Below are 115,343 nucleotides of genomic sequence, written 5' to 3'. Positions count from 1 at the left end.
CTTCACTTTGCCCGATGCCGTGGCGGGGGGGCTGGGGCGCTTCGACGGGTCGTCTTGCGCCTGGACCACGGTGACAAACGAAAACAACAGGGCAACGGCCCACAGCGAAACGTTTTTGATGTGTTGCATAGGTAGTTGGGTAGATGGATTAATAAACGAAATTTTCGGGAGCAATATACGGAGCGTTTGCGGGCTGTGCGTGTCCGGGCCCTGACAGAACGTAAATTTTGCCCGAAAACACAGCCTTACGCCAGGTAAAACACTTCCGGCAGCGGCACGCTCACCGGCGACTGGTCGGGGTTGGTTTCCATCAGGTCCTTCATGTAGGCCCACCATTTTTTCATCACCGGATGGTTGGGCAACTCATCGGCCGTATGGTCAGGGCGCAATTTGTAGGTACCGAAGAGGGTGTTCGTTTCCGAGTCCAGAAAAATCGAGTAGTCTTCGATGCCGGTTTCTTTCAGGAGTTGGGCCAGTTCGGGCCAGAGGGCATCGTGCCGCCGCCGGTACTCAGCTTCGTGGCCCGGAAACAGTTTCATTTTAAACGCAACGCGCTGCATGGTGGGAGGGGGATTAAGAAATTACAGATTGCAAATTACAAATTGAGCGGAGGGCGCAGGCCGCAAGCGGCATACGAAATACATGAGTCGTTTCGAACGGAGTGAAGCGAAGAGGGAAATCTTGTTCCAAAAGCCAGAAGATTTCTCCCTTTGGTCGAAATGACAAGAAGTGGAACGTGAGCGCTCCGCACTCCTGACTCCGGCTGCCGCCTCTGCGCTTCACCGGCCTATTTGTTCAAAAACTTGTCTTTCAGGTCCTGGAGTTCCTGGCCTTCGATGGGTACCATGCGGCCGAGGGCGTGGCTGTCGATCAGCGACGTCGCGGTGAATTCGGCCACTTCCAGGCGGTCGAAGGTTTCGAGGATGGAGCCACCCGTCACCAGCACTGAATCGTTTTGCAGGAAGGCAATCGGGACGTGCGGGCCAAGGGCTTTCGACACGGTAGCACCGTCGTCGAGAATGCTGTCGTAGGGGAGAAGCGGAATTTCTTCCATCAGGATGTAGCTCTCCGGGATAGTCCGGGAATCGAGGTCTTGATGCGCCACGCAAAAGGCCGTCACGTTCGGCGATTGCGTATTGATGATGCACTGGACGTGCGGATGGTCGCGGTAAATGCGCTGGTGCAACTGCACCGCCCGGCTCGGCAGTTTGCCCCGTTCCCGCTGCCCGTTTTTGATCAGCACAAGGTCTTTTACCTGAATCTGCCGTCGGTCGAACGACGTAGGGTTGATCAGGAACCGTTCGTCGTCGATACGGGCCGAAATGGTGCCGTAGGCGCTGGTCATCAGGTTCTGCTGGCAAGCCCGGTGGATGATGTTCGTCAGGTGGTAGCGGATGTGCCGCTCCGTTTCCGTCGGTTCTTCGCGCGGGTCGAACTCCGCCAGCGTGCTGGGCCGGTCCTCGAAGGCCTGTACCTGAGCGGCCGACAGTGCATGCGGTTCGCCGATCTGGTACGCTTTCATCTGCGTGCGGGCGCAAAATTCGAGCGTCTCGAACCGGGCATAGGCTTCCGTCAGGTTCCGTCCCCCGACCACCGTACCGTGATTTTCCATGATCACCGCGTTGCTGCCCTTCTCAAACTCCCGCGCGATGCTCTCGCCCAGTTCCTCACTGCCGGGCAGGCGATAGGGCGCGTAGCCGACGCGTCCGCAGAGGTATTGCGCCTGCGGCAGAATGGACGTATCCGGCGTCTTGCGCACGATGCTGAACGACACCAGGGCGGGCGGGTGCGCGTGGATGATCGCCCCGATGTCCGGACGCATTTTGTAGATCGCCTGGTGAAACGGCAGTTCTGACGAAGGTTTGTGGAGGCCTTCGGTCGAGCCGTCGGGCCGCACTTTGATGATGTCTTTTTCGGTCAGGTCGCCCTTGTCGACGGCGCTGGGCGTAATCCAGACGTTGCCCTCGTTGCCCCGGATCGAGATGTTCCCACCCGATGTGGTCGTCAGGCCCGACAGGTAAATCAGGCGCAACACGCGGGCAATCTGAATATGCGAGGGCAGGTAATGACTTTCCATAAAGTGCGTATGTGAATGAGTGATTGAGCGATTAGATCAGGGAGCGCAAGAGGAATTAATAGGAATGTCATCCTGAAAAGGATCTTATTTCATAAAAACCGGAAGTTTCCTATTTGGATAAAAGACGCTTGACAGCATGACATGTATACAACTTCATTGTCATCTCGACGACAGGAGAGATCTTGTTCTAAAATCAAGAAGAGATTACTCACTCCGCTAAGCTTTGTTTGAACCGGGTCGCGGCCCCCCGTGGCAACGGCCCCCGTGGCAGCGGGCGATGACAACGCAAGCGGTTCTTCCTGTCTCCATCTCAAAGCGCTAACTTTTCAATTTTCGTGAGCGGCGTGATCGCGGCGCGGACTTCGGGCGAGAGTGTTTCCTGCAAAACCAGCGCCGCCCCGATGGCCGTGGCGTGGGGCAGGTCCGAGATGTAGACTTCCTGGTCGGGGAGGAGCGAGGCCAGCCCTTTCAGAAAGATTTCGTTGTGGCAAAAACCGCCCGTCACAATCACTTTCCTGGCGACCGTAGTGCCCTGTGCCAGTTGCAGTGCGTGAAGTTGCAGCGCGACCAGTTCCATCACCAGTTGATGATACGCCTCCTCGAAGGTGGCCGGTGTCGGGGGCTGTTCTTCTTCCGTCTCCGAAAGGACGCTGGTTTGAACGGCCTTCGGTTGCGCGGCGGGCTTCAGGTAGGTCGGATTGAATCGTACCCATTTGTAGGAATCGGGCTTCTGGTGGAAGTCGGCTTCCAGTTGCTTGACGCGCGATTCGTGCTCGTAGCCGAGGAACAGGCGCGAGGCCCGGACCGTTTTCCCTTCGTACGTCAGGAAGTTGAGGCAATCCTGTGCCAATAGTTCAGGCGTCAGCGGATCGTCCGAAAACGGATTCATCGTGATGCTCCAGGTGCCCGTCGAAATCAGGAGAAACGGCTCCTCAATGGTTTTTAGGTAGGGCACCAGCGACGCACTGCTGTCGTGCAGGCCCACCCCCGCGATCAATCCCCCTTCCAATTCCAGGCGCTTCGTCCCCAACGCCAACGGCGGGAACAGGGGTGCGATGCCTTCGGCGTTCACCCAGCGGTGGTAAGTGTTTTGGTCGTAGTCCCAGAGGGCGGTGTGGCAACCGATGCTGGTCAGTTCGCTCGCCTGATGTCCCGTGAACAGAAAGCTGCAAAACTGGGGCAGGTGCAGCGAAATGTGGATTTGTGCGAACACGTCCGGCCGCGCTTGTTTGAGCCAGTAGAGCTGCAACCCGGAATTGAGCAGATCCAGCGCGGGCGAGGCGGTTTCGCGCGCCAGTTGGTCCGCCGGGCCGTAGTCCGCGTAAAACTGGTCTCGAACGTCGGGCGGCAGGGGCTTCAGGTAATTGTAGAGTGGCGCCACGGGGTGTCCGTCGGCGTCGAGGTGCACAAAGCTGGCCCCGTAGGTCGTGAAGTTGAGCGAACGGATCTGGTAATCGGGAGTACGTCGCGCTTCGTCCCACGTCTGTTGCATCCAGGACATGAGCCGGGGCAAATCCTCGCAGGGAAACCCGTCTTCGTCGGCCGAATCGTCCGGATGAATCGAGACCTCTTTCACAATCCGGAAGCCTTCGTCAAATAACAGAAACTTTTTATTGGTCTTGCCGATGTCGAATATGGCGGTGAGTGCTTGCATGCAACAGGAATTGGGTCGTTCTTAAAGGTAAGAGGTTTCGGCAGCGTAGCTGTACTGGACTTTGCTGGGGCGGGAAGAATTGAGCGAATGAGTGAACCGCTGAATGAGTGAGGGGCACGGAGCGCAGCGGGTGTAGCGTTAAGATTCCACGCTGTCCCTGTTAAGTGTTTTCTGACAGTACAGAGAGACTGGACAGAATAACAAACGACTCTGAGGGTCATCTCTTAGATACTCCACTGCCGAAAGCTACAAGCTTGCGGCAGGATCAACCACTAACCCTATGCGCCCTACGCAAAACGTCCTTCACGCCCCGCCCCATTCACTCATTCAGCGATTCACTCATTCACTAATTGCATGATTAGTAGAGTACAGCACAGCGATTTTGGCGATATTGGCTAGTATTGATGGATTGTCAAATGACCTATGCAACAAGAAGAAGCGATCACCACCGCCGATGAATTTGAACGGGAGCCCGTCCCGGCCCGCGCCCTGAAGGGGTGGCGTAGTTTCATCGGGATGTTTGCCGGAGAGCACGCCGCCGGCACCGAGTTCGTCATCGGACCCTTGTTTGTCGTGCACGGCGTTTCGGTGTTCGACGTGTTGGTGGGCCTGTTGGTCGGGAACCTCCTGGCCGTGCTGAGCTGGACCTTCATTACCGCACCCATCGCGACGCGCTACCGCCTCACCCTCTACTACCAACTCGAAAAAATTTGCGGCACCAGGCTGGTCAACCTATACAACCTGGCCAACGGGCTGATGTTCTGTTTCCTGGCGGGCTCGATGATCGCCGTTTCGGCCACGGCCGTCGGCATTCCCTTCGACCTGACCATGCCGGAACTGAGCGACTGGCTGCCCAACAGCATTGGCTGGGTGATTGCCGTATTCGCCGTGGGGGCCGTCATTTCGGTCGTGGCGATGCGGGGTTACGAAACGGTCTCCTGGTTTGCCAACCTGGCTTCACCCTGGATGGTCCTGATCTTTCTGGCCTGCGGCATTGTGTCGTTGCCGCAACTAGGAATTCATTCCTGGAGCGAATTCTGGACGGTGGCCGAAGACCGGATCTGGACGGGCGTGCCGCTGGCGGGGGCAACGAAGTTTACCTTCTGGCACGTGATGTTCTTCGCGTGGTTCGCCAACATGGCGATGCACATCGGAATGGCCGACCTGTCGATTTTCCGCTACGCCAAAAAGTGGCAGATGGGGGCTTCTTCGTTTGCCGGGGCGTTTGTGGGACACTACATGGCCTGGATTGCCGCCTCGCTGCTCTACGCCGCGCAGGTGTACCGCGATCCCAGCAACACGGCGGTGGCACCGGGACCGGTGGCCTACTACTCGGCTGGTCTGGCCGGAGCCATGTGCGTGGTGATTGCCGGCTGGACTACGGCCAACCCGACGATCTACCGGGCGGGGCTGGCGTTTCAAACCCTATTTCCGAAGTGGAGCCGGGGGCAGGTGACGCTGCTGGCCGGTGGGGTGGCGACGCTCGGGGCCTGTTTTCCGGCGCTGGTGATGAAGCTCCTCGATTTTGTGGCGCTGTATGGCCTGGTGCTGATGCCGATGGGCGCGGTGATTTTCATCGATCACTACCTGATTCCAAAGCTGGGGCTGGAAGCGCAGTATGCCGAGCGCAAAGGCATTTCGTTCAACGTGGCGGCGGGCCTTACCTGGTTCGGTACGCTGGCCGTCTGCCTGGGCCTGAATATTTTTGCGGGGGTGGAAGTGTTCTTCCTGGGGCTGCCGGGCTGGTTCATCGCCGCCGTGTTTTACGTCATCTTTAGTAGAATTTACCAGAACAGCCGTCGTCCGGCGCTAAACTCGATGAGCCGATGAAATGGATCTTGATTCTTGTCTCGATGGTGGGGCTGCTGCTCACCATTGTCCCGTCCATCCTGGTCGCTTCCGGGGCCATGACGCTGGAACAGAACCGGTTGTACATGGCGATCGGGACCGCGCTGTGGTTCCTGACCTGTCCGTTCTGGATGAGCGCGCAGAAAAACGAAGAGTTGAAAGAAACCCCGCAGATTTAGAAAGGGAGTTTCGGTTCGCTCGTAATAAATTTGATTTGGTACCTTCCGCCTCATGAATGTCGCACTTTTTGTTCCCTGCTACGTCGACCAGTTTTATCCGCAGGTGGCCATCGCCACGCTGGAGCTGCTCGAAAAGCTGGGATGCACCGTACACGTACCCCAAAACCAAACCTGCTGTGGACAGCCGATGGCCAACTCGGGCTGCGAGATGTACACACCGCCTGTCGAGCAGCTTTTTGTAGAGAATTTTAAAGACTACGACTACATCGTGGCGCCGTCGGGCAGCTGTGCCCTCCACGTGAAAGAACACTTTCATGGCGACGGCGCGGAAGTGGCGAAAGTAAAGTCGTCGATCTACGACCTCGTCGAATTTCTGACCGACGTGCTGGAGGTCAACCAGCTCGACGCCCGGTTTCCGTACCGGGTGGGCTACCACGCCAGTTGCCACGGCCTGCGGATGCTGAAGCTGGGCACCGGCTCCGAACGGAACGTCGTGGCCTACTCGAAACCCCATCGCCTGCTGGAACTGGTGAAAGACCTGGAAGTGGTGCCGCTCGACCGCATCGACGAATGTTGCGGCTTCGGCGGGACGTTTGCCGTGTTCGAAGAGGCCGTTTCGGTGAAGATGGGGAAAGACCGGCTGTCGGATCACCTGCGCCACGGGGCCGAGGTGGTGACGGGCGGCGACATGTCGTGCCTGATGCACATGGAAGGCATCCTCCGGCGGCAGAAAAGCCCCGTGAAAGTGATGCACATTGCCGAAATTTTAAATCACGTCTGATGACTGACCGTATTCCTGTCGACCACGCCGTCGCGGCCGATCAATTCAACCTGGACGAGCCGCGTGTCAACTGGCACGACGAAACGCTCTGGATGGTGCGCAGCAAGCGCGACCGCTCCTCCAAAGGCATTCCCGAATGGGAGGCGCTGCGCGAACTGGGGTCGGCGATTAAAACCAATATGCTTTCGCAGCTCGACGAGTACCTCCTCGAGTTCGAAAAAAATGCCCGTGCCAACGGCATTCAGGTCCACTGGGCCCGCAACGCCGCCGAGCACAACCAGATTACCCTCGACATCATCCGCTCCGTCAACGGCAAGAAAGTGGTCAAGAGCAAGTCGATGCTGACGGAAGAGTGCCACCTGAATCCCTATTTGCTGGAGCACGACCTGGAAGTGGTCGATACCGACCTGGGCGAGCACATCGTGCAGCTGAAAGGGGAGCCGCCGAGCCACATCGTGATGCCCGCCATCCACATGAAAAAGGAGGAGATCGGGGAGTTGTTTCACGAGCGGCTGGGCACCGAAAAAGGCAATGCCGACCCGAATTACCTGACCGCCGCCGCCCGGCAGCACCTGCGGCAGAAATTCCTCGCCGCCGACGTGGCCATTACGGGTGTGAACTTCGCCGTAGCGGAAACGGGCGGCTTTGTGGTCTGCACCAACGAAGGCAACGCCGACATGGGCGTCCATCTTGCGCCGGTCCACATCGCCAGCATGGGCATCGAAAAGCTGATTCCGAAGGCCGAGCATCTGGGCGTTTTTCTGCGACTGCTGGCCCGCAGCGCCACCGGCCAGCCTGTCACGATCTATTCCTCACACTTCCACCAGCCGCGTCCGGGAGCGCAACTGCACGTCATTCTGGTCGACAACGGCCGGACCGAGCAACTTGGGCGGGAAAACTTCCGGCGGTCGTTGCACTGCATCCGCTGCGGGGCCTGCATGAACACCTGTCCGGTCTACCGCCGCAGCGGCGGGCACAGCTACAGCTTTACCGTGCCGGGACCCATCGGCGCGATTCTGGCACCGGGGCGCGACCTGAAATCGTACAGCAGTTTGCCGTTTGCCTCTACGCTTTGCGGGTCGTGCAGCGACGTGTGTCCTGTGAAGATCAACATCCACGAACAATTGTATTTGTGGCGGCAGGAAATCGCGAAAAATAACAACCTGTCACCGGCCAAGCAGCTCGGGATGAAGTTCGCGGGATGGCTGTTCCGGCATCCGCGCCTGTTCCGCATGGCCGGAAAAGTCGGGCGCTGGCTGTTGAAGGTGCTGCCCCGGAAAGCCGTTTACAACCAACTGAATCCCTGGGGCAAAGGGCGCGAGCTGCCCGCTCCGCCGAATGAAAGTTTCCACGACTGGTACCAAAAACACCGAACGCATGGCTAACGCACGCGACGCAATTCTGGCGGCCGTCCGCCGCAACAAACCCAACCCCGAACCTCTGCCCGTCATCCCCCTGTTCGAGACGCCTGCGGAAAGCGAGGTGCTGCGGCTTTTTTGCGAAACGGCCAAAGCCATGGGAAGCGAACCGGTCGTGGTGGAAACGCTCGACGAGATTCCCGCTCACCTGAAGCAACGGTTCCCCGACGTGCCGCCCGCGCAGTGCCATGCCGGTGCCGACCTGGGGCTGGACTTCGCGGAGCTTTCGCCCGACGTGAGTCCCCGCGACCTGCATTACCTGGAACTGGCCGTGTTCCGGGGCGAATTCGGGGTGGCCGAAAATGCGGCGATCTGGGTCAGTGACGAAAAGCTGGTGCATCGTGTGGCTCCGTTCATTACACAGCATCTGGTGCTGATCGTGGAGAAAACGAAGCTGGTTTGGAACATGCACCAGGCCTACGGGCGGTTGGGAACGGACCTGCCGGGCTACGGTGTCTTCATCGCGGGGCCTTCCAAAACCGCCGACATCGAACAGTCGCTGGTACTGGGTGCCCACGGTCCCAAGAGCCTGACGGTCTTTCTGGTATAGCAACGCGCGCCGATGATTACGATGCCCATGATTCGGCTCTACGCGAAGTATAACGGCGAGGGCGACGTGTTGCTCCGAACCGGGAACCCCGCCGAAAAAGCGTTGGTCAATTACAAAGCATGGGCCCTGATCGAGGATTTACTACAGGATGAATTTATCCTGCAAAAAGGGGTGGCGTCCGACGCGTATGCCCGGCGGCATCGGCTTCGTTTGCAAGAACTGACCGATGGAGAAGAAACCAGGCGGGCACTGGAGTTACTTTCCACAAAATTCTGAACATAAGTTTCGATTAAACCCGGGAGGTGGTGGGCATCTTCGTAAATTTTTTAGAAATTCGTTCTTAACGACAACCTACACCTACGCTCCAGTATGAACCCAATCGAAGAAGCCGACTTGCTGCACAGAATCAGGGTAGACGAGAAGCTCTATACCCCCAAGTACAAGCAGATCATCCGGTCCGTCCTGCACGAAATCCGTGACGGTAACCTCAAGGTGGGCGATCAGTTGCCTTCCATCAACGCCGTCAGCATCGAGCACCTGCTGTCGCGCGAGACGGTCGTGCGGGCCTACAACGAACTACGCGAGCGGGGCATCATCGAGTCGCGCCACGGCAAAGGTTACTACATCAAAAGCGAGGCGATCCACGAGACGTACAACGTCTGCCTCCTGTTCAACAAACTCAGCGCCCACAAAAAGACCATCTACGACGCCATCGTCCAGTCGTTCGGCAACCAGGCGCGCATCGACCTCTACGTCTACCACAACGACTTCGAGACGTTCAAGAGCCTGATCAACCGGCACGCGGCCAACTACACGCACTTCATCATCATCTCGCACTTCTACGGCCTGAACCGTCCGGTGAGCGAGGCCCTAAAACAAATCCCACACGACAAAATCGTGATCCTGGACCGGGAGATCAAAAACCTCCACGCCAGTTACGCAGCCGTCTATCAGAACTTTTCAGAAGACCTCTACCGCGTGCTGACCGAGGCGGGCAACGACCTGCGCAAGTACGACCGGCTGAACCTGGTGTTTCCCGATTCGAGCTACCACCCGCTCGACATCAAGCGCGGCTTCACCGACTTCTGCGAATACAACGGCTTCAACTACCGCGTGCTGCCGGAGTTTCAGTACGAAGCGCTGCAAATCAAAGAGGCCTACATCCTCATGGAGGAGCACGATCTGGTGTCGCTGTTGCGGACCGCCAAGGAGCGGAATCTGGAACTGGGCAAAGACATCGGCGTGATCTCCTACAACGAAAGTCCGCTCAAGGAATTCATCGCCGGGGGACTCACCGTCGTCTCGACCGATTTCCAGAAGATGGGCGAAACCGCCGCCGAAATGGTCCTGGAAGGCCGCACCGACAAAGTGGAAAATCCCTTCGTCCTGATCCGCCGCAAATCGCTGTAAGCGAAGCAACTGAAAAAATAACTTTTGTAGCAATTGAAGTGAAGCAACCCTCAAAAGGTTTCTATCGTGTCAGAGTATACCCTATCAAGTATTATTTTTCGAGAAAATCTCAAACCAGCAAATGTTGAATCATGAAAAAAAACAAGATCATTTATGTTGTTCTCCTCTTGGGAATCACGCTTCAATCTTGTGAGAAAGAAGGTGATAACATGAGTCCTAAAACTGATTGGGAACAGATAGAATTTGCCGATCAGGGTGCCATCTATAGTGTTTATGGATCTTTAGAAAGTACTTTGTTGGTAGGTACGAGCCTATCCGTAATAAAATTAACAGACAATGGTAAAAGCACTAGAAATGTATTACAGCTTGACTATCCAGTCACTGATTTTTTTGAAGACGCAGATACCCTCTATGCCATTACCAATGAGCAAGATTACTATTCAATTGACGGTGGGGATTCTTGGCAAGTGTCAAACAAGGATTTTATGCCTTTTACCCCTAATGACCTGACAGACTCAAAAGGGATTATATATCATCATGTGGCCATTCCAAATGGTGAATTAATTACGCCAAGTCTAATTTTAATGTCTTCGGATAGGGGTACGAATTGGGAAAATATTTTTCCGTATAAGCGCCTCGTCTATTCAACCTACTTGGATGATAATGACAGGTTGTATCTTGGTAGCATAGATTGGGAATGGAATGAGACACAGGGTTCTTTTTCTGGGAATGGAAATACTGCGATTTTATATTATCAAAAAAGATGATAGCAATAACGGTATGCATCATCAGTTTCAGCGAATAATCGCTTCGTTCATAACTAAAAGATTTAGTTATGAAACGCATCAATCTACTTCTCGCTATTTGTATTATTGCCTGCTTGTCCTGTAAAAAAGAAGAGGTCGAACCATTCAAATACGAGGGAGCTTGGAATGTTTATCTAGATTCAACGCATGTGTGGCCAGCGCCCAGCTTTACTTATTTCTACGAGCAGGGCGTGGAATTGAAGGCGAAGGGAGCTTTTTTGATCAGACGTTATGATTATACAAGTGAACGCTTTACTACACTTGACGGGGAAGCGGGAACCTGGGCAGTCAACGAAGAGGATCAATTGGTATTTACATTTCTAGGCGATAATTTTTCGCCTATGATCTACACTATTCTCAGCAAATCAAAGGATGAGTTGATACTAGGTCCGGAAGAGCATGAAGTTTATCTGATACGGGACTCGGGGCAATAAAAATCTGCCTGCACCTCTTACTTTCTACCTCCCCGCGCGGATTTTCATCGCTTCTTCGGGAAAATCGGTGGCGATGCCGTCGAGGTGAGCGGCGAGGGCTTCGGCCATGCCTTCCGGCGTGTTGAAGGTGTAGGCGATGATCTTGACACCTTTGTCATGCGCCAATTGGATCAGTTCGGGAGAGGAGACGCCGCTGGGACCGAGGTATTCCCCTCTGATAGACAAAAGCTGATCGAGTTCTTTCTGTCCCCAGGTTTTCCCCACCAGGTACTTGACGGGAATGGCAGGGGCCAGTTCCTTGACGCGCTGGATCTCTCCAAAATCAAACGAAATCACCGATACGTCCGACGCCATGCCCAGTTCCTGCACCAGCGCCACGACGTCGTCGGCGAGTCCCGCTTCTTTGATTTCGATCTCGACCTTGATTTTGCCTTTGGCGAGTGCCAGCGCCTCGCGCAGGGTAGGCAGCTTTTCACCGGCGAATTGCTTCCCGAACTTGGTCGGGTAGCCGGCGTCTACCTGTCGGAGGTCTGCATACGTAAACGACGCGAGTTTGCCCTTCCGGTTGGTGGTGCGGTCGATCGTGGCGTCGTGCAGAATCACGAGCGAATCATCCTGGGTCCGGCGCACGTCGCACTCAAAATAATCCGCCCCGACTTCAATGGCCTTGCGAAATGCACTGAGGGTGTTTTCGGGCGCGAGGTTTGAGTACCCGCGGTGGGCGCTGATCACAAACGCGGGGTGGGACTGACCGTGACTAAACGTGGACATGGTGCAGAGCATCAGGAAAAAAAGAGCGGTACGCATGGAAATGAAGTTGGGAAGATACAAACCTAGACGTCGAAGATGAACGGCATATTACGAAAATATGATGCTATCGTGAGGCTTTTCGATTACGTCGCTTCGGAGGGAGAGGCCTGCATCAGCGCCGAAAACGCATCGATAAACCGCCGGGTATACTGACCCGTGGGGTCCAGGTCCGGATCGAGAATCGTGATTTCCAGACCGGTTGCTTGCGGATGGTGCACGAGCGGAGCCAGCAGCGCGTGCAATTCGTCGTAACGCAGGCCGTCGGGCGCGCGGGAATCTACGGCGGGCATCACGGCGTCGTCCAGCACGTCGAGGTCCAGGTGCAGCCAGAACCCGTCGAAGCCTTCCTGGGCGAACCAACGCAAAAAACGCTGCGCACAGGCGGCGGGGCCTTCTTGTCGGAGGGTCGCCAGGTCGAGGTACGTGATGGCCGATTGTCGGATGGTGGCTACGTATTGCGGATGGTATTCCCGGTTGCCGACCGCCCACACTGACGATTCGGGAAAGTAAGGCTTTTGGTTCCGCAGGTTCGTGAGCTTCGGATGCCCCCACCCGGTTGCCAGGGCGAGGTCCATCCCCGCCGCCCCGCCGGTCGACGAAAGTTCTGTGCTCATGTAATCGGTATGGCCGTCTACAAAAAAGAGGGCATACCTTCCCTTGGTTTTCAGAGCTAGCGCGTTGCCGAGCAACACGCTGCAATCGCCGCCGATCACCAGCGGAAAACGGGGCAGCTCCAGCACCTTGCGCAGGAGGTCCGCCTGGGCTTCCGCGTACGTCGCAATGGCCTCGGCATTCCGCACGCCCGAGTCCGGGTCCAGGTGCATGGTGTAGGGGGGCGGGGAAAGTCGCTCGATTTCTACCGGCGACAAGCGTGCGTAGAGGCCCCAGCGGCGCAGCCCGTCGGGCAGTTTCCGCACGCCCGGTTCCACACCGGGAGCGGGTTCTTTCAGGCCCAGGTTGGTGGGAAACTCCAGCACATGTAAGGGCTTCATGGCGTCGCCTGTTTAGAGCACGTCCTGGTACTCCGGGTGTTTTTTAAACTGGGCATTGGCAAACGGACAGAGCGGAAGGATCTTGACGCCTTTGGTGCGGGCGTAGGCTACGATCTGTTCCAGGAGCGCTTCGCCGACCCCCTGACCGCGCAAACTCGGATCGACTTCCGTGTGGTCGATGATCAGTTTTTGGTTGCCTGCCCAGACGTAAAACATCTGCGCCTTCGGGACGCCGTCGACGGCATAGTAAAAGGAACCTTTCGGTCCGTCGTCCTGGTGCTGAATGAATAACTTGCTCATACGTTGGAGGAGAAATGATGGCGTTAAGTTAAATGCTTTATTGCAATGTAGATTATCTGGAAATTGAGGTGCCGCAATCGCTTGAAACAGGAAAATTGGTGTGTCAGAAAGCACCGATGTCCTTTTGGGCAGAAGTGAAAAGTAAAGGTGGTAGGCAGAGTGGCCTTTGATTTTGGAGGAGAGTAAAAGTGTAACTACCGTGCGAACCCGATCATCGCAGTGGCGCTTCCATCCCAGGAGGTGTTCCAGTGAACAGTGATGAAGGCTTCAGGAAAACGATGGGGAATTGAGTAGATGCCGGAGAAAGTTTCCTCTAGTAGTGTGCCCCGTGCCCTGAAATGGTATATTGCACGTAGGTTGGACCGCCGCGTGCGTGTGCGGGCTGCCTCATGTTCCGACGAAACTTCTACTCCTATGAACCACCTCACTTCCCGCCGCCATGCCCTGAAAACCATGGCCAGTGGCGCCGCCCTCGCCAGTGTGGGCCTCTCGCTCTCAAACCGCGTACAAGCCGCTGAAAACACGCTGGAAACCAGCCTGAAAGGTAAAATTAACCACTCGGTGTGCCGTTGGTGCTACGCCGATACCTCGCTGGAAGACCTCTGTAAAGCCGCCAAAAACATCGGCATTGCGTCGATCGAACTCGTGGGGCCAGAGGAGTGGCCCATGCTGAAGAAATACGGGCTGACCTCGGCGCTGCCCTGGGGCGCAGGCAAAGGCATTACCGAAGGCTTCAACGACCCGAAACTGCATGAGGAACTGATCGCGAGCTACGAAGCCGTGATTCCGAAAGTAGCGGCCGCCGGTTACGATCAGATTATCTGTTTTTCGGGAAACCGTAACGGGATGGACGACGAGCAAGGTTTGAAAAACTGTGTACCTGCCCTGCAAAAGCTGATGAAGACCGCCGAGAAGCACAAAGTAACGATGGTGATGGAGCTGCTCAACAGCAAAGTCAACCACCCCGATTACATGTGCGACCACACCGCCTGGGGCGCGGAGCTTTGCAAAGCGGTGGGTTCTGAACGGTTCAAGCTGTTGTACGACATCTACCACATGCAGATCATGGAAGGGGATGTGATCCGGACGATCAAAGACAACCAGCAGTACATCTCGCACTACCACACCGGTGGCGTGCCCGGACGCAACGAAATCGACGATACGCAGGAATTGTACTACCCCGCCATTATGAAGGCCATTGCCGAAACCGGTTTTAAAGGCTTTGTGGCTCAGGAGTTTGTGCCGGCCCGGCAGGACAAAATCGCTTCGCTGAAACAGGGCGTGCAGATTTGCGACATTGCCTAGCGAAAAGCGCACCCAAAACGATATTAAGACGCCTTCCAGCTTTCTGGAGGGCGTTTTTGTGTTTTGTATAGGGGACTTTTGGCGTGAGCTTCAATACGTGGTGCCTATGCCTGGAACGTTACTACATGCACTACTCCTGGCACAGGCTGTCACGGAGACGCGTAGTTCTTTACACATTTACATTTCTCTCTTACTTAGGCATACCACTTTTACTGGCGCGCTATACTAGAAGTGGTACATCTTTCGGCAAGGTGTAGTCCGGGACGCGTAGTCTGAGAGGAGATCAGCTTCTCCACATATACAGATTCAGAATTAACAAATGGTCTGTCTTATAAAGATTTGAAGTTATGTTAAAAATGCCGATATCTAAACAAGTTACTTCATACGGCGTTTACCGAAAGATCAGCTTCATATCCGAGGCTGGAATTTTGATAGAAACGATATGACACAGCCTAACGATTGGATCGCATGGGGGCAGGGCAACGAAACCCTCATTTTTTTACACTACTTCGGAGGTTCGGCTCTGAGCTGGCAGTGGGTAGCACAGGAACTGAGCGCGCAGTACCGCTGCCTGGCCCTGAACCTGCCTGGCTTCGGCGGTACCTCGCCGCTGTCCGAACCGTCGATTGCCCACTTTGCAGGGGCGATCGGGCAACGCATCACGCAGCAACTCGGCGACCAACCGTACACGGTGATTGGCCATTCGATGAGCGCCAAACTGGCATTGCAGATGGCCAGTGAAGAGTCAGACGAACGGATTCGGCAGTTGATTCTGGTCGCGCCTTCGCCGCCCACAGTCGAGCCGATGACACCCGACGAGGTGGCGCACATGCTAAAACACAACCGCAAAGTTGCTGAAGACAACGTCAATACCGCCGCCAAACTGCCCCTGACGCCTGAACGGCGACAACTAGCGCTCGACACGCCGTTGCAGATTGACGAAAAAACGTGGCGCTGGTGGATACAAGACGGCCGCAAGCAGTCGATTGCCGAGCGCCTCGACCGGGTAAAAGCGCCGGTGACCGTACTGGCCTCTCAACACGACCCGATCATCGACTACCGGCTCGTGCAAACCGATGTGATGCAACTCTTGCCTCAGGCAAAACTGGTAACGCATCCCCAGGCCGGGCACCTGCTCCCGCTGGAAGATCCTGCCTGGCTGGCGCAACAAATTCGGGAGGCGGTAACGGCCCAAAGCGCGCATGTAAGGGAGCGGCTCTAAAAAAAAGCGCCTGACCGAATGGCTCCGGTCAGGCGGTATCCGATAGATGATGAGGGAGTAAGGACCCGGTTGACGAGTCCTGAAGTCCACTTTAAACACTTACTGGCTTTTCGGAAGCTCGTTCAAGAGTTTGACGATTTCCTCGCGTCGGGGATCGTCCTCCCGAAAGTTTTGTAACAATTCGCGCGCCCGTTCTGGTTCGCTCGTCTGCAAATATCCTAGGGCCATGTACCACCGCGCCGAGGACCCGTACGAGGTTTTGGGCGCGTCGTAGACCCGGCGTAGGTAATACAGGGCCGAGTCGGTCTGTGTTGTGGCGAGGTACGACACACCGAGGTAAAAATTCAGCGTGTCGTTGGCAGCGTCTTGCTGCGTGAGCGGCAGCCACCACTGGCGCGCTTCCTGGTAGTTGCCCAGTTTATACGCCACCATACCTTCCGAAAAATCGGGGTTGTCGGTTGCGCCCAGGGTGGTGGGCAGGCCGGGAGCGGGGCTGTAATAGGCGGCATACAAGTCGGCCGACGACGGCGACGCGTATTGCACAAAAGCCCAGCGTCCGATTAAAATCAACAGCACCGAGGCGGCAATGGCCGTCAGGGTGAGCCACGTGCGGCGGGCCGGGCTGGCCTTCATGACGGGCGCGGCCGTCTGGCGGGTGTGCAATTCCTGCAGCAGGCGGCGCACCGATTCAGTTTCGATGCCCTGGATCAGCTTGCGCTGAAGCGCCACTTCTTCGGCCAGTTCGGGCTGGGTCCGGACCTCGTCTTCAAAACGTTGGCGCTCTTCCGGCGACATGGTTTCGAGGAGGTAGGCATCTATGCGTTCAAACAAGAAAGGGTCCATAAGTTCTAAGATTGAGCCTGTTGAAAAAGTTGCCGTAGGCGTTGCATACAGCGGTATTTCTGGTTTTTGGCGGAAGCCTCGCCGATGGAGTACGCCTGGGCGATCTCGAGCATCGATTCTTTCTGGAAGTAGAACCGTTGCAGCATCTCCTGGCAGCGTTCGTCGAGTTGCGCGAACACGGTTTGGAAGGTCTGCTGCTCTTCGCGGTCCAGCCATTGGGCCAGCGGATCGGCGTCCTGGCGCGTGTCCGGAATATCTTCCTGGTGCTTTTCGCGGCGGTAACCGGCTTTGCGTTGCTTGTCCATCCAGCGGAATTTGCAGATTTGGGTCAGGTAAGTGCTGAGCTTTACGCCATCGCGTAACTGAAAACTTCCCGAGCGGGCATTTTGCCAGAGGGCGATCACCCCTTCCTGAAAGATATCCTGCGCATCTTCATCGGTACTGCCGTGGCTGGTGAGGTGCTGTCGCACCATGGGGAACAGCCGCTGGTAGAGGTATTCAAAGCTGGCCGGGTCGTTGCGGAGCAGTCCGGCGTACAGTTCGGCATCGCTGGTGGAAGATCTACGAGAGATGAGGGGTCGCAACATAAGGAAGAAGGTAGGAAGTAAACTCGCCGGTCTGCGTGTACGAACCGGCGAGTAGGCCTGTCGGAAGATGAATTAATACCCGTCGCTGCCGGGTGTCAGGGGCTGTGCCTGTTGCCAGTCGCCCTGGAGCGTGCTGGGGTTAAAGTTGACGTCGTTGGTGCCGTAGTAGTCGCCCTGGCCATTGGTATACCAGTAATCGTACTGGCCGTCCTGTTGCACCCGGTAGCCGCTGGACGGGTCGTTGAACGACGTGGTTTCGCGCATGGCGTCGTTGAAGTAGTCGTTCGAGGTATAGTTGTCGTAGCTGCCGGACGTGGTGCCGTAGGCCGAGGTGCCGCTGTTACGGAAGTTGTTCATCCACTGTTGGTTCTGCTGATCGAACGTCTGCTGCTGCGAGGCCATGCGCTGTTGGTGTGCATCAAATGCCTGCTGACGCATGGCCATCCGCTGCTGGTGGGCCGCCTGGCTCTGTTGCATCCATTGTTGATGGCTGGCGTTGTTCTGCTGCATCACGCGCTGGTTGATTTGCGCCATCACCTGCTGGTACTGTGGGTTCGGCTGGTACGACTGCTCCAGTGCTTTTTCGAGCGAGAGCGCTTCCTGCAGGCGGCCCTGCGGTGCCAGAAACGCCGTGCTGAAGAAGATGCCGAATTCGGGCGAAGTGGCCGCATGAATCATCTTGATCAGGCCATCGGAGGTATTGCCTTTGAGGTTGACCCGCACATCGCGTTCGTAAATCTCGATGCGGTAGCCCTGCAGGGTCTTGCGGATCAGATCAGGAACGTGCTGATCGGCACTGCGCCGGGCGGGTCCCAGGCTAACGACCTGCACGTCGGGTCCTTGCAGTTTCTGCTGAATCAACTGCTGCCAGCTCTGCTCTACGTTCTGCCCCATCATCTGCATGTACTTTCCCAGGCCCAGGCTCCGGACCAGTTCGCCTTTAGGTCCCCAGAAGTCCATTTTGTAGCGCATCGGTTGCCCGGTTTGCGGACTGGTCGCTACGTCCTGGTCCAGTTGCCAGCCCTGGGGCAATACATACGAGCCGCTGGGCATTTGCAAACCACGGTCCATCACCACGACGCGGCCGCCGTTGGTTGGGGTAGAGGGTTGGGGAGTCGAAGTATACATGGCGTTTTCGTTAGAAGGTTCGTTCGGGGAGATTTCGGTTTCGTAAGGGGATTCGGCAAAGCCGGTTTCGTCCGAAGCGTAATCGCTTTGCGACTGGCAGGCTTGCGACAGGAGAGCGCTGGAAAGAAGGGCGACGGTGAGGAGGCGGTATTTCATGATGACAAAGGAGTTTCAGTGGATTTCTGCCCGTAAATCGAAGGGCCTGCGGGAAGGTCATCAGCCGACCGGAAAATTTTTTCAGTTTTTTTGAAGTTGGTGTGCCGACGTGGCCGAAGCCCTCTTTTTGCGGTACACCCAAAGGGCTGTTAGTCCCAGCACAACAAGTCCGCCCAGCAACCACCCGCCGTAAGTTTCCCAGAACGAAGGCATCGGCAGGGCCTGATTTTCGCCGGCCAGCACCAGACTGGCCCAGTAAAACGGCAGTTGCAGGGCGGCGGGCTGTTGATCGAGGTAGCGCAGTTTGGCCTGTCGCAACGCATCGCCGAAGGGGCGCCCCTGCCGCACTTCCTCGTAGAAGAATTCGGTCAGTTGGTTGGTCTGTTCGTCGTCGATGCTCCACAGGCTGTAGATCACGCTCGGGCAACCGGCGTACCGAAACGCATGTGCCAGCGACAGCACGCCTTCGCCGGCCTGGTAGCGTCCCAGCCCCGTCTGGCAGGCCGTCAGCACCGCTAGTTGCGCATGGAACGGCTGTCCGTAGAGCTCGTACGTATGCAGGTAGCCGTCGGCACTGTCGGTCGGCTCGGGCGTCAGGGCCAGAAAACTTTCCAGCGGATTCTGGCTGATCAGTTGTGCATGGGTTCCGAAGTGCAAAATGCCCGCCGAGGGGGCCTCCGCCAGGAAGCGGCGCTCGGTCGCGTTGTTTTCGGTCAGCGCCGTTCCCCAGCCGCGCTGGGCCAGCTGATCGACCAGTTGCACCGACCAGGGCGTACGCACCCATCCCAGGAATACAGAATCGACGGCCGTTTCGGGAGGAAGCTGCTGCCGGTAGTGGGCTTTCAGTTCGGGCGAAAACCCGGGTGCAATGCCCAGAATGGTGCCCGGGCTGGCCTCGGCGGTCGGATAGACGCCTGGCAAGGTGTAAGCGTAGTAGATGGCATGGCGCCGGATCAGGTACGGCCACGCCCGGGACGTGGACTGGGCCGTTACCGGTTGCTCCAGCAGGGTTTCGAAGTTGAGGTAGTAGAGCGGTCCGTCGGGCAGAAGCCGCACGCGTTTGTTGAGCCGGTCGGCAAAGGGGGCCCACAATTGCGTGTAAAGCGAATGGCTCAGGCGTGCCACTTCGGCCGGATCGCCCCGTTGCGCCAGTAACTGACGGTAACGATACACGGAGTCCGGCCAGGACGTCGGCAGGGCAAGCAGTTGGGACGAAAACGTCTCCCGGTCGACCAGCACCACCAGCAGGTTCGAGTCCAGCTTCAGGTAGGTCAGCATCGATTCGTCCGGTGCCAGTGCCTGTTGCACCTTTTCCCACGAAACCGACGGCGTTTCGTAACGCATCTGGTAGTAGCGCGGGTAGGTCCGCTCCAACTCCCGCTGGTATTCCTGCCAGGCCTGAAGCGCCGCCAGGTACAACTCTCGCTGGGCAGAAACGCTTTCTTCATCGCTCTTCTGCCACTTGGTTTCCTGATAGCGCAGCGCTTCCATCAGCTGGCGTCCGTGTTCCACCAACGTATCGGGCACGCCCGCAAACTGAATGGCCTGACGGTGCCGAAAAGCGGCCTGAATGGTGGCCCCCCGGCTGGCTTGCATGCAGGTCAGCAAAAGCTGCCGAAGCGTCACATCGTCGGGATGCTGCTGAAGCGCCCGATGGGCGAACAGCGCCCCCCGGGTGTAGATGGACTGCACCAACTCGGCGGTGGCGTCGCTGCCGCGCTCCTGCTTGGAAAGCGATAAAAAGGCGGGAATCCAGCGTTCGGCAATGTCCATCAGGTGATGCCCGCGTGTCAGTTCCTGGGCGGTGTAGGTCCGGGGCGCCTCCGTCGGGGCCACCTCCTGGGTCAGAAGCGCAAGCTCAAAACTGATCAGATCCAGCGTACGCGGATTCAACAGCGTCAACGTGAGGCTATCCAACAAACGCGACCGCACCGGCGCGTCTTGCCCGGAGGCGCTCCCCCAGGCCATGCGGAGGTAAAAATCGAGGCTGTCTTGCCGCGCGTATTGATACGATTCGGCCAGTTGCAGGGCCGTTTCGGCGACGTAGCTGTGCGAAAAGCCCAGGTGAGTGCGGTAGAGGCGGAGCGCTTCCTGCCAGAGTGCCCGCGCCGGAAGGCTGTCGTGCTCCGCCCAGGCCAGTTCGCCCAGTTCGAACAGCGCATCGGCCCGCTTGGGGTGGTCGGGCCCCCAGCTTGCTCTGTACAGCGCTTCCGCCCGTTGAAAATCGCGCCGCGCTTCGGCCGTGAGGTTCCGTTCCTGGGCGATGGTTCCCAGGTTGTACCAGCTCTGCGCGAGTTCCGGATGATCTTCTTCCAGCAGAGCTCGTTTTTCTGTCAGAGCGAGCCGGAAAACCGAATCGGCCTGGCGCAGACTGTCGAGTAAGTAATAGGCCGCGCCAACGCCGTCGAGCAGGTATACGCGGTTAAGGTGCGGATGGGGCAGGAGCGTATCGGCGAGGGCCAGCCCCTGAAAAAAATACCGGAGCGCGGCGTCGGGCTCCAGCAGGGTCAGGTGTAGCCCTCCCAGGTTATTGTAGTTCGAGATGGTTGCGCGCTCGCGGCTGTACGTTTTATTAAGGGTGATGGCCTTGAGCAACAACTCTTTCGCCTGCGTGATGTCACCCAGACTCGACTTGATGGTGCTGTAGTTGTTCGCCAGAAGAGCCAGGTGCGGATGGTCTTTCGGCAGCTGCTTGTTGAGGATGCGCCAGGCCTGCGCCATGGCGGTGTCGGCGCGGGGCAGGTTCCCCGCCTGCGAATAGACCATGTACAGCCCGTTGGCGCTGTAACCCAGTTCCTTATTCCAGGGATCGAGGATGAGTTGCCGCAGGTGGTGCGCCTCTTCTACCCACCGTTGCGCCTGTTCCAGGTCGCCCAGGGCCATGTACGTCAGTCCCTGAAATTCGTACGACTTGGCCAGGTTGAGGGTATCGGCCGCCGGGCGACGGGTTTCGGCCTCAATGCTCTTTTGGTACAGGGCCAGCGCCGCTTCGTATTCGCCTCCCAGCAATTGGATGTATCCCAGTTCGTTGTAGCCGATGCTTTGGGCCCACAGCGGGGCACCCGTGCCCCGATCTTCCAGCGCCCGGTGCACCCAGCGCTCGCAATTGTCCAAATCGTAATCCTGCACGTAGGCGCGGGCCGTCCGCAGTTGGTAGTAGCGCGTGCTGTCGTCCTGGTGCAGTTTCTGCCAGGCTTCCGCCACTGCCTGATACGCTTCGGCCGCCTGCGGATAGAGCCCCTGTTGGTACAGGCTATCGGCGGCGTGTGGATCGGGAGGCGCAAAGGGTCGGTCGCTCCCTTGGAAAAAGAAAAGCAGGAAGAGTGCAAGCAAGGTCGTAGGCGGCAAGGTTTCCGGGACAATCAACGCTGTATGAAAATAGTAAAATATATTGACATAAGAAGGGCCGTCCCAAAATCGATCAAAAAGGTGGGCGGGCGGCAGGACGACAAGGCAAAAGTGACCATAGTCATGCCCTGCACTGACGTAGGTGATGGCCTCTGGTGGCGAAGGTTCCTACTTTTAAATCCTACACTTACGCTACACAACCCATGGGACATCTACTGGCCGAACAAATGGATACACTGCTGCGCGGTGCCGAAGTGGGGCGACTGGCTTGCCAGGGCGACGCCCACCCGTACGTGGTGCCGATTGCGTTCGTTTACGACGGCGAGAGCCTGTATGCGCATAGCTGGGAAGGGCAGAAAGTAGCCCTGATGCGCCAGAACCCGGCCGTCAGTTTTCAGGTGGACCGCATCCTGAGCCTGACGCAGTGGCAAAGCGTGCTGGTGGAGGGAACCTTCGAAGAACTGGCAGGACAAGAGGCCGAAGAGGCCCTTCGAAAGCTCTACACCCGCCTGGCCCCGCTGGCCCCGGGGCGGCACAGTCGTCCGGGATGGACGTTGATCGGTGCTGCACGCAAAGACCTGCACGGGCGGCAGGAAGTCGTATTTCGGATTCGCGTCCTGCGCATGACAGGTCGCTACGAAACCCATTGACCGACCGGGCCGCTACCGGCTGCGCACCTGTCGGGAAACCAACTGCGCCAGCGCCTGTTGCAGCGCGTCGTCGGGCGTTTGCGCGGTCGAAACGGATACCACGCCGGGAACTTCAGCAGGCGGCTGATAGCGCGCATAGAGCGCCTCGAAGTCGTCCAGGCGGGCATCTGACACCACGCGTGGCCCTCCTTCCCGTTCGGCCAGCCGGTGCCGGAGTAGGGTGGGGGGAGCCCACGCTTCCAGAAAAAGAACGGAAGCCGGTGCGCGTGGAAGTGCCGGAAAAACCGGGCGCGGTGCGCGGCGTTGCCGAAGGTGGCGTCGACCACCGCGCCTTTCTCCTGCGCCTGCAACGCCGCTACCGCCGCCAGCAACGCCTCGTAAACGGCCGCGGTGCGGGCTGGAGTGTAGAGCAGCTTGCGTTGCGAGGCCGGCGTGCGCGCGAACAGCGGCTGGTGGGCCTGTTGCTTGCGCACGATGTCGCTACTGAGGTACGTCAGGCCCAGGTGATCGGCCAGCGCACGGGCCAGTGTACTTTTTCCGCTTCCGATGGGGCCACCGACCAGCAGCACCGTAGGCGACGAACCGCAGGTGGCATAGCGCAGCGCCAGTTGCAGGTAACGCTGCCGTTGCACCTGACTCCGTTGCCGTTCCGCTTCACCCACTTCCGCCTCCTGGCTTCGGAGGTGTTCCACCTTGGCCCGCACACAGGCGCGGTACACTTTGTAGAAATCCATCAAGGACTTCAGCGCCGGGTCGTGCAACCGCTGCGCCATCTGATCGACCACGTACCGGGCGAGGGCGGGGTGGGCTGCAAAATCAAGGTCCATGGCCAGAAAAGCCAGGTCGGCGGCAACGTCGAGGTAGCGTAGTGCGTCGTTGAATTCGAGGCAATCGTAAATACATACCCGGCCTCCTTGCAGGTGAATGTGCTCCAGGCGCAGGTCGCCATGCCCGTCGACAATGCGGTGTTGCTGCACACGCTCGGCAAAAAGCGCCGCATGCTGTTCGTAATACGCATCGTGGTACTGCCGGAGCGTCGGATAGACCACCGGCGGCAATGCCTCCGGCAGGTCCAGGGCGCGCAGCGTATCGTCCGTTACACGACGGATGTGCGACAACGCCCCGAACGCCGCCAGGGCAGGCGGCTGCGGCGGCTGCGTATAGAACGCCTGCAACGTATCGAGCACGGGCGTAAGCAGGACAGGGTCGGGAGCGCCTTCCTTCAGCAACTGGTCCAGGAAATAACCGTCGTCGAGGCGGTGCATCTTCAAGGCATACTCCACGATTTCGCCCTTGGAGCCAAAGGCCAACTTCCCCGCCCGGTGGCAAATCGGCACGATGTCGAGGTACAGATCGGCGCACAGGCGGCTGTTGAGGCGGCGTTCGCGTTCGGCATTTTCCCGGCGCTTGGCAAGGGTGGTGAAGTCCAGGAAACCGAAGTCGACCGCCTTTTTGACTTTGTAGACGTAGGGGCCGGCCAGCGCCAGAAGGGACGCGTGGGTTTGCCGAACTTCCACCGCCGCAGGACCGTGTGGGTACGAAGCGGGCTGCTCCAGGAAAAGCAGCAGATCGTCGGCAGAAGGGGTTTGCAGTGAAGAATCGTCCATAAAACAGGGGAAGTAAAGGGCGGCAACAGGGGGTGAGCAAAATCAGGTTTCCGCTTGACCTTCCTCATCGGACCCGGGCGGAAGGGGGGCTACCTTGCCAATGCATTGAACATCAGCCTTGAACACCCAAACAAAGATAACCTATGGGACGAGTTAGCGGAAAAGTAGCCATCGTGACGGGCGGCGCCTCCGGATTAGGACGGGCAAGTGCCCAGTTGCTGGCCCGCGAAGGTGCCAGTGTCGTCGTCACTGACCTCGACAAAAACGAAGGCGAGGCCGTTGTAGAAGCCATCACTCAGGCCGGAGGAATGGCCCGCTTCCTGGCGCACGACGTGGCGCTGGAAACCGACTGGCAGTGGGTGATCGACCAGACGCTCGGCTGGTTCGGGCACGTCGACATCGTAGCGAATTCGGCGGGCATCGGGGTGGGCGGCAGCGTCGAGGACGTAACGCTGGCCGAGTGGCGGCGGTTGATGAGCATCAACCTGGACGGCGTGTTTCTAGGTACGCAATACGGCATCAAGGCCATGCGCGCCAAAGGCAACGGCGGCTCCATCATCAACTTCTCATCAATCGAGGGGCTGGTCGGCGACGCCAACCTTCCGGCCTACAACGCCAGCAAAGGGGGCGTTACGCTGTTCACCAAATCGGCCGCCCTGCACTGTGCCAAACAGGGCTACGGAATTCGGGTCAATGCCATTCATCCGGCCTACATCTGGACGCCGATGGTCGAAAATTACCTGAACGCCAGTGGCAACGTCGAAGAGGGGCGTAGGTACCTCGACAGCCTGCACCCCGTGGGGCACATCGGTGAGCCGGACGACATCGGGTGGGGCGTGGTGTACCTCGCCTCCGACGAATCCAAATTCGTGACAGGCTCGTCGCTGGTGATCGACGGCGGCTATACGGCGCAATAACGCACGCGTCTGTGACTCAGGTTACTGAACCGGGGTGAGGCGCCTTGTATCTTTCAACACACAACCGATCTTCTTAACTCCTTTTGTCTACCAAACCTGTCCGATCATGAAAAAGAATATGGGTATCCTCGATAGAGCCATTCGCCTGGCTGCCGCCCTGGTGGTGGCGGTGCTCTACGCCGCGGGCATCATCAGCGGGACGGTTGCGCTCGTACTAGGCATTCTGGCGGGCGTGTTTATCGCCACCAGTTTTATGAGTTTTTGTCCATTGTACCTGCCGTTCGGCATTAGCACGCGGCGCAAAAAGGTGCACGGATAAAAAGTGGGTTCGTTCAAGTGCTTCGGCACAGAAAGGGTCGCCTTACCAAGGCGACCCTTTTGTTTGGAAAGCGGACCGACGCGTTATTTGAGCGGCCGGATGCTCACCTCTTTGAAGTAGACAATGTCGTGCGGGCCGTGGTTTTGCAAGCCAATGTAGCCCCGCGTGGGGCGTCGGCCCCGGTCCGGCTCGTAATCGGCCGCCTTCTCCGGTACGGGATCGCCCTCCCGGTAGTCGGTCACCAGCACGTCGTTGACCTTCACCAGCGTACGGTCGCCGTCCAGCGTAATTTCCATTGTGTTCCACTCGCCGGGTCGGCCCGGTTGCGCCTTCGACTTGGTCAGCGAGTAGAGCACGCCGGTGTCGTGGTATTCGCCTTCGTGGTCGTCGATCTGCACTTCGTAGCCTTTGTTGACGGGCATCCACGGCTCGGTGGGCGCTTCCGGAATGCGGATGAAGACCCCGGCGTTTTTGCCTTCCGGATTGCGGTACACCACGCGCAGCACGGCGTTTTCGAAGGGTTTCTTCTGGTAATAAAGCAACCCCATGCCGCCCTCGGTTTTTAGCATGCCGGCTTCCACCACAAACGAGCCGTCGCCGACGTGTTGCCAGCCTTCCAGGTTTTTGCCGTTAAACAGCGGTTGCCAGCGCTGCGCCAGCGCCGGCGAACAAAGCAGGACGAGTGCCAGCAGGGGGCACCACGCATACAGGTTCCTAGTCATGTAGGTGTTTGGTAAAATGGATGGATAACGACCGAAAGGTAGCGATTTCCGCCGGGCCCGTGCGAGCTAGGCCGGCAGAATCCGCCCGCCCTTCGCCGGGGTGGCAGAAGTGATGAAGATCATGGTTTTGCCGGGGCGAAGTCATTTGATGCCGACCGCATGAGACCGATCTTGACACCCGTTGCAGCGCGCTGCCTTCCACAGGTCGGCGGCGGGTTGCGACCCTCCTCACCATTCGTCAATTGCCATGAAAAAGCACATTTTAGTTCCCACGGATTTCTCTCAACCTGCCAACAACGCGTTGCGCTACGCCCTGGAACTGGCCCGGTCGCTGGGCGCACGCCTCACCGTACTGTCGGTCTACCAGATGCCGATTCCGATGTCGACTCCCATGTACACCCCCGGCGTGGTGCTGCTGGAAGACCAGCAAAACCTGGCCGGGGTCGAGCGGGACATCGACGAGCAACTGGCCACGCTGGAAACGACTTACCTGAAAAAAGCGGGCGTACCGTACCAACTGGTCAAACAACTGGGCAACGTCGAGCTGTCCGTCGAAAAGATGGTCAACGACGAAGCCATCGGGCTGGTGGTGATGGGCACCCACGGCAGCGGCGGGCTGCGCACGCTCCTTGGCAACACGACCCTCCACCTGATGCGGCAGCTACACTGCCCGGTGCTGGCCATTCCGCCCGAGGCGTCGTTCACCCGCATTCACCGCATGCTGCTGGCCACCGACTACCGCCATGCTGCCCTGCCGGAAAACTACCAGCCGCTGGTCGACCTCGCGTTTGCGTTGCGCGCTCACATCGAGGTGTTGTACGTGGTGCGGGCAGAGGCTTTGCTCTCCGACCAGGAGCTGGACGCCGGGCGCAACCTGAAGCACGCCCTGGACCCGGTGCCCCACAGCTTTGCCATCCGGCACTGCGACGACATCAACGAAGGCATCACCCACTACCTGCGCGAGCACCCGGCCGATCTGCTGGCCATGATGCCCCGCACCCATTCCCTCTGGGAACGCATGCTGGAGGGCAGCCACACGCGGCACATGTGTTTTCACGGCGAAACGCCGCTGATGACCTTCCGCGCCTGATGTGCCGCCGGTTGTGTGCCGTTTATACCTGCGTAGGGTCGGGGTGAATCCAGGGCTCGCGGTACGGCCGTTGCAGCAGCTTGGTCGCCGCCGGGTCGTTCACCACCGTACGTGTGGCGTGGTCGTAGCGGAGCGGTCGGCCCAACTGCCGGGAGAGGTTCGCCAGAATGCAGGACGCCGTCGAGATGTGACCGTCTTCGATGTCGGCCACCGGGCGACTGTGCTTGTCGATGGCCGCCAGGAAGTCGAGCATGTGGAGGCGCGTGGCCGGCGCGGCGTTCAGTTCGATGTCTTTCTCGGTAAGGTCTTCCGGGTACTTCTCCTTTTCGTAGACCACGTCCTTGTGGATTTTCTTCCCGTCGCCCTCGGGGATGAAGTCGTACTGCATGGTGCTGGCCCACAGCGTGCCTTTGTCGCCGTAGAGGGTCAGCGACCACGGGTACTCCGGGTTGGCCGGTGTGCCCCAGGAACGGTGCTGCCAGACGCAGGTCAGGTCGTCGTACTCGAACAGCGCCGACTGCGTATCGGGAATGTTGGACTTGCCTTCCGTCTGCACGTAAATGCCGCCGGTCGAGGTCACTTGCTTGGGCCAGCCCAGGTTCAGCATCCAGCGGACCGTGTCGAACATGTGGATGCACATATCGCCCATAATGCCGTTGCCGTATTCCATAAACGTCCGCCACCAGCGTTTGTGCGGCAGGCCGTCGTAGGGACGTAGGGGCGCAGGCCCGGTCCACATGTCGTAATCGAAAAAGGACGGCACCGGCTCAACGGGCGGGTTGCCATTGGCGCGCATGTGGAAGTAGCAGCACATCTCCACGTGTCTGACCTTGCCCAGCAACCCGGCATCGATGATGTTCTTCTTAGCGTCGATCAGGTGGGGCGTGCTTTTGCGCTGCGTCCCGACCTGCACCACCCGGTCGTATTTCCGCGCGGCGGCCAGCATCGCTTCGCCTTCCAGCACGTCGACGCTGATGGGCTTCTGCACGTACACGTGTGCTCCCGCTTTCAGCGCGTCGATGGTCTGGAGCGCGTGCCAGTGGTCGGGTGTGCCGATCAGCACAATATCCAGGTCTTTTTCAGCCAGCATTTTCCGGTAGTCGCCGTAGGTGCGCGGCTTTTTTCCCGACTTCTGCCGTCGGCTGACCAGCGTGGCGGCTTCGGAGAGCATGTGCTGGTCGGGATCGCACAGCGACACGACGTTGACGGGCGCGACCTGAATCAGCCGGAACAGGTCGCTTTTGCCGTACCAGCCCGTCCCGATCAGTCCCACCCGCAGCGGGTCTTTCCGGTAAAGCATGTCGAGGCCTGCCGGGCCCAGCGAGGCCAGTGCGAGCGAGGCGGAAGAGGTTTTGAGAAATTGGCGGCGGTTAATGCGAAAGTCAAACATGTGGTGAGAACTAGGGATAAGAGGTTAGAATGCGAATCGAACAGGCGAAAAAGCAACGGCAAAAGTGCGACTGGAAGGTCGGTCGACCCTTCGGCGAGGAAAATACAGAAATTTTGGGGACAGCCACAACAAAAGTGCAGTCGGATGTAGAGGGGTAGCTAGGAATAGATCGGAGCGGGGAGTCCCTAACGCTAGACCATGTATGAAATAGGAAGCATTTGTCATGTTTCCGGCGGGCACTAACCTTTTGGTTGCGAAGAAGATATCCGCCCCGCTGCGGTACAGAATGTTAAGAAAAGGAAATGGCGCAATAGCTGAAGCACGTAAGGTTTAGGCGAGAAATTACGCTTCTTCGGGACGCCCGCGGGGCGGGTAGCGGCCGCCTCTGGGCCAAACCGCGCAGAAAATTTATAAGGGCCAGGTGAGTATCAGGCGGAATTCAAGGTCTCCTATTGAAAACGAGTCCATAAATCCGTGTCGGTGCCTAGGGATGGTGAATAAGTGACGATAAATCGAGGGTTTTGCTCGTTTTCTTACGCCTCCGGCTGCGTATGATAACGATAAGGTAACCCGTCCTGCATACACGACGTAGCCAATCGTAACTAATTTTGCCACCAACCACCGGAAAAGCCAAATAACCCAATCCCCAGCTTGTGTCATGTTCCAGGATCCCCCGTCTTTACATAGAATTGTCGACGAACTGCGTGCAGGGAATCGCCTGGCGTTAGAAGAACTCTACCTGCATTATTACCAGCGTCTCTGCGACTTCGCCTGCCAGATTACCCACAACCCCGAATTGGCCGAAGAGGTCGTCGTAAAAGTCTTTATGAACTTATGGCAGCACCGGCAGTTGCTGTCCATTTCCTCGTCGTTGCAAGGCTACCTGTACGCAACGGTCCGCCGCAAGGCACAGGAAGCCACCAGCCACCAGCTGATTCCGGGATTGCAAAAGAAAAAGGCAGAAAACGCCGACGAAGCGCCGTTCAATCCGCTCGACCTGCTGCTGTATCAGGAACTGAATTACCGTCCTAATCATCTGGTCGACCGGCTGCCCGCCCAGGATCAACTCATTCTGCGCCTGAAATTGTCGGGCTTGTCGTATACCGAAATTGCCCTGACGCTGGCGTTGTCGTGGCGGCACATTGCGGCCAGCCTCGACCGTTCCCTGAACTTTTTCATGTACGGCGGCAGCGTTCCCTACGGAGAGGCCGACGGGGCCAAAAGATGGAACGAGGCCGAAGTCGACAGTTGGCTGACGTACATCCTCGACCAGGCTTCGGAAGAAGTGACCAGTCAGGTTGCGCAATGGCTGCTGCAAAGCGCGGACTACACCCGCCTGGAAAAAGAGCTGCGCGAGTGCATCCAGGACATTACGCTGGACCGCGCCGTTTACGACGTGCTGGGCCGGGGACTTCAGAAACTGGACGACAAGATGGATGCCGCCGAAGCGTGGCACTTTTGGGAAAAGCGGCCTACCCGGACCTTTCGGTTTCATAAAAAACGTTCGGCCCACATTGCCCTGTTGCTGATGACCTTTCTGGTCGGACTGACCCTCGGGCTGATCGCCTACCGGACGTACCAACAGCCCCAGGCGAAAAAAGTCTCGGTCGAAACCCTGCAAAAAGGCCAGACCCTCATTCGGAACGTCATCCACCTCGGCGACGGCTCCTGACCCTTCGCCCGGAGCGAAGGCGCAAAATTAACGTTGCGGTAACCTGTAGGTGTGGTTTGTGGTGTACTATTGCCCGTCCGTTTCCAACCCTATGCCATGGTACTTCGCTCGCTTGTTCTCCTTCTTTTCCTGGGTTTTGTCACGTCCCTTCAGGCTCAGTCCGCCCTGGAGGTGCAGCCCCTGGTGCGTGCCCATGCCCATAACGACTACGAACACGAACGCCCCTTGCTGGATGCGCTGGCACACGGCTTTTGCTCGGTCGAATCCGACGTGTTTCTCATCGACGGCGCACTTTATGTGGCGCACAACCGCCCTGCGCAACCCGATCCGGCCCGTACCCTTGACCGTCTGTACCTGAGGCCCCTGTGGGAACGCACTGCGCAGGGTACGCAACCGGTGTATGCCGGGCATCGCACCCTGTTTTACCTGATGATCGATTTCAAGACCTCCGACGAAGCCACGTACCGCGCCCTCCAGGCTCAGCTGGCGCCTTACGCCGCCATGCTTTCGGTCGCTCCGGGCGACGGCAAGCCGGTGCGGGTGTTTCTCTCCGGCATTGAAAAGCCGCCGCTGAAACCCCTGGTCTTGTACGATGCACAAGCGCTGACGGCATTGGACGGTCGTCCGGATGACCTGGGACAGGACATCGACCCGGTGCGCATGCCGGTGGTGAGTCAGAGCTACAACCGGTTTTTGTCGTGGAAAGGGAAGGGACCGGTGGCCCCCGACGAGCTGAAACGCTTCCGGGCGTTTGTCGAGCAGGCCCATGCCGAAGGGAAAAAAGTGCGTCTGTGGGGTACGCCCGACACGCCGGCAGTCTGGCAGTTTTTGTGGGAGAACGGCGTCGACCTGATCAACACCGACCGCCTCGCCGACCTGCAAGCATTCCTGCGGGCCAAACGCGAAGGCTAGCCGCCCAGCGGGTTTCCATGCACCCTTTTTTCAGAAGAGCCAGAGGCAAAACACTTTGAAGTGCTTTTGTAGCATTTCGATGGCTTTGTAGATGATTTTGTAAGTAGACTTGGGCGTGATGGACATCACTTCGGCTACCTCCTGATAACTCAGATTTTCGTAAAAGCGCAGGAAAATCGCTTCGCGTTGCCGGGGCGACAACTGTTCCAGCCCCAGGTTCAGGCGGTCCTGCTGCTCCTGCCACAGCTCTTCCTGCATCAACGCAACTTCGTGCGCATATTCGATGGCAAACGCCGGGCCGCTCAGGCTGGCTTCGGCCACAAACCGGGCTTTGCGTTGCAGGGCCCGCACCAGATCGCGCCGTAAGGCTTTAAAGAGGTAATATTTAACGGAAGTCGTGTCGCCCAGGCGGGTGCGGTCGCGCCACAGCCGCAAAAAGAGCTCCTGAATCGCGTCCCGCACCAGATCGCGGTCGGCCGTAAACTTGCTGCCGTAGTTAAACAACACGTTGGCGAAGCGGTGGTAGAGCTGCTGAAACGCCGCACGATCGCCCTGCCTGAACGCCCGCCAGACCGCTTCCTCCGATTCGTACTCAGGCATGTGTTCAACTCGCGCCATGCAGGTGATGCTTGTGCCCGCTCGTCGGCGTTGGGCCGTGGGTGTGGTGGGCGTTCGGTCGCCAACTTCCCCCTGCCTGGGGGAGGTTGCTGTTAACCAAGATGCAAATAATAATCTGATTATACTCATCCGTCAGGCTTTTCTGTTGCAGGGCGGTCCATCGATTCACGGACGATAAACCCTGCGGTAAACGGCTCGCTTGGGCAGGACGCAGCGGCGCACGCAAAGAAACCTCAGGCACCATGCCTCAAAACTTATCGCCTGGGGCGACAAAATTTTTTTCGGAAGGCTAGGGGTAAAATCCGGACTTCGTGCCTTTTGAGGGAAAGAAGGTTCAGAAGACCCTTCCGAGCGAGCCTATGAATTACGAGACATTCGGCGCGAAAGAACTGGCCCAGGACGAGTCGTTTCAGCAGTGGGTACTGCAGGGCGACCGGACCAGCCATGCCTTCTGGACCCAGTGGGTACAGGAACATCCTGAAAAACGGGAGGATGTTGAAGAAGCGCGTCACTTTCTGACCAGCCTGCGGTTTCGCCAACATGCGTTGACGTCGGAAGAACTAACGCAGATGTGGGAGCGGATCGACCACGCGACCGCACCACCGGCCCTGCGGGTGACGTCCCGGTGGGGGATGGGCCAGCGGGTGGCGGCAACCGTGGCGCTGTTGCTGACGCTGGGCGCGGCTCTGTACCTATGGCAGGCGCGCACGCCGGCAGAATACGTAACGGCCTTCGGCGAAACGCGGGAAATCATCCTGCCCGACGGCACGGTGGCTTTGTTGAACGGGAACACGCGGCTGCGACTGGCCGATACCTGGGATGCCGCCCACGTACGCGAAGTATGGCTGGACGGCGAAGCTTTCTTTCAGGTAACCCACCAGGAAGCCTACGAAGAAAACGCCCGCTTTCGGGTGCATACGGCCGACCTGGACGTGGAAGTGCTGGGCACCGAGTTTAACGTGACCACCGCGACGCAGGGCACGCAGGTCGTGCTGGAGACGGGCAAAGTTCGCGTCGATCTGGCGCCTTCGCAACTCGCTCAGGAGGTCGTGATGGAACCCGGCGAGCTCGTCGCGTTCTCGCGGGCCACCCGTCAGGTGGAACAGCGGCCCGTCAACACCGAACGCTACACCTCCTGGACCGACCGCTACCTGGTGATCGACGACATGTCGCTGCACGAAATCGGCGAGTTGATTACCCGCACCTACGGACGCCCCGTCATCATCGCCGATACCTCGCTGGCGCAACAGCACCTGAGCGGCAACCTGCCCGCCGACAACCTCGAACTTCTGCTCGATGCGCTTGCGATGAGCCGCAACCTGGCCATCACCTACGAAAACGATAACATCTTGATCAAACGAAAAGAATAACCTTGAATCCCTAGCCCTGGAAGTATTTACAACCTACCTACTCGTCCATACCTTATGAAAATTTTCTACCTCACGGTTGGGTTCGCCATGACCAGCCTGCTGCCCCCCGTCCCTGCGGAGGCGCAGGTGCAGGCTTCCACCAGCCTGGCGTATCGGATCGCCTCCTCCGACGAACAGCCCAAGCAAAAGGAGGTCTCCCTTAAAAGTCTGTTTCAGGAACTGGAGCAGCAGTTCGGGGTGAAGTTCATCTACCCCTCCGAAATTCAGGGGCAGGCCATCCGCTACTACGTGCACCGAAGCGTGGGACTGGAGAAAAACCTGCAGGCCGCCCTGCAATCGACTTCGCTGCGTTACAAAAAGGTCGGCGACGACTATTATGCCATTTACCGGGAGGTAGAAGAAACCACGGCGGAGGTGGTGCAGCCCGTCTGGAAAGACGCTCGCACGCCGGTAGCGGCTTCCATGAGCGCGCACAACACGTTGATGGCCATCCGTGCGGCCCGGGCCCAGCGGGCGGTCGCGATCAGCGGGCGCGTCATCGATGCGACGGGCGAAGGCATTCCGGGCATCAACATTCTGGAGAAAGGCACCACCAACGGGACCATCACCGACGTCAACGGAAACTACACCCTGAACGTGGGCGACAACGCGACCCTGGTGTTCAGTGCGGTAGGGTTCGCTACGCAGGAAGTGGTGGTAGGGGGGCGCACCACCATTGACGTAACGATGGCCGACGACATAAAAGCCCTCGACGAAGTGGTGGTTGTGGGGTACGGCACGCAGCGCAAGGGCGAAATCACCAGTTCGGTGGCCAGCATCGGCGTAGAAGAATTCAACAAGGGGAACATCAGCAACGTCTCGCAACTGTTGCAGGGCAAAGTGTCGGGCCTTTCCATTTCGCGTCCCGGCGGCGATCCCAACGCCGGATTTGCCATTCGGCTGCGCGGCCTGTCCACCCTTGGGGCCAACACCCAACCGCTGGTGGTGGTCGACGGGCAGATCGGGGCGGACCTGAACACCGTAGACCCGAACGATATCGCCAGCATCGATGTGCTGAAAGACGGATCGGCTGCCGCCATTTACGGAACGCGCGGGTCGGCCGGGGTGATCATCGTCACCACCAAGTCGGGGTCGGCCGATAGCTTCGGCGTGTCGTACAGCGGACTGGTGCAGACCGAAACGCCGGCCCGCTTCACGCAGCACATGACCGCCGACGAGTACCGCCAGTTGAGCAACGCCGTGGATTATGGTGCAACCACCGACTGGTACAAAGAGATCACCCGCACCGCGTTTTCGCATACGCACAACCTTTCGCTGTCGGGCGGCAACAGTTCCGGCACCACCTACAGCGCTTCGGTCAACTTCCGCAATGCGCAGGGCGTGGCGATCAACACCGGGTTCAACCAGATCAACACCCGGCTCAATTTGTCGCAGTCGGTCCTCGACGACCGGCTGGTCTTCAACCTCAACATGAGCAACACCTCGCGCGAGTCGCAACTGGGGTATTCGGAGGCCTTCAAGTACGCGGCTATCTACAACCCGACCGCCCCGGTACACACCACCGATCCGCTGTACGACCTGACCGGCGGGGGCTACTACGAAGCAAACAACGTCGACTATGCCAACCCCGTGGCGGTACTGGAACAGAACATGCGCGACCAGGAACTGAAGCGGTTTAACTTCAACGGCTCCGCTACCTTTCAGATCGTCGACGGGCTGAAATTTCTGGTGCGCTACGCCCAGCAGACCACTAGCACTTTCGACGAAGCGTACTTGCCCCGCACGTCGTTCCATTCGCGCAACTTTCTGGGCGTGAGTGGCTTCAGTCGTGGGGGGTATTCCTGGAAGGCGGACATCGAAAACCGGAACCGGCTCTATGAAAACACCCTTTCGTACGACGGGCGGATCAGCACCATCCGCGTTTCGGCCGTGGCTGGGTATTCGTACCAAGATTTTCTGGACAAGCAGTTCGAAGTGGGCGGCGGCAATTTTGTGACCGATGCGTCGGGGCAGGATTTTTCTACCGCGCTGGATTTCGCCAGCGGCCGTGGCAACATCAACAGCTACAAAACCGGGTCGCGCCTGATCGGGTTCTTCGGGCGCCTCAACCTGAACTTCAACGAAGCGGCCTTCTTGTCGGCCAGCCTGCGTCGCGAAGGGGCTACTCAGTTCGGCGAAAACAACAAGTGGGGGATGTTCCCGGCGATCAGCGCGGGCGTCAACCTGGACCGCTTTCTCGACCTGCCCAGCGTGAGCAGCATCAAGCTACGCGCCAGCTACGGGGTGACCGGGGCCCTGCCGCCGGAGCCGTACCTGTCGTTGCAGACCCTGGCACCCGGTGGCGCCAACTTCTACGCCGGCAACAACGTCTACCTCCAGAGTTACGAGCCGGATAAAAACGCCAACCCTGACCTGAAATGGGAACGGAAGAAGGAGTTCGACGTTGGATTGGACTTCGTGATTTTCAACGACCGGATGACCGGTACGCTGGACTATTACAACCGCGTGACGTCCGACCTGATTTTCAACGTAACGGTGCCCGTGCCGCCGAACCTGGTGCCCACCACCTGGATGAACATCGGGGAGCTGAGCAGCAATGGCTTTGAACTGGCGCTGGCCTACGACGTGGTGCGCAGCTCGATGTTCACCTGGAACTCCAGTTTTAACTTTTCGACGTTCAACGTGAAACTGGCACGACTGGACCCCACGCTGGCCGGTAGCTACGTCGGGGCCACCAACCTGGGCACACCCGGGCAGGAGCAGACGCAAATTACGCGGGCCGTCGAAGGCCAGGCCATCGGGCTGTTCTGGGGTTACCAGTACCTCGGCGTAGACGAAGGCGGAAAGTACCAGCTGGCCGACCTGAACAACGACGGCAAGTACGACAACAACGACCAGATGGTGATCGGCAACGGCCTGCCCGACTTTCAGCTGGGCTGGACCAACACGTTCCGCTACAAGAATTTCGACCTGAACTTCCTGCTGCGCGGTGCGTTCGGCCACCAGCTGATCAACACCTACCGCGCCTTTTACGAGAATCCCAACCTGGCCAGCAGCTACAACGTCGTAAATACCCAGTACTTCAACCCCGACATCACCGACCAGCAGATCTTCAGCAGTTTGTTTGTGGAAAACGCCTCTTTTCTGGAGATGGACAACGCCACGCTGGGCTATCAGTTCAACCTGGAAAAGAAAGGATGGGTGAAGTCGCTGCGGGCCTACCTCACCGGCCAGAATCTGTTTATGATCACTAACTATACGGGAGTAGATCCGGAAGTACGTTACGCGGATGGCAACGCCGATGATGCCAATTCCTTAGCACCCGGCGTGGACCGGCGTGAGATCTGGGTGCTGACGCGCTCCTTTACCCTCGGGGTGAACGCTACTTTCTAACCTTCTACCACAAACGCCTACTACCATGCAATTGAGATACCTCAAAAGATTCCTGTTGATCGGGGGCGTCGTTGTTGGGTCGTGTACCGACCTGGACGAGAACAACGTACTCTACGATACAGCGACCAGTACCAATTTTTACCAGACTGACCGCGAAATCCTCTCGGCGGTGGGGGCGGCGTACGCCAACCTGTTCGGCTCGTTTGGCAATGCCGACAACATCATGCCCCTTTGCGAAGTCACGACCGACGAGATGGTCGTGCCCACGCGCGGGGCCGACTGGGGCGACGGCGGCCACTGGGTGCGGCTGCAAACCCACACCTACAACTCGCAGGACCCGCGTCCGCTCAACACCTGGAACTTCCTCTATGCCGGAGTCAATACCTGCAACCGCCTGCTGGCAACGCTGGAACCGATCGGCACCGAGCAGGCCAATGCGTTCATTGCGGAGCTGAAAGCCCTGCGGGCCATCTATTACTACTGGCTACTCGATTTGTTCGGCAACGTGCCGCTGAGCACCGACTTCTCGAATACCGAGCCGCCCGCCAACAGCACCCGGCAGCAGGTCTACGATTTTGTAGAAAAAGAACTGCTGGACAACGCACCGCTGTTGCAAAAGACCGGCCCGGCCGACGAGAGCACCTACGGGCGCGTCAACTACTACACGGCCTACACGGCGCTGGCCAAGCTGTACCTGAATGCCGAAGTCTACACCGGCACTCCGCAGTGGGACAAGGCCATCGCCGCCTGCGACGAGGTGATCAACTCGGGAATGTATTCGCTGATGCCGAACTACCGCGACAACTTCACCCGCAACAACAAAGGCTCCACGGAGTTCATCTGGGTGATTCCGTACGACGAGATCAACGCCACCGGCCATACCATTCCGCACATCACGCTGCACATGCAGAGCCAGAACACGTACCAGATGAGTGCGCAGCCCTGGAACGGCTTTGCTTCCATTCAGGAATTTTATCAGTCGTATACCGATCCGACGCAAAACCCGGGCCCGCAGGGCGAGGTCATTGGCGTCGACCCGGCGGGTACGCCCACCACGGGTACGCTCGACAACCGGCTGTCGAACTTCATCGTAGGCCCTCAGTTCGAGGCCGATGGCAGCACGCCGTTGCAGGATGGCGGGGCGGACCCGAACGACCCGAACGGCCCGCCGATCACCTTCACGCCTTACATCAACGAACTGTTGCCCAGCGCCTGGCGGCAATCGGGCGCGCGCATCGGCAAGTGGGAAATCTACAAAGGCAACAACGGACAGTTGAGCAACGATTACTGCATTTTCCGGTACGCCGACGTAATCCTGATGAAAGCCGAAGCCGTGGCCCGGCAAAGCGGTAACTGGAACGATCCCGTCACGCTGGCCATCGTCAACCAGATTCGGGAAGAGCACGGTAAAGTCGATCCGTTCCAGACGCTGGACGCTGAGGGGTTCCTGGCCGAGCGCGGCCGCGAAATGTTTGCGGAGTCGGTTCGTCGTACCGACCTGATCCGGTTCGGGAAGTACAACGACGCCTGGCGGTTTCACGACGCCGATCCCGCCGACAACCTGGGGCCGAACGGCATCAACCACCTGAACATTTTCCCGATTCCGGAAACGCAAATCAACGCCAACCGCAACCTGAAACAAAACCCGGGATACTAGTGTGAATGAGTGAATGAGTGAATGAGTGAGGTCTTTCCTGCGCAGAATCCCTTCCGGTAAATCATTCGTGAAGTCAACAACGTCATCAGGAAGGCAGCCATCCGTCACCGGCTGCTTTCCTGCTTTTCGGTTTCCGGGGTTTTCGGTAGTATACACCGACAAGCTCGTTCTCTCTCATCACCCCACAGCCCCCGGCGTAAGAATGAAGGGGGGAATGTAAATAAGGATGCCAGCCACCATGCGCAGCCACGACACAACTTTTTTGCGAAACCTTCGGCGGACCGGCTTGTTCGGTCTGGGTGCTCTGCTGCTGGCCGCCTGTCAGGTTTCGGCGCCCGAATCACCTCCGCGCGGAGCGACGTTGTTTACCCTGGTGCCGGCCACGTATACCGGCATCACCTTCGAGAACCGCGTCGAATACACCGAGGAATTTAACGTCTACACGTACCGTAATTTTTACAACGGCGGCGGCGTGGGGATGGGCGACCTGAACAACGACGGCTGGACAGACTTGTTTTTCTGCGGCAACCAGCAACCCAACCGCCTCTACCTGAATCGCGGAGGCGAGGGAACAGCACAGGCATTTCAGTTTACCGACATCACCGAACGGGCAGGTGTGGCCTCTACCGGCGTCTGGTCGACGGGCGTCAGCCTGGTCGATGTGAACGGCGACGGCTGGCTCGACATTTACATCTGCAAATCGGGCGACATCCGGGGCGAGAACCGCCACAACGCGTTGTTCATCAACGACGCCAACGGGCCGGGGGAGGTGCCTACCTTTACGGAACAGGCGCATGCGTACGGGTTGGACGAAAAGGGCCTCTCGACCCACGCCGCCTTTTTTGATTATGACCGCGACGGCGACCTCGACTGTTACCTGCTCAACAACTCGTTCCGCTCGGTAGGAAACTACGATCTGGTGAAAGACCAGCGGCAGGTGCGCGATCCGCTGGGGGGCAACAAACTGTACCGCAACGACGGCGGTCGCTTTGTCGACGTGAGCGAGGCGGCCGGCATCTACGGCAGCACCATCGGCTTTGGCCTGGGTGTAACGATCGGCGACCTGGACCGCGACGGCTGGCCCGACCTCTACGTGGCAAACGACTTTTTCGAACGCGATTACCTCTACCTGAACCAGCGAAACGGCACCTTCCGCGAATCGCTCGAAGAAACGATGCGCGAAATCAGCCTCGGCTCGATGGGGGCCGACCTGGCGGACCTGAACAACGACGGCTACCCGGAACTGTTCGTGACCGAGATGCTGCCGGAAGACAACGCCCGGTTGAAAACGAAGGCGCAGTTCGAAAACTGGAACAAGTACCAGATGAACGTCGCCAACGGCTACGGCCACCAGTTTCCCCGGAACGTGCTGCAGTTGAACCGCGGGCCGGTGCCCCAGGGGCCCCGGAGGACGGAAGCGCCCGTTGCCTTCAGTGAGATCGGGCGCATGGCGGGTGTGTCGGCCACCGACTGGAGCTGGGGTGCCCTGATGCAGGACTTCGACAACGACGGCTACAACGATATTTTCGTCGCCAACGGGATTTTCAAAGACCTGACCGACCTGGACTACATCCAGTTCATGGCCAATCCGGCCGTGGTGCGCGAAACGTTAAAGCAAGAGAAACAGGTGATCAAAACGCTGGTGGACCGCATGCCATCGCAGCCCCTCGGCAATTACCTGTTTCAGAACCACGGGGATCTGACGTTTACCAACGTGGCCGATGCATGGGGCCTGGCCACTCCCGGCTTCTCGAACGGCTCGGCCTACGGCGACCTGGACAACGACGGCGACCTGGATCTGGTCGTCAACAACGTCAACATGCCGCCGTTCGTCTACCGCAACGAAACCGACGCGCTGCGCGCCGACCACCATTTTCTGCAAGTGCAGTTGAAAGGTGCCGGCCAAAACGCCTTCGCCATCGGCACGCAGGTCACGGTATTCCGCCAGGGCGAGCAACGTTACCAGGAACTGATGCCCATGCGCGGCTTCGAGTCGTCGGTCGACTACCGCCTGCACTTTGGCCTCGGTACGTGGGCGTCTGTTGATTCGGTGCGGGTCCAATGGCCCGACGGCACCTGCAGCCACCTGGAAAACGTGGCGACGAACCAGATCCTGCTGGTCGATCAGACCCAAACGCCGGCGAGGCCCCGGCCAGCAGCAGCAGCGGCACCCGCTCCGATCTTCCGGCCGGTGCGCGACGCGGCCCTCGACTATGTACATCGGGAAAACGATTTTTCGGACTTCGACCGCGACGGGCTGTTGTTTCAGATGCTGTCGAACGAAGGGCCCCACCTCTGCAAAGGCGACGTGAACGGCGACGGGCGCGAGGATGTCTACATCGGCGGGGCGAAAGATGCTCCGGGTACGCTGTTTGTGCAACTGTCCGACGGCGGCTTTCGGAAAACCAGCGAGGCGGTGTTTGCCAGCGACCGCGTTTCGGAAGATACGGATGCGCTTTTCTTCGACGCAGATGGCGATGGTGACGCCGACCTCTACGTGTGCAGCGGCGGCAACGAGTTCCCTTCCGCCTCGACCGCGCTGATCGACCGGCTGTACCTGAACGATGGGCAGGGCAACTTTATGAAGTCCGGCCAATTGCTGCCCGCCGGGAAATTTGAAAGTTCGTCATGTGTGGCCGCCGCCGATTACGACGACGATGGCGACCAGGATTTGTTCGTCGGGATTCGCCTCCAGCCGTTTGCCTACGGGCTGCCCGTCAACGGATACCTGCTGGAAAACGACGGCCAGGGACATTTCACACCCGCCACGCATCCGGACCTGAACGCATTAGGGTTGCTGCGCGATGCGCAATGGGCCGACGTGGACCGCGATGGCGATCCCGACCTGATCGTGGTGGGTGAGTGGATGGGCATCAAGTTGTTTCGCAACGAACGCGACCCCGACACACACCGCCGCCTGTTGAAGGAAGCTTCCGCACCGGCAGGGCTGGCGCACACCAACGGTTTCTGGAGTTGTCTGGACGTCGCGGACCTGGATGGCGACGGCGACTTGGACGTGGTGGTGGGGAACCAGGGGTTGAACACCCGATTCCAGCCGTCGGCCGATAAACCCCTGACCTTGTACGTGAAAGACTTCGACCAGAACGGCTCCGTCGAGCAGATCCTCTGTGCTTACAATGGCGATACGGCCTACCCGCTGGTGACCCGACAGGATTTGGTAGCGCAACTCCCGACGCTGAAAAAACGCTACCTGAAAAATGTGGACTACCGCGACCAGACCATCGAAGACCTGTTCCGCCCGGCGCAGTTGCACACGGCCCTGGCGTTGCCGGCGTACGAGGCCCGTAGCGGCGTGCTGCTCAACCAGGGCGACGGCACGTTTGTGTGGCAACCCCTCCCGGACGAAGCGCAACGGGCCCCGGTCTGCGGAATTGAGGTAGGGGACTTTAACCGAGACGGCCACTTGGACCTCGTGCTGGGTGGCAACCAGTACCGCTGCAAACCCGAGGTGGGCATTCAGGACGGCAGTTATGGCCTGCTGCTGATCGGCAACGGAAAAGGCGGATTCGCGCCGGTTCCGGCCCACCGGTCGGGCCTGTTCGTCAAAGGAGAAATCCGGGATTTCGTGACCTTGCAGCAAGGTGCGCGCACGGTACTGCTGGTGGCCCGAAACAACGAAGCATTACAGACTTATCAGTATTGATCATGGCAAAATGGATCGTATGGCTTGGGCTCGTGGGAGCGCTTTGGAGTGGTTGCAGCGCCAAATCGGAATACCAGGAGCTGGTCGACAGCGAACTGCAACGCGGCGTGCGGTACGACAGCCTGTTTCTCGGCCTGACGTTCGGGATGACGAGCCAGGAATTCTTCGACCAGTGCTGGGACCTGAACCGGCAGGGACGGGTGATGGAAGGCGCCAGCAACACCACCGTGTTGTACCGTATGGCGGAGTTGCCGCATCCGGCATCGATGAATTTCTACCCGGAGTTCCAACAGAACCGAATCGTCCAGATGCCCGTCACCTTTGCCTACGACGCGTGGGCGCCCTGGAACAAGCACCTGTTTGCCGACAGCCTGCAACTCGATGTGCTGGCGCTCTTCAAGCAATGGTACGGCGACGGATTTATTAAAGTGACGCACTCGACCAAGGGCGATGCCTACGTGAAAGTGGACGGCAACCGCCGCATCACCCTCTATACCGATGCCGACGACATGCAGGTCCACGCTCTGTTTACCGACCTAACTGCCATAGACCACTAGACCTACGATCCCCACCGATGACTGCACACAAATGGATTTCAGGGAGCGGATGGATGTTGCTGATCGGGCTGGTGGCCTGCCAGCCGACTACCACCGCGCCGCCGGTCGGGTCGACCCTCTTTGCGCTCCTGCCTGCGGACGCGACGGGCATCGACTTTCGCAACGACCTGCATTACGACAAAGCGTTCAACATCTACACTTACCGCAACTTCTACAACGGTGGTGGTGTGGCGCTGGGCGACGTGAACGGCGACGGCTTCCTCGATGTGTACCTCACGGCCAACATGGGGCCCAACAAACTCTACCTGAACAAAGGCGCGGCGGCACCACTTCAGTTCGAAGACGTTACCGATAGGGCCGGGGTGGCAGGAAGGCGCGCGTGGTCGACGGGCGTCAGCATGGCCGACGTGAACGGCGACGGCTGGCTCGACATGTACGTCTGCAACTCCGGCGACGTACAGGGCGACAACCGCCAGAACGAATTGTTCATCAACCAGGGCGACGGCACGTTCCAGGAACAGGCCGCTGCCTACGGACTGGCCGACCTCGGACTTTCGACCCACGCGGCATTTTTCGACTACGACCGCGACGGCGACCTCGACATGTACCTGCTCAACAATTCGTACCAGGCCATCGGGAGTTTTAACCTCCGGAAAAACGAACGGCCCCTCCGTGATACGCTGGGTGGCGACAAACTGTACCGCAACGACGGCCGCGGCGGGGCGGCGCATCCCCACTTCACCGACGTCAGCACCGAGGCGGGCATTTACGGCAGCATCATCGGCTTCGGGCTGGGCGTAACAGTCGGCGACGTGAACCGCGACGGGTGGATGGACCTGTACATTTCGAACGATTTTTTCGAACGGGATTACCTCTACCTCAACCAGCAGAACGGCACATTCCGCGAGAGCCTCGAAGCGCAGATCCGCAGCACCAGTGCTGCTTCGATGGGGGCCGACCTGGCCGACATCAACAACGACGCGTACCCCGATATCTTTGTGACTGACATGCTGCCTGCCGCCGAGGAACGTCTCAAAACCAAAACCACCTTCGACGACTGGAACCGCTACCAATACGGCGTGGAGAACGGATACGGCCACCAGTTTACCCGCAACACGTTGCAGCTCAATAACCGTAACGGAACGTTCAGCGAAATCGGACGACTGACCGGCATGGAGGCCACCGACTGGAGCTGGGGGGCGCTGATCGCCGACCTGGACAACGACGGCCTCAAAGACGTGTTTGTGGCCAACGGCATTCACCAGGACCTGACCGATCAGGACTTTCTCCAGTTCATCGCCAACGACGAAATCCGCAAGTCGATCGTCACGAAAGAAGGCGTCGATTTCAAAAAGCTTATCAGCTACATTCCTTCCAACCCCATCGCCAACTACGCCTTCCAGAATCAGGACGGTCTACGCTTTGCGGACCAGACGGCCGCGTGGGGGCTGGCGCAACCCGGCTTTTCGAACGGGGCGGCCTACGGCGACCTGGACAACGACGGCGACCTCGATCTGATCGTCAACAACGTGAACATGCCGCCGTTCGTCTACCGCAACGATGCCGACGCGCGGGCGAGGCCGCACCATTTCCTGAAGTTTCAGCTCCGGGGCGACCGGCAAAACACGGCGGCTTTCGGGGCGAGCATTACGCTGAAGCACCAGGGCAAAACTTTCTACCTCGAACAAATGCCCACGCGGGGCTTCGAATCGTCCGTCGATCCACGGCCGCACGTGGGCCTGGGTGCGTTGCAGACAGTCGATACGGTGCTGGTGCAGTGGCCCGGTGGCAACACAACGCTGCTGACGCACGTGCGTGCCGATCAGACCCTGACCCTGGCCGAAAAAGATGCCCAACCGCCGGTGCAGTGGGTCGCGCACGAAGCGCCGCGTCCACCGCTGTTTCAAGAGGCCGGCGACGCCCCTCCGCTCGACTTCCGGCACCAGGAAAACCACTTCGTCGACTTCGACCGCGATCCGCTGTTGTACCACATGCTGTCGACGCAGGGACCGGCTTTGTGCAAGGCCGACGTCAACGGCGATGGTTTGGACGACGTGTTTGTGGGGAACGCGAAAGATGCGGCGGGGGCGGTGTTCGTGCAGCAACGCAACGGACAATTTGTCCGGACCACACAACCGGCGCTGGAGGCCGATCGCGTGGCGGAAGACACGGAGGCGCTGTTTTTCGATGCAGACGGCGACGGTGATCCCGACCTCTACGTGTGCAGCGGGGGCAGTGAGTTTCCTACGTCGTCGACCGCGCTGATCGACCGGCTGTACCTGAACGACGGGCGCGGCAACTTTACCAAATCGTCGCAATTGCTGCCGACCTCGGCGTTTGAAAGTACGTCGACCGTGAAAGCGGGCGATTACGACGGTGATGGCGATCTGGACCTGTTTGTGGGCGTGCGGCTGCAACCATTCCGCTACGGCCTGCCCTGCAACGGCTACGTGCTGAACAACGACGGCAAAGGGCACTTTACGGACGTGACGGCCCAGGTAGCGCCCGAACTGACCGGCCTCGGAATGCTCACGGATGCCGCCTGGGAGGACCTCGACGGCGACCACGACCTCGATCTGGTGGTGGTCGGCGAGTGGATGCCCGTTACGGTTTTTCGGAACGAAGGCGGGCAGTTCTCCCGAAAAATAGCGGTACCCCACAGCCAGGGCTGGTGGAATTGCCTGCAACCGGCCGACCTAGACGGTGACGGCGATGTGGATTTTGTAGCGGGCAATTATGGCCTCAATGCGCGGCTGCGCGCCTCGCCCGAAAAGCCCATTTCGATGGTGGTCAACGACTTCGACCGGAACGGCACCGTAGAGCAGATCCTGTGCACCTACAACGGCGAGCGCTCGTTTCCGGTGGTGCTGCGGCACAACCTGACGGCACAACTGCCCGCCCTCAAAAAGAAATACCTGAACTATGCCGACTACCAGTCGCAGACCGTTGCCGAGGTGTTCTCGCCGGAACAGTTGCAGGGTGCCCAAACGCTGGAGGCGACCACGCTGGCGACTTCGGTGCTTCTGAACCAGGGCGACGGCACGTTCGCTGTCCAGGCCCTCCCCACCGAGGCGCAATTTTCGCCGGTCTACGGCGTACTGATCCAGGACCTCGACGGCGATCACCACCCCGATGTGCTGCTGGGGGGAAATCTGTACGGCACCAAACCCGAAATCGGGCGATACGACGCCAGTTACGGCTGTTTGCTGAAAGGGGACGGGAAAGGCCATTTTATGACGGTACCGAACCATCGGTCGGGGTTGCGCCTGGACGGCGAAGTCCGAAATCTGCTGACGATCCGGGCGAACCGGGAAACACTGCTACTGGCCGGGCGGAACCATGCGACATTGCAGGTGCTTCGACTTCAGCCGGAAACTCCGCCTCTGGAGCGGCCTGCTTTGTGATCTGGTAAAAACGATGCGCGTTAAAATGAACCCACAGGCACTAGAAGATTTTGGTCCCGCTCGCTTATTCCCGGCGGCCGATGAGGATAGAGAACGGTGTCATCGCGACCAACGGGAGAGATCTCGGGCAAAAAGGGTTTGAATTCCCGGCAGTCAGCTAGATTGCACAAGAAGTCATGTGTTGAGACGTATTTTTACAGCAACCCATACATAAACACGACCACTATCCAGACCTTGCATTTCATGATCCGACGTACCTACTTTTCTTTCGGCCTGTACCTCCTGCTCTTGTCGGGCGGAGCTTTCGCGCAGACGCCGGAAATTCCTTATACGCCCCTCAACCTGCAGAACTTCAATGACTTCCGTCCGGTCGGGAAAAACTGGAAGATCGTGGGCAATGTGTTTTACGACCTGCGGGAAGGCGGCAAGGGCAAAACCGAACGCGGTACCGGCGTGGCCGTCAACGCGCCCACCGAGAAGCAGCGCGACCACCTGATGACGCAGATGGAGCACGGCGACCTCGACCTGGAACTCGACTTCATGATGGACAAAGGGTCCAACGCGGGCGTCTACCTGCAAGGGCGCTACGAAGTGCAACTGTTCGACAGTTGGGGCGTGCAAAACCCGACCGCGGCCGACTGCGGGGCCATCTACGAGCGCTGGGACGAAGGCCGTCCGTCGGGCCGGAAGGGCTACGAAGGACACGCGCCCGCGCAGAACGTCAGCAAAGCGCCGGGGTTGTGGCAGCGCTACCGCATTCTGTTTCGCGCACCGCGTTTCGACGCGCAGGGCAACAAGACCGAAAATGCCCGGTTCGTGAAGGTGATTCACAACGGCGTGACAATCCACGAGAATGTGGAAGTGACCGGGCCGACGCGCTCTGCCGCTTTCGAAGACGAACAGCCGACGGGGCCGCTCATGATTCAGGGCGACCACGGGCCGGTGGCGATTCGCAACCTCCGTTACAAAGCGTACGGCACCGAGCCGGTGACGCTCAAGGGCATGAAGCTAAGCACGTACGACGGGGAAGGCTTTAAATCCATCGCGCAGATGGTAGCACAAAAACCGAAGGCGCAACAGGACATTCCGTTTCTGGAACATGCCGCCTCGGGTAGTAAGGAGAACTTCGGCGGGAAGATTGCCGGCACGTTGCACCTGCCGACCTCGGGTACCTACGTGCTCAGCCTGAACCTGAAGTGGTTGCCGCCCGAAGTAAACCTGGAACGGCTGAACGGCGCGGGCCAATTGAAAATCGACGGGAAAGAAGTCTTGTCGCTCGACGGCAGCGAAGGCGGTACGGCCCTGACGACCCTGGACCTGCAATCCGGCGACCATCCGCTCGAACTGGCCTACTACAAAAACTTTGGGTTCTGGTACGCGCGCAGCACCGACATCACGCTGGCGGTGGAAGGGCCGGGCGTGCCGTACACGATTTTGAACGCACCCGTCCGTGCGGCCGAACCCGTGGGCGAAATCGAAGTGGAGCCGGCGGGCCGCCCGACGATGCTCCGCAGTTTTATGAACCACAACGGAACCAAGCGGACGCACGTCATCTCGGTCGGCGAACCGGGCGGTGCCAATTACGCGATGGATCTGCAATACGGCGAGTTGCTGCAATTCTGGCGGGGCGATTTTCTGGAGACAACGCTGATGTGGTACGGGCGGGGCGAAACCCAACTGGCGGTGCCGCAGGGCAGCGTGATCGAGCTGGCCGGACAACCCTCGGTGGCGATGCTGGCCGATCAGAATGCGACCTGGCCCGACTCGAACGACACATACAAGTACCTAGGCTACGACGTGACGAAAGCCGGTCGTCCGGTCTTCAAGTACGCCCTCGACAATGCGGAAATCCACGAATCGTTCGAACCGGCCGACGACGGAAAGAAACTGGTCCACGCGCTGGAAGTCACGGGCGGGGGCGACGGGCTACCCCTCTGGTGCCGCCTCTCGGAAGGGAAGACGATCACGAAGCTGCCAAACGGCCTCTACGCCGTGAACGACAAGGAATACTTTATTGAAATTCAGGGCTCAGAAACGCCGGTGCTGCGCACCACCGCCCGAAATACGCAGGAGTTGCTGCTGCCGATCAAAGGAGGCCCGGTCAAGTACGCCATCGTCTGGTAAGAGGTACTGTCCATGAAAAAACTCATCATTTGCATAGGGCTCACCTGCCTCTGGAGTTGTTCGTCTGGTTCGCAGAACACCGAATCGGACGAATTTGAAGCAACCGAAGAAGAGACGGCTTTTGAGGAGTATGTCAATTCATTGACCCCGGTACCCTTGCCATTTACCACACATTCCATGGAAGGTGAATTGCCCGTTTTCTCTCCTAAGTTTAACAAAGAAGCGTTTGCTCAATACAAAAATCAATACGCGGAGGCACCGGTAGGGATACTCTTCAAAAACGATGCGTCCGTTGCGATCATGCACTATGGTGCAGGCGAATTCGGCAGTGTGCCCACGATCGTCACCTACGATTGGGAAGGCCATAAACTCGACTCGCTGATGCCTTATGAGAAAAGTGCCCTGGACCTGGGCTACGAAGCTGTGGAGTACGTCACCTTTCAGGATGACCACACCTTCTTCGTGGCAGATTCGGTCAAACGGTGGACGATCAACGAAGACGGAAGCGACATCGTGAAAGGTACCCTGCAGCTAACGACCGATACGGTCTGGTACGAGATTGAGGAAGGCGGACAGATCAAAAAAATAAACAAACCGTCCGAGTTGTAATCTCGGGCGATATCAACACCATCACTCATGTTTTTAACTTTTTCCAGAAAGCAATTTTTTCTCCTGATGGCCTGCGTGGGGCTTGGGCTACAGGTCGCGCAGGCGCAGCCGGACGCCAACTTTACGCCCGACAAGGAAGACGACTATTACAAGCTCATTACCCTGCCCATTCCCGAAGACGTGGTGCTGGAAGTGGGGGGGATGGTCACGCTGCCCGACGGCAGCATCGCCATCTGCACCCGCCGGGGCGAGGTCTGGATCGTCTCCAATCCCGCCATTTCCGGCAGCGATCGGCCCACCTTCAAGCGCTTTGCCTACGGCCTGCACGAGCCGCTGGGCCTGAACTACAAAGACGGTGACCTGTACGTGACGCAGCGCAGCGAACTGACGCGCCTGCGCGATAACGACGGCGACGGGCAGGCCGACGCCTACGACAAAATTGTCTCCTGGCCGCTGTCGGGCAACTACCACGAGTATTCGTACGGGCCGCTGTTTATGCCCGACGGCACCATGATCGAAGCGCTCAACCTGGGGTGGAGCAACAGCCTGGGCCACGGCGTCAGTCTGGCCGAATGGCGGGGCTGGATGTTGCAGGTGACCCCCGATGGGGAGATGACCCCGTTTGCAGCGGGTTTTCGTTCCCCCTCCGGGTTTGGACTCAACGCGGCGGGCGATCTGTTCTATACCGAAAACCAGGGTGACTGGGTCGGGTCAGGCCGCATCACCCACGTAGAAAAAGGCGACTTTGTCGGCAACGCCGAAGGCCTGAAATGGTCGTCGCTGCCGGGATCGACCGTGAGCCTGACCCCCGACGACATTCCCGATTCCGGGCGCCCGCTCTACGACGTGGCGAAGGAAGTTCCTGGTCTGAAACCACCGGCCATCTGGGTGCCCCACGGCATCCTGGGCATTTCGACGTCGGGCATCCTCAACAACGACACGAAGGGCAAGTTCGGGCCGTTCGACGACCAGTTGTTCGTCGGTGATCAGGGACAAAGCATGGTGACGCGCGTCTCGCTGGAGAAGGTGAAGGGCGTCTACCAGGGTGTGGTCTTTCCGTTCCGCGAAGGCTTTGCCTCGGGCATCTTGCGGCTGGTCTGGGGCCACGACGGGGCTCTGTATGCCGGGCAAACGAGCCGGGGTTGGGCGGCGGTGGGCAAAGCGCCCTACGCTCTGCAACGGCTGGTCTGGACGGGCCGCATGCCGTTCGAAATGAAGACCGTGCGCGCCACGCCCGACGGCTTCGAGATCGAATACACCCAGCCGGTCGACAAAAAAGTAGCGGGAAATCCGGCGTCCTACAAGATCACCGGCTTCACCTACAAGTACCAGGCGCAGTACGGCAGTCCCGTCATCAACAACGCCAACTGCCCGATCGTCGGAATTCAGGTATCGGACGATGGCCTGAAGGCACGCTTGGTGGTCGACAGCCTGCGGCTCGGCTACATCCACGAAATCACCGCCGAAGGGGTGCGCTCGACCGAAGGAAAAGCCTTGCTACACAACGTGGGCTACTACACCCTGAACCAGCAACCCGACGGCCCGAAGCTGGACCGCACGCAATTCGCCGCCGCACACCAGCATAACGCCGCGGCAATGGGGTCGGCCTCTGCCAAAACCACTACGTCCGGTACCGTGCGTAAACCTGCTGCCTCCGCCTCAAAACCGGCGACCAAACCTGCTGCCAAGCGCGTGACCAAACTGCCGGCCGGGTGGGGCGAACCCGAGTTCACGATCACGATGGGCACCAAACCCGGCCTCAAATTCACGCCCGAACAGTTTCAGGTGAAGGCCGGTAGCAAGGTGCGGGTGGTGTTCCAGAACGACGACGACATGCTGCACAACTTCGTGGTGGTGCTGCCGGGAACGGCCATCGAAGTGGGCGAAATGGCGATGAAGCTGGGCCTGGAAGGGCAACAGAAAAATTACATTCCGTCAACGGACAAGGTGCTGTATCACACCAACCTGTTGCAACCCAATACCTCCGAAACGATCTACTTCGTCGCGCCCGAAAAGCCGGGCGACTACACCTACGAGTGCTCCGTGCCGGGACACTTCTACTCCATGCAGGGCACAATGAAAGTAGTGAAGTGAGAAGAGTTTAGAGTTTAAGGTTCAAAGTTAAAAGTTGAGCGTTTGAAGAGTTGGCTTACCATGTTGAGCAATTTGAAATCTGCCATCTGCCATTTGTAATCCACAAGATCTCCTCCCTATGAAATCCTCTTTGCTTAGTCTCACGCTGTTGGGCAGTTTCTGGCTCGGCAGCGCTACCACCCTGGGGCAGGCGTCGGATTATCCGATTCAGCCGGTTCCGTTTACGGACGTGCACGTCGACGATCCGTTCTGGTCACCGCGGATCGAGAAGAACCGCACCGAGACCATTCCCGCCTCCTTTGCCCGCATCGAGAGCACCGGTCGGCTGAAGAATTTCGACATGGCCGCCAAAGGCGAAGGGAAGTTCTGTACCACCTACACGTTCGACGACACCGACATTTACAAAACCATCGAAGGGGCTTCCTTCTCGATGGCGGTTCATCCCGACCCTCAACTCGATGCCTACGTCGATTCGCTGATCGGGGTGGTGAAGGCGGCGCAGGAACCGGACGGCTACCTCTACACCGCCCGGACCATCGACCCGGCGAACCCGCACAAATGGGCGGGACCGGAGCGTTGGGTGCTGGAGCACGAAAACAGTCACGAGCTCTACAATTCCGGCCACCTGTTCGAAGCGGCGGCAGCACACTACCAGGCCACCGGCAAACGAAACTTACTGGACATCGCCCTGAAAAACGCCGACCTGTTGTTGGATGTGTTCGGACCGAACAAACGCCACGTCGCGCCCGGTCACGAGGTGGTGGAGATGGGCCTCGTGAAGCTGTACCGCCTCACGGGACGTGAAAAGTACCTGGACCTGGCGAAATTCTTCATCGACGAGCGTGGCAAGCGGGAGTACGACGAGAACAGCCCTGACCCGTGGAAGAACGGGAAGTACTGGCAGGACGCCACGCCCGTCGTGGACGAAGATGAAGCCGTCGGGCACGCCGTGCGGGCGATGTATCTCTACGCCGCGGTGGCCGATGTGGCGGCACTGACCGGCGACGAAGCCTACACAACGGCCGTGGACCGGATCTGGGACAACATGGTCGGGAAGAAAATTTACGTGCAGGGTGGCATTGGGGCGGTGCCGTCGGGCGAACGCTTCGGCGAAAACTACGACCTGCCTAACCACTCGGCCTACAACGAGACGTGCGCGGCCATCGGCAATGTCTACTGGAACCACCGCATGTTTCTGCTGCACGGCGACGCCAAGTACATGGACGTGCTGGAAAAGGTGCTCTACAACGGCATGATCTCGGGCGTAGGGATGGACGGCAAGACGTTTTTCTACACCAACGCCATGCAGATCACCGACCACTACCAGCACCACGACCTGGAGCGCGAGCGGTCCGGCTGGTTCGTCTGCTCGTGTTGCCCCACCAACGTCACGCGCTTCATGCCTTCCATTCCGGGCTACGTCTACGCGAAGCGCAACGACGATCTCTACGTCAACCTGTTCATCAACGGCTCGGCCGATGTGGACGTCAAAGGGAAGTCCGTTACCATCACGCAGGAAAACAACTATCCGTGGGACGGAGGGTTGGCCTTTACGCTGAAGCCGCGTTCGTCGACCGAGTTCAACCTGAAGATCCGCATCCCCGGCTGGGTGCAGAACGAAGCCCTTCCATCCGACCTGTACCGATTCGAAGGGAACTCGGATGCAAAACCCGAAATCAACGTCAACGGCCAGGCGGTCGATTACACCATGGACAAAGGCTACGCCGTGCTGAGCCGGAAGTGGAAACGGAACGACAAGGTGGAGGTCATGCTGCCGATGGACGTGCGGCGGGTGGTGGCGAACGAACAGGTGGAAGCCGACCGCGGCAAGGTGGCGATCCAGCGCGGCCCCCTGATCTACTGCGCCGAGTGGAAAGACAACGACGGCCAGGCCAGCAACATCCTCCTGCCCGAACAAGTAGAATTCACCCCTACCTTCGAGTCCTCGCTTCTGAACGGCGTCACGGTGCTGGAAGGGCAGGCGCCCAAGGTCGAGGTGATCGACAACGGCCTGGGCCTGAAAACCGAAACCAAACCCGTCCGGCTGATTCCGTACTACGCGTGGGCCAACCGCGGACCGGGCGAGATGCAGATCTGGTTTCCCGAGAAAGTGACGGGCGTGGAATTGTTCGCGGAAGAGAGTAAGTAACCGTCTTCATGTATACTCTTGCACAGCCACCGTGTCTCCGATGCGGTGGCTGATTTTTATCGCCCCAGGAGGTACTCCTTAGGCTGATGATGTGAGAAGCAAGCCGGGTGGGGGATTTTGCTTTTCATCAAACCCCGAGAGAACACATCCGACTTCTTCTGCGTTAACAAAGCACCATTTCACCTTGGGAAGAGGCAAAATCCGTAATTTGGCCCGGTTTCTTCCCGTTGCATGAAGGTGCCGGGTGATAGCTTCTCAATTTCCTGCGGTATGGATGCCCAATTTCTAAAGAAAATTTACGCCACCCACCAGGTGTGCACCACGTGCCCGTCGCCCGCCGATGTGGCTTCCTTCTTCGATACGTTGCTTGGCGCGCTCTTCGCCGACTTCACGCAGTTGGCGCATCTGTCGGAAGCGGAGTTTGCCACGCTGATCGACAAATTGCAGAAAGACCTGGATCGCCTTCTGCAACAGACGCCGCAGGCTGCGCAGGTATCGGACGTGACGCAGGCATTTTTCGAGGCTGTACCGGCCCTGTACGACACGCTGCAAGACGACGTGACCGGCATTTTTTCGGGCGATCCGGCAGCGACCAACCGCAGTCAGGTAATTCGGACCTATCCGGGTTTTTATGCCATTGCGGCCTATCGGTTCGCGCATCAGTTGTATTTGCTGGGGGTTGAAGACCTGCCGCGCATCATCACGGAATACGCCCACAGCAAAACCGGCATCGACATCCATCCGTCGGCCCAGATCGGGACGCACTTTTGCATCGACCACGGCACCGGTATTGTGATCGGCGAAACGGCCGTCATCGGCAACCACGTCAAGATTTACCAGAACGTCACGCTGGGGGCGCTGAGCGTCAACAAAGCCGATGCGGCCGTAAAACGTCACCCCACCATCGAAGACCACGTGGTGATCTACGCGGGCGCGACGATTCTGGGGGGCAATACGGTGATCGGGCACCACAGCGTGATCGGTGGGAACGTCTGGCTGACACGCAGCGTGACGCCGCACTCCAAAATCTACTACCAGGCCAAAATGTACAACGACGTGACGCAGGACACTGACCTGATCATTTTCAAGACCAGTTAAAGGAGTTTAAAGTTCAAAGCTCAAAGCTCAAAGTTTGAAACGACGCTGTTTCTTAACTCATCACTTTTAACTCATAACTCTTCCTACGCTCTGTGCCCTGCGCCTATTCACTCATTCAGTCATTCTCTCATTCCCCCATTCCCTATGAAACTCGCCGACCTGATCGGAAATACCCCGCTGGTGGAACTGCAAGTCATTCCTGTCAAGAAAAACGTTACGCTTTTGGGCAAACTGGAAGGGAACAACCCCGGCGGAAGCGTAAAAGACCGGGCGGCTTACGGGATGATCAAGGGCGCGTTGGACCGGGGGGAAATCAAGGTAGGCGACCCACTGGTGGAAGCGACCAGCGGCAATACGGGCATTGCGCTCGCGATGATCGCCCGCATCCTGGGCCTGGACATGACGCTCATCATGCCCGACAACTCCACCCGCGAGCGGGTGCTGGCGATGGAGGCCTACGGCGCCAAGGTCGTCCTGACGCCCGCCGCCCAAACCATTGAATACTCGCGGGAACTGGCCGAACAGATGGCACGCGACGAAGGCTACTTCATGCTGAATCAGTTTGCCAACGCCGATAACTACGCCGCCCACTACCGCACCACCGGCCCCGAAATCTGGCGCGATACCGACGGGCAGGTGACGCATTTTGTGTCGGCGATGGGCACGACGGGCACCATCATGGGTGTGTCGCGTTACCTGAAAGAACAAAATCCGGCGGTGCAGATCGTAGGGACGCAACCCACCGACGGGTCGTGCATTCCCGGCATCCGGCGCTGGAGCCCCGACTATTTACCCAAGATTTTTGAGCCGGATCGTGTCGATCGGGTAATCGACGTACGCGAAGAAGATGCCCGGACGTACACCAAACGCCTGGCGAAGGAAGAGGGCATTCTGGCGGGCATGAGCAGTGGGGGCGCGCTTTACGCGGCTCTGCAAATCGCGAACGAAATCGACCAGGGCGTAATCGTTTTCATCGTCTGTGACCGGGGCGACCGCTACCTCAGCTCCGACCTGTTTACGTAAGCCAATCCCATCCCACAATGTCCCAGACCTCGCCGTCGGGGGCCGTGTACCGGTGAAACGGCACGAAGCCGACCCGGGCGTGTGCGCGCAGCGACCGTGCGTTGCGGGCGGCAATTTCCGTGACCATATACCGAAACTGCAGTTGGTACTGGGCCTGCAGGTGCGCGTACATCCGGTCGAACGCTCCCTGGCCACGCACCGGCTTTCCTACGCAGACCTGTCCGCACACGAGGTAGGTCGTATCGCCCAGCCGTTCGTTCTGAAACGAAAGCCCGTCCAGCAACTGAAACATGGGGCGCAGCACCGGAACATCGTCCCGAAATGCGGGCAGCATCGCAAGACAATAGCTGACTACCTCACCGGCGTCGTCGACGGCGACGACACTGGGCGCGGCGGCGTGCATCCGTTGTAACAACGGCAGGTCGTGCTGCACCGTGACAAAGCCCTGTTGCGCCAGTTCTTCGGACGAAAGGGCGGCCGGCAGGTTGAGGCGTTGCAAGTTCAGAATCCCCTCCAGATCCCGTTGCGTGTGTGCCAGGCGAATTTCCATGTGCTCTTAAATCTGCCGCCAAAGTAGCGGGATTTTATCCGTCGTACCGCATCCGATCACTGTTCGATTTCGCAACAGGAGCGTTCAGATCCGAACAGCTACCGGAAACGAGCGGTCGCATACCCGCCCGGAACGCCACGAAACCCCGGTTTTGATTTTTGGCAGCGGATTTGATCAGCAAAACTGGAACATATTCTCAGGCCGGTACCTCATGGCATATTTAGGCGAATTTGAAGAAATCGTGTTGCTCACCGTGGCCGCTCTCGACGGCGAGGGGTACGGCGTCAGCATCACCCGCGAAATCGAAACCCAGACGGGCCGCAGCGTGCGGCTCAACCAGGTCCACGCCGCGCTGCACCGGCTGGAAAAAAAGAGCATGGTCCGTTCGCACATGGGCGACGCCACGGCCGAGCGCGGCGGCCGCCGCAAGCGCTTGTTCGCCATTACGCTCTACGGGCAAAAGACCCTGACCGAAATCAAAGAGATCCGGCTGCACTTGTGGAGCCTGCTTCCCGGCACCTCCGGACCCGCTACCGCCACCCCCGCCGTCAGCCGATGAATATGCCATCCCACGAAAGGCCGCCCCGCCGCGCCGACCGGTTGCTGGCCTGGTTCTGTTCAGCCGACCTGCTCGAAGAGGTGCAGGGTGATCTGCACGAAGAGTTTGCTTACCAGGTCCAACGGATCGGCGAAAAACGCGCCCGCCGACGCTACTGGTGGGACGTGCTGGGCTTTATCCGACTCTTTGCTCTCCGACGAAAAACGACCGGTACGACCTCAAACCTCTCTATCGCCATGTTAAAAAACTACCTGATAATCGCCTTCCGCCATCTCCAGAAGAACCGCGTATTTACCTTCATCAACATTGCGGGTGTCGCCATCGGCATGGCGGGCTGTTTGCTCATCCTCGCCTACGTCCGGTACGAACTTAGTTACGACCGTTTCCATCCGGAGGCCGATCAGATTTATCGGGTTACGTATTTCGTTTCCCAGGGGGATCAGGAGATCGTGGCCAGTGCGGCAGCCGTTCCTGCGGTAGGGCCAGCACTCAAAAACAACTTTCCGGAAGTGAAAGACTATGCTCGGTTCTACCCGATCAATGGCATTATGACGTACCAGAAAAAGGACGGGAAGTTGGTTGCTTTTCGGGAGAAGAAGATGCAGATCGCCACGCCGTCGGCCCTGACCTTGTTTAACCTGCCGTTGGAGGAGGGTGATCCCGCGACCGCGCTGGAAGGGTTTGGGAAAGTGGTGATTTCGCAGTCGGCCGCCAAACGGTATTTCGGCGACGAAGACCCGATGGGCGAGACGCTTACTTGGCAGGATGGCGACGCCTTACAAGTGACGGGGGTGATGCGGGACCTCCCACCCAATTCGCATATCAAGTTTGATTTCCTGATTTCCTACCAGACCCTCAACGAAAAGACGGAAAATGGCTCGGAGATAGCTTGGGGACCGTACGACTTCAACACCTACGTGCTGCTTGATCCGCAGACCGATCCGGCCCAACTTCAGGCCAAATGGGATGCATGGCTGGAAAAGGAACGGCAGGAAGACTGGACGAAGTACAACGTGCGCGAAGCCTTTGTCCTCCAGCCTTTGACCGACATCCATCTCTATTCTAACCTGGTACAAGAATCAGAACCGGACGAACAGGGCAACGGACATGCGGTCTACTTTCTTCTCATCATTGCCGGCTTTATCCTGGTGATCGCGTGGATCAATTACGTGAACCTCTCAACAGCCCGCGCCATGGAACGCGCCCGCGAAGTCGGCATCCGCAAAGCGGTAGGCGCCATCCGCAACCAACTCATGGCCCAGTTCCTACTCGAAAGCGTCGTCGTTAATGTGGTGGCTACGATAGTGGCGGTGGGGATCGTCGTCGTGGCGTTGCCGCACCTGGCCACCCTGACGGGACAGCCGCTGGCGGCGCATGTTTTTACCCAACCCCAGTTCTGGCTGGTACTAGGAGCCTTGTTTCTGGTCGGTGCGCTGTTGTCAGGTTTCTACCCGGCCCTCATGCTCTCGTCGTTCCAACCCGTCAAGGTGCTCAAAGGCAAACTCACCACTTCTTCGGGTGGAACTCGGTTACGGAAAGCCTTGGTCGTGTTTCAGTTCGGGGCCTCCGTGGCGCTGATCGCCGGCACAGGGGTTGTTTTCAAGCAGATCCAGTTCATGCTCCAGCAAGACCTCGGCATTGACATTGAGCAAACCCTGGTCTTGAAAGGGGTAGGTAGTACGGATTCGACCTACACTGGGACGCTCCATGCATTCAAGGATGAAATGATACGGAAGGCCGGGGTCAGCAGCATCACGGCCGCCAGCAACGTACCCGGCGACGAAATTTTCTGGACCAATATCCTCAAGCGAATCAGCGGCGGGCCGGAGGGGATCATTACCGTTTACACCGTCGGCATCGATTACGATTACGTGCCCGCTTTCGGGTTGAAGCTGACGGCAGGGCGCAATTTTTCGCTGGATTTTCCTTCCGACAGTGGCGGCGTGTTGTTGAATGCAGCTGCCACAAAAATGTTGTTGTACGACACACCGGAAGAGGCTCTGGGCGAATGGGTGAACGTCGGTGGAGGCGACACTCTTCAGGTGGTCGGCGTACTGGCCGATTACCACCAGATGGCCCTCAAGTATACCCAAGCCCCCATCGTATTTCGACTCGATCCGAGCCCTACTAATTTCTACGCACTCAAAATCAAAACTGACGACTTACCCACCACGCTGGAAAGCATTCAACAGGAGTGGCAACAGTTCTTTCCCGGCAATCCGTTCGACTACTTCTTTCTCGACGAGTTTTTTAACCGGCAGTACGAATCCGACCAACTGTTCGGGCGGGTCTTTACCTGGTTTGCGGGCCTGGCCATCTTCGTCGCCTGTCTCGGGTTGTTCGGGTTGGCCGCGTTTACCACGGTGCAGCGCACGAAAGAGATCGGGGTGCGCAAGGTGCTAGGCGCGTCGGTCGGGCACATCGTCTCGCTGCTCTCGCGGGAGTTTGTCCTGCTGATCCTGCTGGGCAGCGTGCTGGCCATTCCGCTGGCGTATCTGCTCATGCACCGCTGGCTGGACACCTATCCGTTCCGTGTCGACCTGAGTGGGTGGTACTTCCTGTTGCCGCTGGTGCTGGCCATCGCGATGCTGACGGTGAGTTACCAGACGATCAAAGCCGCCCTAGCCAATCCCGTTGACGGACTGCGCAGCGAGTGATGTCTTCATGACCTCCATCCAATGAAAAAGCCGCTTCCTTCCGCCATTCAACCACCCCGCCGCGCCGACCGGTTGCTGGCCTGGTTCTGCCCGCCCGATCTGCTGGAAGAAATGCTGGGCGACCTGCACGAAGAGTTTGCCTATCAGGCTCAGCTACTCGGAGAAAAGCGGGCCCGGCGGCGCTACTGGTGGGAGGTGCTGGGCTTTCTCCGGTCGTGTGCGCTTCGCCAACATCATTCAACGACTACCTTATCTTTTCGTATCGCTATGTTCAAAAATTACCTGAAAGTCGCGTGGCGGAACCTGCTGCGCCAGAAGATGTATTCCGCCGTTAAAATCGGAGGCTTCGCCCTGGGCATCGCTGCCTGTCTGCTCATTGCCCTCTTCATTCGACACGAGCTGAGTTACGACCGCCAGTACCCCGACGGCGAGCGAATCTACCGTGTGGTGGCGGTGTTCGACGACCACGGAACCATCCAGAAAGGGGTGGCCTTTCCTGCGCCGATGGGGCCTGCCATGCTCGACGATTTTCCGGAAGTGGAACAGGCCAGCCGGCTCAACACGAGCGAGCTGTTCGGGGCGGGCACCGGCGAAGTGCGCCCGGCCGACCGGGTGCAAAACCAGTTTGAACGGGGACTGGCCTGGGTCGACCAGGCGTGGCTCGACATGCTGCAACTGCCCATGGTGTACGGCACGCGCGAAGTGGCCCTGGCTACACCGCAGTCGATCGTGATTACCCGGCAGATTGCCGAAGAGTACTTTCCTGACCAGAACCCCGTTGGCAAGCAACTGATCATCAACAACAACGAAGACCAGCCTTTTACCATCGGGGGCGTGATCGAAGACTTTCCTGCGAATTCGCAGTTCGATTTCCATTTTCTGATGACAATGACGGGACGCGAGTTCTGGCAGGATGAACAGACCTCTTGGGGATCGAGCAACTATACCACTTTCGTAAAGCTGCGCCCTAGCACCGATCCGGAAGCACTGGCGCCGAAACTGACGAAGGGCATCATGGACAAGTACGTGGTGCCGATGATGCGGGAAGAGGGCGTGGTGGACATCGAAGAACGGGTCGCCAGTGGGCATCTGGTGTTGCAGCCCATCGCCGACGTGCACCTGTATTCCGACGGCATTGGAGATCGTACGGCCCACGGCGACATCCAACTGGTGTGGATCTTCGGCATCATTGCGGGCTTTATTCTGCTCATCGCCTGCATCAACTTCATCAACCTTTCGACCGCCAAGTCGGCCAACCGCGCGATGGAAGTGGGGCTGCGCAAAGTGGTGGGCTCCGACCGCCGGGCCCTCATCAGCCAGTTCCTGACCGAATCGATTCTCTTTTCCGTCTGCTCGTTTGTGTTGGGACTGCTGCTGGCGTGGAGCGTGCTGCCCTACTTCAACGAAATGGCCGGCAAAGCGCTCCTGTTTCCGTGGCAGGCGTGGTGGCTGGTGCCGGTCATTTTGGGCGGGGCGTTGCTGGTGGGAACCCTGGCCGGGCTCTATCCTTCGTTCTATCTGTCGTCTTTTCAGCCGATCCAGGTGCTGAAAGGCAGTCTGCGGGCGGGCAGCCGTCGTGCGCCCCTGCGAAACCTGCTGGTGGTGTTTCAATTCACCATCTCGATTGTGCTGATCATCGGGACGGGCATCATCTACCGGCAGATGCACTACATCCTCCACAAAAAACTCGGGTTCGACAAAGACCAGGTCGTGCTGATTCAGGGGGCGCAGACGCTGGGCGACCAGACCAAGACGTTCAAACAAGAATTGACCGGCCTTTCGGACGTGCGGTCGGTGACCGTGAGCGACTTTCTGCCGGTATCGGGAATGCTGCGCAACGGCAACACGTTTTTCCGCGAAGGAAAACAGCGGGAAGAAGCGGGAACACCGGGGCAAATCTGGAACGTCGATGAAGACTACATTTCCACCATGGGCATGCACCTGCTGGAAGGCCGGAACTTCTCACCCGAACTGGCCAGCGATTCGCAGGCGGTGGTGATCAACCAGGCGTTCGCCCGGGAGATGGGGTTGAAACAGCCCCTCGGGCAGCGCATCACGAACGGGTACCTGAACCTGGAAATTATCGGCGTGGTCGAAGATTTTCACTTTGAGTCGATGCGGCAGGCCATCGAGCCGCTATGCCTGCGGCTGGGTAACAGTCCGTCGGTTGTGGCCGTGAAAATCAGTTCCAACGAGCTGCCCCGCGTGCTGGCCTCCATCGAAGGCGTCTGGAAAAACCTGCTGCCCTACCAGCCGATGCGCTACACGTTCCTCGACGAACAGTTCGCCCGGATGTACGACGACGTGCGCCGCACGGGGCTGATTTTTACGGCGTTTGCCGGACTGGCCGTCGTGGTCGCTTGTCTGGGCTTGTTTGCCCTGGCCGCGTTCATGACCGAACAACGGGCCAAAGAGATTTCGATCCGGCTGGTGTTGGGTGCTTCGCTCCAGAGCATCTTCCGGTTGCTGACGCAGAATTTTCTGGGGTTGGTGCTGCTTTCCCTGGCGCTGGCCGTGCCCATTGCGTGGTACGCCATGCACCGCTGGTTGCAGAATTTTGCCTACCCGACGGAGCTGGGCTGGGAACTCTTTGCCGGGGCGGGTGTGGCGGCACTGTTGATTGCGCTGCTGACCATCAGCTACCAGGCGCTCCGGGCGGCCCTGACCAATCCGGTCGACGGCCTGCGCAGCGAATGAGCCCTATTGTGATGTGGCGATGTGGTGGTGTGGTGATGTAGGGAGGGGCTACATTTCCTTCCGGGCAGGCAGGTTAACATGGGATTAAAATAAATAGGGAAGTTTCATCATTCTTTCAAATGAATTAACTTGGTGGGTCGGGGAGAAGGGCCGAGCCGTCCGGCTGGTCGCTACTGCGCTCCCCATGAACCTACTTTACCTGGCATGAACCGAAGATCCGCTTTACAAAACCTGGTCCTGTTTGCGGGGGGCGTGATGATTTTCCCCGCCTGTAGTCGCGAGACGAAAGAGGGGCAGCCCGCCTCCATCGAACTCACCCACCTCGACGTTTCCGCCGATCAGGAAGCGATGATGGCCGAACTGGTCGAAACCCTGATCCCGACAACCGACACGGCCGGGGGCAAAGCCATGGGCCTGCACCTGTTTGTCCTGAACATGGTCGACGACTGCTACGAATCCACGCACCAGGAGGCTTTTCTGCAAGGCATGGCGCAATTCGACGAGATGGCCCGCAACCAAACGGGCGAGTCTTTTGCGGCCACCACACCCGAACAGCGACAGAAACTCGTGGCCGACCTCAACGGCCGAAAAGGAGACGATGTGCTGACGACTTTCTATTCCATCACAAAAAATGAGACGATCAAAGGCTATTTGAACTCGGAACTGGTCATGACCAAACTGCGGGTGTACGAACTGGTGCCCGGGCGTTACAATCCTCTTTTTCCGATCAAAGCCTAACCTACATCATGGCGAACCTGAACATAGACAGCGTGAAAGAACGCACCTTCGATGCCATCGTCATCGGTTCCGGCATCAGCGGCGGCTGGGCAGCCAAAGAGCTCACCGAAAAAGGGCTGAAGACCCTGGTGCTGGAGCGGGGCCGCGACGTGAAACACATCAAAGATTACCCCACCACCAACCTGAAACCCTTTGAGTTTGAACACCGGGGGCAGATTCCGGTGGAGGTGCTCAAGGAAAATCCGGTGGTCGGGCGCTGCTACGCGTTCCGCGAAGACGCCATGCACTTCTTCATGAAAGACAAGGAAGTGCCGTACGTGCAGGAAAAACCGTTCGACTGGATTCGGGGCAACCAGGTGGGAGGGAAGTCGCTGTTGTGGGCGCGGCAAACCCAGCGCTGGAGCGACTTCGATTTCGAAGGCCCTGCCCGCGACGGTTTTGCGGTCGACTGGCCCATCCGCTACAAAGACCTGGCACCCTGGTACAGCTACGTGGAGAAGTTCGCCGGGATTTCCGGCAACAACGACGGCCTGGCCGAACTGCCCGACGGCGAGTTTCTGCCCGCTTTCCCGCTCAACAGCGTAGAGTCGTATTTCAAAGACAAACTGAAAGAAAACTACGGTGACGCGCGCCACGTGATCAGCGCCCGGTGTGCGCACCTGTCGAAACCGCAGTCCATCCACATGGAACAGGGCCGTGCGCAGTGTCAGAACCGGGTGTTGTGCCAGCGCGGGTGTCCGTTCGGGGGCTACTTCAGCAGCAACGCCTCGACGCTGCCCTGGGCGGAGCGGACCGGCAACATGACGCTGCGTCCGTTCTCGGTGGTGAAGTCGGTGATCTACGACGATCAGGCGGGCAAAGCGACCGGTGTGCGCGTGGTCGATACCAACACCAAAGAAGAAATCGAGTTTTTCGCGAAGATCATCTTCGTCAATGCATCGGCCCTGGCGACCAACCACATCCTGCTGAACTCTACCTCCAACCGCTTTCCGAACGGACTGGGGAACGACAACGGCCTGTTGGGCAAGTACGTGGCTTTCCACAACTACCGCGCCCGCATCGGCGGGACGTACGACGGCTTTAAGGAGTACGCCACCGACGGACGCAACCCGGCCGGCGGCGGGTACATTCCGCGTTTCCGCAACGTGCGCAAACAGGAAACCGATTTTCTCCGGGGCTACGCAGCGGGCTTCAGCGCCCACCGGGGGCAGTTCGAAGATCGGTCCGGCTACGGCAAAGACCTGAAAGAGGCGCTGCTGAATCCGAAGTGGAGCGAAGACTGGTACGTCGGGTCGCACATGATGGGCGAAACCCTGCCGAAGGAAAGCAACTACGTGAGCCTCGCCGCCAACCAGCAGGACGACTGGGGAATGCCGCTGCTCAACATCTCGGTCGATTACGACGACAACGACGAGAAAATGGTGGCCGATTACCTGGAGCAGATGACGGAAATGTTCACCAAGGCCGGCTTCAAAAACATCCGCGCGTCGGACTCGAAGCAGGCCCCCGGCCTCGACATCCACGAGATGGGCGGCGCTCGGATGGGTCACGATCCCAAAACGTCGCTTCTGAACAAGTACAACCAGCTGCACGCCTGCAAGAATGTGTTTGTGACCGACGGCGCCTGCATGACGTCCACCTCGACGCAAAACCCGTCGCTGACCTACATGGCGCTGACGGCCCGCGCCGTAGACCACGCCGTGAACGAACTCAACAAACAGAATTTGTAAGCGCTTTGCGCCCAAGCAAAAGCCTCCGTGTCTTCCAATGATGCGGAGGCTTTTTTATGTCCTGCCGGTTTCGGCCACACGAAAGGTCGGGCCTCTGTGGCGGCCACCTTCATCCGTCCGGTGCCGAATTTCTTCTCTGCCCTGCGGGTAGCGACTGCATTTCTTAACGAAAGTCAACGTCGGGAGCATGCCGCGCCGTCTACCTTTGTTTCATACAAAAACGGAGTTACCCATGAACGCAGTCCTCGCAGCACACGAAACCAAACAGACCACCGTACGTCCCGCCGCCATCGCCGCCGGAGCGGCCATTTTGCTGATGGCCGTAGTCGCCGGAGCAGTGATGGGCCTCGTCTTTGAGAAGATGCTGGTCGCTGACGATCCCGCGGCCACCTGGCACAACCTTCGCAACGCCACCACCACGTTCCGGTTCGGCATTTTGGGCTGGACGGTCATTCTGGTGTGCGATGTCGTGGCCGCCTGGGGGCTGCACGTGGTGTACCGGCGCAAAAACCAGGCGCTCTCGTTGCTGACGGCCTGGTTCCGGCTGATCTACAGTGCATTGCTCGGGGGCGCCATTGCCTGCCTACTGCTCGTGCTGGGGCTGGTGGAACGTCCTGAAACGTTCGTGGGCTTGCTTGACTCGGCTCCGGCCGCCGACCTGGCGCTGTGGCTACTCAACGGATTTTACCGCATCTGGTCCCTCGGTTTGCTGGTGTTCGGGTTGCACTTGCTGGGCCTGGGCGTGCTGGTGTCTGAGCGCCACTGGCTGCACAAAACGTTGAGCGTACTGCTGCTCATCGCCGGGGTCGGATACCTCCTGACCAACGCAGCGAACCTCCTCTTAGCCGACTACGCCACCTACAAAGCCGTGGCAGAAGGCATCTTTATGGGACCGATGATTCTGGGCGAAACGGGACTGGCGGTCTGGTTGCTGCTCAAAGGTGGCAGAGCCTAACGCGTCTACAGCGCGACCTTCTTGGCGACGAGGCGCTTGCGAATGCGGCTCAGCGATTCGGGGGTGATGCCCAGGTAGCTGGCAATCTGGTGCTGAGGCACGCGGTGCAGCAGGTCGGGCCGGTTTTTCTGGAGGTCCAGGTACCGTTGTTCCGGCGACGAGGTGATGAACCGGGAGAAGTGGTCTTTGGTTTCGTTGAGCTCTTTTTCCAGCATCTGGCTGGTAAGGGCCTGCAGGACCGGAAACTTTTCGTAGTTCTGCGCATCGTGTTCCGCATCGCCGCAGATCAGCAGCGAATCTTCGACGCAGACCAGGTACTGATCAGAGGGCTTCTGGTTCACGTAGTGGGAGGACGAAATGGTCCCGTTTTGCTCGGTGAAGAACGCCGTGGTCTTTTCTGTTCCGTCCAGAATGCAATACTGCCGCACGCACCCTTTCAGCACGAAAAAGCACTGCGTCGGCACCTCGCCCTCCTGGAGCAAAAGCGTGCCCTTCCTGAAGCGTTTTACGGGAATGAGTTCGGCAATGGCCTCCAGATCTTCGCCCTGGAGGACCGGAAAGCTGGCCAGAAATTCAATCAATTCATGTTTCATAGGCTTGTGAGGGTGAATAAGGCGACCAACGCTCTGTGCGAACGAAGTCGCCGGGTGATGCTGTTCGCTCGACGTGTGGCTTAGTCATGAATCTTTACCACCAGTCCGTTGGCTTTCGTAAGATCGTTGCGCTCGATCAACGCGATGAGGTCGCCGCTCGGCAATTGCTTAATGGTTCTCACCCTTCCTTCGAGGGTCAGTCCAAAGGTTTCGTTGGTCTGGCGATTGTACTTCATCAGCCTTCGGTAGGCCAGTGAGCCGATAAGAAACGAGTTATTCCAATCGGCAATCGTGCTGTTATCGACCTTTAATAAACACGCCGGAGCAATTGCCTGCCCGCCGTCGTCCGTCGGAACGGTCCAGTAGTATTCAGGTAGTACCGTGAAAGTCGCGGCCGAATCTTCCGAAAGGGTAGACACCCCGGCTCCGTCATAATTAATGCCGTAACTGAACAGGGGCCAACCGTAATTTTTGCCTTTTTCAATGATGTTGAATTCATCGCCGCCCTTGGGACCGTGCTCCACGCCAAACAGGGTCCGGGTCGATTGCTCAAAAAACAACCCTTGCACATCCCGGTGCCCGTAACTCCAGATGGTGGTGGGGCCGCCGAATCCCTCAAACACCGGATTGTCGGGGGGAACGCTCCCGTCGTCCATCAGCCGATGAATTTTCCCCGCGTCGTCGTGGAGATCCTGGGCATTCAACACCGGATTTGTGCTGGTGGAAAAGTTGGAGTTTCCGACGTTCAGGAAAAAATGAGTGTCATCTTCCCACACGATCCGCATCCCGTTTCCGGTATAATTTTGACTGCGGGTTGCGAAAATGGGCTCAAACTGCGTGGCGGTATGGTCCTGCACGTTGAGTCGCGCCACCTTGGCGAAGCCATCGGCTGCCAGGTAGGAAATGTAGATCCAGGCGTTGGTGGCGTAGTCGGGATGCAGGCTGATGTCCATCAGGCCCCCGTGCAAAATTGCGCGCAGGCTGGGGATGCCGAAAGTGGCCACGTCCGGCATGCCATTGATCTCGGTAAGCGTGCCCGCTTTGAAGTGGAACATCTTCCCAACCCGATCGGTAATGAAATATTCGTTTTCGCTTACGATGGCGATGCCGTACGGGATGGTGAAGCCTTGGGCCAGGGTATCCACCGCAAAGGCATCGTGGCTGATCGGGTAAGGTGAAGCGGGCACTTTGACCACGTTGGTCGTACAGCTGGCGAGCCCGCCCCACATCAGGAGGGAAGAGAAGAGGAGGTTGGTTACTTTCAAAACTAGACTATCTTTTGCTTTTTTATGTTTAGGTTTAAAAAATCTACACGCGGAGTCGAAGACTCATTTTGCTTTCCTGGCCTTCAAGGGTATTGAGGCCGTCCGTATACCAGTTCAATAGGTTCACGATGTTATAGCTTCTTTGATCTCTTCAGAATTTTGAGTAGAAGAAGAGCAAAGAGATGCCCGGCCTCACTCCAGTTTAAGGTAGGATTCCATCCCACGGCCTTATTCGTACATGGAAGCTCCCTTCAAGAGGGTCTTGAAATTTTCCCAAGTCGCTACGTCAGCGTCCGTATTCAAGTTCATAGTATCATAATATCCTTGAATGTCCTCAGTATAGGAGGCCATTGCTTCCAGGAAATCTTCAAGCGTTTGATTCTTCCACTCCGGTTTACCTTCTTCTAAATCCTGTCTGAACGCTTTCAGAAACGCTATGAATTCTATTCGTGTCATCCACTCCTTTTGAGTACTGCCCGGCCGGCTCAACCGTTGAATATAGCATAAATCTCGGGGATGCCGCCGCGACCGGTTTCTGCACTATCCGAACAGGTTGGTTTTGATGAATTCGTTGTGAAGTTTCCCTTGCGGGTCGTAGGTATGAATCAGGTCTTTGAAGTCGGCCAGACGCGGGTAGCGGGATTGCAGCGTTTTCGGGGCGAGGGTGAACAGTTTCCCCCAGTGCGGTTTGACGTGGAACGGCGCCAACGCCTGTTCGATTTTCGGAAGAAGTTTCCGGACGGCGGGCCAATCGGGTTTCCAGGTAAAGTGGATGGCGATGCTGGGTTGCTGGTAACAGGGGCTCATCCAGAGGTCGTCGGCGTCGATGGCGCGGATTTCGGAAATGAACAGGTGCGGGCTGATGGCGTTGCCCAGCTTAGCCACCGCCTGAATGGCCGCCACGGCCCGGTCGCGCGGCACGAAGTACTCGGCCTGCAATTCCTCCCCGCTGCTGGGTGTGAAGCCCATTTTAAAGTGGGGAAGGCGCTCGTACCAGGGACCGGGGACGCCCAACTGATCGGTACAGTGGATGGCCGACAGCGCCGCAATGGGGTGCAGGTTTTTGGTGGCGGCCTTGGCCCCGTAAAAGTCCGGTTGTGCGCCGAAATCGGTGCCGCCTTTCTCCAGGGCTTTAATCCATACTTCGTTGATGGTGTCCGTCGTCCAGTCGGTAAACAGGCTGACGCTGTAGCCCGCCGACATGATTTCCTCGAAATGGTCGGGCAACTGTGCCATCGGCAGGTGCTCGTAAACGTATTGCCGCATGGTGAACGTGGGTTCCAGCCGCAGCGTGATGTGGGTGATGGCCCCCAGCGCTCCCAGGCCGACCACGGCACCCCGGAACGCCTCACCGTCTTTTTCGGCCGAAAGGGTGCGCACCGATCCGTCGGGTGTCACAACTTGCAGGGCCGTAGCCGCCGTGGCGAGATTGCCGTTCTGCCAGCCCGAACCGTGGGTGGCCGTGGTGCAGGCGCCCACCACCGTAATGTGGGGCAGCGACGCCAGGTTGTGGACCGCGAAGCCTTGTTCGTGCAGGTAGGGCGACAGCTCACCGTAGTTGACGCCGCCTTCGACCGTAACGGTGGCGGCGGCTTTGTCGAGCGACACGATGCGCTTCATGTTTTGCAACGACACCAGGTGGTGCTGGCTATCGGCAATGCGGTTGAAACAGTGGCGACTGCCCAGGGTACGCCATTGAGACAGGGCTTTGACCTGTTGCTGCACCTCCGCCACGGACTGTGGATACGAGACGTGGGTGGTGCTGTATTCGATATTTCCGGCCCAGTTTTTCAAAGGTTCGTTGGGTTTCCAGCTGGCAAGTGGTGCAAGTATACTACCGGCCGCGAGGGATGACGTGAGTTTGACAAAGGTTCTGCGTTGCATGGTGGGAGGTAGGGTAGGGAGTCAGAACGTGGGAGACCGGCGACCCGGGGGCCGACGAGCCTACAAAGTATCATTTTTCGCCCAAAAAACCTGCGATTGATTCGGATGCCACGGGGTTGTTCCACCTACCCGGCTGCCCTATACGCCAACGCTGCGGAAGTTTTACTTGGCCACGGACCCGAAGTAGCGCGCGGCAAACGGAATGAACGTCGGCCAGTTCGGCACGACCGTATGGCCCCCGGCGTGCTGACGGAACGCCAGATCGCCTTGCGTCAGCGCTGTTTCCTGCGGGGGAAAGGTCGTGGTGCCGAGGCCCTTTTTGCCGAGTAGCTCGTAGACCGGTGCGGCCTGCACGGTCGCCACAAACATGCCGCGGGCGTCGATCCACTGGCCTTCGACCGCTGGCGACCCTACGCTGATGAACACCGGCCGGGGGGCACACAGGGCGATCAGCTCGTGGGCATCGACGGGCAAGTCGTTGGGCGTGAGCGGCCCCGCGTATTTGATGAAGTTGGGCGCAAACCAATGGTACTCCGCAGAAGAAGCCAGGTTTTCGACTTGCTCTCCGAATTGCCGCCGCAGGATTTTGGCACCACCCGCCCCAGACGAGCCGATGAACCCAATGGCGAAACGCGGCTCGTAGGCCATGGCAACCAGCGCCGCTTTGCCGTAGCGCGACAGCCCTTCGATGCCGACACGGCGCGCATCGACCGAGCGATCAGCCTCAAAATAGTCGAGGGCGCGGCTGGCTCCCCATGCCCAGGCGCGCAGGGTTCCCCAGTCGTCGAGCTGGCGGGGTTGCCCCTGGTTCATCAGGCCGATGATGCCTTCGCGCAGGCCCGCACCGTTGTCGGCCTGGAAGCTGGTCGGAATCAGGATGGCGTACCCCCACCCTTGGGCCAGCAACTGTTCCTGCCACGTAGGATGCTCGACCGGCGGACGCGGCCAGTTGGCCGGAAAGTTCCAGCCGAATTCCAGCATCAGCGGAACGGCGCTCGTGGCCCGGGCGGGCGTGGTCAGGGTCATCTCCAGCGTCACTTCGATCGCCGGATAAGCGGAATTGTCGACGTGCCCCCGAAGTTCTTTCCGGACGACGGGATAGGAGCCCTCCAGCGTATCGACTGTGCGCACGACTTCCCAGGTGACGGCGGGCGTGTGGTCCGGCATGCGGCCGTAAACCTCCCGGTCGAACGCTTCCCGAATTTCCCGTTGCCGTTTTTGCCACTGTGCCGCTGCTTTTACGGGCTTGCCGCTGTCGAACACGAGCGGATCGGGGAGCGACGTGTAGGGCGATGCCTTGGCTTCGTCGGCATTGGCGGCGTTGGGAGCTTCCGGATTGCCGGAGGGCCCCGGGCGCAGGGACGTAATGCCCAGGCGTTGCATCATGAGTTGATGGTCTTGCTGGCTCAGGCGGTTCAGACTGTCGCGTAACTGTTGCGAGGGTTGCGTCCGGGCCTGGAAGCTCCAGAGCAGAAAAACGCCGAAAATAAGGTAACGCATAAGGGTGCTGTTGAATCGTGTGAGGGCCGGAGACGAAGCGGGACTGCTCGCGCCGGTGTACCAAAACAGAGGGACTGCCCGGCACCAACTTACCCGATGCCTTTCTGAAAAAGAAAAAAGCGCCCCGCCGGCAATTCAGGCGGCGTATTCGCCCGGATCGGGAACCGCTTGCCGGGCCTGACGCTTCTCGAACGCGTAGAGCGCGCCCCCGCCGAGCGCGAACATCAGTCCGACGCCCGATACGCCCGCCCAACCCGCGTGCTGCCAGCCGAGGCTCGCGAGCCAGGTGCCCAGCGCGCCGCCGAGAAAATAGGTGACCATGTAGACTGTGTTGAGGCGGTTCTGCGCGGAAGGTACCAGACTGAACACAATCGACTGGTTGGTGATGTGGGCCGACTGCACGCCCACATCGAGCAGCAGCACCCCCAGCACCAGCCCCCAGTAGGTAGCCGAAAGCCCGTACAGAAGGCCCCAGGAGACGGTGATGACCAGAAACGACAGTCCGATGAGTTTGCGCTTGTCGAGCGAGTCGGTCAGTTTGCCCACCACCGAAGCCGACAAGGCCCCGGCTGCGCCGATCAGGCCGAACACGCCGACGGTATCGCTCCCCTGAAAAAATGGGGGGCCTTCCATCAGAAAGGCCAGCGTGGTCCAAAAGGCGCTGAAACTCCCGAAGGCCAGCCCGCCGCGCAGGGCTGCCAGTCGCAGGGCCGGTTGCGTTTTTACGAATTGTGTCATGGACCGCAACAGCGATCCGTACCCGCCCCGGTACGTTGGCGCGACTTCGGGCAGGAGCCACAGCACCGCTCCCCAGAGCAGCGCCATCAGCCCCGCGGCGATGTAGTACATGGCGCGCCAGCCGAACTGTTCGCCCACAAACCCGCTCAGGGTACGCGAGCACAGAATGCCCAGCAGCAGCCCGCTCATCACCGTGCCGATGGCTTTCCCACGCCGGGCCGGATGCGCCAGAAACGCCGCCATCGGAACGAACAACTGCGGCACGACCGACGTCAGCCCGATGAAAAAACTGATCAGGATCAGTTGCACGATGCTCGTGGAGAGCGCTGCCGCCAGCAGAGCGACAATGATGAACACGAAATCGAAAACGATCAGGCGTTTCCGAGGCAGCATGTCGCCCAGGGGCACCAGCAAAAACAGACCGGCCGCGTAGCCCAGTTGCGTAAACATGGCGATGTAGCCGGCCTGCGTTTCGGTGGTGTCAAACGCGGCGGCAATTTTGCCCAGCAGCGGCTGGTTGTAGTAGTTGTTGGCAACGACCAGACCGGAACCGACCGTCATCAGCCAGAGCGTAGTAGAGGTCAGTTTCGAGTCCGTCGGAGTAGCATCATCCATAGCGTGAAAAAGTCATCAGCGGCCTGCGGCCACGTTCTTCGTACGAAGGCCAGCGGCGGGAGGTACCCGATTGACCGAAAAAGTGAGTTTTCCGGCAAAGTTACGCCAGAAGTAGTCCGGCGGGCGCGTTACATCGGCCCGAAATCTCTACATTTCGGGATTGAACAACTTAGGCTCGGACCGCACGACCCCGAGCCACTGACTAACCACTTGTAAACCCGCTTTTACACCATGCACAATGCGCTTACGCAGCCGCCCGCCGGGACACGACCCACCGCCGCCGCTGCCTTCACGGAGAAGAAATTTCTGACGACACTCGTCTTTGTGGTTTCCCTGTTCATGCTCTGGGGCATTGCCATCACAATGGGCGATGTGCTCAACCGCCACTTCCAGGACGTGCTGCACGTCTCCAAGGCCGAGTCGGGGCTTGTGCAGTTTTCCATCTTCGGGGCCTATGCCGTGATGGGCATTCCGGCCGGGCTGTTTATGAAGCGGTTCGGGTATAAAAACGGGGTGTTGCTCGGGCTGACGCTCTACGCGTTGGGTGCGTTTCTGTTCGTGCCCGCTGCCAATGCCGAGTCGTTCGGGTTTTTCCGGCTGGCCCTTTTTGTGCTGGCCTGTGGCCTGGCCACGCTCGAAACCGTAGCACACCCGTTTGTGGCGGCCCTGGGTCCGCAGCCGACCAGCGATCAGCGTATCAACTTTGCTCAGGCCTTCAACGGGCTTGGTGCCGTAATCGGGCCGCTGCTCGGGGGGTACTTTATTTTGCGCGCTACCGAGGGACCGGTGTCGGGCGGAGCCGACCTGGACTCGGTCAAGCTGCTCTACGTCGGCATCGGCATCGTCATTGCGTGCATTGCGGTGGCGTTTTTCTTCGTCACCGTCCCGCCCATTCAAGACCCGCATGCGGTAGACGTAGCCGCCGAAAAGGACGCTTATGCCGTTCCGACCGAGCCGGCCGCCATCCAACAGCCTAAGAAACTGTTTCAGCACCGTCATTTCCGCTGGGCCGTGGCGGGCCAGTTTTTCAACGTAGCGGCGCAGGGCGGCACGTGGGCGTTTTTCATCAACTACGGCGTCGACGTGATGGGCCTGATCGCCGAAAATGCCGCCTACTATTTTTCGCTGAGCATGGTCATGATGATGGTCGGCCGTTTTCTGGGAACGTTCCTGATGCGTTTCATCGCGCCGAACAAACTGCTGGCCGCGGCGGCGCTGTGCAACATCGTGATGTGCCTCATTGTGGCGCAAGGGTGGGGCGTTACCTCGTTCGTGGCGCTCATCCTGGTCAACTTCTTCTTCAGCATCATGTTCCCGACCATTTTCAGTCTGGCCCTCAAAGACTTGGGACCGCATACCCAACAGGCGTCGTCGTTCATTACGATGGGCGTGGTGGGAGGCGCACTGTTTCCGCCGGTCATGGGGCTGATCGCCGACCAGAACGTTGCGCACGCCTACTACCTGCCGATCATTTGCTACGTGGTGATCTTCCTGTTCGGCGCGCGCTTCTACCAGACCGGAAAATGACGCGGTCGCGGCGATCTAGCTAGCTCGAATCTTGATTGGTCTTTGCATCCCTCTGCTCTGTCGGCAGGGGGATTTTTTTTGCGGATGATGTTCCTGCACCAGGGGAGTAGTGACCTCATAATCCTGAAACATTTTTTCGACTGACACCTTGCATGTTCCGGCATGGGCCCCCATCTTTGTCACTGTTTAGAATTAATCTAAATAAAAATAAAGATTCATGATTACGACGGATGTGCTCATCATCGGGGCGGGGCCCTGTGGTCTTTTTACCGTTTTCGAAGCCGGCCTGCTTAAGCTGCGGTGTCATTTGATCGATGCCCTGCCCCAACCGGGTGGGCAACTGACTGAGATTTACCCCAAGAAACCGATCTACGATATCCCCGGCTATCCTACGGTGCTGGCCGGCGACCTCGTGCGGAACCTGATGGAGCAGATCGCGCCGTTCCGGCCCACGTTTACGCTGGGCGAGCGGGCCGAGCGTATTGAAGAAGTCGGGCCGCGGCGGTTTCGGGTTACTACCCACCGCGGCACGGTAGTCGAAGCGCCGGTCATCTGCATTGCGGGGGGGCTGGGCAGTTTCGAACCCCGCAAACCGGCGATCGAAGGGCTGGCCCAATTCGAGGAGCGGGGCATCGAGTACATGGTGCGGAATCCGGAACAGTTCCGCGACCGGCGGGTGGTGCTGGCCGGCGGGGGCGACTCCGCGCTGGACTGGACGATCTACCTGGCCGACGTGGCCGCCGAAGTTACCCTGGTGCACCGTCGCCGTGACTTCCGGGGCGCGCCCGATTCGGTCGAGAAAGTTCACGAGCTGGCGGAGACGGGGCGCATCCGACTTCTGCTGGATACAGAAGTTGTGGGTGTGCAGGGCAACGGACACCTGCGCGAACTTACCCTGCAACACCGCGAACATGGAGCCTTTACACAAGCCACCGATTACCTGATTCCGCTCTTCGGACTGACGCCCCAACTCGGTCCCATCGGGTCGTGGGGGCTGGGCATCCACAAAAATGCCATCGAAGTCAACACCTTCGACTACAGCACCAACGTGCCCGGGATCTATGCCGTGGGCGACATCAATACGTATCCCGGCAAACTAAAGCTGATTTTGTGCGGCTTTCACGAAGCCACGCTGGCCATGCAGTCGGCCTACCAGTACATCCATCCCGATAAAAAACTGAGCCTGAAATATACCACCGTCAATGGCATCGAAGCATTTGCCTGAGACGACCCAATCTTAAGTCCTGCGTTCCGGCCGGTACCGCTTTGGCCTGAACAGCGCTTTCGCCCGGCCGGGCGCAGGCCCAACTTACGTCCCGACGCCCGGAGTTTCCGCCGTCCGAACCTTTGCTGACCTAGACCCCCGATTTGCCATGAGTGCCTGTAAACCCGTTGTCTTCATCAACCAGGAAGGATTTTGCATTTCCCAATGCAGCGACTGTAAACAGGTCGGCTGGTACTACCGCAACCTGCTGGTGGGGTTTTCGGAGCGCGATTTTGTGCAGTTCAGCCAGCGGTTGCTGGACCTCGATTTTACGCGGCAGAGCGTGTTGTTTCCCGACGGCGTACGCTACACGTTGATCCGCACCTGCCACGCCGACATCCAGTTTTGTTTCACGGAAGACGAACTGGCCACGGTGCAGAAAGGGCTGGCCAACGCGCTCCTCCTCATTGAGGTGCACCAGATGATGAGCGACTCCAACTAAGCCACAGGACGCTACAACCCAGGTTTCTTTTCTCCTCCGAACGTCGATTCTATGAAATGCTCCGGTGAACGTTACTACGCCAATGCTCTTGGGTCTACCGAAAAGTGCACCTGCCAGGGCGACGTGCACGTCAACTTCGGGCACATTTCGCTCTTGCTGAACCGCCCTCAGCTGCACCATTTCGTCGAGTACCTGCAGGGCGTGCTGAAACTGGAGGCCGACGTGCCCGATCCCGACGCGCGGTGCGTGTACCTGCCCACCCGCGACGAGGCACTGTTATTCGCCATGACCTACCACGAAGTGGAGCAACTGACCGAGCTCCTGTCGCAGACGCTTTTTCTGATGGAAATCGAAGACCTGATGCAAAAGTGATAGCCTGCGTGTAGAAACGCAGAAAATCGGCGGCGCAGGCTTGCCCGTTGGCGGGGGAGCCTCTATTTTTGAGCCATTATTTAAAATAAGTCTAAATAAACTTAGTAATCTACGTGAAGCATCTTTACGCGCTCTCGTTCCTGATGTGGCTTATCACATTAGGTTCCGCATCGGCTCAAACGGGCCGCATTACCGGGACGGTCGTGACCAACGACCACCAACCCGCCGAATTTGTAAACGTCTACCTGAAAGGTACCACCCAGGGCGCTTCTACCGATGCGGAGGGTACGTTCGAACTTCAGGACATCCAGGCCGGGTCGTACACCCTTGTGGCCAGTAGCGTAGGGCTGAAGAGCGTATCGCAACCGGTAGAGGTCCGCGCCAACCAGACGACCACCGTTTCGTTCACGTTGGAAGTAGACGGAAAAGAGCTGGAAGAGATCGTGGTGCGTGCCAACCCGAGCCTTTACGTAACCGATTATCCGTCCATCTCGCTGCGCCTGAAAACGCCGCTCCTGGAAACGCCCCAGAACATCCAGGTCATCAGCAACCAAGTGTTGAAAGACCAGCAGATTTTCGACATGCAGGAAGGCGTGATTCGCAACGTCAGTGGCGCCACCCGGTCGGAGCACTGGGAGACCTACGCGCGGATTGTGATGCGCGGTTCGCGGGTAGCGTCGTTCCGCAACGGCATGAATGTCACCGAAACGTGGGGGCCGCTGACGGAAGACATGAGCATGGTCGAACGCATCGAGTTTGTAAAAGGGCCGGCCGGTTTTATGCTGGCCAGCGGCGAGCCGAGCGGATTCTACAACGTGGTGACCAAAAAACCGACGGGCTTCACCAAGGCAGAAGCCAGCATGACGGTCGGCAGCTTCGGCACCTACCGCAGCACACTGGACTTCGACGGCAAGTTGAGCAAGGATGGCAAAGTACTGTACCGACTCAACCTGATGGGCCAGCTGAAAGGCACCCACCGGGCGTATGAATACAACAACCGCGTGTCGGTGGTGCCCGTCCTGAAATTCCAGATCAACCCCCGTACGTCCCTCACGGCCGAGTACACCTACCAGTACGTGCAGATGTCGCCCATTGGCTCCAGCTACAGCTATTCGCCGAACGGTCTGGGCGATTTGCCCGTCAACTTCTCTACCCTGGAACCCAACATGCGCCCGACGACCGTCAACGACCAGTCGCTGACGCTGACTTTTTCGCACAGCCTGAACGATGACTGGAAATTTACCAGCCAGCTGGCGTACCTGAACTTCGATCAGGTGGGGCAAAGCCTGTGGCCGTCGAGCTTCGTCGGTGATACGCTTCTGCGGGCGGCGTCCATCTGGGACATTCTGGGCGTCACCAAAGTAGGGCAGTTTTTTGTGAACGGCGACGTGCGCACCGGAGCGCTGACGCACCGGATTCTGGCGGGCCTGGACATGGGCGACAAAGATTATTACCACGACTGGGCGCAAGGCGGAGCCATTACCGGCGCAAGCAGCTTCAATGTGTTCAATCCCGTATACGGTCAGGTGCCGGCCAGCGCGTATCCGGTCTACGACCGCAGCCTCGACATCCGCGAGCGGGGCGTGCGCTACAACAACCAGTATGCCGCACTCTACCTGCAGGACGAAATCCGGATGCTGGACGAAAAGCTGCGACTCACGCTCGCGGGCCGCTACACCACCACCGGCGACGCCGATCCGTATTCGGGGCAGGTGGATGCCGAAAAATTCACGCCGCGGGTCGGACTCAGCTACTCGCTGACGCCCAGCATGAGCGTGTACGGCGTGTACGATCAGGCCTTTATTCCGCAGGCCGGGGCCTCCTTTGAAGGAACGCCATTCGACCCGATTGTCGGCGACAACAAAGAAGTCGGCCTGAAAACCGATTGGCTGAACGGGCGCTGGACGGCCTCGCTGGCCGCGTACCAGATCACGAAAAACAACGTGCTGACCTCCGACCCCGAGCACCAGTATTTCTCCATTCAGTTGGGCCAAACCAAAACCCAGGGCCTGGAAATCGACTTGCGCGGCGAGTTGGTCGAGGGCCTGAACGTCACCATGAACTATGCCTATACCGACGGTAAAGTCACCAAAGACACCGACGGCTCGTTCCAGGGAACGCAGATTCCGGGCACCGACAAGCACATTGCCAATGCCTGGCTGCATTATAAGTTCTGGCAGGGCGCGTTCGAAGGTCTGGGGCTTTCGTTCGGGGTGCAACATTCTTCGGGCCGTACGGCCTGGTACGGGGCTTACGACCGTACGGTCGATCCTTCCATGCCCGACTACACCCGGTTCGATGCCGCGGTTTCGTACCAGTTCGGCAAAATGGGCGTCTCGCTCAACGCCAACAACCTCTTCAACGCACAACTGCTTTCGGGAGCCTATTATCCGTACAGCAACTTCTATTACTGGCAGGCCGAGGCGCTGCGGAATTATCGGTTGTCCATGAACTATCGTTTCTAACCACGAACCTCTTCAGCTAAGCGATGAAACGGCGGGTATGTATACGCGCCGTTTTTTTTATGCAGGTTCAGTAAACCCGCCGGGAAAAGGCCACCGGGTGGCGTTGGCAACGCTCAAAGACGATGGAAGAGAGCGCTGACTTAGAGGCACCAATGCCTGTGCAAACTGCCCGGATCGGCGAAGTGGAGAGGGTTCAAAACGGGAAGCGTAGCCTCAACCTCGTGGTATGCCACCAGGCGTAAGGGCAACGAGGGCGTCGCACATGGGGGCGCAAACGCTGTGGTCTCGAATGGGCAATAGCTCGATGTGGCTACCGAGAGAAGCCAAAAAAAGCACGTTCTCTGTACCGGTGTTAGTCGCAGTACAGAGAACGTGCTGATGCGTTGGGTGCCAAACGAAGTAAGATCAGGAAGGATCGACACGCGCCACGGCCGCGCGATTTTTACGGGCTGGTGCCGGTGCCGACCGTTTGGGCAGCGGGTTGCGCTGACGCGATTTTTTCCGGCGTCCCCACCAGATCAGAAAACCGGTTACCGGCAGACTGGCAACGATCAGGCTTGCAAAGAAAGCGAGCAGTTTTCCGGGAAAGCCCAGAATGGCCCCGGTATGGATGTCGTAATTCATCCGGAACAGTTTGTCGGTCGCATCGGCGTCGGCCAGGCGTCCGTACACGTGGTCGACCGAGAGTTCTTCTAACGTATACTGATCGAAATAGCGGTAGTCCAGTCGCCAGAACGTGCCGTCCTGCGTATTGACGTTGGCGGCAATCGGCGAGGCGGGCGTTTCAGGAACGTGCACTTCCAGCACTTCGGCCGTGGGATGTTCGCGGCGCATTTGCTGCCAGATCCGGTCCATCGCCGGTACGGCTTCGGCTTCCTGAACGAGCGTGGCCGTGGTGTCGGAAAGCGGCTCGATGTACATCAGCTCCTTCTCACCCCCCAGGGCCGTATATGTGCCTTGCGCAAACCACTGAAAGCCCCACACCAGCCCCGTCAGGGCCAGCACCAGCGCAAGCCAGAGCGCATAAACCCCCAAAACGTTGTGCAGATCGTAATTCTTTCGCCGCCAGCGGGCGTTCCACTTGATGGAAAAGCGCTGCCGTGCGGCGGACTTGTTTTTGGGCCACCACAGCACCAGTCCGGTCAGCAGCATCACCACAAACACCAGAGTAGCAGTTGCCACGACCGGTTGCCCGATGGGGGCCGGCAGCCAGAGGTAAAAGTGACCGTCGAGCACAATCTGAAAGAAATCTGCTTCCATGTCCTTGACCTGCTGGATGGCGCCCGTGTAAGGGTTGAGGTAGACCAGGTAATAATAGTACTCCGGCTCGTAGTTGTAGAAAATGACCTGGGCGGCCTCGCCGGCTTTAGGGTAAAGCACGGCGTGTACCTTCTTTTCGGGCAGGGCCTCTTCGGCAATGCGCTGCAACTGCGAGGGCGGCAGGGGAGTGCCCTGGGCCTCTTCGACGAAGCGGTACGGCTGGGTGAGGTTCTGAATTTCTTCCTGGAAGGCGTACAGACAGCCCGTCAGTGCCACAATGAAGACAATAAGCCCGGACGCAAGGCCGAGCCAGAGGTGCAGGGAGCCGATCAGGCGTTTCAGAGTCAAAGGCGTGGAGTTGGAAGTCATTATTTAGAAAGAGTAAAGATAAGGAGCATCAAGCACTTCTACGCACGAAAGGAGCACATTCCTGTAACCAGTGGCCATCGTCACAAGCGCTGGTAGCGGATCAGGGGGTACCCCCGGTCACCGGCGTCGTTGTAAAAGCTGAGAAACTGAAGTTTATAGTAGTGGTTTTCGGCCGTGCGGACCAGATACGACCAGTCGTCGTGCACGGTGTACTGGTTTGTGGCCATGTCGAAGGTCTTCCAGTCAAACCCGATCACATCCAGTTGTGCCGTAAAGGCATAGGCCGGTACCTGTTCCAGCGTCAGGGACGCAAAGGGCTGTTGCCGGGCCGGAATGGAGTCGGTAGCGACTGTGGCGTGGCGGTTGAGCAGCACGCCGTTGACCAGGTAGAAGCGGAAGGCCGGATCGGGCTGGTCCTCGAAAATATGGGTATAGGTGGTGAAAACCACGTCCCAATCGGTTTTCGGCGGCTCTACTTCGACGAGTTGCCCACCATCCTCAAAGGAAAAGAACATTAGGTTGTACAGCGGGTCCTGCGTGATCCGCAGGGAATCTTCGCCCGCCCCGTTCAGGTCTGCGTATCGCAGCACGACCTGATGCCCCGCCCGGCGCAGCTGAATTTTTTTTGTGCCGATCGGCAAACCGGACGTTTTCTGGCCGCGGTCGATGACAAATACCGGGGCGTCGGTCGCCCGCGTCCACCATCGGCCCAGCACCGTGCTGTCCAGAAGTCCGCTCGGCGGATCGGGCCGAAACGCGAGTCCCGCCCGGCTGGTAACGCTCGCAAAGTCTTCGGTCTGCGGATCGGCGGCGTACATCCGCTTGGCGCCGTTCAATACCACATAGAAGCTGTCGGGACCGCAATAGAACCCCAGATCCCAGCTTTCCCGGTCGCGGACGGTTGCCTGTCCCGTGCTGAAATCGAAATAGACCTGATCGCCATAACCGGACCCCAGGTCGGCCTGAAACGTTTCTTCCGGTCCCGGGGGCGGGAGTTGCAGAGGCGTATCTTCCGCCAGGCATCCGCTGAGCATCGTCCCCAAGGGCAGAAGCACTACGGAGCAAAGTCGGGACCACCACGAAAGACGAGAGAACAGCACGGGAATTAGTGGGCGTTGGAGATGAGAAATTGCAACCGGAAGAAGCCACTGCGCCCCACCGCCAGCAAGGTCTGGGAGCCGCCATCGTGGGCGCTGTCGCTGAAGCCCGCCCGCACGTTGGTCACGTCCAGCAGGTTCCGCACGCCGAGGGTCAGCGTCAGCCGATCGTCCCACCACGACTGGACAGCACTTGCGTCCAGCCAGGCGTAGGCGGGTTGCTGGTAGGTGACCAGTTGCCCTTCGGCGGTCAGGCCTGGCAGGGGCGTCCGGCCGGTACGTTTGTAAAAGAGCGAGAGTTGAGGTCCCCGGGCAAAGGGGCGGTAACTCAGGGTAGCCGACAGTTGCGGGCTGTAGAAAAACCGGGGCGCTTCGGTGGTGTACGCGGCTTCGTATTGATTCAGCCGACCCGTATAGCCGACCCCCACGCCCGCCTCCAGCCGCTGGCGCCGGGCGCGCAATTCCCACTGACCGCCCTGGGAGCGAAACCGGTCAATGTTAAAATAAAGATAGCGCGGCACGGGGTAGGCGTCGTTGGTGAGCGTGTCTTGAATCAGGCTGATTTTGTCGCGCACGTCGTTGTAAAACAGCGACAGTTCCGTCTGCCAGTCAAGGCCCCACCGTTCCCACCGCAACGCCGAAGAAAGCCCCAGGTGGTGCGAATACTCGGCACGCAGGTCGGGATTGCCGTGGACGTTGTGGTTGATGTCCATGAACTCCAGGTACAGTTCACTGAGCGACGGCGCCCGAAATCCCCGCCCGTAGGTGAAGCGGAGTGCCCAGGCATCGGAGAGGTCGTATTTTACATTCAGCGATGGGACGGGCGGGGCCTGATACTGGCTGTTGTAGGCCAGCCGCAGCCCTGGCTTGAGCAGCAGGCGCGGCACGGGTTGCAGCTCTGCCGAGGCGAACACCGCCACGTCGTAGAGCGTTTGTTGTCCGTCGCGAATGCGCGCCCCCCGTCCGGTTTCCCGGTCTACTTCGTAACCGACTTCGTAGCCCAGCCACGCGTCTTCCCGGCCTTTGATGAGCGAACCCCGCGAGTGGTAATTGACCAGCCGACTGGTGTCGCTGTCGCTGCCCCCGCGTGCCTGTTCATGCAGGGTCACCAGGTCTTTGACGGTGCCGGTGCGGGCGCGCAGGAAGTCCTGCCGCGAGACGAAGACGTCCCAGCGAAGACGCGCTTCCTGCGGCGCCGCCGCCGAAAGTACCTGCGTCAAGCGCCGTACCTGAAAGCGGTCGTCGGTCGCCACCAGGCGCGTGCCGGTGTAGCGGGGTGCCCCCAGGCTGTAGATCTGTTCGTCGAGGCCGTCCAGCTTGTAATGCAGTTTCAGCCGACGGAACGTGTAGCCCACCTGGGCGGTACCGAAGTGCTGTTGCTTCGGATTCCAGATCCGCGCGCGCGCTACGCCCGGTTGCGGAACGCCCCCGAAAAAGTAGCGCCCGCCCCGGCCTTGCAGTGTGGCTTTCCCCGTGTGGTAACTGCCCGACAGGCTCTGGCGGTGGGTGCCCTCGTGCTCCGAAAGGTACTGCCGCGCCGATTCGGTATGCGACTGTACACCGAGTTCCCAGCCTTCCTGCGCTTCTTTGGTAATCAGGTTGATGACGCCGGCCAGCGCATCGGCCCCGTACTTGACCGACATGGGGCCTTCCACAATTTCGATGCGGGCGATGTCGTCGAGTTGCAGTTGGTTCAGGTCGAGGATGCCGTCCTGGCGCCCGACCACCGGCACCCCGTCGATCAGGATCTTCACGTTTTCGCCGCCCAGGCCTTGGAGGGAAACCGAGGTGCCCAGCACGCCGTCGCGCGACAGCCCGATGTTGAGTTCGTTGCGCAGCACATCCGGAAGGGTCAGCGCTCCCTGTTGCTGGATGCGCTGCGCGCCGATCACCCGGGTGCGTTGCAGCACCTCGTGGCGGGGCGATGGCTGGTACGTACCCGTTACGACCACCTCGTCGAGGTTCTGTACGTCGGCTTCCAGGTACAGCGTGTAGGTCTGGTCCGGTTGCAGGGTATCGGTGCGCGTGCGGTAGCCGATCAGCCGGGTTTCCACCTGAACCGGCTCGGCGAACGGAGACTGCGCGTGTCCGTCCTGATCCGTCAGCCGATAGGCCGCCGCACCGGTGCGCAGCGTGGTAAACACCACGTAGGCATCGGCCAGCGGACGGTCGTCGGCCCGATCCCGCACCTGCACCGTCTGCGCACGGGCCTGGAACGGGAGCCAGCCGAAAAGAAACAGCAGAATGCCGGGGACACTACGCATACAGAAGCCTTGGAAAAAACACCTGCCCGCTCTTGCTGACCGAGCCCGAGTTGCTGGTCCCGGCCGTTGTGGCGGACAGGTGAACACACATGGAACTACGCTTAAGGAGTAAGTACGACCCGTTGGCTGACGCGGTGAGTACCGCTCTGCATCGAGAGCAGATACGTGCCGGCCCGCAGCGGAAGGGAGGGCAGGGTATAGGTGCCGAGCGCGGTAGGACCGGTGACCGACCCCGACCAGACTTCGCGCCCCAACACGTCGTGAAGCTGCAAAGTGGCGGTCGCTTCCGTAGCAGCATAGGCCACCGTCACAGCACTGGAAGCCGTTGGGTTCGGATAGACGGAGAGGCGGAGAGAAGACTGCCCTGGCCGATCGTCGGCCGCCGTGGTGCGCATCAGGGTTTTGGTGAAGATAAAGGTCCCGTCGGCCGACCCTCCGAAGCCGGTAAAAGCCACGTGGTACACCTGTCCGTCCATCGCCCGTACAAAGTAGGAGAGGCTATCGACGGCATCGTAGGTAAACTTGGTCATGTTGAACGCTTTCCAGTCGTACCCGATGGTGTTGATGGCGGATGCGTACGTCTGCCCGGAGTCGCTGGCTTCTTCCACGGCTACGTCACTCACCTCGGCCACCAGCACGTTCGGAGGCGTACCACTCCCCCCGTAAGGCGCGGCGGCTATGTAGTTGTGCAACACGCCCGTCACGGGATAGGGCATGCCGCCCAGATCGGCCAGATACTGCGTGAAGACCAAATCCCACGTGGCGCGGTCGGCCGGTTCCTGGGCTACCACGGCGCCGTCGGCCAGCGAATAGTAGATGAAATTTTGCGTGGCATAGTCGGGTTTCACCAACGTATCCACCACTTCGTTGCTTCCGTCCACATCGGCGTAGCGAAACACAATGGCATAGGCCGGATCGCTCCCGCCGTTGGTGATGCCGTCGATGAGAAGTTTCTTGTAGCGGCCGTCCCCGAGTTTCAGCGCAAAGACCTTGGTGCCGATCACCAGACCAGACCCCTGGTACGTGTACCATCCGGCCGCGTCGAACGCGCCGGTTTCCCAGGCGGTATCGGCATTGTAATAGGCCGTCCAGGTATCGGCTTCGTTGGTATCGAGTACGGTTGCCCAGGCCGATGCGTCTACGCCCGGATCGTACACTTCCACACCTCCGACGTGGTTGGCCCGGATGGCCGCTCCGTACAGGTTGGCCTGAAACGCCAGGTCCCAGTTGGTCGTGGGGGCCGTGTGAACCGGACCCTCGGATAAGCTATAGTACACCTGATTTGCGTAGCCCGCCCCGATGGAAACGGTGTCGGTTACGGTCTGAGCGGTAAGGGGCCCGGCGGCCAAGAGGCCGAGTGCAAGGAGTATAGGTTTTTGCATGGGAGTTGAGTTGGTCAAATGCTAAGGATACTGTTATAAGAAAAGGCGCGGTGCCTTCAGCAGCGCTAAAGGGTGCGCTCGTAGTTACAGGCGGGGAAGCTCGGCCACCAGCGCGCGCCAGGCCGACTTTTCGGGGACGCCCGGTTTCCGCAGACCGAACAGTTGCGCAATCAGGTTTTTATGCGGGTCGTACAGTTCGAGGGCCGTCACGGTGCCGTCGGTCGTCGGTTTCTCCACGATCCAGGCCGTATCGATGTGGTCCTGCCGCAGGTGCATGTTGAACGTGGGGTCCAGCACGTTGAGCCAGGGGCCCATCACGCGGATGGTCCGCACTTTTCCCTGATGAATCTGAAGGTTGCCGCGGTTGCCCGCGAAGATCATGATCGGCAGTTGGGTCGACGCGGCCGTTTCCAGCAGCGACGCTAGGGCTTCCGGAGCAATGCGGTGAGCAAAGCGCCCTTCGGCCAGATGGAGTGCGTCGAGGCGGTGGACCTGATGCTTCCGCAGCATGCCGAAAAAGTGGTGGGTGTCTTCCAATTGAGCCCAATCCTGCAGCAGCGCTTCCCGGTCCACGTCCGTCGCGTACGTCTCGGGTGCGTAGGGCGTTGTGGGTTGCGCATTGCTTTGATCCTCGGCCCGGTAATCGGCTACGAGTTGGTCGTAAACGGCCTGGTGACTTTCCGGTTGCAGGTAAATCTTGGTGACGGCCGTGCCTTCCCGATCAAAAATCTGCAGGCTCTGTTGCAGGCCGTGAGGCGTCTCCAGGCGGACGGCAAAGCCGACGTGCCACGCTTTGAAGAAGACCCGCGTTTCGATGGGGCCGATCACCGTTCCCATGGCCCGGTCGCCCTCGCCGAACGTATCGACTTTCTGGAACGGCCCTTTGTGTTCCAGCACACAGCTGGCATTCCGCGTCAGCGACATGACCCGGCCCAGATCGGGCAGGCGCTTCACCAGCTGCGGCCAGTCGCCCTGTAGCCGGACGGCCGTTTCGCCGACGGTAGTGGCCAGCAGTTCGGCTTCGCTCACGCCGAGTTGCGCGGCGCAATCGCGAATGCGGAGGCGAGGTTCCTGGGCTTTTAAGTCATCCCAGGCCTGTCGGAGGGCCATCGGGGTATCGGGGAGGGCGGACGTATGTTTCATGAATGTGGCGTGTGATGTAATGAAGCAATAGAAGAAGAAACCGGAACGATAAAAGGAAGGGGCTGCCCCGCTTCGTACAACAGCCGCACCGGGTGGTCGAAGGTCTGTTCGATCCAGTGAGCTTGCAGCACCTCGGCCGTTGGGCCGTAGGCCACCACGCGCCCCGCTTTCAGCAGGAGCAGCTCGTCGGCATAGGCGGCAGCCAGGTTCAGGTCGTGGACAATCGCCAGGACACCAATCTGGTGGGTACAGGCCTGCCGGACCCGACTCAGCACGTGATGCTGCTGCGCCAGGTCGAGGCTGGCGGTAGGCTCGTCGAGCAGGATGTAGCGCGGATGGGGCTGCGGCGGGTAGACCTGCGCCAGCACCCGGGCCAGTTGCACCCGCTGTTGTTCGCCGCCCGAAAGCGACTGGTAGTGCCGATCGGCAAACGGAAGGGTATCGGTCAGCGCCATCACCTGCTGCACCACCTGCTCGTCCTCTTGACGCGCGGTCCGATGGGGTTGCCGACCCAGATGCACCACCTCGCGCACGGTATAGGGAAAATGCACCTGGCCCTGTTGTGGTAACACTGCCCGGTGCAGCGCCAGCTCCCGTGCGGAGAAGGAAGCCAGCGGGTGCGCTTCCAGCCGTACTTCGCCGGTGGCGGGCAGTTCGCCGGAAAGCACTTTGAGCAGTGTCGATTTGCCCGCCCCGTTGGCACCCACCACGGCCAGCATCCGTCCCGGCGACAGGGTCAGGGAGACTTCCCGCAGGAGATAGCGGGAGCCGCGGCGGTACGAGATATGGCGGGCGTGTATACTCATCGTGTGTGGTGGATTTGTTTCTGACGTACCAGCAGGAACATGAAAAACGGGGCGCCCAGCAGGGCCGTGATGACCCCAATGGGCAGCTCGGCCGGGCGCACGAGTGTGCGAGCCAGCAGATCGGCAAGGAGCAGCAGCAGGGCCCCGCCTAAACACGACGCGGGCAGCACGAGGCGGTGGTCCGATCCCCAGACCAGACGTACCATGTGTGGCACGACGAGCCCAACGAATCCGATGATGCCGCAGAGCGAAACGGCGCTGCCCACGGCCAGTGCGCTGAGTACCACCACCTGCTTCTTCACCTTTTCGACTTCTACGCCCATGTGAAACGCTTCCGATTCGCCCAGCGACAGGGCATTAAGCGGCCGGTGAAAGAAGAGAAGTCCCAGCGTTGCCCCGATCAGGAGGGGCGTATGCACCAGGAGGCTTTGCCAGTGGGCACCACCCAGATCGCCCAGCGACCAGAACGTAAAATCGCGGAGTGCTGCATCGTCGGCATAGAAAATCACGAGTCCGACCAGTGCGCCGGTTAGGGCATTCATGGCTACACCCGCCAGAATCAGGAGCGTCACGTCAGTGCGGAAGCGCGCCTGGCTGAGGCGGTAGGCAATCCAGGTAGTGACCAGCCCGCCCACAAATGCAAAGGCCGGCAGGAGGTAGTTCCCGAACAAGACGGCCAGGGTGCCCGCCAGCGCCTGGCTGAACACCATCGCGACGACCGTAAACAAGGCCGCACCACTGGAAACGCCGATCAGCGCGGGTTCCACCAGCGGATTGCGAAAGAGGCCCTGCAGGGCGCATCCACTCACGCCGAGGGCGGCCCCGACCAGCAGCGTCTCCACGAGGCGTGGCAACCGGATGGACCAGAAAATCATGGCCTGTCGGTCCGAGTAATGCCCCACGCCTCCAACCATCCGGTGCCACAGGATGCTGAGGCTTTCCCCTGCGGAAATCGGTACGGCTCCGACGCCCAGCGCCCACAGCGCTACCAGCCCCAGGACGGCTCCCAACGAGCCGAGCGCGAGGCCCCGCGCGTGGTACAGGCGATGCGAAGAAAGCGTTGTCGTGGTCATGAGTTATCGTTGGGCGGTGCGGGACCCCGGATGAATGCGTTCGGACAACTGCAACACGGCTTGCCCCAGGCGCGGCCCAAAACCGGAAAGCAGCAGGCCGTCCATGGCGATAATCTGCCCTTGTTGCCCCGCGGTAGTTTGTGCGACACCGGGCAGCGACTGCACGCCTTCTACGCCCCCCAGGCTTTCCAGTCCCGACTCGAAAAACAGAAGGTAATCGGGATTGGCCGCGACCAGTGCTTCCGTATTTAACGGTTTAAACTGCTCAAGATCGGGCGTGGCCAGGGTGCCGCCTGCCAGCTGGACCAGGGTTTCGGCGAAGGTGCCGCGTCCCCCCACCTGCATCGTGCCCCGCCCTCGGGCGTAGATGAACAGCACTTTCGGAACGGTGGTTGCCTGCGCCACGCGTGCCTTCGCTTCTGCCAGATCACGGTCTAGTTGCGCTAGGAGCGAATCGCCCTGCGCACGGCGGTCCAGCCGTTCGGCCAGGGTACAGATCATGGCTTTGGTGCTTGCTACCGTGTTTTCGTTTTCCACCACCCACACCGGCGTCTGGGTCGATTCCAGTTGCGTGAGCACGTCGTCGGGCGCTGCATCGTTCGCCACAATGATCAGGTCAGGATTTTCGGAGAGAATGCCCTCTGCTGCGATGTTGCCGGGATGTCCGACCGAGGGTAAGCCCTGCATCGCAGCGGGATACACACTCGTGCGGTCGGTCGCGACGATGCGGTCGCCCAGCCCCAGAGCGTATACCAGTTCCGTAATTGTGCCGCCTACCGTGACCATGCGCATCGGTACTGCTACCGAGTCGGGCGCGCCCGTGGCAGTGCCATCGGGAGAGGAAGGTTGACAGGAAGCAAATAGGATACTGGCTACAAAAGAGAGCGCAAGGAGGCGATGCATAGGATGTTGTTTTAATTTAGATTAAATCTAAATAGTGATGCAATATGGAATTCGATGGCTGAAAATGCAAATGCGCCCTCCAGAATTTCCATCGAGGGCCCTTTGTCCTGGATGATTGCGGCTTGCGCAACGCTTAAGTAACCTAAGTCACCAGGGGAGTCCTCATGTACATGTTCTTTTGAAGTTGGATAGTCGTACCCCGGAAGGGCATTTCGCCCAATACTGGATTGACTGATGTATTCGACTTTAAGGGCTTCCACCGTAGCTACCGCTGAGGAGCGCATAGCGGTGGAGGCGATGGTGCTGCGTGCGTCGAACCCACTGTGCTGGTGCAGTGGCGATTGCGATTGCGTTGGAAGGAACCCGGCGCTCGTGTAGGAAGAAGGCATCACGGTCGATGTATGTCCCGAAAAAATTTAGAGTTAAGGAGCAGAATGGATGAAAGGAAAGCGTAGCGCCGCACCGGTGCAATGGGGGCTTCGGGAAAACCTCGGGCAGTTTCTGCTATTGGTATTGATCAACGGCTTTGTCGGCGGCATGGTCGGGCTGGAGCGGAGCATTCTGCCGCCGCTGGCCGCGCAGGCCTTCGGCGTGGTGGCCCCGACGGCACTGTTGTCGTTTATCCTGGTCTTTGGAGTGACCAAGGCGCTGACCAATTACGTAGCCGGTACGGTGGCCAACCGCATCGGCCGGAAACGTCTGTTGGTTTACGGCTGGTGGGTGGGATTGCCCGTGCCGTTGTTGCTGATGTGGGCACCGCACTGGGGGTGGGTCATCGTGGCCAACGTGCTGCTGGGCATCCAGCAGGGACTGTGCTGGTCGACCACCGTGGTGATGAAAATCGATCTGGTAGGAGAAAAACACCGGGGCATCGCGATGGGCATCAACGAGTTTGCCGGTTATATCGCCATTGCGGCCGTGGCCCTTGCGACCGGCTGGCTGGCTTCCACGTACGGCCTGCGGCCTTATCCGTTTGTGGTGGGGTTGGGGTTGGCGGTACTCGGGCTACTGGCCAGCATCGGGTTGGTGCAGGATACCACGGCGCACGTGCGGCAAGAGGGAGCCAAGACGCAACTGCCCCACCTGAACCGGATTTTCCGGGAAACTACCTGGCGACATCCGAACCTGGGTGCCGTGACTCAGGCCGGCCTGGTCAATAACCTGAACGACGGCATGGTGTGGGGCCTGCTGCCCGTGGTGCTGGCACAACGCGGGTTTTCGCTGACCGAAATCGGCTTCATGGTGGCGGTTTATCCGGCGGTATGGGGCGTGGGACAACTGGTGACAGGCGCCCTGGCGGATGTGTTTTGCAAGAAAAACCTGCTGTTCTGGGGCATGTCGCTGCAAGGCCTTGCGCTGCTGGCGCTGCCCTGGGCTTGGTCCCTCCCGCAGGTCAGCGCCGTGGCTGTGGTGCTGGGCCTGGGAACGGCACTGGTCTACCCGACCTTTCTGGCGGCCATTGCGGCCGATACGCACCCGACGCAGCGGGCCGAGAGCCTGGGCATCTTTCGGTTCTGGCGCGACCTGGGGTACGCAGTGGGCGCTTTGTTGACGGGATTGCTGGCTGACAACGCCGGTCCCGAGGCAGCCATGGGAGCGGTAGCCGGACTGACGCTGTTGTCGGCAGGTTGGATCCGCCACCGCATGTCGTGCGCGACCACCGGTACGCCCGAGTGGGCCACTGCCTGAGCGCGCGATGCCGCCTCGCCGGTTCTCTGGTCTGGAGGCCGTCGCGGGTCGCTAAACCGTGACCCGTTTTCCGGAAGAGGCGCTTGCCAGAATCGCTTCGATCACCCGCAGGTCGCGCAGCCCTTCTTCGCCGGGCACCCGCAGCGGCTTGTTGCCCATAAGGGCCAGTGCATCCTGGTCCATCTGGTTGGCCTGTTGCCAGGGGATTTCGTACGGAAAGTTGATCGGACCGAGGGGGCTTTTTCCCTGATTTCCAGCGTACGCCTGAAACGGCGACATCTCAATATCGCCTTGCGCACAGCGGATGGTCAGGTGGTTCATGTTCTCGAAGAAGCTGGTCTTGATCGTACCTGTTACGCCGTTGGGAAATTCCAACGTCGCTTCCACCACTTCGCCCAAACCATTCTTGTAAATCTCCGGACGTTCGGCCCAGACGCGGGCAGACCGGACGGCCACCGGCTCCATGCCTGTGCCGAGCCGCGCGCCCTGAATGGCATACACGCCCATGTCGTAAATCACCCCGCCCCCCATCTCTTTCTTTTGTTTCCAGTGGTCGGTGCGTCCTTCCCGGTAGCCGGCGGCGCAATCGACGGAGCGCACCTTGCCCAGCTTTTGCTTCGCCACAATTTCCTGAAACGCAAGGGTGTTGGGTTCGTGCTGGCAGCGATAGCCGATGGACAGGCCGACTCCGTGGGTACGGCAGGCGTCGATCATGGCCTGGCAATCGGCCACCGAAACGGACATGGGCTTTTCGCACCAGACCTGTTTCTTGGCGGCCGCCGCCCGCTCTACGTATTCCCGGTGCATGGAGGGGGGCAGCACCACGTAGACCACGTCGATGTCAGGATTGTCGCGGATGCTGTCGAACGTTTCGTAGTTGTAGATGTTTTTGGCCGGAATGCGGTATTTGGCCTGCCAGTCTTTGGCTTTGGCCGGCGTTCCGGTAACGATGCCCGCCAAATAACAATGCTTGGTCATTTGCAAGGCAGGCGCCAGCAGATCGGTGCTGTAATACCCCAATCCGACCAAGGCTACGCCCAGTCGCTCTTTCCGGGGAGCCTGGGGAAAGGAAAGGGCAGGGAGCGGAGACAGCAGCGCGAGGCCGGTGGCCCAGCCCAGGGTTTTGAGCGTATCACGACGGGTTGCCATAAAAAGTTAAGTTAGGTGGGTGTGTGGAGGTTACGTGTCGATCGACTTCCCCAAGTTAGAAACTTTTTGTGCAAAAGAAACGCCTGACTGCGTTCCGTGGTGCCTACGCGAGGAAGCGCAGGACGCTTGGGGAAGAAAGTCGCATCCGGGCGGGTACTTGCCCCGGTTAGCCCCACCAACCCGAGGTAGGGTAAGACCAACAGGACACGGTCACGGCCGGACCGGCAATTGCCGCCTGTACTGCGGATATACAGTAAAATCCTCTGATAGAGATAGATACATTGCTTTTTCGACTAAAAAAATAGATAGCTATGTTCATATGTTCTATCGGGTCAATTTAGTACATCATGCTTCAAGGTAACATCAGCTGCAATTTCGGCCTGTCGGGTGAAATCAGAGCGAATGCCCACAATCGCGCTGTGCTTATTCGTTAACATTCCACGCTTTTATTACTTCCACACAAAGCTGCCGGGAAAGGTAGCGCTACGTTCTGTTGTCTCCCTAGTTTTGTGCCACTGGGAGCTTATTCGATTTTTTAGTTTTTAATAAAGTAGTTCTTGTCTTTATGAAACGCCTTTTGCTGGTAAAGGCCACCACTTTTACGCTTTTTTTTAACCTCAACCTAACTTTTTCCACCCATGCACAACACGTACCTGAAACTGCCGCCGCCTCGCTGGTCGGAGCGCAGACGCTGACCCTTCTGTCCGATGTGGTCGCCAGTGTAACGAATTTCCAGGCACGTACCGATGGAAAAGAGGTACGGCTGACCTGGGCAACGCCGCCGCGTGTGCGTCTCAGCCACTTTGTGCTGGAGCGTTCGCAGGATGGGCTGCAGTACGATCCGGTCATGGAAGTACGGTGTCAGGATAAACCGCAGGCGGGAGCGACGTACCAAACCACCGACCGCCATCCGTGGGCGGGGCGCTCCTATTATCGGCTGAGAATTGTGCAGCCGAGCGCGTCTTCGTCGTTTAGTCGGCCCGTGACCGCGTACGTAGCCCTGCAGGATCTGACGCTGTCGCCCAACCCCTGGAGCGGGTGCCAGCCGCTGACCATTCGGGCTTCGTTACCGGAGACGCCGTTCTGGATTTCGTTTCACGACCTCCACGGGCGGCACGTTTGTACCATCGCCTTGCAGGATGCGCAGGTGATCGTGCCCCGGGAACACTTTACACCCGGTCTGTATCACTACCGCATTTATTCTTCGCTGGAAGTGCTCGGGCAAGGCAAATGGAAAGTGGAATGATCGGTGTGGTCCGCTTGCTCCATCTTACTTATAAGAATCACTCTATATTTTTTATTCTAAATCGGTGCGGAACGTGCCGCCCCAGGCGAGGCCACCGTTCCGCTCCCATAGCGTATGATTGATACCATCTGGATTATCGACGACGACGAAATTCATCAACTCATTACACGTCGCCTGCTGGAGCGTTTCCACGAAGTCGGCGCCATCGTCGCGCTTCGGCGCACGAAGTCGGCACTGGAACACCTGGAGCGTGTGGAACAGGGAGCAGACGCCCTGCCCGATCTGGTTTTTGCGGGCCTTCTGCCGGAGAGTCGCGACGAAGACCGGCAGTTTCTGAAGCGGTACGGCAAGCTGGTGGGCCATTATCCCCACGTGCCGCTGTTTTTTCTGGTGACCGCTTCTACCCAACGGCCGGTACGGCGGCAGTCCGGTTGGGAAGACTACATCACCGGCTACCTGAGTAAGCCGTTCTCGCCGGGACGGCTCTCTACTGTGTTGCTGGCCGCAGCGCAGGCGGAGGAAGACGAAGGCGGCCATCGTACCTTTCCCTTCTTATCCCGTCGGTAGACCCTCAATCGGGTATGGAACGTAAGAAAAGAAGGCACCCCCGGGAAGCAAGGCTCTTCTGGGAAAGCACAACGGCCTACGACTGGGCCTTTCGGCAGGTCTGCCAACGCAGATTGCCTTGGTGGCGGAGCTGGTTTTTTTCGCCCGCTGCCAATTACCAATGGAAACACCGCCAGGCCGAACTAACCAAAAGGCGTTCGCCGGTGCTCCGCCTCCCTATTGAAAAAGAGACGGGAATGGCGCAAAACTTACGCGTGTCGGAATTGGTCGGAAAGCCACCGTTTTAGATAAAAGACCGCGTGTAATCTTGCACTCTACTAACAGTTGAATCGCATGTTGAGAAGAAAGGGGGCGGTTTTTGTGAGTTCAGCCTCCTTTCCTTTTTCTGTAACGCGCTGTGGTAAAATCTACGATACGAACGGATTTTTTTGAGAATCCTGTCATGATACGGGGTAAACGTTACACGCCAGTGAACCCCATAGCCTTTGGTGCATCGGCCGCCTTCGTCTCCACCTTCCTCACGAACTTCTTGGATCATCCGCTGCCTTGGGTAGCGTGCGCCGTCGGTCGAAAAGCAAAGTAAAGCCGTTCCCCGAGCGGTTGGAAGCTTCCCGGGAAACGGCTTGTTGGTGTTTAGTCGGCTCCGTCGGTGCGGGCTTTGGCCAGGGTATAGTCCGCGGTTTCAATGCCCATGTCGGTACCCACTTCCGCATCGAACCGGTAGTGAATTCCGCCGTACACCCGCGAAATGGCCGCCTCCAGTGCCCAGTTGCGAACTTTGTCGGCCTCGGGCGGAAAGAGGTAGGCCAGCACTTCGGCCCCCGCGGCAGAGAATACACTGTGGCCGGAGGTGTAGCTGGGAAAATTGGGTGTGCCCGCAATGGTCTTGAAGCCCGGAATCTGCTGGATGGGGCGCGGGTAATGGTAGTAATACTTGGCATCCCAGCAGGCCACGCCCGCGTCCATCATCGCTTCGTTGAGGTACGCAAACGTCCGGGCCGTTCGCAGCGGGTTCAGGCGGTACTGCAGCACAAAATCTTTGGCAATCTTGTTCCAGTGGCCGGGCGGTGTGTACGTGCCCAGCCCGTCCTGCCAGAAGTTGGCGATCCGCCGTTGTTCGACGGTCAGGTGGTCGGCAATGTCGATCAGTTCACGGATGTTGGCTTCGTATTCGGCCGAGCCGGGAGCCGGTGGCGGGCCTGGTCGTACGTCGGTCACGTGCGGAACGTTCCACATCTTGACGTTGCACAGCAGCGGGGCCAGGCCAACGGGACGGGCCGGTTCCTCGATGTTTTCCCATTTCCAGCCGAACCGGTCGAAGGCCGCCTGCGCGATGGAGTCGGAGACGGCGCGCGAGCACTGCGCGAACTTCATCCCGTCGGTGGCGGCTCGTTCCAGCGCGAGGGTGGCGATTTCTGTGCCGATGTGCTGACCGGCCGTGATGTCGCTCGCCACGTTGACTCCGGCCCACCGCAAACTTTCCAGGTGCTCCTGGGCTTTGGCCCGCAGGTACTCTTTCTCCAACGGAAACATGGCGCTCAATACGGCTTGCGAGACGACCGCGACCACGGCCCCTTCCGACGGATAAGCGGGCAGAGCCGTCGTGGCGTAGGCCGAATGCAGGGTAGGATCGACTTGCGCCGGGGCGGGGCGCTGGTAAGTGTATTTGTAGTGCCAGGCCGTAATCAGACCATCCCACTGGGCCACGCTGAGGTACGCCAGCGCCCGCACGGCGTAGGGCGGGTGTGCAAACGGAAAAGGCGAAGGGCCTTCGGGCGAGGCCAGATTGGGAAGGGTATAGGTGCCGTCGGCATTAGGACCCGGAATCAGGTTGTATTTCGCGATGAGTTCCAGCGCAATTTCGTTCCAGCGGACCACCGGGTTGTTGGTCCAGTACGTCACAGCATTTCGTTGGGCGTCGCTCAGGTTTGCCATGGTGGCGTGCAGGTCGGCCAGTTCCTGCTGGTAAGCGACCGATTGCACCGCGGCGGGGGCATCGACCGTAATCTGTTCCGGATCGGTCAGGAGGATGGGTTGCCAGGAGCCTCCGTCTTCATCGAGGGTGGCAAATTCGTACGCCGAATAGGCGGCGTACTGGGGCAGGTCGGGTTGTTCGCACGACGAAATCAACAAAAGACTGCCTGCCAGAAGGGTGTATAGAGAACGATGCGTTTTCATGGAAGTTGTGGGGTGAGAATTATTGCCAGACGGGAAACTGGTAGGTGAGGCCGCCGCCCACCAGGGCGAGTTTGCCGGTGTTGCGACCCTCCAGGACCTGCGACGAATACGCCAGCAGCCCTAGTCCTTTGACGGATTTGAAATAATACTGCGCCGAAAAGCGCGCCTGACTGAAGTCAACACGGTTGGTGGGCTGGGCCGCATTGTAAGCGCGAATGTCGTCGCCGCTTGTGGAGCGTAGCGCGTAGTAACCGACTTCCAGTTTCAGGGAATTCTTCATCAGCCACATGCCCGCCGCCAGGTTGTACTCCCAGGCGCTGGGAACGTCCATCCAGGCCGTATAGTAGCTGCCGTTGTTGTAATAATAATCCCGCTCCGCTTTGGTCAGCCCCCGGGCTAAGTAGCCGGCCATGGCTTGTCCGTACAGGCCCAGGTTGGACCGGTAGTTCGCCATACCGCGCAAGCTCCATTCGGTGGTGCCGTTGCCCAGACTGTAGGGTCGGTAGTCGGAGAGGTAACGGGAGATGGGCGCGGCGTATCCCCCCGCCGCGAACAGGGAAAGCTTGCCCGGGCCCATTACTTTTCGGATGAATTCATACTTCAGTGCGAGCGTCAGGTCCTGAAAACCCGACGCACCCTGGAATTTTCCGCCGTTCGGCTCCGACGATTGCGTATGGATGTAGGGCACGCCCACGTAGGCATTCAGCTTATCCGTGAGGCCGAGGGCCACCATGCCCATTGCCGTCTGGCGGGAAACAGTCGCGATGGTTTCGTTGGACCGCAGGTAGGTGCCCTCCCAGTAGCGATCGAAAGCGCCGTAGTCGTAGGTCAGCGCGAGGCAGGCCTGTCCCTGTTTCATCATCCAGGCATCGGAAGGCGTCTGTGCCACTGCCAGAAACGGAAGCACCAGCAAAAGTCCGGCGTAGCCCACAGCCCGCCGGGTAAAAAAGTAGGTAGAAAGTCGGTTCATACAATTTTGAAAGAAGGGTAGGAGAATAGAAGCGACGCAGGCAGCCGTACCCGTTGGTGGGCGGCGCCTCGGTCGTTCTGAACTAGAAAAGGCAGGAGGAAGTGTACGTGTGCGCAGATTACAACGGCTGAGGCCAGTAACATCGGGGGCATCGGGCGGACTGGCAGCACAAGTGCCACACCGCGGAGCGACCCCGCAGGCTACCGACTACCCGCCACTAGTGGGAAGCAACCTGCATTCGGCAGGCCACGCCCTCTACGGCGTCCGTTGACAGCTTGCAAGCACCGTACGTTCGGATCAGGCCCGCTTGGGCGGTGGGGTGGGAATGGACAGAGCAGGAGATAAGGGCGACTGCACGTGGCACGTCGCTGTTGGGAGCGCCTCGTCGACCGGCCGCCGGAACTGCAGCGGCATGGTGCGCAGGGGCAGGTACTCTTTCAGAAAACTGAGTAGAATCACTTCCGACGAACCGCCTTTGCGGTGCGCCAGGTCCAGCCCCTGGGTCCGTACGTGGCGGGCCAGCTCCTGGTAGAGTTGCGCTTTGCGGGCGTCGGTGAGGCAGTACGTATAGATGGTGTCGTTTTCCAGCTTCCACTTGACCATTTCGTAGAACTGCCCCTGGTACTCGAAGTTGCCTTCGGCGCGGGCAAAGTCCTTGTCGATCTGGTGGTAGAGCGGCACGGGCGACTTGAAAACCAGAAGTTCGCTGTCGGGAATCTGTCCGGCGTCAATGGCTTGCGTCAGTTCGTGGGCCAGCGTCAGGTGGCGGAGGTGGAATTGCACGTAGTACCCCATCATGTTGTACATGAGCAGCGCGAGCAGCAAGAGGGAGAGGGCGCGTTTCAAGGGGGTGATGGGTTGAGGCCAGTCCGACCTGTGCCAAATGTAGTGATTTTCTGATCGCTTCCAAATCGGTCACCCAAATGGCCTCAGAACCTTGTTCTCGCATCGGTCCGGAAAAAGCTCAGCCGTAGGTCGCCGCCCAAGAAGCGCCTTCCAAGTAACCGGGTCAGTTTCATCCCCGAACGATCTCTGCACGAGGGCATTACCAAGCTGCCAGGCACTTGCTCTCTTCCTGATTTTTAGAATCGCAGTTGCATGCCCAGGTGCTGGCCGGAAAAGCGCAACTCCATTTCGAGTCGGCCGGTCGCCGTGGGCACGGCGTTTTGGTTGTACAGCGCTGCCGCTGCGCGGGCGTGCTTGTTGTACGATGCCGTAAAGGGGATCGAAACGGCGATGATGCCCGCGCCGACTCCCGCCAATGCCCAGTTGGGCTGGCCGCCGCCCAGGGCAGTCCCGATCGGCCATCCGACCAGCCCTCCCCCGATAAATCCCAGGACGCTGGCCACGTCGCTCTTGGATTTGGCGATTTGCATTTCCTGGTATGCGGCGGGAGAGCGTTGCGTCAACAGCAACAGTTGTTTGGGCTTCAGGCGGTTCCCCTGGTACATAAAAACGGTGCCGGGGCCTGGTTTGACCGTGATGGAATCCGTGACCGTGACGGCTTGGGCCGAAACCGAAGCGCTGCCGACAAGAAGTACCATCAGCAAAAGAGACAAGCGTAGGTTCATCGCGTTGCAAGTTGAAATGTGGCGTAATCAGATAGGCCGAACATGCTGCCTATTTTATTGCGTGCTCAAAGCAACACAAGATGTTACACCGCTAAAACACAGAGCGTGCCTGTTCCTTACATCCGGGCAAAGCCGGTGCACATTGCGGCAATCGTGCAGGAGCTTGTCTGGTGCAAGCGGCCTTGAATGGTAGCGAAATGAGTAGAGGGAGAAGAGCCGTTTTGAGGAGGAGCGGTTCGCAACCTTGCATCCTGCAAAAGACGCGATTCCATGAGAAGACTGCTGAACACCAGCTCGTGGGTAAGGGCAGGGCACAAAAAAAGGCTTTGTCGTTCTGACAAAACCTTTTAAAGTCGGGGTGGCAGGATTCGAACCTGCGACCCCCTGGTCCCAAACCAGGTGCGCTAACCGGGCTGCGCTACACCCCGATGCCGTAAGGCGGGTGCAAATATAAGTCTTTCTTCGAAACAACCTACAAGGGGTCCCCTTTTTTTCTTGATGCAGGCGGGCGGGAACCGGGTCCTGATTCAGGCAAGCGGAACGGTTCTCCTTGGCAATCAGTAGGATGTACCGAATAATCGGCGGTATAATTAGAAGGAATGTGGGGCATCGGCTACGCAAAGGTTGTCCCTTCCTGGGGGTTTTTATTTCTTCGCTAGTAGAAACAACAGATTATGCTCATGGGAGACATTGACTTTAACATCGATCGCATCTGGGAATTGGTGCAGGTCTACGGCCTCAAACTCATTATGGCGGTCGTTACGCTGATCGTCGGACTGGCCATCATCAAGTTCCTGGTCAATACCTTTCGGAATACGATGATCAAACGAAACGTCGACGCTTCGCTGACGCCGTTTCTGACCAGCATGCTCAAGGCGCTGCTGCAAGTCGCGCTGGTGATTACGGTCGCCACGATGATCGGGATCGAGATGACCTCGTTCATTGCCGTATTGGGCGCTGCCGGCCTGGCCGTGGGACTGGCGCTGCAGGGATCGTTGCAGAACTTTGCGGGGGGCGTGCTGATTTTGTTGCTGCGCCCATTCAAGGTCGGTGACTACATTGTGGCGAACGGCACCGGGGGCTCAGTCCGCGAGATCCAGATTTTCCATACCGTACTGAAAACGCCCGACAACGTCACGATCTACATGCCGAACGGTCCGTTGGCGAATACGGAAATCACCAACTATTCGGTGGAGGCACAGCGACGTGTGGACTTTGTGTTCGGCATCGGCTACGGAGACGACATCGACAAGGCACGCCGGATCATCAACGAGGTGATCGACGCCGACGCGCGTTTTCTGAGCGAACCGGCGCGACAGGTGGTGGTGTCTGAGCTTGCCGACAGTTCCGTCAACTTTACCGTCCGGGTTTGGGCCAACGCGTCCGACTACTGGGGCCTGAAATTCGATACGACCGAGAAAATCAAGAAAGAATTCGATCGGCAGGGCATCAACATTCCGTTTCCGCAGCGTGATGTGCACATCTACCAGCACACCGTGCCGGCTAACGGCAACGGCACTTCGCAAGAGAAACCCACCGTGGGATAAGCGAACTATGTAGTACAAAAAAGGCTCGCTTCCTCTTTGGAAGCGAGCCTTTTTCGATGGGGAAAACTCTTGTTCAGCGTCTTTTCGAGGCCAGTGCGCTATCGACCGAAAAACGCCCGCTTCCCGTCAGGAACAGCACGACGAACACCACGAGGTACAGCAGCGATAACTCTTTCCGCCCGAACGGATCGTCTCCGTGGGCGATGAACGCCGCCGTCAACATGGTGATGATCAGCGGGATAACTGCCAGCCGGGTACCCAGTCCTAAAATTACCAGCAGCGAGCAGATGAATTCGGCAAAGGCGGCTAGGATTAAGGAAGCGGCCGGTCCCAGCCCCAAGGGATCACCGAACTCGAAGTTGCCTTCGAGCACTTTCATAAACTTGGGATAACCGTGCGATAGCATAAAACCGGCGGGAAACACCCGGAGCAGCAAGGTGGCGATGTCGAGGTTGTTGCTGTCGTGTTTCGTGCTGAAAAGTTTACTCATGAAATCAGATTTGGGTTTGCTTGAAAAGGTAAAAGTACGGGAGAATCAAAAATCTCCGCCGCCTTCCTCTTCAAAGGCATCCCGGTTGCGACCTCTTTCGTTTTTGCGCTGGTTGAGACGGTAGTTGAACGTGACCAGCGCCTGTCGCGACCGCCACTGAAACGTTGAGGTGGAGTAGTACCCCTCGCGCTCCACAATGCTGCGCCGTTTGCGGGTGTTGAGCAGATCCTGCACGCTGAACACAAGAGTGCCGTTGCCCTTCAGAATGTCGCGGGAAAGTCCCAGATCAATGGCGTAGGTGGACAGGTCGCGTCCCTGTGGGGTACGTTGGGGAGCGCGGTAGTTGATGCCCGCCTGAAACTCCCAGGTTTGCCACAGCGTCATCTGCGACGTAGAACGGGTCTGCCACGTGTAGGTATCGCTGAAGAGGCGCTGCTCCTGGTAAGTCCCTTCCGTAATGGCCCGGTAGAAGTTGAAGTTGGTGTTCAGCCGCCACCACTTCCAGGGCGAATACGAGACGTTGCCCTCCAGCCCGTAGGCGTTTTGCGTAGCGAGGTTGACCGGAAACATCCGGCTGAACCCGACGGAGTCGACCAGCACAATGCGTTCGATCACCCCGGTGCGGTACCGGTAATACCCGCTGGCCAGCAGCGAACCGTTGTCCCAGTTCAGCAGATAGCCGCCTTCGATCGAGTGGGTGTATTCGGGGTTGAGGTTCGGGTTGCCCACGCGCAACGAACGGTTGTCGCTAAAGCCGGAGTACGGGAGCAGATCGCGGAACCCCGGCCGACTCAGGCGGTAGCTGTAGCTAAGCTGAATGGACTTTTCGGGCGTGAGGGCGTACGAAAAATGCGTACTGGGAAACAGGTTGAAATACTGGCGGTTGTTCACCAGATTGTCGTCGGGAAGGTCGGTCGTGATGTCGGAATATTCGCCCCGCAGGCCCCCCTGAATCGAGAACTTGCTGAACTTCTCGGAGGCCATCAGGTAACCCGCATGAATGCGCTCCGTGTAGATCAGGTTGTTGTCGTAGCTCGACAGAATGCCCCAGTTGCCCACTTCGTCCTGTTGCTCTACCGAAAAGTCGTTGTGCAGAATACGGTTGGTGCTGCGTACCCCGGTTTCCCACTTGCCTTTTTCGCTGAAAGGATGCACGTAATCGGCCTGAAACAGCCAATTGCGCTCGTCTTCCGTATTGCGGGAGCGCTGGCGCAGCACGTCGGGCAGCCCAAGTTCCCGCTGTTGAAATTCGGCCTTTTCGATTTCGTCCTGTTCGATCCATTTGAAGTCGGCCGTCAGCAGCCGCCCCTTGCGGTCAAATTCGTGGCGGTAGCTAAAGGTGGTTTCCACGTTGGTGCGCGGCTCGGCTTCCTGTTCCTGCCGCAGTACGGTGCGAAGCAGTTCGTCGCGCTCGCCGAAGTCGCGGTATTCGTATTCCGACGTGTTGTTACCGTCGGCCAGCCGCAGGAACACCGACGCCGTCAGGATATCCTGTTCGGTCAGGAAGTAGTCCAGGCCGGCCTGCACGTTGTGCGACAAACCGCCACGTGTGCGGGTGCTGGTCTGTTCGTAAGCATACAGGGTATCGTCCGAAAAAAAGCGCTGGTACGAGCTGCCGCGCCCGGGACTTTTGCGGTAGTTGATGCCGTAGCTGGTAAAGAGGTTGAACTTTTCGCGCCGGAAGTTGAGGTTGAACGAGCCGCCGTGGTTGGCCGGATAGCCCACGTTGGCCGAAAACGAGCCGTTCACCCCGCGCTGACTCTCTTTTTTCAGGATGATGTTGATGATGCCGACTTCGCCCTCGGCATCGTAGCGCGACGAAGGATTTGTGATGACTTCGATGCTTTCGACCAGGTTGCCCTGCAACTGCCGCAGCGCGTCGGGCCCTACCAGTCCCGAGGGTTTGCCGTTGACCAGAATCCGCACGTTGCCGCTGCCGCGCAGGCTGACGTTGCCGTCGACGTCGACCGCTACGGACGGCACGTTGTTGAGGATGTCGGCCGCATTGCCACCGATGTTGGCCAGGTCTTGCCCCACGTTGAACACCCGCTTGTCGAGTTCCAGTACCATCTGACTTTTCTGGCCCTTCACCACCACTTCTTCCAGGTATTCGGCATCGGAGCGGAGCGTCAGCGTCCCCAGCGCGAGGTCCCGGTTGGTAACCTGGACGTTCGGAATCAGCTTCTCGGCATACGACAGTACCGTTACCTTGACGTAGTACTGACCCGGCTTGGCTTTGATGGCAAACTGCCCGGCGGCATCCGACACGGCACCGGTCACGAGCACAGAATCAGCCGACTGGTACAAGGCCACGTTCCCGAACGGAATGGGCGCTTTCTGGTCGTCCTGCAGGGTACCTCGGATGGAAAAAGTAGCGGTCTGCGCTTGTGCAACTTCTAAAACCAGCAGCATCAGCAAGCCACTGAAAAAGCATAAAGGTGTTCGCATGGCGGATCAGAAAAATGAGCACTCAAAAGTCGCAACACATTTTAAAGAGAATTTGAAGTTGTGCCCCTAGCGCGCCTGGGTTTGTTTGAGCCGAACGAGGGCGTCCATCACGGCTTCGGCTTCGGCCGTTTTTAGCGCGAACGCTTTCATGTCGCCCTTCCGCTGGATGTCGCGGGCTTCTTCCATGAGCTTTTCGTATTGCAGTTCGAGCTTTTCTACTTCGGTTCGTTTTCTGAGGAGTCCAAACATAATCGTGTTTTGCTAGGGTTATCTACTTCAGTAAACTGACAGAAGGGCTTAGGGTTTAGCCCATAGCGTAATAAATTCCTGGAATGTTGCAACGCCGAAGTCCGGGAGCTGATCGACCGCCTCCAGCGGCAGCCTTCGGCTCAGTTTCAGAAAAGCACCCTGCGCCACCAGGGCCTCGCGCCGGGCGTCCGGCAGGGCGGTCAGCCGCTGGTAATTGTCGTCTTCAAAATGGTATTCCCACGGCGAGTCGTGGACGCAGACCCACCAGTCGGGCTCTGCTCGTGACAGGAGCCGGCGTTGTAACACGGGGCGAATCTGGTCGAGAAATACGCCCTGCAGGTGGAGTGTGCAGCTGAACCCGTGGCCCCACCAGAACATGGTGCGGTAAGCGAACGTGGTGTCGTGCCGGAACAGCCGGGGGTAGTCGAGAATGAGGTAGGGCAGCAGCCGGTAATTTTCGCCGCGCGAAATTTTGCCGGGGCGTTCGTCCCAGCCGGCGGGAAATGCCGCGGCCTGTGCCTCAACGGTCTGGCGTAAGGCGCGGTGCAACTTCCCCAGCTGACCGGCGACTTTTTGAGTGACCTGATGCTTGAGGTAAAAGAAGGTAGGATCGGAAGCGACGCGCAGTTCGTCCGACGTAAAACGAGTAGTCATGCACTACAGTACGGAAAAGCGGCGCGTGGATGTTCGCCGCCGGGGGAGAACGGAAAGCGCACCGGAAGGCCTTCGGTGTGGAAGGCGTTCCGGTGCGCGTCAGAGCCATGCGAGGCAGCCGAGTGGTTATTCCAGCAGCAGACCTTCCGACTCCAGTTCTTTCCACGCCAGGGCGCTGGCACCCAGCACGGCCGCATTTTTGTCCATCAGCTCGGACGGCAGAATCTTGACCTTGTTTTTGTAGATGTTGAGCAGATTGGCCTCCATGTGGCGCTGCGTAGGGTAGAAAATCAGCTCGTTCGCCTGGGCCAGCCCGCCGAATAGGAAAATGGCTTCGGGGCTGGTGTGCGCCACCGTGTCGGCCAGTTTCTGTCCCAGAATCCGCCCGGTGTACTCGAAGGCTTCGATGGCCACGCGGTCGCCGCGCCGGGCCGCCTCCGAAATCATGTAGGCCGTCAGGTCGTTGAACGGCACGTTGCGCAGTTCGCTCGACTCGTTGAAGTCGGCCAGCAGTTTGTAGACCGTACGCTTGATGCCCGTTGCCGACACGTACGTCTCCAGGCAACCTTTGCGGCCGCAGCCGCAGTGGCGCCCGTCAGGATTCACGGTGATGTGCCCCAGTTCTCCGGCAAAGCCGTCGTGGCCGTAGACCAGTTCGCCGTTCACCACCAGGCCACTGCCCAGGCCGGTGCCCAGCGTAATGACGACGAAGTTCTTCAGGCCTTTGGCGCCGCCATAGACCATCTCGCCGACGGCCGCCGCGTTGGCGTCGTTGGTCAGCACAATGGGCACGTCGAAATACCCTTTCATCATTTCGACGAACGGCACCACGCCCGGCCACGTCAGGTTGGGTGCGTACTCAATGGTGCCCCGGTAGTAGTTGGCGTTAGGCGCACCGATGCCGATGCCGATGAGCCGCATTTTCTGTCCGGATTTCTTCTCGTGATCGTTGTAAATCTGTCGGATTTTGCTGTTGAGGGACCGCAGGTACTCTTCGCACGTCGGGTGCACTTTGGTGGGAAGGGTCGATTCGGTCAGGATGTTGCCCAGTCGGTCGACGAGGCCAAACGCCGTGTTGGTACCGCCAATGTCGATACCCAGCGTTACAGGGATAGGTTGAGGGTGCGTCATGGAAAAAGAACTAAACTCGCCGCCGAAGATACAAAAGAGCGGCGTAGTGGACGCGAATTGATGGAATCGGCAGGGGCGTGGGGGCGTACGATCGGTGGTCCGGCAAAAAATCCACGCACCAGCTCACGCATGCACGCAGCCACTCAGTTGCGCGTGGCCTGAAAGCTCTGGTAGCAGTCGCTGATGGCGAGGCGGAGGTCATATTCGGTGGCCGATGCCACGAATTCGGCTTCCAGACGGCAGTAGTTCATAAAATCTTTCAGCGAGTCGCCTTCCAAACCGGTGACGTCCTGTACCAATTCTTCGTTGAATTTGGTGGCCAGTAGTCGCTCAAAATTCTGTTGCCGCTCCAGCACCCGCACTTTGCGTTCCTGTTTGGCTCGTTTGTCGAACTTGCTGTAGATCAGCGAAACGGGGTTCAAAATGGTCGGTTTCACGGGCTTGATCGGCCCTTCGTAGCGGTCTACGCCGGTCATGTTCACCTTGGGTTCTTCGGGCAGGTCCAGCGCCAGAAACTTCTCCTTGAACGCCTTCAGATCGCCGCGTTCAAACACGAAGGTCTCCAGTTCGTAAGTGCGTGGCAGCAGAAGAATGTCGACCAACGCGTCGGGACGGGCCGATACCGTGAGCGTATCCGAATAAAATCCGACGGCCGAAACCACTACCGTGTCGTTCAGATGTACCGGCAGGCGGAAAAAACCCGTCTCGGTGGCCGAGACACCTTCGTGCGTCGACAGGTTCATCACGTGGGCGCCGGGCACCGGTTGCAAACTATCGCGGGACAGCACGTGCCCCATCAGAGGCGACTCGGCCGACTGCCCCCAGGCGCAGGTCCAGGATAGGAGAAAAACCAGAAAAATGGGGAGAACAGCTTTCATACGATCTTACAAACGGTCCGAAAGTTAGAAAGATTGGACGGGATTTTCAGCGATTCCCTGAAAAGAGGTGTCGGGCACTATTTTTCACTCGGATGTGTTCTGTTATTGATGCAAAAGTGCGCTAAAATTGCGCCAGATTGTTATTTTTGCCCATTGTTTAACTAAATCTTAACACGTGCCTGAGGAAATTACGAGCGGTGCTTATTCCGCTGATAATATCCAGGTACTGGAGGGTCTGGAGGCAGTACGGAAACGTCCTGCCATGTATATCGGTGATATCGGTATCAAGGGCCTGCACCACCTGGTATGGGAAGTGGTCGATAACTCTATCGACGAAGCTCTCGCGGGATACTGCGACGAGATTCACGTAACCATCAATACTGATAACTCCATTACCGTTCGCGACAACGGTCGGGGCATTCCTACCGGGATGCACTCGCGCGAAGGGCGTTCCGCCCTGGAAGTCGTCATGACGGTCCTCCATGCCGGAGGGAAATTTGACAAAGACACCTACAAAGTATCGGGCGGTCTGCACGGCGTCGGGGTTTCCTGCGTCAACGCGCTTTCGATCGACCTCCGGGCTACGGTCTACCGGGAAGGGAAAATCTGGCAACAGGAGTATTCCCGCGGGGTGCCGCTGTATCCGGTCAAGGTGATCGGCGAAACGGAAGAAAACGGCACCGAAGTACACTTCCTGCCCGATCCGACCATCTTTGCCATTACGGACTACAAATACGAAACGGTCGCGACGCGCCTGCGCGAGCTGGCGTTTCTGAACCGGGGCATCCACATCCATCTGACGGACCTGCGGGATCTGGACGAAGAAGGAACGCCCAAAAAAGACGACTTCTTCTCGGAAGGCGGGCTGCGCGAGTTTGTCCAGTACCTGGATTCAACGCGCGACCACCTGATTCAGGAGCCCATCTACGTGGAAGGACAGCGGGGCGATGTGCCCGTCGAAGTGGCCATCCTCTATAACAACTCCTACGCAGAGAACGTCTTCTCGTACGTCAACAACATCAACACGATCGAAGGCGGCACCCACGTGTCGGGTTTCCGCCGGGCGTTGACGCGTACGCTGAAGTCATATGCCGATAAGTCGGGGCTGTTGGATCGGGTCAAAGTCGACATTTCGGGCGATGACTTCCGCGAAGGACTGACGGCCATTATTTCGGTCAAAGTGGCCGAGCCGCAATTCGAAGGACAGACCAAAACCAAACTCGGTAACTCCGACGTGATGGGTGCGGTCGAGTCGTGCGTGAGCGAGGCCCTGTCCGACTACCTGGAAGAGCATCCGAAAGAGGCCAAAACCATCATCGGAAAAGTGGTGCTGGCGGCACAGGCGCGCCACGCGGCCCGCAAAGCCCGCGAAATGGTTCAGCGCAAAAACGTCCTGACCGGCACCGGGCTACCCGGCAAGCTGGCCGACTGCGCCGACACCGATCCCGAAAACGCCGAGTTGTACCTGGTGGAGGGTGACTCCGCGGGTGGTTCGGCCAAACAAGGCCGCGACCGGAAGTTTCAGGCCATTCTGCCGCTGCGCGGAAAAATCCTGAACGTAGAAAAGGCGCAGGAGCACAAGATTTACGACAACGAGGAAATCAAAAACATGATTACCGCGATGGGCGTAAGCTTCGGCACCGAAGACGACGAAAAGGCGCTGAACCTCACGAAGTTGCGTTATCACAAGATCGTGATCATGACCGACGCCGACGTGGACGGTAGCCACATTCGGACGCTGATCCTGACGTTCTTCTTCCGTTACATGCGCGACATCATCGACAAGGGCTACCTCTACATTGCCCAGCCCCCGCTGTACCTCCTGAAAAGAGGCAAAGACGAGCGGTACTGCTGGTCGGAAGCGCAACGCGAACAGACCGTGCGCGAGATGGTCGGCGAAGGCAAAGAAGATTCTGTACACGTGCAGCGCTACAAGGGTCTGGGTGAGATGAACCCGGAACAGTTGTGGGAAACCACCATGAACCCGGAGAAGCGTACGCTGAAGCAGGTCACGATCGAGTCGGCCGCCGAATCGGATCACCTGTTCTCCATGCTGATGGGCGACGAAGTCGCGCCGCGGCGGGAGTTTATCGAGAAAAACGCGAAGTACGCCAACATTGATACCTAAGCGGCGCACGCGCCGGCAAGAGCGGCGTCTCGTTCGCAAAACGTTCCTGTCTGCGCTGCAAACCTTTCTTTCTAAAGCCGTTGCCCGTGTGCAACGGCTTTTTTGTCTTTATATTTGTTTGCGAACGCCAAGGCGGCTTTCTCTCGGACCGAAACCGCCGACCAACAACCTTCTACCTTTAACCGATATCGGCATGCCCAATAAAAAAATACAGGAACAGATTCTGAGCAGTAACCTGGTCAGCAGGGATCTGAGCTGGATTCAGTTCAACTACCGCGTACTGGATCAGGCCCGCGATCCGGAAAAGACCGTCTTCGAACGCCTTAAGTTTCTGGCCATTACGGCCTCAAACTTCGATGAGTTCTTCATGATACGCGTGGGCAGTCTGTATAACTACCTCGACTACGGCAAAGAGCGTGTCGACTACTCGGGCCTGCGCGAGAAACCCTTCCGGGCGGCAATGTTGCACGAAGCCCAAGATTTCTTCCAGCAGCAGTACGAATGCTTCACCGAAGAACTGATGCCGCAGTTTACGGAGAATGGCTTTGGTCTTATCAAGGTCGAGGACCTCACCAACAAGGAGCGCGAAAAAGTGCTGGCCTATTTCGTACGCACCATCTTCCCGATGCTCACGCCGATGGTGTTCGACCAGTACCACACTTTCCCGATCCTGATGAACCGGATTCTGATTTTTGGGGTGGTGACCAGTAGCCCGAACGATCAGAAAGCACAAAAGAAAATCTCGTTCGTGCAGATTCCGCAAAACCTGCCGCGTTTCTACGAAATTGACCGGGGCGATGCCATCGCCTTTCTGCCGATCGAGGAGATCATCCGCTGGCAGATCGAAAAGCTCTACCGCAACGTACGCATCGAATCGACCGACCTGTTCCGCATTACCCGCAACGGCGATTTCTCGCTGGAAGAGAGCGACGACCTGGAAGAGGATTTTGTAGACGAAGTGAAACGGAAGCTGAAGACGCGCCGGACGGGCCGTGTGGTGCGCATCGAAGTGGAAGACAATTACTCTTCGTACATGATGCGCGTGTTGAAGAGTCGCTGGGAGCTGGATAATGATAATATCTTCATTACCAATCAGTTACTAGATTTGACGGGCCTGTGGCAGATCATCGGTCACGTGGATTTCCGCGACAAAGTACCGACTCCACCGCTGCCTGTACTGCCGCTGACGGGCAAACTTTCGCCCGATGAAGGGCTGTTCGAATACCTGAAAACGCACGACATTCTGCTGCATCATCCGTATAACCGCATCGATCCGCTGGTGCAGTTGCTGGAAGAGTCGGCCGAAGATCCGCAGGTGCTGGGCATCAAAATCACGATCTACCGCCTGGCAAAAGAGTCGCGGGTGACCAACGCGTTGCTGAAGGCCGCTGAAAACGGCAAGCACGTCTCGGTGCTGTTCGAGGTGAAGGCTCGCTTCGACGAAGAGAATAACATTCGGGAGGCGCAGCGCCTGCAAAAGGCGGGTTGCTTCGTGATTTACGGCGTCGGCAGCGTAAAAACCCACACCAAACTGATGCTGATCGTCCGCAAAGAGGGCGAGAAAGTGACGCGCTACGTCCATTTGTCGAGCGGAAACTACAACGAAGATACGGCGCGGCTGTACACCGACATCGGGCTGTTGACGACCAACGAAATTTATGCTCACGACGTCTCGGAATTTTTCAACGTCATTACGGGCCATTCCAGCCCGAACGAGTACCATTACCTGCTGACCGCCCCGCGCGACATGCGCGACGGACTGATCAACCTGATTCGGCACGAAGCCAAAAACGCGCAGGAAGGCTTGCCCAGCGGCATTGTGATCAAGGTCAACTCGCTGGAAGACAAAGAGTCGATCGAAGCCTTGTATGCCGCTTCGCAGGCCGGGGTGCCCATTCGGCTGATTGTGCGCGGCATCTGCTGTTTGCGTCCCGGCCGCCCCGGACTCAGCGAAAACATCACCGTGCGTTCCATCGTCGGCGAGTTTCTGGAGCACGGTCGTCTGTATTATTTCCACAACGCTGGCGAGCCGAAAGTATTTGGCGGAAGCGCCGACATGATGACGCGCAGCTTTACCCGGAGAATCGAATCCCTCTTCCTGATGGTGGATGACAAGGTGAAACAGGAAGCCATCAACATCCTGGATTTCAACCTGAAAGACAACGTGAATGCTTACCTGATGGAAGAAGACGGGCAGTACGTGAAGCGACTTCCGGGCAAAGGCGAGCAACCTTTCAACATTCACCGGGAGTTCTACAACGTGACCGAAGAAACGGTCGCGGCCGCTTCGCTGTTCGACGACCTGGAGGTGAAAAACGATGATCCGTCGGAGCGGCCGGCGGACAAGACCGTGAACATCGATTCATGAGGCACGGATGGCTGTCGCCACTGGGGGCGCTCTGGGGACAGATCGCCCGGGGGCGACACGCGCTCTACGACCGGGGGTGGATGCGCTCCACGTCCTTCGATCGTGCGTTGGTTGCGGTCGGGAACCTGACCGTGGGCGGTACCGGCAAAACGCCGCACGTAGAATACCTGATTCGGGCCTTGCAGCCGCACTACCGCGTGGCGGTAGTAAGCCGGGGCTACGGCCGTCGGACCAAAGGGTTTCGCCTGACTACGGCTGCCGATAATGCAGCTACTGTGGGCGATGAGCCCCTCCAGATCTACCAGAAGTTTAACGGAGAAGTGCCGGTTGCGGTGGCGGAAGAACGGGCCGTGGCCATTCCGAACCTGCTGGCCGATTATCCGGAGGTGCAGGTGATTCTGCTGGACGATGCGTTGCAACATCGGGCCATCCGTCCCGACGTACGCCTGCTGCTGACCGATTTCAACCGACCTTTTTACCAGGACTATCCGCTACCGGCCGGGCGTCTGCGCGAGTTTCCGACCGAAGCCCGACGGGCCGATGCCTGCCTGATGACGAAATGTCCGCCCGCGCTTTCGCGGTCGCAGCAAACGGCACTGGAATCCGAGCTGCGTGCTTTTGTGGCACCCGACGCCCCGGTGCATTTCACGACGTTGTCGTACGGAACGCCGGTGCCGCTCCTCGCCAACGGCCTGCCGTTGGGGCGTCGGGTGGTGTTGTGCAGCGGCCTGGCGCAGCCCGCACCGTTGCGTGCGTACGCCCAAGAACAGTGGGATGTGGTGGCCGAGGAAACGTTTCGGGATCACCATCGCTATACCCCACGTGACTTGCGCCGTCTGGCCGACCTGGCGCGATCCTTGCGCGCTTCGCTGCTGAGCACCGAAAAGGACGCAGTCAAATGGCAGGACGAAGCTTTAAAGTCGCTCCTGATTGAGGTGCCGGTATACTGCCTGCCCATCGAACCGCGTTTTGTTTCGAACGAGGGCGATTTTCTCGCGTGGCTGCGTCGCCGCATCGATCAGAAACTTGGCAATTAGTTTATAAGTTTGCGCGTGATTTTACGAAAAACCGTATGGCTGTTGTGTGCCTGTCTTCTGCTGGCCAGCCAGGCAACCGCTCAAATTCTGGACGATTCTACCAAACAGGTGTACGGTCCTTTTTCTACCCGTTATCGGTTGGAGCGTGATCTTTTCAACGGTACGGACACGCTCTACACCATCGACACGACCTACAACGCTTATCACGATTACCTCTTCGAGTATCAGAACGGGCGGCTGTACCACAACCTTGGCGAAATGGGCACGGCGATGGAGCCGCTCTACTACGAACTCCCCGAAACCCCCGGGGTCGACCTAGGCATGCATGCTTTCGATGGGTACGCCTTTCAGCCCTCGGACGTGCGCTATTTCGACACGCGTTCGCCTTTCTCGTCGCTCTATTACGTGCAGGGAACGGCGGGCCAACAAATGCTCATCACGACCCTCTCGCGCAACATCACCCCGACCTGGAACGTGGGTCTGCGCTGGCGACGGATGTCGTCCGACAAACAGCTCGACGCCAACAACCGCGACAAACGTTCGGACGACCACGGGCTGGTGATCCAGTCCAGTTACCATACACCGGACAACCGCTACTGGGCGCTGGTGAGCTTTCTGCACCTGAATCACCAGGTCAGCGAATCGGGGGGGATTCTGCCCGATCCGGGCGATACGCAGGACAGCCTGTTCGACTACGAGCAGGAACGTGTCCGGCTGAGCGCTACAGCCTCTAACCGCGACAAACGCAACCAGTGGCACCTCTACCAGCAGTTTAACCTGGACCCGCAAAAGGGCGTGCAGTTGTTTCACATCCTGGACCAGAAACGGCATTGGGACCGCTACATCGACGATGAGGTAAACCGGGAAGTGACGTTGATTAACGGCGAAGTGTTCCGCACCGCCACCGATTTCTATCCTCATGTGTACCTGAGTGCGACTTCTACTCAGCATAAGGTCGATTTCGCCGCGCTGGAAAATACGCTTGGGACCAAGGGGCGCCTTCTGGGTTTTCAGTACAGCTTCTACTATTTCCGGCGTGACCTCTGGTACGACCAACCTTATGCCGACTTGTTAACGCCTAAAAATGAAGGGTATGGCGGGGCTACGCTCAAGTACTTCCTGAATGACTCCAACTACGTTGAAACCGAAGGATTGTACCAATTGGCGGGGGCGTATCGCTTCGCCGGGCGGTTCAACACCAACTGGCTCAACGTCGAGTACGTGCGGCAACGCAGCGCGCCGCCTTTGCTGGCGCAGTCGTACGTCGGGAACCACTTCATCTGGAACAACGAATTCGATTACGTGCGGGGCGACCGGTTACGCGGGCAGGCCCAGTTGCGCCTGCGGCGATTTGCTTTCCGACCCTACGCCGACATCCATACGTTGAACAATTACATTTACTACGGTACCGATGCGCAACCGGCTCAGACGCCGGATCGGTTGTTGACGTTTTCGGCGGGCGTGCAGACCGAGGTGCGTTTCGGGCGCTTTGCGGAAGAGTTACACGCGCGCGTCACGCAGGTGACCGGCCCCGATGTGCTCCGGATGCCGCCCTGGTACTTCCACAACCGATTCTATTACCAGAACAACCTGTTTCAGAACGCCCTCAGCCTGCAAGTGGGGTTCGACGTGCGGATGAAGGGCAGTTACTACGCCAACGCGTACATGCCCGTCACGCAGCAGTTTTACCTGCAAAACGATTTTCTGGTGGAATCGTACCCGATCGTCGATTTGTTCATGAACGCCCGGATCAAGCGCGTGAATTTGTTTCTGAAACTCAGCCAGATCAACCAGGGGTATCCGGCCAACGGCTACTTCATGACGCCCTATTATCCGGGCATGCAGCGGAGCTTTGTGTTCGGCGTTCACTGGCAGTTTTTTGATTAGCGGTTGATTTGCCCCATCGGCAGTGTTCTAATTGATACGCCGTTGCACTACCTTTAACATCACAGCCGGAATTCTGCTGAAAGGCTTTTTCCACGTGCTGTATGGCATTCTGTAACTGATTCATTTACCCCATGTTAGGACTTAAACTACCGACCGACCCGCGTTGGGTCGATGTGGCCAGCAAAAACCTGGAGGAGATTCTGGTCGATCATGCGTACTGCGAACAAAAGGCGGCCTCGTCGGGTATCTCACTGATTGTACAATACCCGGATCGGGAAAAGCTGGTGGCCGTGCTGACCGACGTAGTAACCGAAGAGTGGAACCACTTCGAGCGGGTGCTGGCGCAACTGCGCGAACGCGGCATGAAACTGGGGCGTCAGCGGAAAGACGAGTACGTGGTGGCCCTGAGTCAGCACGTGCGCAAGGGCGGCCATCCCGACGAACAGTTTCTCGACAAACTCCTGATGTGTGCGCTGATCGAAGCCCGCAGTTGCGAACGGTTCCGCATCTTGTCCAAAGAAATCGACGACGAAGGGCTCCGCGAATTTTACCATGAACTGATGATTTCGGAGGCGGGGCACTACGTCACGTTCGTCGATCTGGCGAAAGAATACCTGCCGCACGAGATGGTCAAATCCCGGCTTGATGAAATGCTTCAGATCGAGGCAGAAATTATTCATTCATTGGAAGTTAGGGGTGATCGCATGCACTAAAACTTAATGCCTTGCTATGAAGCACGTCGTCTGGTTAAGTTGGCTGATCAGCGTTGCCGCACTGGCACAAACCCCGCTGTCGGGATGGCGGTACCGTACCGAACTGGAAATTGACAATTCCCGAAATCCGGAGGCATTGCAAGCGTATCCGGTTGTGTTCGAACTCAACACCGCCCGGCTGATTGAGCAAGGCAAACTGGGACCCGAGGGAAACGACGTGCGTTTCACCGATGCCGACGGGCAGACGCCGCTGTGCTTCTGGCGAGAGGGGGCCTTGAACCAGGAAGCAACCCGCTATTGGGTCCGTATCCCTTACGTCGCGCCTTACAGCCGTGCGGTCATTTTCCTGTATCACGGCAATCCGCTGGCCGTGGCTTCGCGACAGTATAATTGTACTTTTGCCTTTTTTGATGATTTCGAAGGAACGGAACTCAACCCGCTGCAGTGGGAAAAACGGGGCCGCGGCCAGTATACTTTGCAAGACGGACAATTGCGGGTCGATGCGCAGCGTGAGGACGCCATTTTGCTGTCGCGGCAAGCGTTCGAAAAACCCTTGATAGTAGAAATGCAGGTGACCGATGCTGCGGGACGTTTCACGACGCTCGCTCTTCTTCAGGATGATCGGTTTTCCAACGGCTACGTGCTGGCCCGCGACGGAGCCCGGGAGCGGATGGAACTGACGCTGACCGAAGGGGAGCCCACGCCATGCGGCGGTTACGCGGTATTTTCCAACACGCGCCATGCGGCGTCTGTCGCGCCTGCGGGCTTGTGGTCGCTTTCGTGGATTACCACCAACACCGTATTTGCGCAATGGCCCGACGGTGAAGCGCTGGAACCGAATGCGCTCTGGCAGGAACGTCCGCTGCGGGTCGGCCTGGGCGTGGCGGCGTGTCAGCGGGAAACACAGGGAACGCTGTCGGTCGATTGGGTGCGCGTTCGGAAATTGACGTCGGTGGAGCCGCGGATTACGGTCGGCGCGGAACGTTACTCGGAAGAGCGGCAGGCTCCCGACGCGCCCTGGATGACCTTGCCCGATTCGTCCGATCCTTTGCCGGTCATGAGCCGGTTGTTTTGAAGCAGCGCGTCGTAGGATCTTACAAAAGAAGTGCCGGACGTAAGCCGCTTGTTCCTTACAACTTATACATCATCCCGATTTTCAGGAGGGCGGCGAGGCTGATCGAGTCGGTAATGCGACCGTCCATCGCCATGGCTACGGCTTCGCGCAGGGGGAGTCGGCGGATTTCCAGATCTTCCGTTTCGTCAAAAAGCGTTTCGCCGGGCGTCAGGTCTTCCGCAATGAAGACAAACCCCTCTTCATCGGTAACCGAGTTGGACGTGTGGATGCGCAGCAGTTCCGTCCATTTTTTCGCAGTAAGGCCGGTTTCTTCCTGCAATTCCCGCTTGGCCGCCGTCAGAATGTCTTCGCTCAGCGGCCCGCCGCCCATCGGAATTTCCCACGAGTATTCGTTGAGTGGATAGCGCCATTGCCCCACCAGCCAGGTATGTTGCTCTTCATCGATCGGTACGATGGCCAGCGCCTTGTTTTTGAAACTGACCACGCCGTAAATGCCCTCGCCGCCGCGCGGGTTAATGACCTGGTATTCCCGCACATTGACCCAGGGATTGTCGTAGATCGGCCGCGACGAAAGCGTCTGCCAGTTGTTTTTCTTTTCTTCCATACGTACTGCAAAGGTAATCAGGAGCGGTCAGTTGGCCGTGAGCAATGGGTGTAGTGGCGCTTGGGGCAGAGCGCAGAGCGTGAAGTAGAGGGGAGAGGTCATCCTGTCCAGGATCTGCTTGCGGCGTAGAGCGTAGTTTTGAGTTAGTACACCTTAAGCTTTCACCATTGAACTCCTGACTCACTAACCCCTCAACCGCTAACTTGCCGCATGTTGAAATCCAGCTTTAGCCCGGACCTGATCGAAGCCGGCCTCGACGAAGTAGGGCGGGGGTGTCTGGCCGGTCCGGTGGTGGCGGCCGCCGTTATTTTGCCGAAAGATTTTGCGTTGGAAGGACTGAACGACTCCAAGCTCCTCCGCGAAGCACAGCGCGATCTGCTCGTGCCCCAGATCAAACAGCATGCGCTGGCGTGGGCCATTGCCGAGGCCAGTCCCGCCGAAATCGACGAGATCAACATCCAACAGGCTTCTTACCTGGCGATGCATCGCGCGGTCGATCAGCTTGCGTTGCGGCCGGAACTGCTGCTCGTCGACGGAAACCGCTTCCGTCCGTATCCGTTCATCGCGCACCAGTGTCTCGTGAAGGGCGACCGGACGTACGCGAACATTGCAGCGGCTTCGGTGCTGGCGAAAGACTTTCGCGATGCCCTGATGCGGCAGCACGCGCGGCAGTATCCGCAATACGGGTGGGAAACGAATGTGGCGTATCCGACGCCCACTCACCTGAAGGCGATTCGCGAACACGGGCAAACGCCGTTGCACCGCCGTTCCTTCCGGGTCAAATAGCTTTTGTACTTTTGCCGCCTCATAAACCCGATCCCTTTTGAAACGCGTTACACTACACGATACACACCTGGCCCTGGGCGCGAAAATGGTCCCGTTTGCCGGTTATGAAATGCCCGTCCGTTACAGTTCGGGCGTCACCGAGCACCTCGCAGTACGCGAAAGCGTCGGCATTTTTGACGTGTCGCACATGGGCGAATTTTTTGTGGAAGGTCCCGGATCACTGGAACTGATTCAGCGGCTGAC

At 58.7% G+C, this 115,343-nt stretch carries 94 protein-coding genes and 1 tRNA gene (2 of these 95 only partly in view); 52 read left to right on the top strand and 43 right to left on the bottom strand.

From position 1 onward, the window contains the following. From BLR44_RS16470 to BLR44_RS16455, 4 genes are all read right to left on the bottom strand, one after another. Positions 1-129, bottom strand: partial view of a DUF2911 domain-containing protein gene (locus tag BLR44_RS16470; protein ID WP_089683946.1) — the 5' portion only. Its footprint begins 393 nt before the window's first position; only the first 129 of its 522 coding nucleotides appear in the window; it begins with the start codon at positions 127-129; its stop codon lies beyond the left edge, outside the window. A 116-nt stretch (positions 130-245) separates the two neighbouring features. Next, positions 246-560, bottom strand: a complete 315-nt coding sequence (gene rhaM, locus BLR44_RS16465) for an L-rhamnose mutarotase (RefSeq protein WP_089683943.1) — start codon at positions 558-560, stop codon at positions 246-248. A gap of 227 nt (positions 561-787) precedes the next feature. After that, positions 788-2,077, bottom strand: coding sequence for a class II aldolase/adducin family protein (locus BLR44_RS16460; RefSeq protein WP_089683941.1), 1,290 nt, complete (start codon positions 2,075-2,077; stop codon positions 788-790). Positions 2,078-2,387: 310 nt separating this feature from the next. Next, complete coding sequence (locus BLR44_RS16455) at positions 2,388-3,731, bottom strand: FGGY-family carbohydrate kinase (protein WP_089683939.1); 1,344 nt, start codon at positions 3,729-3,731, stop codon at positions 2,388-2,390. A 423-nt stretch (positions 3,732-4,154) separates the two neighbouring features. Between BLR44_RS16455 and BLR44_RS16450 the strand changes: the two genes are divergently transcribed. From BLR44_RS16450 to BLR44_RS16410, 9 genes are all read left to right on the top strand, one after another. Further along, positions 4,155-5,561, top strand: a complete 1,407-nt coding sequence (locus BLR44_RS16450; protein ID WP_089683937.1) for a purine-cytosine permease family protein — start codon at positions 4,155-4,157, stop codon at positions 5,559-5,561. Further along, positions 5,558-5,758 carry a hypothetical protein gene (locus tag BLR44_RS16445; RefSeq protein WP_089683935.1) on the top strand — a complete coding sequence of 67 codons (201 nt, stop codon included), beginning with the start codon at positions 5,558-5,560 and terminating at the stop codon, positions 5,756-5,758. The genes BLR44_RS16450 and BLR44_RS16445 overlap by 4 nt, the downstream gene beginning before the upstream one ends. A gap of 52 nt (positions 5,759-5,810) precedes the next feature. Further along, a complete protein-coding gene (locus BLR44_RS16440; RefSeq protein WP_089683933.1) occupies positions 5,811-6,539 on the top strand; it encodes a (Fe-S)-binding protein in 729 nt (242 codons plus the stop codon). Beyond that, entirely contained in the window at positions 6,539-7,924 is a 1,386-nt protein-coding gene (locus BLR44_RS16435; protein ID WP_089683932.1) for a lactate utilization protein B, read from the top strand. The genes BLR44_RS16440 and BLR44_RS16435 overlap by 1 nt, the downstream gene beginning before the upstream one ends. Further along, entirely contained in the window at positions 7,917-8,507 is a 591-nt protein-coding gene (locus BLR44_RS16430; protein ID WP_245706088.1) for a LutC/YkgG family protein, read from the top strand. Before BLR44_RS16435 ends, BLR44_RS16430 begins: the two co-directional genes overlap by 8 nt. Positions 8,508-8,519: 12 nt before the next feature. Beyond that, complete coding sequence (locus BLR44_RS16425; RefSeq protein WP_089683930.1) at positions 8,520-8,783, top strand: hypothetical protein; 264 nt, start codon at positions 8,520-8,522, stop codon at positions 8,781-8,783. Positions 8,784-8,876: 93 nt separating this feature from the next. After that, complete coding sequence (locus tag BLR44_RS16420) at positions 8,877-9,917, top strand: GntR family transcriptional regulator (RefSeq protein ID WP_089683928.1); 1,041 nt, start codon at positions 8,877-8,879, stop codon at positions 9,915-9,917. Positions 9,918-10,048: 131 nt separating this feature from the next. Beyond that, on the top strand, positions 10,049-10,684 hold the full coding sequence (locus tag BLR44_RS16415) for a WD40/YVTN/BNR-like repeat-containing protein (protein WP_089683926.1): 636 nt from the start codon (positions 10,049-10,051) through the stop codon (positions 10,682-10,684). Between the two features lie 68 nt (positions 10,685-10,752). Next, positions 10,753-11,157, top strand: a complete 405-nt coding sequence (locus BLR44_RS16410) for a hypothetical protein (protein WP_089683925.1) — start codon at positions 10,753-10,755, stop codon at positions 11,155-11,157. A gap of 24 nt (positions 11,158-11,181) precedes the next feature. Here BLR44_RS16410 and BLR44_RS16405 read toward each other — a convergent pair whose 3' ends face one another. From BLR44_RS16405 to BLR44_RS16395, 3 genes are all read right to left on the bottom strand, one after another. Beyond that, a complete protein-coding gene (locus BLR44_RS16405; RefSeq protein WP_143017331.1) occupies positions 11,182-11,964 on the bottom strand; it encodes a glycerophosphodiester phosphodiesterase in 783 nt (260 codons plus the stop codon). Between the two features lie 86 nt (positions 11,965-12,050). After that, positions 12,051-12,959 (bottom strand): arginase family protein, encoded by a 909-nt coding sequence (locus BLR44_RS16400; RefSeq protein WP_089683921.1) that lies wholly within the window; start codon positions 12,957-12,959, stop codon positions 12,051-12,053. A gap of 12 nt (positions 12,960-12,971) precedes the next feature. Next, entirely contained in the window at positions 12,972-13,259 is a 288-nt protein-coding gene (locus tag BLR44_RS16395; protein WP_089683919.1) for a GNAT family N-acetyltransferase, read from the bottom strand. A 414-nt stretch (positions 13,260-13,673) separates the two neighbouring features. Here BLR44_RS16395 and BLR44_RS16390 point away from each other — a divergent pair, with 414 nt between their 5' ends. After that, positions 13,674-14,564, top strand: a complete 891-nt coding sequence (locus BLR44_RS16390; RefSeq protein ID WP_089683917.1) for a hydroxypyruvate isomerase family protein — start codon at positions 13,674-13,676, stop codon at positions 14,562-14,564. Positions 14,565-15,006: 442 nt separating this feature from the next. After that, positions 15,007-15,786 (top strand): alpha/beta fold hydrolase, encoded by a 780-nt coding sequence (locus BLR44_RS16380; RefSeq protein ID WP_089683913.1) that lies wholly within the window; start codon positions 15,007-15,009, stop codon positions 15,784-15,786. A 99-nt stretch (positions 15,787-15,885) separates the two neighbouring features. Here the strand turns inward: BLR44_RS16380 and BLR44_RS16375 are convergent, their stop codons facing one another. The 4 genes from BLR44_RS16375 to BLR44_RS16360 form a co-directional block, all read right to left on the bottom strand. Further along, the gene (locus BLR44_RS16375) at positions 15,886-16,629 is read right to left on the bottom strand and encodes a tetratricopeptide repeat protein (RefSeq protein ID WP_089683911.1); all 744 of its coding nucleotides are present in this window, start codon (positions 16,627-16,629) and stop codon (positions 15,886-15,888) included. Between the two features lie 5 nt (positions 16,630-16,634). Further along, entirely contained in the window at positions 16,635-17,216 is a 582-nt protein-coding gene (locus BLR44_RS16370) for an RNA polymerase sigma factor (RefSeq protein WP_089683909.1), read from the bottom strand. A 72-nt stretch (positions 17,217-17,288) separates the two neighbouring features. Further along, positions 17,289-18,500 carry a hypothetical protein gene (locus BLR44_RS16365; RefSeq protein WP_089683907.1) on the bottom strand — a complete coding sequence of 404 codons (1,212 nt, stop codon included), beginning with the start codon at positions 18,498-18,500 and terminating at the stop codon, positions 17,289-17,291. A gap of 81 nt (positions 18,501-18,581) precedes the next feature. Continuing rightward, on the bottom strand, positions 18,582-21,833 hold the full coding sequence (locus BLR44_RS16360; protein ID WP_089683905.1) for a CHAT domain-containing protein: 3,252 nt from the start codon (positions 21,831-21,833) through the stop codon (positions 18,582-18,584). A gap of 218 nt (positions 21,834-22,051) precedes the next feature. Between BLR44_RS16360 and BLR44_RS16355 the strand changes: the two genes are divergently transcribed. Then, a complete protein-coding gene (locus BLR44_RS16355) occupies positions 22,052-22,498 on the top strand; it encodes a pyridoxamine 5'-phosphate oxidase family protein (RefSeq protein ID WP_089683903.1) in 447 nt (148 codons plus the stop codon). Here the strand turns inward: BLR44_RS16355 and BLR44_RS16350 are convergent. Beyond that, a complete protein-coding gene (locus tag BLR44_RS16350; RefSeq protein WP_089683901.1) occupies positions 22,483-24,105 on the bottom strand; it encodes a bifunctional aminoglycoside phosphotransferase/ATP-binding protein in 1,623 nt (540 codons plus the stop codon). The two genes, BLR44_RS16355 and BLR44_RS16350, sit on opposite strands and share 16 nt — an antisense overlap. Positions 24,106-24,248: 143 nt before the next feature. Between BLR44_RS16350 and BLR44_RS16345 the strand changes: the two genes are divergently transcribed. Both BLR44_RS16345 and BLR44_RS16340 read left to right on the top strand, forming a co-directional pair. Next, a complete protein-coding gene (locus tag BLR44_RS16345; RefSeq protein ID WP_089683899.1) occupies positions 24,249-25,022 on the top strand; it encodes a glucose 1-dehydrogenase in 774 nt (257 codons plus the stop codon). A 106-nt stretch (positions 25,023-25,128) separates the two neighbouring features. Next, positions 25,129-25,341 carry a YgaP family membrane protein gene (locus BLR44_RS16340; protein ID WP_089683898.1) on the top strand — a complete coding sequence of 71 codons (213 nt, stop codon included), beginning with the start codon at positions 25,129-25,131 and terminating at the stop codon, positions 25,339-25,341. Between the two features lie 83 nt (positions 25,342-25,424). Here BLR44_RS16340 and BLR44_RS16335 read toward each other — a convergent pair whose 3' ends face one another. Further along, on the bottom strand, positions 25,425-26,063 hold the full coding sequence (locus tag BLR44_RS16335) for a 3-keto-disaccharide hydrolase (RefSeq protein WP_089683896.1): 639 nt from the start codon (positions 26,061-26,063) through the stop codon (positions 25,425-25,427). 247 nt (positions 26,064-26,310) lie between these two features. On the opposite strand from BLR44_RS16335, the gene BLR44_RS16330 reads away from it, so the two are divergent. Continuing rightward, the gene (locus tag BLR44_RS16330; protein ID WP_089683894.1) at positions 26,311-27,153 is read left to right on the top strand and encodes a universal stress protein; all 843 of its coding nucleotides are present in this window, start codon (positions 26,311-26,313) and stop codon (positions 27,151-27,153) included. 22 nt (positions 27,154-27,175) lie between these two features. Here the strand turns inward: BLR44_RS16330 and BLR44_RS16325 are convergent, their stop codons facing one another. Next, positions 27,176-28,543 carry a Gfo/Idh/MocA family protein gene (locus BLR44_RS16325; protein ID WP_089683892.1) on the bottom strand — a complete coding sequence of 456 codons (1,368 nt, stop codon included), beginning with the start codon at positions 28,541-28,543 and terminating at the stop codon, positions 27,176-27,178. A gap of 658 nt (positions 28,544-29,201) precedes the next feature. On the opposite strand from BLR44_RS16325, the gene BLR44_RS16320 reads away from it, so the two are divergent. Both BLR44_RS16320 and BLR44_RS16315 read left to right on the top strand, forming a co-directional pair. Continuing rightward, on the top strand, positions 29,202-30,215 hold the full coding sequence (locus BLR44_RS16320) for a sigma-70 family RNA polymerase sigma factor (protein ID WP_089683890.1): 1,014 nt from the start codon (positions 29,202-29,204) through the stop codon (positions 30,213-30,215). A 96-nt stretch (positions 30,216-30,311) separates the two neighbouring features. Continuing rightward, positions 30,312-31,127 carry a phosphatidylinositol-specific phospholipase C/glycerophosphodiester phosphodiesterase family protein gene (locus BLR44_RS16315; protein WP_143017330.1) on the top strand — a complete coding sequence of 272 codons (816 nt, stop codon included), beginning with the start codon at positions 30,312-30,314 and terminating at the stop codon, positions 31,125-31,127. A gap of 30 nt (positions 31,128-31,157) precedes the next feature. Here the strand turns inward: BLR44_RS16315 and BLR44_RS16310 are convergent, their stop codons facing one another. Then, positions 31,158-31,745, bottom strand: a complete 588-nt coding sequence (locus BLR44_RS16310) for an RNA polymerase sigma factor (RefSeq protein WP_176956080.1) — start codon at positions 31,743-31,745, stop codon at positions 31,158-31,160. 359 nt (positions 31,746-32,104) lie between these two features. On the opposite strand from BLR44_RS16310, the gene BLR44_RS16305 reads away from it, so the two are divergent. The 12 genes from BLR44_RS16305 to cysM all read left to right on the top strand — a co-directional run bounded on the left by BLR44_RS16305 (position 32,105) and on the right by cysM (position 54,887). After that, positions 32,105-33,115: a FecR family protein gene (locus BLR44_RS16305; RefSeq protein ID WP_089683883.1), complete on the top strand. Its 1,011-nt coding sequence runs from the start codon at positions 32,105-32,107 to the stop codon at positions 33,113-33,115. A 54-nt stretch (positions 33,116-33,169) separates the two neighbouring features. Beyond that, positions 33,170-36,508: a SusC/RagA family TonB-linked outer membrane protein gene (locus tag BLR44_RS16300; protein WP_089683881.1), complete on the top strand. Its 3,339-nt coding sequence runs from the start codon at positions 33,170-33,172 to the stop codon at positions 36,506-36,508. Between the two features lie 25 nt (positions 36,509-36,533). Then, positions 36,534-38,165, top strand: coding sequence for a RagB/SusD family nutrient uptake outer membrane protein (locus tag BLR44_RS16295; protein WP_089683879.1), 1,632 nt, complete (start codon positions 36,534-36,536; stop codon positions 38,163-38,165). Between the two features lie 262 nt (positions 38,166-38,427). Further along, on the top strand, positions 38,428-41,829 hold the full coding sequence (locus tag BLR44_RS16290; protein ID WP_245706087.1) for a VCBS repeat-containing protein: 3,402 nt from the start codon (positions 38,428-38,430) through the stop codon (positions 41,827-41,829). A 2-nt stretch (positions 41,830-41,831) separates the two neighbouring features. Next, a complete protein-coding gene (locus BLR44_RS16285) occupies positions 41,832-42,386 on the top strand; it encodes a hypothetical protein (protein ID WP_089683875.1) in 555 nt (184 codons plus the stop codon). Between the two features lie 53 nt (positions 42,387-42,439). Next, complete coding sequence (locus BLR44_RS16280) at positions 42,440-45,790, top strand: VCBS repeat-containing protein (protein ID WP_089683873.1); 3,351 nt, start codon at positions 42,440-42,442, stop codon at positions 45,788-45,790. Positions 45,791-46,033: 243 nt separating this feature from the next. Next, complete coding sequence (locus BLR44_RS16275; protein WP_089683871.1) at positions 46,034-47,914, top strand: 3-keto-disaccharide hydrolase; 1,881 nt, start codon at positions 46,034-46,036, stop codon at positions 47,912-47,914. Between the two features lie 12 nt (positions 47,915-47,926). Then, entirely contained in the window at positions 47,927-48,523 is a 597-nt protein-coding gene (locus BLR44_RS16270) for a hypothetical protein (protein WP_089683869.1), read from the top strand. A gap of 27 nt (positions 48,524-48,550) precedes the next feature. Next, entirely contained in the window at positions 48,551-50,617 is a 2,067-nt protein-coding gene (locus tag BLR44_RS16265; protein WP_089683867.1) for a plastocyanin/azurin family copper-binding protein, read from the top strand. A 118-nt stretch (positions 50,618-50,735) separates the two neighbouring features. After that, positions 50,736-52,766: a glycoside hydrolase family 127 protein gene (locus BLR44_RS16260; protein ID WP_089683865.1), complete on the top strand. Its 2,031-nt coding sequence runs from the start codon at positions 50,736-50,738 to the stop codon at positions 52,764-52,766. A gap of 270 nt (positions 52,767-53,036) precedes the next feature. Next, positions 53,037-53,864 (top strand): serine O-acetyltransferase, encoded by an 828-nt coding sequence (locus tag BLR44_RS16255; protein ID WP_089683863.1) that lies wholly within the window; start codon positions 53,037-53,039, stop codon positions 53,862-53,864. Between the two features lie 144 nt (positions 53,865-54,008). Next, positions 54,009-54,887, top strand: a complete 879-nt coding sequence (gene cysM, locus BLR44_RS16250; protein ID WP_089683861.1) for a cysteine synthase CysM — start codon at positions 54,009-54,011, stop codon at positions 54,885-54,887. Here cysM and BLR44_RS16245 read toward each other — a convergent pair. Beyond that, positions 54,880-55,437: a GNAT family N-acetyltransferase gene (locus BLR44_RS16245; protein ID WP_089683859.1), complete on the bottom strand. Its 558-nt coding sequence runs from the start codon at positions 55,435-55,437 to the stop codon at positions 54,880-54,882. The two genes, cysM and BLR44_RS16245, sit on opposite strands and share 8 nt — an antisense overlap. Before the next feature lie 211 nt (positions 55,438-55,648). Between BLR44_RS16245 and BLR44_RS16240 the strand changes: the two genes are divergently transcribed. From BLR44_RS16240 to BLR44_RS16215, 6 genes are all read left to right on the top strand, one after another. Next, positions 55,649-55,996 (top strand): PadR family transcriptional regulator, encoded by a 348-nt coding sequence (locus BLR44_RS16240; RefSeq protein ID WP_089684163.1) that lies wholly within the window; start codon positions 55,649-55,651, stop codon positions 55,994-55,996. Further along, positions 55,993-58,653, top strand: a complete 2,661-nt coding sequence (locus tag BLR44_RS16235; RefSeq protein WP_218127102.1) for an ABC transporter permease — start codon at positions 55,993-55,995, stop codon at positions 58,651-58,653. Before BLR44_RS16240 ends, BLR44_RS16235 begins: the two co-directional genes overlap by 4 nt. A gap of 21 nt (positions 58,654-58,674) precedes the next feature. Further along, the gene (locus BLR44_RS16230; RefSeq protein ID WP_218127101.1) at positions 58,675-61,350 is read left to right on the top strand and encodes an ABC transporter permease; all 2,676 of its coding nucleotides are present in this window, start codon (positions 58,675-58,677) and stop codon (positions 61,348-61,350) included. Between the two features lie 204 nt (positions 61,351-61,554). Further along, positions 61,555-62,088, top strand: coding sequence for a gluconate 2-dehydrogenase subunit 3 family protein (locus tag BLR44_RS16225; protein WP_089683857.1), 534 nt, complete (start codon positions 61,555-61,557; stop codon positions 62,086-62,088). 8 nt (positions 62,089-62,096) lie between these two features. Beyond that, positions 62,097-63,818 (top strand): GMC oxidoreductase, encoded by a 1,722-nt coding sequence (locus BLR44_RS16220; RefSeq protein WP_089683855.1) that lies wholly within the window; start codon positions 62,097-62,099, stop codon positions 63,816-63,818. Between the two features lie 232 nt (positions 63,819-64,050). Beyond that, a complete protein-coding gene (locus tag BLR44_RS16215; protein WP_176956079.1) occupies positions 64,051-64,773 on the top strand; it encodes a DUF4386 domain-containing protein in 723 nt (240 codons plus the stop codon). A 5-nt stretch (positions 64,774-64,778) separates the two neighbouring features. Here BLR44_RS16215 and BLR44_RS16210 read toward each other — a convergent pair whose 3' ends face one another. The 5 genes from BLR44_RS16210 to BLR44_RS16185 all read right to left on the bottom strand — a co-directional run bounded on the left by BLR44_RS16210 (position 64,779) and on the right by BLR44_RS16185 (position 71,368). Further along, positions 64,779-65,366 carry a Crp/Fnr family transcriptional regulator gene (locus BLR44_RS16210; protein ID WP_089683851.1) on the bottom strand — a complete coding sequence of 196 codons (588 nt, stop codon included), beginning with the start codon at positions 65,364-65,366 and terminating at the stop codon, positions 64,779-64,781. A gap of 80 nt (positions 65,367-65,446) precedes the next feature. After that, positions 65,447-66,631 (bottom strand): PQQ-dependent sugar dehydrogenase, encoded by a 1,185-nt coding sequence (locus tag BLR44_RS16205; RefSeq protein WP_089683849.1) that lies wholly within the window; start codon positions 66,629-66,631, stop codon positions 65,447-65,449. 540 nt (positions 66,632-67,171) lie between these two features. Then, positions 67,172-68,515: an FAD-binding protein gene (locus tag BLR44_RS16195; RefSeq protein WP_089683845.1), complete on the bottom strand. Its 1,344-nt coding sequence runs from the start codon at positions 68,513-68,515 to the stop codon at positions 67,172-67,174. Between the two features lie 162 nt (positions 68,516-68,677). Next, complete coding sequence (locus BLR44_RS16190; RefSeq protein ID WP_089683842.1) at positions 68,678-70,015, bottom strand: glucuronyl esterase domain-containing protein; 1,338 nt, start codon at positions 70,013-70,015, stop codon at positions 68,678-68,680. Between the two features lie 135 nt (positions 70,016-70,150). After that, on the bottom strand, positions 70,151-71,368 hold the full coding sequence (locus tag BLR44_RS16185; RefSeq protein ID WP_089683840.1) for an MFS transporter: 1,218 nt from the start codon (positions 71,366-71,368) through the stop codon (positions 70,151-70,153). 231 nt (positions 71,369-71,599) lie between these two features. On the opposite strand from BLR44_RS16185, the gene fucP reads away from it, so the two are divergent. From fucP to BLR44_RS16160, 5 genes are all read left to right on the top strand, one after another. Then, complete coding sequence (gene fucP / locus BLR44_RS16180; RefSeq protein WP_089683838.1) at positions 71,600-72,895, top strand: L-fucose:H+ symporter permease; 1,296 nt, start codon at positions 71,600-71,602, stop codon at positions 72,893-72,895. 217 nt (positions 72,896-73,112) lie between these two features. Then, positions 73,113-74,120: an NAD(P)/FAD-dependent oxidoreductase gene (locus tag BLR44_RS16175; protein WP_089683837.1), complete on the top strand. Its 1,008-nt coding sequence runs from the start codon at positions 73,113-73,115 to the stop codon at positions 74,118-74,120. Positions 74,121-74,268: 148 nt separating this feature from the next. Next, positions 74,269-74,601 carry a hypothetical protein gene (locus tag BLR44_RS16170; protein WP_089683835.1) on the top strand — a complete coding sequence of 111 codons (333 nt, stop codon included), beginning with the start codon at positions 74,269-74,271 and terminating at the stop codon, positions 74,599-74,601. Positions 74,602-74,652: 51 nt separating this feature from the next. Next, positions 74,653-74,973, top strand: coding sequence for a hypothetical protein (locus BLR44_RS16165; protein ID WP_143017329.1), 321 nt, complete (start codon positions 74,653-74,655; stop codon positions 74,971-74,973). Positions 74,974-75,086: 113 nt separating this feature from the next. Next, a complete protein-coding gene (locus tag BLR44_RS16160) occupies positions 75,087-77,438 on the top strand; it encodes a TonB-dependent receptor (RefSeq protein WP_245706085.1) in 2,352 nt (783 codons plus the stop codon). A gap of 405 nt (positions 77,439-77,843) precedes the next feature. On the opposite strand, the gene BLR44_RS16155 is transcribed toward BLR44_RS16160, so the two are convergent. From BLR44_RS16155 to BLR44_RS16115, 9 genes are all read right to left on the bottom strand, one after another. After that, positions 77,844-79,046, bottom strand: coding sequence for a PepSY-associated TM helix domain-containing protein (locus BLR44_RS16155; RefSeq protein ID WP_089683829.1), 1,203 nt, complete (start codon positions 79,044-79,046; stop codon positions 77,844-77,846). A gap of 101 nt (positions 79,047-79,147) precedes the next feature. Next, a complete protein-coding gene (locus tag BLR44_RS16150; RefSeq protein WP_089683827.1) occupies positions 79,148-80,101 on the bottom strand; it encodes an HmuY family protein in 954 nt (317 codons plus the stop codon). A 71-nt stretch (positions 80,102-80,172) separates the two neighbouring features. Further along, positions 80,173-82,428: a TonB-dependent receptor gene (locus BLR44_RS16145; RefSeq protein ID WP_089683825.1), complete on the bottom strand. Its 2,256-nt coding sequence runs from the start codon at positions 82,426-82,428 to the stop codon at positions 80,173-80,175. Between the two features lie 101 nt (positions 82,429-82,529). Next, on the bottom strand, positions 82,530-83,810 hold the full coding sequence (locus BLR44_RS16140; RefSeq protein WP_089683823.1) for a T9SS type A sorting domain-containing protein: 1,281 nt from the start codon (positions 83,808-83,810) through the stop codon (positions 82,530-82,532). Between the two features lie 84 nt (positions 83,811-83,894). After that, positions 83,895-84,953 carry a hemin-degrading factor gene (locus tag BLR44_RS16135; RefSeq protein ID WP_245706084.1) on the bottom strand — a complete coding sequence of 353 codons (1,059 nt, stop codon included), beginning with the start codon at positions 84,951-84,953 and terminating at the stop codon, positions 83,895-83,897. After that, on the bottom strand, positions 84,950-85,759 hold the full coding sequence (locus BLR44_RS16130) for a heme ABC transporter ATP-binding protein (RefSeq protein ID WP_089683820.1): 810 nt from the start codon (positions 85,757-85,759) through the stop codon (positions 84,950-84,952). The genes BLR44_RS16135 and BLR44_RS16130 overlap by 4 nt, the downstream gene beginning before the upstream one ends. Next, positions 85,756-86,832, bottom strand: a complete 1,077-nt coding sequence (locus BLR44_RS16125; protein WP_089683818.1) for a FecCD family ABC transporter permease — start codon at positions 86,830-86,832, stop codon at positions 85,756-85,758. The genes BLR44_RS16130 and BLR44_RS16125 overlap by 4 nt, the downstream gene beginning before the upstream one ends. A gap of 3 nt (positions 86,833-86,835) precedes the next feature. Further along, entirely contained in the window at positions 86,836-87,735 is a 900-nt protein-coding gene (locus tag BLR44_RS16120; protein WP_089683816.1) for a heme/hemin ABC transporter substrate-binding protein, read from the bottom strand. An 11-nt stretch (positions 87,736-87,746) separates the two neighbouring features. Continuing rightward, positions 87,747-88,124: a hypothetical protein gene (locus tag BLR44_RS16115; RefSeq protein WP_089683814.1), complete on the bottom strand. Its 378-nt coding sequence runs from the start codon at positions 88,122-88,124 to the stop codon at positions 87,747-87,749. Between the two features lie 49 nt (positions 88,125-88,173). On the opposite strand from BLR44_RS16115, the gene BLR44_RS16110 reads away from it, so the two are divergent. Beyond that, the gene (locus BLR44_RS16110) at positions 88,174-89,424 is read left to right on the top strand and encodes an MFS transporter (RefSeq protein WP_089683812.1); all 1,251 of its coding nucleotides are present in this window, start codon (positions 88,174-88,176) and stop codon (positions 89,422-89,424) included. A gap of 51 nt (positions 89,425-89,475) precedes the next feature. On the opposite strand, the gene BLR44_RS16105 is transcribed toward BLR44_RS16110, so the two are convergent. Continuing rightward, positions 89,476-90,573 carry a Gfo/Idh/MocA family protein gene (locus BLR44_RS16105; protein WP_089683810.1) on the bottom strand — a complete coding sequence of 366 codons (1,098 nt, stop codon included), beginning with the start codon at positions 90,571-90,573 and terminating at the stop codon, positions 89,476-89,478. A gap of 565 nt (positions 90,574-91,138) precedes the next feature. On the opposite strand from BLR44_RS16105, the gene BLR44_RS16100 reads away from it, so the two are divergent. Together BLR44_RS16100 and BLR44_RS16095 are read left to right on the top strand one after the other, a co-directional pair. After that, positions 91,139-91,819 (top strand): hypothetical protein, encoded by a 681-nt coding sequence (locus tag BLR44_RS16100; protein WP_089683808.1) that lies wholly within the window; start codon positions 91,139-91,141, stop codon positions 91,817-91,819. Positions 91,820-91,933: 114 nt separating this feature from the next. Continuing rightward, positions 91,934-92,386, top strand: a complete 453-nt coding sequence (locus tag BLR44_RS16095; RefSeq protein ID WP_089683806.1) for a response regulator — start codon at positions 91,934-91,936, stop codon at positions 92,384-92,386. A gap of 633 nt (positions 92,387-93,019) precedes the next feature. Here the strand turns inward: BLR44_RS16095 and BLR44_RS16090 are convergent. The 5 genes from BLR44_RS16090 to BLR44_RS16070 all read right to left on the bottom strand — a co-directional run bounded on the left by BLR44_RS16090 (position 93,020) and on the right by BLR44_RS16070 (position 97,533). Next, complete coding sequence (locus tag BLR44_RS16090; protein ID WP_089683804.1) at positions 93,020-94,564, bottom strand: vanadium-dependent haloperoxidase; 1,545 nt, start codon at positions 94,562-94,564, stop codon at positions 93,020-93,022. A 19-nt stretch (positions 94,565-94,583) separates the two neighbouring features. Further along, complete coding sequence (locus BLR44_RS16085; protein ID WP_089683802.1) at positions 94,584-95,534, bottom strand: transporter; 951 nt, start codon at positions 95,532-95,534, stop codon at positions 94,584-94,586. Positions 95,535-95,831: 297 nt separating this feature from the next. After that, the gene (locus tag BLR44_RS16080; protein WP_143017326.1) at positions 95,832-96,380 is read right to left on the bottom strand and encodes a hypothetical protein; all 549 of its coding nucleotides are present in this window, start codon (positions 96,378-96,380) and stop codon (positions 95,832-95,834) included. A 236-nt stretch (positions 96,381-96,616) separates the two neighbouring features. Then, positions 96,617-97,105, bottom strand: a complete 489-nt coding sequence (locus BLR44_RS16075; RefSeq protein WP_143017325.1) for a hypothetical protein — start codon at positions 97,103-97,105, stop codon at positions 96,617-96,619. A 353-nt stretch (positions 97,106-97,458) separates the two neighbouring features. Beyond that, a tRNA-Pro gene (locus tag BLR44_RS16070) sits at positions 97,459-97,533 on the bottom strand. A 252-nt stretch (positions 97,534-97,785) separates the two neighbouring features. On the opposite strand from BLR44_RS16070, the gene BLR44_RS16065 reads away from it, so the two are divergent. Further along, the gene (locus tag BLR44_RS16065; protein ID WP_089684157.1) at positions 97,786-98,652 is read left to right on the top strand and encodes a mechanosensitive ion channel family protein; all 867 of its coding nucleotides are present in this window, start codon (positions 97,786-97,788) and stop codon (positions 98,650-98,652) included. Positions 98,653-98,725: 73 nt separating this feature from the next. On the opposite strand, the gene BLR44_RS16060 is transcribed toward BLR44_RS16065, so the two are convergent. The 6 genes from BLR44_RS16060 to BLR44_RS16035 form a co-directional block, all read right to left on the bottom strand. Further along, the gene (locus tag BLR44_RS16060) at positions 98,726-99,142 is read right to left on the bottom strand and encodes a DoxX family protein (protein ID WP_089683797.1); all 417 of its coding nucleotides are present in this window, start codon (positions 99,140-99,142) and stop codon (positions 98,726-98,728) included. A 45-nt stretch (positions 99,143-99,187) separates the two neighbouring features. Then, the gene (locus BLR44_RS16055; protein ID WP_089683795.1) at positions 99,188-101,590 is read right to left on the bottom strand and encodes a TonB-dependent receptor; all 2,403 of its coding nucleotides are present in this window, start codon (positions 101,588-101,590) and stop codon (positions 99,188-99,190) included. A gap of 66 nt (positions 101,591-101,656) precedes the next feature. Further along, positions 101,657-101,839 (bottom strand): Lacal_2735 family protein, encoded by a 183-nt coding sequence (locus BLR44_RS16050; protein ID WP_089683793.1) that lies wholly within the window; start codon positions 101,837-101,839, stop codon positions 101,657-101,659. 48 nt (positions 101,840-101,887) lie between these two features. Continuing rightward, positions 101,888-102,493 (bottom strand): hypothetical protein, encoded by a 606-nt coding sequence (locus BLR44_RS16045; RefSeq protein WP_089683792.1) that lies wholly within the window; start codon positions 102,491-102,493, stop codon positions 101,888-101,890. Between the two features lie 126 nt (positions 102,494-102,619). After that, positions 102,620-103,624 carry an ROK family protein gene (locus BLR44_RS16040; protein ID WP_089683791.1) on the bottom strand — a complete coding sequence of 335 codons (1,005 nt, stop codon included), beginning with the start codon at positions 103,622-103,624 and terminating at the stop codon, positions 102,620-102,622. Between the two features lie 143 nt (positions 103,625-103,767). Then, positions 103,768-104,502: a carboxypeptidase-like regulatory domain-containing protein gene (locus BLR44_RS16035; RefSeq protein WP_089683789.1), complete on the bottom strand. Its 735-nt coding sequence runs from the start codon at positions 104,500-104,502 to the stop codon at positions 103,768-103,770. 175 nt (positions 104,503-104,677) lie between these two features. Between BLR44_RS16035 and gyrB the strand changes: the two genes are divergently transcribed. From gyrB to BLR44_RS16005, 6 genes are all read left to right on the top strand, one after another. Beyond that, entirely contained in the window at positions 104,678-106,630 is a 1,953-nt protein-coding gene (gene gyrB, locus BLR44_RS16030) for a DNA topoisomerase (ATP-hydrolyzing) subunit B (protein ID WP_089683787.1), read from the top strand. Between the two features lie 193 nt (positions 106,631-106,823). Next, complete coding sequence (gene ppk1, locus BLR44_RS16025; protein ID WP_089683785.1) at positions 106,824-108,998, top strand: polyphosphate kinase 1; 2,175 nt, start codon at positions 106,824-106,826, stop codon at positions 108,996-108,998. Next, positions 108,995-110,035: a tetraacyldisaccharide 4'-kinase gene (gene lpxK / locus BLR44_RS16020; RefSeq protein ID WP_089683783.1), complete on the top strand. Its 1,041-nt coding sequence runs from the start codon at positions 108,995-108,997 to the stop codon at positions 110,033-110,035. The genes ppk1 and lpxK overlap by 4 nt, the downstream gene beginning before the upstream one ends. A 15-nt stretch (positions 110,036-110,050) precedes the next feature. Next, positions 110,051-111,922 (top strand): putative porin, encoded by a 1,872-nt coding sequence (locus BLR44_RS16015; RefSeq protein ID WP_176956078.1) that lies wholly within the window; start codon positions 110,051-110,053, stop codon positions 111,920-111,922. A gap of 131 nt (positions 111,923-112,053) precedes the next feature. After that, positions 112,054-112,635, top strand: coding sequence for a MiaE family protein (locus BLR44_RS16010; RefSeq protein WP_089683779.1), 582 nt, complete (start codon positions 112,054-112,056; stop codon positions 112,633-112,635). A gap of 16 nt (positions 112,636-112,651) precedes the next feature. Continuing rightward, positions 112,652-113,710 (top strand): DUF2341 domain-containing protein, encoded by a 1,059-nt coding sequence (locus BLR44_RS16005; RefSeq protein ID WP_089683777.1) that lies wholly within the window; start codon positions 112,652-112,654, stop codon positions 113,708-113,710. Between the two features lie 55 nt (positions 113,711-113,765). Here BLR44_RS16005 and BLR44_RS16000 read toward each other — a convergent pair whose 3' ends face one another. After that, positions 113,766-114,314 carry an NUDIX domain-containing protein gene (locus BLR44_RS16000; RefSeq protein ID WP_089683774.1) on the bottom strand — a complete coding sequence of 183 codons (549 nt, stop codon included), beginning with the start codon at positions 114,312-114,314 and terminating at the stop codon, positions 113,766-113,768. Between the two features lie 210 nt (positions 114,315-114,524). Here BLR44_RS16000 and BLR44_RS15995 point away from each other — a divergent pair, with 210 nt between their 5' ends. Together BLR44_RS15995 and gcvT are read left to right on the top strand one after the other, a co-directional pair. Further along, positions 114,525-115,100, top strand: a complete 576-nt coding sequence (locus BLR44_RS15995) for a ribonuclease HII (RefSeq protein ID WP_089683773.1) — start codon at positions 114,525-114,527, stop codon at positions 115,098-115,100. Between the two features lie 37 nt (positions 115,101-115,137). Further along, positions 115,138-115,343 carry the start of a glycine cleavage system aminomethyltransferase GcvT gene (gene gcvT, locus BLR44_RS15990; RefSeq protein WP_089683770.1) on the top strand. It continues 886 nt past the right edge of the window, so the window shows 206 of its 1,092 coding nt (coding positions 1-206); the start codon lies at positions 115,138-115,140; the stop codon falls past the right edge of the window.

The sequence above is a fragment of the Catalinimonas alkaloidigena genome (genome assembly GCF_900100765.1).
In the GTDB taxonomy this organism is placed as follows: Bacteria; Bacteroidota; Bacteroidia; order Cytophagales; family Flexibacteraceae; genus Mooreia; species Mooreia alkaloidigena.
Note: the sequence above shows the minus strand (reverse complement) of the source record. Positions and strands in the feature narration are given on the sequence as shown.

Bases quoted from the DNA above. Each gene is read 5' to 3' on its own strand.
- rhaM (WP_089683943.1), bottom strand. From the start codon at position 560: ATGCAGCGCGTTGCGTTTAAAATGAAACTGTTTCCGGGCCACGAAGCT.
- BLR44_RS16460 (WP_089683941.1), bottom strand. From the start codon at position 2,077: ATGGAAAGTCATTACCTGCCCTCGCATATTCAGATTGCCCGCGTGTTG.
- BLR44_RS16455 (WP_089683939.1), bottom strand. From the start codon at position 3,731: ATGCAAGCACTCACCGCCATATTCGACATCGGCAAGACCAATAAAAAG.
- BLR44_RS16450 (WP_089683937.1), top strand. From the start codon at position 4,155: ATGCAACAAGAAGAAGCGATCACCACCGCCGATGAATTTGAACGGGAG.
- BLR44_RS16445 (WP_089683935.1), top strand. From the start codon at position 5,558: ATGAAATGGATCTTGATTCTTGTCTCGATGGTGGGGCTGCTGCTCACC.
- BLR44_RS16440 (WP_089683933.1), top strand. From the start codon at position 5,811: ATGAATGTCGCACTTTTTGTTCCCTGCTACGTCGACCAGTTTTATCCG.
- BLR44_RS16435 (WP_089683932.1), top strand. From the start codon at position 6,539: ATGACTGACCGTATTCCTGTCGACCACGCCGTCGCGGCCGATCAATTC.
- BLR44_RS16430 (WP_245706088.1), top strand. From the start codon at position 7,917: ATGGCTAACGCACGCGACGCAATTCTGGCGGCCGTCCGCCGCAACAAA.
- BLR44_RS16425 (WP_089683930.1), top strand. From the start codon at position 8,520: ATGATTACGATGCCCATGATTCGGCTCTACGCGAAGTATAACGGCGAG.
- BLR44_RS16420 (WP_089683928.1), top strand. From the start codon at position 8,877: ATGAACCCAATCGAAGAAGCCGACTTGCTGCACAGAATCAGGGTAGAC.
- BLR44_RS16415 (WP_089683926.1), top strand. From the start codon at position 10,049: ATGAAAAAAAACAAGATCATTTATGTTGTTCTCCTCTTGGGAATCACG.
- BLR44_RS16410 (WP_089683925.1), top strand. From the start codon at position 10,753: ATGAAACGCATCAATCTACTTCTCGCTATTTGTATTATTGCCTGCTTG.
- BLR44_RS16405 (WP_143017331.1), bottom strand. From the start codon at position 11,964: ATGCGTACCGCTCTTTTTTTCCTGATGCTCTGCACCATGTCCACGTTT.
- BLR44_RS16400 (WP_089683921.1), bottom strand. From the start codon at position 12,959: ATGAAGCCCTTACATGTGCTGGAGTTTCCCACCAACCTGGGCCTGAAA.
- BLR44_RS16395 (WP_089683919.1), bottom strand. From the start codon at position 13,259: ATGAGCAAGTTATTCATTCAGCACCAGGACGACGGACCGAAAGGTTCC.
- BLR44_RS16390 (WP_089683917.1), top strand. From the start codon at position 13,674: ATGAACCACCTCACTTCCCGCCGCCATGCCCTGAAAACCATGGCCAGT.
- BLR44_RS16380 (WP_089683913.1), top strand. From the start codon at position 15,007: ATGACACAGCCTAACGATTGGATCGCATGGGGGCAGGGCAACGAAACC.
- BLR44_RS16375 (WP_089683911.1), bottom strand. From the start codon at position 16,629: ATGGACCCTTTCTTGTTTGAACGCATAGATGCCTACCTCCTCGAAACC.
- BLR44_RS16370 (WP_089683909.1), bottom strand. From the start codon at position 17,216: ATGTTGCGACCCCTCATCTCTCGTAGATCTTCCACCAGCGATGCCGAA.
- BLR44_RS16365 (WP_089683907.1), bottom strand. From the start codon at position 18,500: ATGAAATACCGCCTCCTCACCGTCGCCCTTCTTTCCAGCGCTCTCCTG.
- BLR44_RS16355 (WP_089683903.1), top strand. From the start codon at position 22,052: ATGGGACATCTACTGGCCGAACAAATGGATACACTGCTGCGCGGTGCC.
- BLR44_RS16350 (WP_089683901.1), bottom strand. From the start codon at position 24,105: ATGGACGATTCTTCACTGCAAACCCCTTCTGCCGACGATCTGCTGCTT.
- BLR44_RS16345 (WP_089683899.1), top strand. From the start codon at position 24,249: ATGGGACGAGTTAGCGGAAAAGTAGCCATCGTGACGGGCGGCGCCTCC.
- BLR44_RS16340 (WP_089683898.1), top strand. From the start codon at position 25,129: ATGAAAAAGAATATGGGTATCCTCGATAGAGCCATTCGCCTGGCTGCC.
- BLR44_RS16335 (WP_089683896.1), bottom strand. From the start codon at position 26,063: ATGACTAGGAACCTGTATGCGTGGTGCCCCCTGCTGGCACTCGTCCTG.
- BLR44_RS16330 (WP_089683894.1), top strand. From the start codon at position 26,311: ATGAAAAAGCACATTTTAGTTCCCACGGATTTCTCTCAACCTGCCAAC.
- BLR44_RS16325 (WP_089683892.1), bottom strand. From the start codon at position 28,543: ATGTTTGACTTTCGCATTAACCGCCGCCAATTTCTCAAAACCTCTTCC.
- BLR44_RS16320 (WP_089683890.1), top strand. From the start codon at position 29,202: ATGTTCCAGGATCCCCCGTCTTTACATAGAATTGTCGACGAACTGCGT.
- BLR44_RS16315 (WP_143017330.1), top strand. From the start codon at position 30,312: ATGGTACTTCGCTCGCTTGTTCTCCTTCTTTTCCTGGGTTTTGTCACG.
- BLR44_RS16310 (WP_176956080.1), bottom strand. From the start codon at position 31,745: ATGGCGCGAGTTGAACACATGCCTGAGTACGAATCGGAGGAAGCGGTC.
- BLR44_RS16305 (WP_089683883.1), top strand. From the start codon at position 32,105: ATGAATTACGAGACATTCGGCGCGAAAGAACTGGCCCAGGACGAGTCG.
- BLR44_RS16300 (WP_089683881.1), top strand. From the start codon at position 33,170: ATGAAAATTTTCTACCTCACGGTTGGGTTCGCCATGACCAGCCTGCTG.
- BLR44_RS16295 (WP_089683879.1), top strand. From the start codon at position 36,534: ATGCAATTGAGATACCTCAAAAGATTCCTGTTGATCGGGGGCGTCGTT.
- BLR44_RS16285 (WP_089683875.1), top strand. From the start codon at position 41,832: ATGGCAAAATGGATCGTATGGCTTGGGCTCGTGGGAGCGCTTTGGAGT.
- BLR44_RS16280 (WP_089683873.1), top strand. From the start codon at position 42,440: ATGTTGCTGATCGGGCTGGTGGCCTGCCAGCCGACTACCACCGCGCCG.
- BLR44_RS16275 (WP_089683871.1), top strand. From the start codon at position 46,034: ATGATCCGACGTACCTACTTTTCTTTCGGCCTGTACCTCCTGCTCTTG.
- BLR44_RS16270 (WP_089683869.1), top strand. From the start codon at position 47,927: ATGAAAAAACTCATCATTTGCATAGGGCTCACCTGCCTCTGGAGTTGT.
- BLR44_RS16265 (WP_089683867.1), top strand. From the start codon at position 48,551: ATGTTTTTAACTTTTTCCAGAAAGCAATTTTTTCTCCTGATGGCCTGC.
- BLR44_RS16260 (WP_089683865.1), top strand. From the start codon at position 50,736: ATGAAATCCTCTTTGCTTAGTCTCACGCTGTTGGGCAGTTTCTGGCTC.
- BLR44_RS16255 (WP_089683863.1), top strand. From the start codon at position 53,037: ATGGATGCCCAATTTCTAAAGAAAATTTACGCCACCCACCAGGTGTGC.
- cysM (WP_089683861.1), top strand. From the start codon at position 54,009: ATGAAACTCGCCGACCTGATCGGAAATACCCCGCTGGTGGAACTGCAA.
- BLR44_RS16245 (WP_089683859.1), bottom strand. From the start codon at position 55,437: ATGGAAATTCGCCTGGCACACACGCAACGGGATCTGGAGGGGATTCTG.
- BLR44_RS16240 (WP_089684163.1), top strand. From the start codon at position 55,649: ATGGCATATTTAGGCGAATTTGAAGAAATCGTGTTGCTCACCGTGGCC.
- BLR44_RS16235 (WP_218127102.1), top strand. From the start codon at position 55,993: ATGAATATGCCATCCCACGAAAGGCCGCCCCGCCGCGCCGACCGGTTG.
- BLR44_RS16230 (WP_218127101.1), top strand. From the start codon at position 58,675: ATGAAAAAGCCGCTTCCTTCCGCCATTCAACCACCCCGCCGCGCCGAC.
- BLR44_RS16225 (WP_089683857.1), top strand. From the start codon at position 61,555: ATGAACCGAAGATCCGCTTTACAAAACCTGGTCCTGTTTGCGGGGGGC.
- BLR44_RS16220 (WP_089683855.1), top strand. From the start codon at position 62,097: ATGGCGAACCTGAACATAGACAGCGTGAAAGAACGCACCTTCGATGCC.
- BLR44_RS16215 (WP_176956079.1), top strand. From the start codon at position 64,051: ATGAACGCAGTCCTCGCAGCACACGAAACCAAACAGACCACCGTACGT.
- BLR44_RS16210 (WP_089683851.1), bottom strand. From the start codon at position 65,366: ATGAAACATGAATTGATTGAATTTCTGGCCAGCTTTCCGGTCCTCCAG.
- BLR44_RS16195 (WP_089683845.1), bottom strand. From the start codon at position 68,515: ATGCAACGCAGAACCTTTGTCAAACTCACGTCATCCCTCGCGGCCGGT.
- BLR44_RS16190 (WP_089683842.1), bottom strand. From the start codon at position 70,015: ATGCGTTACCTTATTTTCGGCGTTTTTCTGCTCTGGAGCTTCCAGGCC.
- BLR44_RS16185 (WP_089683840.1), bottom strand. From the start codon at position 71,368: ATGGATGATGCTACTCCGACGGACTCGAAACTGACCTCTACTACGCTC.
- fucP (WP_089683838.1), top strand. From the start codon at position 71,600: ATGCACAATGCGCTTACGCAGCCGCCCGCCGGGACACGACCCACCGCC.
- BLR44_RS16175 (WP_089683837.1), top strand. From the start codon at position 73,113: ATGATTACGACGGATGTGCTCATCATCGGGGCGGGGCCCTGTGGTCTT.
- BLR44_RS16170 (WP_089683835.1), top strand. From the start codon at position 74,269: ATGAGTGCCTGTAAACCCGTTGTCTTCATCAACCAGGAAGGATTTTGC.
- BLR44_RS16165 (WP_143017329.1), top strand. From the start codon at position 74,653: ATGAAATGCTCCGGTGAACGTTACTACGCCAATGCTCTTGGGTCTACC.
- BLR44_RS16150 (WP_089683827.1), bottom strand. From the start codon at position 80,101: ATGCTCAGCGGATGCCTGGCGGAAGATACGCCTCTGCAACTCCCGCCC.
- BLR44_RS16145 (WP_089683825.1), bottom strand. From the start codon at position 82,428: ATGCGTAGTGTCCCCGGCATTCTGCTGTTTCTTTTCGGCTGGCTCCCG.
- BLR44_RS16140 (WP_089683823.1), bottom strand. From the start codon at position 83,810: ATGCAAAAACCTATACTCCTTGCACTCGGCCTCTTGGCCGCCGGGCCC.
- BLR44_RS16135 (WP_245706084.1), bottom strand. From the start codon at position 84,953: ATGAAACATACGTCCGCCCTCCCCGATACCCCGATGGCCCTCCGACAG.
- BLR44_RS16130 (WP_089683820.1), bottom strand. From the start codon at position 85,759: ATGAGTATACACGCCCGCCATATCTCGTACCGCCGCGGCTCCCGCTAT.
- BLR44_RS16125 (WP_089683818.1), bottom strand. From the start codon at position 86,832: ATGACCACGACAACGCTTTCTTCGCATCGCCTGTACCACGCGCGGGGC.
- BLR44_RS16120 (WP_089683816.1), bottom strand. From the start codon at position 87,735: ATGCATCGCCTCCTTGCGCTCTCTTTTGTAGCCAGTATCCTATTTGCT.
- BLR44_RS16115 (WP_089683814.1), bottom strand. From the start codon at position 88,124: ATGCCTTCTTCCTACACGAGCGCCGGGTTCCTTCCAACGCAATCGCAA.
- BLR44_RS16110 (WP_089683812.1), top strand. From the start codon at position 88,174: ATGAAAGGAAAGCGTAGCGCCGCACCGGTGCAATGGGGGCTTCGGGAA.
- BLR44_RS16105 (WP_089683810.1), bottom strand. From the start codon at position 90,573: ATGGCAACCCGTCGTGATACGCTCAAAACCCTGGGCTGGGCCACCGGC.
- BLR44_RS16100 (WP_089683808.1), top strand. From the start codon at position 91,139: ATGAAACGCCTTTTGCTGGTAAAGGCCACCACTTTTACGCTTTTTTTT.
- BLR44_RS16095 (WP_089683806.1), top strand. From the start codon at position 91,934: ATGATTGATACCATCTGGATTATCGACGACGACGAAATTCATCAACTC.
- BLR44_RS16090 (WP_089683804.1), bottom strand. From the start codon at position 94,564: ATGAAAACGCATCGTTCTCTATACACCCTTCTGGCAGGCAGTCTTTTG.
- BLR44_RS16085 (WP_089683802.1), bottom strand. From the start codon at position 95,534: ATGAACCGACTTTCTACCTACTTTTTTACCCGGCGGGCTGTGGGCTAC.
- BLR44_RS16075 (WP_143017325.1), bottom strand. From the start codon at position 97,105: ATGAACCTACGCTTGTCTCTTTTGCTGATGGTACTTCTTGTCGGCAGC.
- BLR44_RS16065 (WP_089684157.1), top strand. From the start codon at position 97,786: ATGGGAGACATTGACTTTAACATCGATCGCATCTGGGAATTGGTGCAG.
- BLR44_RS16060 (WP_089683797.1), bottom strand. From the start codon at position 99,142: ATGAGTAAACTTTTCAGCACGAAACACGACAGCAACAACCTCGACATC.
- BLR44_RS16055 (WP_089683795.1), bottom strand. From the start codon at position 101,590: ATGCGAACACCTTTATGCTTTTTCAGTGGCTTGCTGATGCTGCTGGTT.
- BLR44_RS16050 (WP_089683793.1), bottom strand. From the start codon at position 101,839: ATGTTTGGACTCCTCAGAAAACGAACCGAAGTAGAAAAGCTCGAACTG.
- BLR44_RS16045 (WP_089683792.1), bottom strand. From the start codon at position 102,493: ATGACTACTCGTTTTACGTCGGACGAACTGCGCGTCGCTTCCGATCCT.
- BLR44_RS16040 (WP_089683791.1), bottom strand. From the start codon at position 103,624: ATGACGCACCCTCAACCTATCCCTGTAACGCTGGGTATCGACATTGGC.
- BLR44_RS16035 (WP_089683789.1), bottom strand. From the start codon at position 104,502: ATGAAAGCTGTTCTCCCCATTTTTCTGGTTTTTCTCCTATCCTGGACC.
- ppk1 (WP_089683785.1), top strand. From the start codon at position 106,824: ATGCCCAATAAAAAAATACAGGAACAGATTCTGAGCAGTAACCTGGTC.
- lpxK (WP_089683783.1), top strand. From the start codon at position 108,995: ATGAGGCACGGATGGCTGTCGCCACTGGGGGCGCTCTGGGGACAGATC.
- BLR44_RS16010 (WP_089683779.1), top strand. From the start codon at position 112,054: ATGTTAGGACTTAAACTACCGACCGACCCGCGTTGGGTCGATGTGGCC.
- BLR44_RS16005 (WP_089683777.1), top strand. From the start codon at position 112,652: ATGAAGCACGTCGTCTGGTTAAGTTGGCTGATCAGCGTTGCCGCACTG.
- BLR44_RS16000 (WP_089683774.1), bottom strand. From the start codon at position 114,314: ATGGAAGAAAAGAAAAACAACTGGCAGACGCTTTCGTCGCGGCCGATC.
- BLR44_RS15995 (WP_089683773.1), top strand. From the start codon at position 114,525: ATGTTGAAATCCAGCTTTAGCCCGGACCTGATCGAAGCCGGCCTCGAC.